Source organism: Oerskovia sp. NPDC060338 (assembly GCF_042726295.1).
Taxonomy (GTDB): Bacteria; Actinomycetota; Actinomycetes; order Actinomycetales; family Cellulomonadaceae; genus Oerskovia; species Oerskovia merdavium.
Window position 1 is genome coordinate 94,305 of the sequence record NZ_JBHXCQ010000009.1, and the last position, 115,343, is coordinate 209,647.

A 115,343-nucleotide genomic window follows, 5' to 3' on the forward strand; every position below is an offset into this window, starting at 1 on the left:
TGTGGGCCCGGTTCCCAACCTTTTCTCGGGGTCGGGGCGGGTTGGGGGCGCCGCCCCGGGGCGTTTTTTTGAGCAGATGCCCCTGATCCGTGCGGATCAGGGGCATCTGCTCACTTCTCGGTGGAGGTCCCGCGTGCGGGCCGGCTCAGCCGATCCGCCAGACCCCGACTCCCGGTCCGTCCCCGCCCAGGTCCAGGCCGTCGGCCGTGACCTCGAGGCCCAGCCCGCCGTACAGCTTCTCGGGCTCGGAGCCTGCGAGCAGGTGCCGGGGCAGGCGCGCACCGGCCCACGCGTCGCGCGCGACGACCACGAGCACGCGCTCGTCGGTCGTCTCGCGCAGGTACGCGACGGCGTCGTCGTCGACCAGGAGCCAGCGCAGACCGCCCTCACGCAGCGCACGGCTCGCCCGGCGCATCGCGACCAGTCGCCGGTAGACCTCGAACGTGTCGCTGTCCCAGCGCTCGGAGCGGCCCCACGGCATGGGCACGCGCGCGTGCTCGCCGTTGGTTCCCGTGAGGCCCACCTCGTCGCCCGCGAACATCACAGGCGTACCGGGGTAGGTCAGCAGGAGCGTCGCGGCGACCTCGACCATCTCGGCCGAGCCCACGATCGAGCGCAGGCGAGGGGTGTCGTGCGATCCGAGCATGTTCCACTGGCGCGACGTCACGGCCCACGGCAGCACGGCGTCGAAGTCGCGCATGGTCTCGACCATGCTGCGACCACCGCGCCGCGGGGTCGTGACGGGCAGCCCGAGGAACGGGACGGTCGAGTCGTGCGGGGCGAGCCACGTCCAGATCGGACGCGTGAACGCCGAGTAGTTCATGTTGGCGTGCCAGCCGTCACCGGCCAGGTCGAGCGACGCGTCGTGGAAGTGCTCGCTGACCAGGACCGAGTCCGGGTTGATCTCGGTCATGGTGGCCCGGATGCGACGCGCGATCTCGAGCGTGCGGTCCTCGTCGGCGTAGCGACCCGTCATGTTGGCGACGTCGATGCGCCAGCCGTCGAGGGAGAAGGGCTCCCCCAGGTAGCGCCCGACGACGGATCCCGGCCCGTCGATCATCCTCGCCCCGAGCGTGGGCGAGCCGTAGTTGAGCTTGGGCAACGACGCGTGCTCGAGCCAGCCCACGTAGCCGGGCTCGCCCGGCGTCCAGTAGAACCAGTCACGCTCCGCGCTCGACGCGTCGGCGTGCGCACGCTCGAACCACTCGTGGCCCGCGCCCGTGTGGTTGGTCGTCAGGTCGCCGAGCAGGCGCATGCCGCGCGCGTGCACCGCGCGCGAGAGCGAGGCGTAGGCCTCGTCGCCGCCCAGGAGCGGGTCGACGTGGTCGAACGTGCTCGCGTCGTAGCGGTGGTTGGAGCGTCCGGGGAAGACCGGGGTCAGGTAGACCGTCCCCACCCCGAGCGCCTGGAGGTGGTCGAGGTGCTCCTCGATGCCACGCAGGTCACCGCCGTAGTACTGCGTCCCGACACCGGGGCCGCCCGCGAGGGGCTCGTCGTCCCAGTCCGCGGGCTGGGCCCAGTCCGGGACCGGCCGGTCGTCCGCCTCGGCCGAGCGTGCGAACCGGTCCGGGAAGACCTGGTAGACGACGCCGTCGCCCATCCAGGACGGCGCCGGCGGGTGCACCGTGAGACGGAAGTCCGCGGCGTCCGGCACGTCGCGGTCGAAGACCCCGCGACCGTTGAGCCACTGGTACCCGCCCGGGACGTCCAGGAAGAAGCGATAGCTCGTGACCGGGTTGTGGACCAGGACGTCGGCGACGTACCAGGACTCGTGCTCGTCCTCCCGATCGAGCCGGGCCTGGGACAGGCGGGGCTCACCGTCACGGACCGTCCGCAGCCACACGGACCGGACCTGGGCGGCGGGACCGCCGGGCGCCCGGGGCACGCGGACCCGGACGGGGACCACGTCCCCGAGGGCGGGCGTGCCCTCGGGGACGTAGACCTCGGAACCGTCGTGGTGCGCGGTCAGGGCGACCGCCTCGCGAGGCGAGGCGAGCGACCCGGCGGCCGTGACGTCGTCGGGCAGGGAGGCGCTCACGCTCAGCCCTTGACCGAACCGGCCGTCAGACCGCCCACGATGTACTTCTGCAGGTAGAGGAACAGTGCCAGCACCGGCAGCGCCGAGACTACGGCACCGGCCGTGAACAGGCCCCAGTTCGCCTCGCGCAGCGAGGAGACCCAGCCGTACAGGCCCACTGCGAGCGTCCAGTTGGACTCCGACGTCAGGACGATGCGGGCGATGATGAACTCGCCGTACGTGCTGATGAAGGACAGCAGCGCGACCACCGCGAGGATCGGGGCGACCAGGCGCAGGATGATCGTCCAGTAGATCTGCGCGTGTGTGGCGCCGTCGAGCTTGGCCGCCTCGTCGAGCTCGCGCGGGACCGTGTTGAAGAACCCGTACATCAGGAACGTGTTCACGCCCAGCGCGCCACCGAGGTAGACGCAGATCAGCGACAGCTTGCTGTCCAGGCCCAGGGCCGGGACCACGTCGCCGAGGCTCAGCAGCAGCAGGAAGATCGCGATGAACGCGAGCATCTGCGGGAACATCTGGATGATGAGCAGCGAGGTCAGGCCGGCGCGACGCCCCGCGAAGCGGAAGCGCGAGAACGCGTAGGCTGCCGCGGCCCCCATGAGGACCGTGCCGATCGAGGTCACCACGGCGATCACGAGCGTGTTGAGCATCCACGTCCAGAACAGCGACTCGCTCAGCTGCGCGTAGTTCGCGGTGCTCACGTCGCTGAAGAGGGTGTTCGAGCCGGTCAGCGTGCCGTTCTCCGAGAGCGAGGCCGACAGGACGTAGACCAGCGGGAACGCCGCGAACACGACCGCGACGACGCCCACGAGGTGGCGCCAGCCGAGCTCGCTGAACCAGCGGCCGGGCTTCATGCGCTGACGGCCTACGCCCGAACCGGACGGGGTGCCCGAGGACGAGCCGACGGAAGGGGAGACAGAGGTGGTCGCCATGTCAGTTGATCTCCTCGAACTTGCGGGTGCTCCGGAACGCCAGGGCCGAGATGGTGCCGACGATCACGAAGATGACGATCGACAACGCGCTCGCGAGCCCGAAGTTCTTGGGGGCCGAGCCGTCGACGCCGGAGATCTGGTAGACCATCGAGATCAGGATGTCCGTGTGGCCGAGCGGCACCGAGGCGTCCGCGAACCGTGGACCACCCCCGGTGAGCATGTAGATGAGCGTGAAGTTGTTGAAGTTGAACGCGAACGACGAGATCAGCAGCGGGGCCGTCGAGATGAGGAGCAGCGGCAGCGTGACCGAGCGCCACGTGCGCCAGCGCCCGGCCCCGTCGATCTTCGCGGCCTCCATCACGTCCGACGGCAGCGACTGCAGCGCGCCCGTGCAGATGAGGAACATGTACGGGAAACCGAGCCACAGGTTCACGAACAGGACCGAGAACTTCGCGAGGACCGGGTCCGTGAGCCACGGGATCTCCGCTCCCCCGAAGATGACCTCGTTGATGAAGCCGAACCGTGTGTTGAGCAGGCCGGACCACAGCAGGGCCGCGAGGAATCCCGGGATCGCGTACGGCAGGATCATGAGCACGCGGTAGATCTTGCGACCTCGCATGCGCACGTCGTTGAACGTGATCGCCAGGAAGAGACCGAGCAGGAACGTGGTCGCCACGGACCCGATCGCGAAGACGAACGTCCAGGCGAGGATCTTGACGAACGGCTGCGCATAGCGCCCGTCCGAGAACGCGGTGACGAAGTTGTCGAACCCGACCGCGACGCGCCAGCCCACGGCCAGGGTCGTGCCGTCCTCGGCCTCGAACTGCCCGTCGTCGTTGGGCGTGTACACGGTCCCGGTGGTCGTGTCCGTCATGGTGTCGCTCGCGGCGTCCCACTCGAGCGTCGAGGTGTAGACGTAGCCGGTCATGGCGTCGGGTGTGCGGATCGACCCGTCCTCGGGGTCGTCGGACACCGGAACGCGGAGGTTCGTGACCTCCTCCTGGCGCTGGAGCACCTGACCGCGCTCGAGGACCTCGTAGCCCGGGACGTCGGCCGCACGGCCGCCCACGACCTCGGCGCCGTCGACCACCGTGAGGGGCTGCTCGGCCGTGCCGACCTCGACGTCCCCGTCCGGGGTGACGATCGCGAAGGCGAGCTCGTCGCCGTCCACGAGCACCGTGAGCGGCGCGGACTCGGAGCCCTCGACGCGGCGCTCGTTCTGCACGAGCAGCGCCTCGACCGCCTGCTCCTTGGTCGTGTTGTGGCCCGTGCCGTAGTTCGTGAAGGCGATGTAGCCCGTGTAGGCCACGACGAAGATCTGGTAGGCCAGCAGGAACAGCAGGCCAGGGAGGATGTACTTGAGCGGCAGCGCCCGCTTGGAGAAGTAGACCCAGTTGGCGGCGACGAGCATGGCCAGCATCGCCGCGAGGATCCCGTACGACTCTGCGCTCCACGCGGACCAGACCACGTACACACCGAGCGCGTCGATGACGGCCATGAGTGCGAGCTTGACGAAGAACCCGGGGCTGTAGTTCCGGGCGTGCGAACCGTCACGGTCCCGACGGGGGCGCTGTGCGCGGGGTCCCAGGGGCGGCCCGGAGTCCTCCGGAGCGCCGACTTCGCTGTCGGTGGGCGTGATCTGTGGGGCGGACATCGAGCCTCCGTAGTCGTGCGACACGGGGGTACGGCCCGCGTCATGGGGCTGGCGCAGCACCGCTGGTGCGGTCCGCGCCGACGGCTCGTGGCCGTGGCGCCAGGCGCCACGGCCACGAGGTCAGGTGATCAGGAACCGATCGCTGCCTGGATGTCGGCGATCATCTTGTCCCAGGTGGGGATCGGGTCTGCGCCACCGACGATGGCGGCCTCGGTCACGCCCCAGAAGCTCCACACGGAAGCCATCTCGGGGATCGAGGGCATCGGGACGGCGTCGGCACCGACGGCGCGGAAGCCGGCGATGATCGGGTCCTCGGCAGCGGCCTTGTCAGCCGAGACGGTGAGCGCCGGCGAACGGTTGCCCGCCTTGTAGAGGGCCGTCTGGGCCTCCTCGGTCGAGAGGAAGTTGACGAGGAAGTCGTTGGCGACGAGAGCGTTCTTGCTCTGGTTGCTCAGGTAGAAGCCCTGCACACCCACGAACGGCTGAGCGGGCTGGCCACCTGCGCTGGGGACCGGGTCGATCGAGAGGTCCAGGCCCTCGAAGGACTCGATCATCCACGGGCCACCCACGATGAAGGGCGACTCGCCGTTCTTGAAGGCCTCGACCGCGATGTCGTACGTCGTGTCCTGGCTGAGGTTGCCTGCGGCACCCTGCGCACCGAGCCACGTCGCGAACGCCTGGCCCTCGGGGCCGCCCATGGCGAGCTCGGAGGTGTAGGAGCCGTCAGCGTTCTGCGAGAACACCGGGGCACCGAACGACGTCTGGAAGGGATAGTGCGTGTACGGGTCGCCCTTGGCGCCGTCCGACTGCACGAGGATCGGGAACTTGGTCCCGGCGGCCTGCCCTGCGGCGATGGCCTCGTCCCACGTGGCGGGGGCCGCGGGGGCGAGCGCGGTGTTGCGGATGAGCGCGATGTTCTCGATCGCGTAGGGCAGGCCGTAGACCTGGCCGTCCTGCGTGAAGGCCTCGATAGAGACCTTCTCGAACTCCGACGCCTTGTCACCCAGCTCGAGGGGCGCGACGACACCGTTGGTCGTGAACTCGCCGAGCCAGTCGTGCGCGCCGACGGTGATGTCGGGGCCCTTGCCGGTCGGGACCTGCGCGAGGAAGTCCGCGCGGATGTCGTCGAAGTTCTTGAGGACGACGTCCACCTTGGTGCCGTTCTCGGCCTCGAAGGCCTTCGCGGCGTCGGTGACCGCAGCCTGGCGGGTCTCGTCGACCCAGACCGTCAGCGCACCGGTCGAGCCGGTCGACTCGCCGGACCCCGCGGTGGTCTCGTCGTCTCCGCTGCCGCCGCCGGAGCAGGCAGTGAGCGCCAGCGTGGTGCCGAGCGCTGCGGCTAGAAGGATGCTCCGTCGCATCTGAGTCACTCCAAGCAATCGAGATGTCAGCCGAGGGTGGCGAACCTGCCTCCCTTGGCCCTGATGTGGACGACCGTACGACGTCGGGTAGCCATCGTGCAAGCGCTTGCGGTAACTTTCATGCAACGCTTTACACACAACGGCGAAACAGTCTCGTCGCACACAGTCGCCCGTCGAGAACCATCCGACCGGCGAGCAACCAGGACGAGGAGGTCCGGTGTCACCTACACTGCCCCACGTGCGTACCCGTCTCACAGATCTCGCCGAACAAGCCGGCGTCAGTACTGCGACGGTCTCGCGCGTCCTGAACGGGAAGGCCGGTGTCGCCAGCGAGACGCGCCAAGCGGTGCTCGCCGCGCTGGACCTTCTCGGCTACGAACGCCCCGAGAAGCTCCGCAACCGGTCGGCCGGCCTCGTCGGTCTGATCGTCCCGGAGCTGACGAACCCGGTCTTCCCCGCCTTCGCGCAGATCATCGAGTCGTTGCTCTCCGAGCACGGGTACACCCCCCTACTGTGCACGCAGTCGCCGGGGGGCACCACCGAGGACGAGTACGTGGAGATGCTCCTCGACCACGCGGTCGACGGCATCGTCTTCATCTCCGGCCTGCACGCCGACACGCAGGCGAGCCACGACCGCTACGAGCGCCTGCGCAGCCGCGGCATGCCGATCGTCCTGGTCAACGGCTACGCGCCGGGCGTGGACGCCCCGTTCGTCTCTCCCGACGACGTCGCGAGCGTCGAGCTCTCGGTGCGTCACCTCGAGTCGCTCGGCCACCGCAGGATCGGCCTCGCGATCGGGCCCGGCCGGTTCGTCCCCGCGCAGCGCAAGCTCGCCGGCTTCGCCGACGCGCTCGTGCGCCACGGGCTGGTCTCGGACGTCGCTGAGGCGGACGAGCACATCGTCGTGACCCTCTTCACGGTCGAGGGCGGGCAGGCCGCGGCCGGCGAGCTCATCGACTCGGGGCACACCGCGATCGTCTGCGGCTCGGACCTCATGGCGCTCGGCGCCATCCGGGCAGCACGCGCACGGGGCCTGCGCGTCCCGGAGGACGTGTCGGTCGTCGGCTACGACGACTCGCCGCTCATCGCCTTCACCGACCCACCCCTGACCACGGTGCGCCAGCCTGTGGCCGCGATGGGACAGGCGGCGATCAGCGCCCTGCTCACCGAGATCTCGGGCGACCGCGCTCCGCGTTCCGAGCTGCTGTTCCAGCCCGAGCTCATCGTGCGCGGCTCGACCGGCGCGGCACCGAGCCACCGACTCGACAACCCCCAGCCGTAAGCGCTTACACTCGGACGACGGCTCGTCGGGCCAGCCTCCTTCAGCGGTCGCGCCCACGATCCCCGTACCGGTGATCCTCCGGGCAACGACACGCCCGGTTCTCCGCACGGACCGCCTCGCAGCACCTGGCGCCCCGGTCCGTCGATCGCCATCCCCAGAACGAGCTCCACCACGCCACACCCCGCACACAGTGAGGACCTGTACTCCATGTCTCGTATCGATTCGATCCCGGCTGCCGAGGTCGACTCCGCACCTGCACCGACCGCCACCCGGCTCGTCCAAGCGGCCCACGAGGGCCCGGGCGAGTGGTGGCGCGACGCGGTCATCTACCAGGTGTACCCGCGCTCCTTCGCCGACGGGAACGGCGACGGGATCGGCGACCTGCCCGGCGTGACCGCCCGCCTGCCGCACCTCAAGGCGCTGGGGATCGACGCGGTCTGGCTCTCGCCGTTCTACCGCTCGCCCCAGAAGGACGCCGGCTACGACGTCTCCGACTACCGCGACGTGGACCCGCTGTTCGGCACGCTCGCCGACTTCGACGAGATGCTCGCCGCCGCCCACGAGATGGGCATCCGCGTCATCGTCGACGTCGTCCCGAACCACACCTCGGACCAGCACGCCTGGTTCCAGGAGGCGCTCGCCGCGCCCGAGGGCTCGCCCGAGCGCGCCCGCTACCTGTTCCGCGAGGGCAAGGGCGAGAACGGCGAGCTGCCCCCCAACAACTGGCAGTCGATCTTCGGCGGACCGGCATGGACCCGCGTGACCGCAGGCGCCGGCGCGCACGTCGTGACCGGTGCCGAGGGCGAGGTCCCGGGTCAGTGGTACCTGCACATGTTCGACTCGACCCAGCCCGACCTCGACTGGAACAACCCCGAGGTCCGCGCCGAGTTCGAGGACGTCCTGCGCTTCTGGCTCGACAAGGGCGTCGACGGCTTCCGCATCGACGTCGCGCACGGCATGGTCAAGCAGGACGGGCTGCCCGACTGGGACGGCTCGGTCTCGATGGTCGACGGCACCGACGCGGGCGCGCCCGAGGACGGCTCCACGGGTGCCGGCAACTCTGGCCCCATGTTCGACCAGGAGGGCGTGCACGACATCTACCGCGCCTGGCACAAGGTCCTGGCCGAGTACGACGGCGACCGTGCCCTCGTGGCCGAGGCCTGGGTCGAGCCGCTCTCGCGCCTGGCCCGCTACGTGCGCCCGGACGAGATGCACCAGGCCTTCAACTTCTCGTTCCTGACCACGGCCTGGGAAGCCGCGCCCCTGCGCGCCGTCGTCGCCGCGTCGCTGCACGCCTCCGACGAGGTCGGCGCGCCCACCACCTGGGTGCTGTCCAACCACGACGTGGTGCGTCACCCCTCGCGCCTCGGCCTGGCCGAGCCCGGTCTGCGTCCGAACGGGATCTTCGCGCACGAGCCCCAGCCCGACGAGGAGCTCGGCCTGCGCCGCGCCCGCGCCGCGAGCCTGCTCATGCTCGGCCTGCCGGGCAGCTCGTACCTGTACCAGGGCGAGGAGCTCGGGCTGCCCGAGCACACGTCGCTGCCGAACGACGTCCGCGAGGACCCCGCGTTCTTCCGCACCGAGGGCGCCGAGGCCGGCCGTGACGGCTGCCGCGTGCCGCTCCCCTGGTCCGCGGAGGCACCTGGCCTCGGTTTCGGCGCGACGGACAAGACCTGGCTCCCCCAGCCCGAGTCGTACAAGGCCCTCGCGGCCGACGCCCAGTACGGCGTGGCGGGCTCGACGTTCGAGATGTACAAGGCTGCGCTCGAGATCCGCAAGGCCGAGCGCCTCGGGGCGGGCTCGCTCGCCTGGCTCGACGCCTACGCGGACTCCTCGGACGTCATCGCGTTCCGCAACGGCGACGTGGTCGTCCTGGCGAACCTGGGTTCCGAGCCCGTCGTCCTGCCGCGCGGTGCACAGGTGCTGGTCGAGAGCGGCCCCACGTTCTCCGACCGCAGCGTCGACCCCCAGGTGCGCGTGCCCTCGGACACCACGGTGTGGTTCCGCGCGTGACCTGCGGCTCCTGCTAGCCCCTGGGTGGGCTGTCGGGCCGCGCGAGCGGCCCGACAGCCCAGGGCGCTCGACGAGCCCACGCGTACGACGACGGCCCGGTGCCGGAGGAGATCCTCCGGCACCGGGCCGTCGTCGTCGGGCGGGCAGGCCTCAGCCCCCGGAGACGCTCAGCTCGGCCTCGCGCAGCTTCTCCTCGAACTCCTCGGAGAGCTCGCGCGAGTCCAGCCACCCGTAGGGCAGGTGCGGCTTCTTGGGCGAGCCCGCACGACCGCGCTGGCCTTCTGCGGCCTCGCCCGGGTACGGCTGGTCGAGGTCGAGCGCGTCGAGCTTGCCGCGCAGCTCCTCGAGCGTGGAGACCATCGCGAGCCCTTGCCGGGCCTCACCGCCCACGGCGTACCCCTTGAGGTACCAGGCCATGTGCTTGCGCAGGTCACGCATGCCCTTGCCCTCGTCGCCCCCGAAGTACTCGATCATGAGCTCGCCGTGGCGGTAGATGGTCTCCGCGACCTCGCGCAGCCCTGGCGTCACGCGTGCGTCCGAGCCCGCGAAGGCCGCCGCCAGGTCGGCGAAGAGCCACGGGCGCCCCTGGCACCCGCGCCCGACGACGACGCCGTCGCAGCCCGTCTCACGCACCATGCGCACGGCGTCCTCGGCCGACCAGATGTCACCGTTGCCGAGCACCGGGATGTCGGTCACGGTCTCCTTGAGGCGCGCGATGGCCGACCAGTCCGCGGTGCCGCTGTAGTAGTCGGCCGCGGTCCGGGCGTGCAGCGCGACGGCCGCGACGCCCTCGGCCTGGGCGATGAGCCCGGCCTCGAGGTACGTCAGGTGGTCCGCGTCGATGCCCTTGCGCATCTTGATCGTCACGGGCACGCCGTACGGCTCGGCAGCCTTGACCGCTGCTCGGACGATCGACGTGAACAGGTCCCGCTTCCACGGCAGCGCCGAGCCGCCGCCCTTGCGCGTCACCTTGGGCACCGGGCACCCGAAGTTGAGGTCGACGTGGTCCGCCCGGTCCTCGCCCGCGATGATCCTGACCGCGGCCCCGACCGTGGCCGGGTCGACGCCGTAGACCTGGGCCGAGCGCGTCGTCTCGTCGTCCTCGAACGTGACGATCCGCAGCGACTCCTCGTTGCGCTCGACGAGCGCCCGGCTGGTCACCATCTCGGCGACGTACAGCCCGGCACCGTGCTCGCGGCACAGCCGGCGGAAGGCCGCGTTGGTCACGCCCGCCATGGGGGCCAGGACCACGGGGGTCTCGACGACGTGGGGCCCGATCCGCAGGGGCGGCAGCACGTGTCCGGTTGCGGGTGCCGGGGTCTCGGGCGCGCGCGAGGCGTCGGAAAGGGTGGGGAGGGTCACCGGGCCATTCTCCCACCATCCCCCCGGCAGACGAAAAGGGCCGCCGTCCACGGGTGGACGGCGGCCCTCACGCCCCGGAGGGCGGGCGTGCTAGGCGCCGAGCAGGCGGGCCGCCAGGTAGGCGGTCACCTGGTCGAGCGCGACGCGCTCCTGCTCCATGGAGTCGCGGTGACGGATCGTCACGGCCTGGTCCTCGAGCGTGTCGAAGTCGACCGTGATGCAGAACGGCGTGCCGATCTCGTCCTGGCGGCGGTAGCGACGACCGATCGCGCCCGCGTCGTCGAAGTCGACGTTCCAGTACTTGCGGAGCTCGGCGGCCAGGTCGCGCGCCTTGGGCGAGAGCTGCTCGTTGCGGCTCAGCGGCAGCACGGCGGCCTTGACGGGCGCGAGGCGCGGGTCGAGGCGGAGCACCGTGCGGACGTCGGTGCCGCCCTTCGCGTTGGGTGCCTCCTCCTCGTGGTACGACTCGACGAGGAACGCCATGAGCGAGCGCGTCAGGCCCGCGGCGGGCTCGATCACGTACGGGACGTACTTCTCGTTCGTGACCGGGTCACGGTACGTGAGGTCCTTGCCGGAGTGCTCCGAGTGGGTCTTGAGGTCGAAGTCGGTGCGGTTCGCGACGCCCTCGAGCTCGCCCCACTCGGACCCCTTGAAGCCGAAGCGGTACTCGATGTCGACCGTGCGGGTCGAGTAGTGCGACAGCTTCTCCTTGGGGTGCTCGTAGAGACGCAGGTTGTCGCGCGAGATGCCGAGGTCGACGTACCAGTTGGTGCGCAGGTCGATCCAGTACTGGTGCCACTCCTCGTCCGTCCCGGGCTCGACGAAGAACTCCATCTCCATCTGCTCGAACTCGCGCGTGCGGAAGATGAAGTTCCCGGGCGTGATCTCGTTGCGGAACGACTTGCCGATCTGGCCGATGCCGAACGGCGGCTTCTTGCGTGCCGCGCCCACGACGTTCTGGAAGTTCACGAAGATGCCCTGCGCGGTCTCGGGGCGCAGGTAGTGCATCCCGGACTCGTCCTCGACCGGGCCGAGGTACGTCTTGAGCATCATGTTGAAGTCGCGGGGCTCGGTCCACTGGCCGCGCGTGCCGCAGTTGGGGCAGGCGATCTCGGCGAGGCCGCCCTCGGGGGCGCGGCCCTTCTTCTCCTCGAACTCCTCGATCATCTGGTCCTCGCGGAACCGCTTGTGGCACGAGAGACACTCGGTCAGCGGGTCGGTGAAGACGCCGACGTGGCCCGAGGCGACCCAGACCTCGCGCGGGAGGATCACCGAGGAGTCGAGGCCCACCACGTCGTCACGGCTCGTGACCATGGTGCGCCACCACTGCTTCTTGATGTTCTCCTTGAGCTCCGTGCCGAGCGGCCCGTAGTCCCAGGCGGACCGGGTACCGCCGTAGATCTCGCCCGAGGGGAAGACGAACCCGCGCCGCTTGGCGAGGGAGACGACGGCATCGAGTCGAGAGGGCGCAGTGGCCACGGGCGATCACTCCAGGAAATCGTGTGTACCCCGCACGTGGCTTCGTGCGGGACGGTGCAGGACAGGCGCCCCGGTCGCCGCGACGAGGCGGGCGAGGGTCCGTGGGCGCCAACGTCCCAGGCTACTCGGTCTTTCCTGGCGAGGTGAGTCCGGGGTGACCCGCAGGCCCGACGGCGCAGGCGCCGTCGGACGGTCGCATCACGCTGGGTGCGGTGTCACCCAGGCCACACCACCTCTTGTTGACATCCGTTATCAATATCAACGAACATGGAGCCATGCCACTCCTCTCCCGATCGCACCGTGCCGCCCTCGTCAGCTCCGTCGCCCTCGCGACCACGCTCACCCTGGCGGCCTGCGGCTCCGGAGGGACGTCGGGCGGCGGCGGGTCCGGGGGCGACGGCTCCGTCGAGGTGCTCGCGTCGTTCTATCCCCTGCAGTTCGTCGCCGAGCGCGTGGGCGGTGACCGCGTCGAGGTCTCCAACCTCACCCCGCCCGCGGCCGAGCCCCACGACCTGGAGCTCTCGCCCGCCCAGGCACGCACGGTCGGCACGGCCGACCTCGTCGTCTACCAGTCCGGCTTCCAGGCGGCCGTCGACGAGGCCGTCGAGGGCCGTCAGCCGGCTCACGTGGTCGACGCGTCCGAGGCCGCAGGCCTCGAGGCGCACCCGGGCGAGGCGTCCGCCGACGCGAGCGAGAGCAGCGAGGGCAGCGAGGGCACGGCCGACGAGCACGCCGACGAGGAGGGGGCCGACGACGGGCACGACCACTCGTCGGAGGGCGGCCTCGACCCCCACTTCTGGCTCGACCCGACACGACTGGTCCCGGTCGCCGAGCAGGTCGCGGCCGAGCTCACCGCGATCGACCCCGACGGCGCGGACGAGTACGCGGCCAACCTGGCCGACCTCACGGACGACCTGAACGCACTCGACGCCGAGTACTCCGAGGGCCTCGCGAGCTGCGCGAGCCCCTACCTCGTGACCTCGCACGAGGCGTTCGGGTACCTCGCGGAGCGCTACGGCCTGGAGCAGATCGGCATCACCGGGATCGACCCCGAGGCCGAGCCGTCGCCCGCCCGCCTGCGCGAGGTCGCCGACATCATCCGCGACCACGGCATCACGACGATCTTCTTCGAGACCCTCACGAGCCCCAAGGTGACCCAGACCCTGGCCCAGGACGTCGGGGTGCAGGCCGCGGTCCTCGACCCGCTCGAGGGCCTGAGCGACACCGGCAGCGACTACCTTGACGTCATGCGGAACAACCTGGAGGCGCTGCGCACCGGCCTGACCTGCGCATGAGCGCCTCACCCCTGACCCCACCGGCGATCGAGGGCCGTGGGATCCACGTGACCCTCGGCAACAGCGACATCCTGCGCGGCGTCGACCTCACGGTCGAGCGCGGCGAGGTCGTCGCCCTGCTGGGCGCGAACGGCTCGGGCAAGTCGACGCTCGTGAAGTCCCTCGTGGGCATCGTGCCGCTCGCGGCGGGCCACGTACGCCTCCTGGGCGCCGACCTGGGCCCCCAGGTCCCGTGGGCCGAGCTCGGCTACGTCCCCCAGCGCGTCTCGGCGCAGGCCGGCGTGCCCTCGACGGCCGAGGAGGTCGTCGCGTCGGGCCTCCTTCACGGCCGACGCGTCCGGCTGCCCCGCGGCTGGCGCGCGACGGCCCGCGAGGCCCTGGACCGCGTCGGCCTCGCCGACCGCGCGCAGAGCGCCGTGCACGAGCTCTCGGGCGGCCAGCAGCAGCGCGTCCTCATCGCCCGGGCGCTCGCCCGCGACCCCCGGCTCCTCATCCTCGACGAGCCCGTCGCGGGCGTCGACCAGCCCAGCCAGGAAGCGTTCGCCGCGACGCTGACCGAGCTCACGCGCGGCGGCATGACGGTGCTCGTCGTCCTGCACGAGCTGGGCGCGCTCGCGCCGCTCATCCAGCGCTGCGTGGTCCTGCGCCACGGCCTGGTCGTCCACGACGGCGCCCCGCCTCGGGTCACCTCGGCGCACGCCGGACCCGACCACGAGCACCTCCACCCGCACGGCGACGACCCCGAGCGCAGTGCGTCCCCCGGGACCGACATGGGCCTGACCGACGCCCCGCTCAGCCGCCACTCCCCCACCCCCGCCCGTATCGACCGTGGAGCCGCCTCGTGAACGCCCTGGACGAGCTCGTCGGGATGCTCTCCGACCCCTTCATGCAGCGCGCCCTGATCGCGGCCGTGCTCGTCGGGGTGACCGCGCCCGTCATGGGGACGTACCTCGTGCAGCGCAAGCTGTCCCTGCTCGGCGACGGGATCGGGCACGTGGCCCTGACCGGTGTCGCACTCGGCTGGCTCGTGGGCGGAGCCATGGGCGTGGTCCCCAACGACGCCCTGGCCATCCCCGGTGCCGTGGTCGCGGCCGTGATCGGCTCCGTGGTCATCGAGCTCGTGCGCGAGCGCGGCCGCACCAGCGGCGACGTCGCGCTGGCCCTGATGTTCTACGGCGGGATCGCGGGTGGCGTGCTGCTCATCGGGGTCGCCGGCGGCAGCTCGGGCAACCTGATGCAGTACCTGTTCGGCTCGATCTCGAGCGTCTCGCCCACCGACCTGTGGCTCACGCTCTTCCTCGGAGCACTGATCCTCGCGGTCGGGATGGGGTTGCGTGCCGCGCTGTTCGCGGTGAGCTACGACGAGGAGTTCTCCCGTGCGTCGGGCCTGCCCGTGCGCGCGCTCAACATCGCGATCGCGGTCATCGCGGCGCTGACCGTGACCGTGGCCATGCGGGTCGTGGGTCTGCTGCTCGTGAGCGCGCTCATGATCGTGCCCGTCGCGATCGCTCAGCTCGTGACGGTCTCGTTCCGGCGGACCATGGCGCTGGCCATGGCCATCGGGGTCGTGGTCTGCGTGGTCGGACTCTCCGTCACGTACTGGCAGACTCTGTCCCCGGGGGCCACGATCGTCGTCCTGGCGATCGCCCTGTACGCGGTCGTGGCGATCCTGCGGCCGGTGCTCCTGCGGCGCAAGCCGCGCGTGTCCCACGACCCGCACCCCGACATCCCCGACGACGTCCACGTGGAAGGTGGCGAGCGATGCAGCGCATGACCCGTCAGCGGGCAGCAGTCTCCGACGCACTCGAGGACCTGCCCGACTTCCGCAGCGCACAACAGCTCCACGAGCTGCTGCGCGCTCGCGGCGATGCGGTGGGTCTGGCCACGGTCTATCGCACGCTGCAGACCCTGGCCGACGGCGGGTACGTCGACGTCCTGCGCACCGAGGACGGCGAGAGCCTGTACCGCAAGTGCGAGCGCAGCGAGCACCACCACCACCTGGTGTGCCGTGAGTGCGGCACCGCGGTCGAGATCGACGGCCCGACCGTCGAGACCTGGGCCTCGCAGGTCGGGGCAGCCCACGGCTTCACCGACATCCAGCACACCATCGAGCTCTTCGGCACGTGCGCGGCGTGCCGGGCGAAGCAGGACGCGTGAGCGCGGTGCCCGCACTCGTCGGGGCGCTCGCGGACGTGCTCGCCGGCCCGACGGTGTCGCTCACCTCCACGGGACCTGTCACCTCGGTCGTCTCGGCGGCAGGTGACGAGTCGTCCGGGATCTTCTCGATCGACGGCGTGCCGTACTGGATCATCTACGCCGCGGCGTTCGCGATCGTGTTCGTCCGCGCCCAGGCCACCTACTGGGCCGGTCGCGGAGTCGCCCGTGGGACCGTCAACACGTCGTGGTCGCGGCGCCTCGAGAGCGAGCGCGCCCAGCGCGCGATCTCCACGATCAACACGTGGGGCCCCATCGCCGTCACGCTGTCCTTCTTCACCGTGGGCGTGCAGACCGTCATCAACCTGACGGCGGGCTACACCCGCATGAGGTTCTCGCGCTACCTCGCGGCCCTGCTGCCGGGCTGCGCCATCTGGGCGGCGATCTGGACCACGATCGGCATCGCCACGTTCAACACGGCCGTGCTGCTCGCGGCCCGCAGCCCGGTCGGGCTGGCGGTGATCGTGCTGCTCGTCGTCGGGCTCGTGGCATGGATCGTCGTCGCCTCGCGGCGTCGACGCCGCGCCCGGGCGGCCGACGCCTCCGGCGGGGAGAAAGACTCGCCCGAGGTCGACGGCGGCGCGGCGGGCGACCAGCCTGCAGTGCAGGGGTCGTCGGGGACGCACCCGCACGGAGCCAACCCGTTCGGCGACGTGGCCGACCTGCTGCTCGACTCTCCGGACGATGCGCACGACCCCGCCCGCGGCGCGGGCGGGCAGGACCCGAAGCCCTCGTAGGCCGACCGCTCGCGCGACTGACAGAAGCCGACCGTCACGGTCGATCAGGCCGGGGCCCGCTGTGGTCGGCTCGGGAGAACCGGCCGGTTCAGGAGATCTCGGTAGCCGTCTCGTCGGGCTCGCCCAGGCAGAACTGGTTGCCCTGCGGGTCGGTGAGCACCGACCACCTGTAGCCCGGGATGGTGTGCTCGGCCACGAGGCCCGCGCCGTCGGCGACCAGGCGCTCGACCTCGGCCGCGCGGTCCGGCGCGGACAGGTCCAGGTGGATCTTGTTCTTGCCCGGCGTCGGGTCCTCGACCTTCTGGAAGCCGAGCACGGGGCCCCGGCCGTCGCCCGCAGGCGCGACCTCGAGGAACCAGCCGTCGGCCTCGTCGACGAGACGCCCGCCTGTCTGCCGCGCCCACCACTGCGCCAACGGGCGCGGGTCGGTCGAGTCCACCGTGACCATGCCGATCGAGAGTGTCATACCCGGCAGGCTAGCGAGAGGTACCGACACGCGCAGCACGTGCCCCACCAGGGCGCCGGCCGCGACCACCGGGCACACGTTCCTCGGTGAAGGGCTGCCACCTCGGGAGAGGAGCCCCTGCGTCTCCCGCGGCGACAGCGCTCCTCCGCACGTCAGGATGTCAGGGGAGGTCCGCCGACTTGTCGATCGCGCCGCCGTAGCGCCGGTCACGGCTCGCGTACTCCTCGACCGCGCGCCACAGGCTGCGGCGGTCCACGTCCGGCCAGTGCTCGGGCAGGAAGACCATCTCCGCGTACGCGGCCTGCCAGATCATGAAGTTGGACGTGCGCTGCTCGCCCGAGGACCTCAGGAACAGGTCCACGTCCGGCAGGTCCGGCTCGTCGAGGTACTTGGCGACGGTCTTCTCGGTGACCTTCTTGGGGTCCAGACGACCGGCCGCGACCTCCTGTGCGATCGCCTGCGCCGCGTCCGCGATCTCGGCCCGGCCGCCGTAGTTCACGCACATCGTCAGGGTGCAGGTGTCGTTGCCCGCGGTGATCCGCTCGGCGTCCTCGAGCTCCTTGATGACCGAGCCCCACAGGCGCGGGCGTCGCCCCGCCCAACGCATCCGCACGCCCCAGCTGCTCATCTCGTCGCGTCGACGACGGATCACGTCGCGGTTGAACTGCATGAGGAAGCGCACCTCCTCGGGTGAGCGCTTCCAGTTCTCGGTCGAGAACGCGTAGGCCGAGACGTGCTTGACGCCGATCTCGATGGCTCCCGCCACGACGTCCAGCAGCGCGGCCTCACCGGCCTTGTGCCCCTCGGTCCGCGGCAGCCCGCGCTCGTTGGCCCAGCGGCCGTTGCCGTCCATGACGATCGCGACGTGGTTGGGCACGAACCGGGCGGGGATGTTGGGCGCGACGGCCCCCGACGGGTGCGGCGGGGGCGGCTGGATCGGTCGGGCCATCAGGCCTCTCCTCCGGCCCGCGGCGTGACCGCTCCGTCTCGTTCCACCATCCGCAGTGATCGCAACGTTCTCTCCAGGTGATATTGGCTGTAGGCGGCCACGAGGCCGCTGGCTTCCTTGCGGTGGCGCGCGTCGGACGCGTCCGCCACGTCCCACTCGCCCGCGAGCAGCGCGGCGAGCAGCGTGAAGGTCTCGGGGGCGGGGGCCGTGGACCCCGGGGGGCGGCACCGACCGCACACCGCCCCGCCCATGGCGACCGCGAACGAGCGGTGCGGACCGGGCTCACCGCAGCGCGAGCAGTCCGTGAAGCTGGGCGCCCACCCTGCGATCGCGAAGGCGCGCAGCAGGTAGGAGTCCAGGACCAGCCCGGGAGCGTGGGCATTGACCGCGAGCGAGCGGACGGCCCCCGCGAGCAGCCAGAACTGCTGCACCGCAGGTTCCTTCTCAGCCTCGACCAGGCGGTCGGCGGTCTCCAGCATCGCGGTCCCCGCGGTGTAGAGGCCGTAGTCCTCGCAGATCGCCCGAGCGTAGGGCCCCACGGTCTCCGCCTGGGTCACGACGTCGAGGCTGCGTCCGACGTGCAGCTGCACGTCGACGAACATGAAGGGCTCGAGACGCGCGCCGAAGCGCGACGACGTGCGCCGCACCCCCTTGCCCACGGCCCGGACCTTGCCGTTCTCCCGCGTCAGCAGGGTGACGATGCGGTCGGCTTCGCCCAGCTTCTGGGTGCGGAGCACGATCGCTTCGTCTCGGTAGAGGACCACTCCCCTATTGTCCGCCATGCCACCCACGTCCCGGTGCACGCACCCGGCTCGTGGGCCCATGTGCACAGGTCCCTCACGGACCCGTCCCCCGAGGGTGCGGAGCTCCCGCGGGACACGCGAGGCGTGTCGCGCACGAGCTCTGCACCCACCGGAGGCCGACAGGATCCGCGGTCAGACCGCGACGCGCTCCGCGCGGTTGACGGCCGAGACGATCGCCTTGAGCGAGGCCGTGGTGATCGACGGGTCGATACCGACGCCCCACAGGACCTCGTCGCCCACCTGGCACTCGACGTAGGCCGCCGCGTTGGCGTCGCCGCCCTCCGACAGAGCGTGCTCGGCGTAGTCCAGGACCCGCACCTCGACCCCGACGTGCGCGATCGCGTCGACGAACGCCGCGACCGGCCCGTTGCCCGAGCCGTCGAGCGTCAGCTCGTCACCGCGGTCGAGGACGTCGACCGCCAGGGTGTCCGGCCCGTCCTCGGTCGACGACGCCCGGGTGCCGCGCAGCTTCAGGCGGCCCCAGGGCTCGAGACCCGAGTCCGGGTCGACCGGCAGGTACTCGTCCGAGAAGATCCGCCAGATGTCGTCGCCCGTGACCTCCTGGCCGCCCGCGTCCGTGAACGCCTGGACGACGCGCGAGAACTCGATCTGCAGCCGACGCGGCAGGTCCAGGTGCCGCTCGGACTTGAGCAGGTAGGAGATGCCGCCCTTGCCCGACTGCGAGTTGACCCGGATGACGGCCTCGTACGAGCGCCCGACGTCCTTGGGGTCGATCGGCAGGTACGGCACGCCCCAGACCAGGTCGTCGACGCCCTTGCCCGCGGCCTCGGCCTGCGCGGCCATGGCGTCCAGGCCCTTCTTGATCGCGTCCTGGTGCGAGCCCGAGAACGCCGTGAACACCAGGTCGCCCGCGTACGGGTGACGCTCGTGGACCGCGATCTGGTTGCAGTACTCGACCGTGCGGCGTACGCGGTCCATGTCGGTGAAGTCGATCTGGGGGTCGATCCCCTGGCTGAACAGGTTCATGCCCAGGGTCACCAGGCAGACGTTGCCCGTGCGCTCCCCGTTGCCGAACAGGCAGCCCTCGATGCGGTCCGCGCCGGCCTGGTAGCCCAGCTCGGCCGCCGCGACCGCCGTGCCGCGGTCGTTGTGCGGGTGCAGCGACAGGACTACGTTCTCGCGGTGAGCGAGGTGGCGGTTCATCCACTCGATCGAGTCGGCGTAGACGTTGGGCGTGGCCATCTCGACCGTCGCGGGCAGGTTGATGATGACCTTGCGGTCCGCCGTCGGCTCGAAGACCTCGATGACCTCGTTGCAGATCCGCACCGCGAACTCGAGCTCGGTGCCCGTGTACGACTCGGGCGAGTACTCGTAGAAGACGGCCGTCTCGGGGATGGTCTCCTCGAACTTGCGGCAGAGCTTGGCGCCCTCCACCGCGATGTCGACGATGCCGTCCTCGTCGGTGCGGAACACGACGTCGCGCTGCAGGCGCGAGGTCGAGTTGTACAGGTGCACGATCGCCTGCTTGGCACCGCGCAGCGACTCGTACGTGCGGGCGATCAGGTGCTCACGGGACTGGGTCAGGACCTGGATCACGACGTCGTCCGGGATGTGCCCGTCCTCGATGAGCAGGCGCACGAAGTCGAAGTCGGTCTGGGAGGCCGACGGGAAACCGACCTCGATCTCCTTGTAGCCCATCTCGACGAGCAGCTGGAACATCTTCAGCTTGCGCTCGGCGTTCATGGGCTCGATCAGTGCCTGGTTGCCGTCCCGCAGGTCCACCGCGCACCAGCGCGGGGCCTTCTCGATGCGCTTGTCCGGCCACGTCCGGTCCGGCAGCGACACGTCGAACTGCTGGTGGAACGGCTCGTACTTGTGCACGGGCATGCCGGACGGCTGCTGTGCGGAGCGGGGGCTGGTCTGGGGGGTCTGCGCCGTGGTGCTCATCATGTCCTTCGCGATCTCTTCGTCGGTGCTGTTCAGCCGGCACACCAACCACCGCGACGAGGTTGCGGCCTAGAGGGCCTCGTCGCGGCAACGAAGGAGGAGCAGCTGCGTCAGGTGCACGTTGTCACCATACCCCCGTCCGGGACGATGCTCGCGGACGTCCCGCAGGATGACATGCGAGAGGCGGGCCCGACGGGTCGCCTGAGCGACGTCGTCGGGCCCGCCTCAGCGTGTCCCGTCCGGGTCAGCGACCGCGCGAACGCAGCGCCGCGTCGACCGCAGGGTCTCCCAGGTTGCCGAGCCACTCGAGCAGCGCCGGGTACGTCGACGGGTTCGCCGCGACCTGAGGCCTGAGGTGAGGAGCCTCCTGGACGATCTGCGCGAGGACCTCGAGCGGCGTCGACGGGTCGAGCGCCTGGGCCGCGCTGAAGCCGACCGGCTGCGGGTCCTGGTAGGCCGGCAGGACCGCGGTCTCCCCAGCGGCCTGGGCCGCGTAGCCCGGCCGGGCAGCGTAGCCCGAGCGCTCCTGGACGGCAGGCTGCACGGGACGTGCGGACTGGACCCCCTGCGCAGGCAGCACCTGCGTCGGCTGGTACTGCTCGACGGGGCGCACAGGCTGCTGCTGGGGCTGGGCCGGGCTGTAGGGCTGCTGGTTCTGCACGACCGGCTGCGTCGGCTGCTGCGCAGGCTGCTGGGTCTGCGCAGGACGGTAGGGCTCCTGCGCGACGGGCTGTGCCGGCTGTGCCGGACGGTACGGCTCCTGGGAGACCGGCTGCGTCGGCTGCTGGGCCGGGCTGTAGGGCTGCTGGGCCGCCTGGAACGATGCCTGCTGGACGGGCTGCGCCGAGGTCGGTCGCGAGACGGGGGCGACCGGGTCCTGCTCGTGCGCGCCAGCCACCGGACCGTGTCCGTCGGGACCGGTCGCGTGGCTCCCGCTGCCGTGCGGTCCGGCGACCGGCTCCTGGACGGGCTGGGGACGCGCCGGACGAGGCGTCGGCGGCTGCCACACGTAGGCGCTCGGCGCCGCGTCGGCCCCGACGAGGGACGTGGGACGGTTCTCCGCGAAGTGCGTGCGGACCTCGGCGGGCACCGTGAGCGCGAACGCCGTGATGGCCGGCAGGCCGAAGGCCAGCAGCAGCAGGTCGATCCCGACCCCGATCCTCAGACCGGACTGGTTCGCGACGACGATCAGGAGCACGATGGCGAGGACCGCCACGACGCCCGCACCACCGAGCGCCAACGTCCTGCCCGACACCGCGTCCCGGGCGAGCGCACGACGCGCGACGAGGGTCACGCCCACCATGAGGAGCCCCAGGACGAGCGCGAGGATCACGACGACCCCGCTCAGCCCGGCCGCGAGCCACAGGATCGCCCGGACCGTCAGCACCGCGGCGACGAGCAGGACGAGGTCCAGGGTGTTGACCGCCACGGCGACCCACGTCCGGACAGGAGACTCCGACGTCGTGCTGCGGGCGACCGCGGGCGAGGCGGCGACCGCTGCGACCGCCGGGACCAGCAGCAGACCGAACTGTCCACCGCGCAGGCTCTCGTAGCTCACGAGAAGGCTGCCCGTGTTGAGGACGAAGAGCACCGCGAGCGCGATCCCGAGACCGACGAGCACCAGACGCCAGGACTCCTGCTTGCGCAGCACTCCCCACACGGGCAGGCCGACGAGCCCGACCGCGAGCACCGCGACGACCAGGCGCGCGAAGATCCCGACGACACCGAGCCCGAGCGTGAGGCTGAAGACGAACGCGACGACCGCACCCACGACCGCGAGCGCACCGAGACCGATCAGGACCTTGACCCAGGTCTGGGTCACCGCGCGGTCCTGGTCGACCGGGCCGAGCTCCGCCTGGCGGGGCTGCGCAGCCAGCACGGCCCCCGCGAGACCGAGCGCTAGCCCGGTACCGAGACCGCCCCACCCGTTGCCGGCCGTACCGTTCACCAGGTCCAGCACGAGGTAGACGCCGACCAGCAGCCCGTAGGGCGCGTTCGCCAGGAGACGGGCCCTGCGCGTCGTGTGCACGGTCCACGTCGTGGGCAGGACGCCTGTGCGCGCCAGGTAGGGCAGGGCGAGCGAGAGCAGGGAGAGGACCGAGACGAGGATGACCTCGACCTTGTCCGACGCACGGTGCCCGAGGTCCCACGGCATGGTCAACGAGACGAACAGCAGGAGCGCCGCGACGCCGTCGCGCACGTAGTCGCTCACCGGGATCCCGGCGAAGGGGTTCGCCGGAGCCGTCGGTGACGCGGCGGGCTCGGACGCCTTCCCCTCGGGCTTCTCGGAGGACTTCTCGGACGACGTGGCCGCGGCGTCCGTCGACGAGGCCGTGACGACCTCGGGCGACGACTCGTCGGGCTCCCGGACCGAGGCCCGGGCGAGCGGACCAGTCCCTCCGTTCGATACCTGCTGATCGGGGCCGGGCCCCGGGTCGGTCTCGTTCGTCATCGTGCTCTCCCTACAGGTTGCCCCGGCCTCGGGATCGGTCGAGCACCGGATTCAGGCCATGACGGCCCCGTCAGTTTCTACCGGTTGATCACCGATGGCTCAAGTCTCCCACCAGGAGACCGGTCGACCCCTCAACCTATCCGGACCACTTCCGTGTCCGTGACCGCGAAGAGCTGTCCCTGTGCCGAGACCACTTCTCGGTACGTGGGATCGAGGACGTCTCGCCACTCGAGACCGCCGTCGAACAGGTTGAGCGAGACGAGCTCGGACGCCCCCTCGTCCGGGTCGTCCGCGCGATCCGAGATCGTGCTCGTCAGGAGCAGGGAGTCACCGTCGGTGAACGCCCGGTGCACCTCGCTCGGCAGCCAGCGCCGCCACAGATCTCGACCCGTGCGGGTCTCGATCGCGATCAGCCGTGACCCCGACTCGACGACCAGGACGTCGTCGGTCTGGAGCCAGATCGTCTCGGGCCACTCCTCCCGGTGCCACAGGCGACGCCCCGAGAGCGTGTCGTACCCCGTGAAGCCGGGTGACCGGACGACCAGGACGTGCGGCACCGTCCCGTCGGTCACCGCAGGCACGAACGGCTCGCCCGGCAGGACGTACCGCTCGCCGCCGTCGGCCTCGAGCACGTGCACCTCCTCGACCCGGCCCGAGCGAGGGTCGATCGCGGCCCGGACCCTCAGGTCGCCCGGCAGGGGCCCGCCTGCGGCCCAGCCACCAGGGACGGACCGAGGGCGCGCGTAACCGGTCGCGTACTCTCCAGACGCGTCGAAGGTCTCCCGCAGGTCGGGCGCACGGACGTGGAGGAGCCCACGCAGCCCGTGGAGCTCGATCGTCCCGGCGTCGTCCTGACCCGTCGAACCGACGGCGTCGACCGGATAGCCGGCTGCCTTCAGGACGCGCGTGCGCACGAGCGTCCCGTCGAGGGCCTCCTCCCAGCTCACGACGGCGCGGTCGCCGTCACGCCGCGCGGTCGCCACGAGCCCACCGGCGAGGGGCGCTGCGGCGGCGGTCGTGCCCGCGAGCGCTCGTGCCCCCACGACCTGCCCCGCCGGGTCGAGGACGGTCACGACGAACGCGGGGCGCGAGGTCGCCGGCTCGGCGGGGTCGGTCGGGCCGTCCACGCTGCCCACCGGCTCACCTCCCAGGGCCGGGTCGACCTCCGTCACGCACACGAGCGGCGAACCGACGCTCCCCGGGTCGAGGAGGTCCGGACCGCACGCGCTCGTCCCCCGGGGCAACGAGGCCGACCACAGCGGTTCCCCCGTCGCGACGTCGAGGCCCTGCAGGTCGCCGTCGGCCTCGAGCACGACCTGCCCCTCCACGGCCGCGGGCCACCCGCCGTCGGTCGACGCCCGCCAGACGACGTCGGGGTCAGGGCGGACCGACCACAGGCCGCCCGGCTGGGTCGCGACGAGCACCGCCTGATGTCGGTCGGAGAGGCCTCCGACGACCAGGGACGCACCCGTGCCTGCGACGGCCACCGCCACCGCGGCGACGACCAGGGCGCGCACCGGGACCCGGCGAGCACGGGAGGGCCGCGCCTCTCCGTCCGGTGGCGGCGCCCCGGAAAGCACCACGGTGCCCGGCGCGTCGTCGCCTTCTCGGCCACGACGTCGAGCCCTGCCCGGACCGCCGGTACGGCCGGTACCCGATCCCGGCGGCGACGGCGCGCCCCGCCCACCGCCCGTCGCGCTCGGCCCGCCAGGTGATCGCCCCCAGGCCGCGTCGAAGTCGTCGTCGAGCTCGTCCACCTCGACCAGCTCGACGGCGTGGGCGGAGTGCTCACGACGGCGTGGGACCACCCTTTCCACGGTAGACCTGATCCGAGGAGATGGAGCCGTCGGGCCGTCTCAGCCCAGTCCCAGGAGTCCCCCGTCGTCGGTCACGAGCACGAGCCTTCCCCGGGCGCTGAACGTCCAGGTCGAGAGCTCCGGGACCTCGGTCGCCCAGAGCTCCTGGCCCGAGTCGACCGAGATCGCGGTGACCCGTGTCGCGCCGATCCCGCTCTGCCCGACCAGGTAGAGGTCCGTGCCGTCCGTGAAGGACTGGCCGTACGCCAGGGTTCCCCCGGCCTCCCAGACCCGCTCGCCGGTCGCCAGGTCGACCCCCCACAACCGGCCGGCACCTGACAGGACGCCGACGTCCCCCACCTGGGCGACCGCACGCTCGAGGTTTCCGTCCGCGGTCCAGAGCGTCCGCCCGGTCCGGCGGTCCAGGGCCGAGAACACCGGCCGAGCGATCGTCCCGGCCGCGTCCATGACGTCGCCCCCTTCCGAGACGAGCAGAGGCACGTCCGCCGACCCGTCGGTCACGTCGAAGAGGACGAGGTTCCCCGCGACGCTGAACGACCCGTGCCCGTCCGGGTCGAAGACCGTCCAGGTCCCGTCGCCCCCCAGCGAGACCCTGCCCCCGTCGGGCAGCGTCGAGTCCCACGACATCGTCTGCCGCGTGCTGACGGAGCTGCCGTCCGCGGCCAGCGTGACGCTGAGGCCGGTCGCCTCGACGCGGAGCGCGTCGCCGTCGGGCCACCCCTGCAGGTAGCGCGGGCCCTCCACCCCCTCCTCGGGTCCGGGGACGAGCTCTCGTGACCAGCGCACCTCCCCCGTCGCCAGGTCCTCGAGCGTCACCACGACCTGACCAGCGGAACCCCACGCGAACGTCGCCAGGCCGTCCGTGAACGCGACGGTCGCCCCAGTGGTCTCCTCGTCCAGGGATCGCGAGGTCAGCACGTCCCCCGTCACCGGGTCGACGACCTCGATGCGACGCAGGTGCGCCTGCTCGGAGGTCTCGCCGAAGATCGTCACGGGGCGGAAGCTGGACGTCGTGCAGACGACGGGTCCCCTGTCCGAGCGGGGCCCGCTGCCGCTGCACCTCGTCTGGTCCCCGCTGCGGGGCGCGTCCTCCGTCGGCGCCGACGACTCCGGCGACTCCGACGCCCTCCACAGGCGCTCCCCCGTCGTCGGGTCGTAGCCGGCCACGGGATCCCCTGGGACCACGAGCACCCCGTCGACCACGGTGGGCTGGCTCCACCGGCCCAGGTCCGGCGCGTTCCCGCCCGCGACGGGGGCGATGCGCCAGACCACCGCGACGTCCGGTCCCAGGCTCCGGACACCGCCCGACGACGCCAGGACCCGCTCGATGCGTGCGGCCTCGTTCCGTTCTCCGACCACGAGCCCGCCCACCACGAGCACGACCACGGTGGCGATCGCGGCGCCCAGCAGCGCCCGGGTCCTGCGTGACGGACGACGACCGGACCGCGCTCGACCGGGCACGTCGGGCGACGCAGGACCGTGCGACACGGACAGGAGGCGAGCGCCGTCGTCGGGCACGCCGCCCTGGCCGGCCCCCCTCGTCGGCGTCCCCCGGGGCAGCAGCCGCGCAGGCTCGTCGACGTCCTCCTCGGCCTCCTCGAGCGCGAACGAACGCATCCGCCCCTCGGAGCCGTCCTTCGCACGTCGTCGCATGCCTCGACCCTAGGTGTCCGACGCGTCCGGCGTCAGATGCCCAGCTGGTAGACGCCCCAGTACGCAAGCGTGACGAGAAGGATCGTGGAACCGGCGACCGTGGCCCACAGCGTCGTCCGCGCACCCACGCCCGTCGCCGGGCGCACCACGACCCCACCGCCCTCGGGGGAAGCCATGACCGCCTTGCGCGCCTGACGAAGGTCCGACAACCGGTTGATGATGAACGCGGCCGCGACGACCGTCGCCAGACCGAGGAGGCGCACCGCGATCCACCCACCCTGGACCACCCAGGAGTCCGTCTTGTAGTCGAGCGCGAGCCGAGCGACCGCGACCAGGTACACGACCAGTCCCACCATCGTGGCGACCGACCCCACGGCCAGCCCCGCGAGCGGCCACCGCAGCCCGGGCGCAAGACGGCCGGCGGGGCGCGGGGTGCGCCGCACCCGGCGCACCGCCCCCGCGACCAGCCACACCAGCGGGCCGACCACGAGCAGCACCCCGCCCACGATCACGAACCCGATGACGATGTCGCCGTTGCCGTACCAGCGAGGGTTCGGCACGGCCGAGGCCAGGTAGAGCTGGTTGGGCTGCCCGCCCGCGACCGTCGGCGGGGCGCCCGCGGTCCCCGGCAGACCCTGCACCCAGGCGCTGACGTCCCGCGGGAACTCGGGGACCATGACGTCGTCGATCTTGATGCCGTGGTTGGCGCCCTCGTAGTAGCGGACCGTGACGTCGTGGTTCCCGTTGGCCCCGGCGTCGGCGATGATGCGCAGCGCACCCTGCTCGACGGGCATCGACGGGTCGGCCGTGCCGTACGCCACGAGCGTCGGCACCGAGAGCCGCGCGAGGTAGGGCGTGACGTCGAAGTCGGCGTACTCGAACCCGCCTCCGGGCATCTCCATGCCCACCGCGCGCGGGATCGCCCGGAAGACCCCCTGCGGCACCCCCGTGTTGCGCAGGTAGGAGTCGACCGCGAACCCCGCCTGCTGGCGCGGCGGCACGACCGGTGCCGAGACCAGGACGACGAACGAGACGTCCTGGTCCTGGTCCGCGAGCACGGGTGCGACCCAGGTGCCCTCCGACTCGGCGTAGAGCCCCACCCGCTCGGGATCGACCGAGGGCCTGGCGCGCAGGAGGTCGACCGACCGCTGGTAGTCGTCGGCCATGTCGACGTAGTCCCGGTGTCGCGTCGTGTAGGTGTCGAGCCGCTTGGACGGAACGAGCGTGACCACGCCCGCGCTCGCCAGGTCCGTCGCGACGTCGACGAACGCCTCGTCGGCCGAGCCCGTGCCCGCTCCGTGGAGGAAGACCACCCCCGGCAGTCCCTCGGGCGCGTCGACGGGCTCGCGCACGATCCCGTCGACGCTCACCCCGTCGAGCTGGACGACCACGGGGGTCTCCTGCACGGCATAGGTCCCGACCGGCTGGACGTCGGGGCCCTGCCCGCCGATCGTCGTGTCGGGGGTCGAGGGCTCGAGGTGGTCGGTGACGGGCACGGGATCCCACTGGGGACCCGTGACCGCACCGACCAGTGCGAGGCCGATCGCGAGGGCGGCGCTCGTGGCGGCTGTCCGGAAGATCACCTCAGGATCGTATCGAGGTGTGCAGCAGCGCCGCCTGCGTTCGAGCAGACAGGCGGGGCGTCCCGAGGGCAGACCGGGGGCCCACCCTAGAAGCCGAGCCTGCGCAGCTGCTTGGGGTCGCGCTGCCAGTCCTTGGCGACCTTGACGTGCAGGTCGAGGTAGACCCGCGCGCCGAGCAGCGCCTCGATCCCCTTGCGCGCCTCGGTCCCGACGTGCCGCAGCCGCGACCCGCCGCGCCCGATGATGATGGCCTTCTGGCTGTCGCGCTCGACGAACAGGTTGACGCGCACGTCAAGGAGCGGGGGCCTGCCCGCCGCCGGGTTGCCCGAGCCCTCGCGGGGCGTGATCTCGTCGACCACGACCGCGAGGCTGTGCGGCAGCTCGTCGCGCACGCCCTCCAGGGCGGCCTCGCGCACGAGCTCGGCCACCATGACGGCCTCGGGCTCGTCGGTCAGCTCGCCGCCGGGGTAGAGCTCGGGGCCCTTCGGCAGGTGCTTGACGAGGACCTGCTCGAGGACCTCGACCTGGAAGCCGTCCACGGCCGAGACCGGGACGATGTCCTGCCACTCGCCCAGCTGGTCGACCGCGAGCAGGTGCTTGGTCAACGTCTCGCGGTCCACGAGGTCCGCCTTGGTCACGACCGCGACGACCGGGGTGGGGCGCCGGCCCTTCATCAGGTCCGCGAGCTGGGCTGCGATGTACTTGTCGCCCGGGCCGACCTTCTGGTCAGCCGGCAGGCAGAAGGCGATCACGTCGACCTGCGCGAGCGTCTCACGGACCAGGTCGTTGAGCCGCTCACCGAGGAGCGTGCGAGGGCGGTGCAGCCCTGGCGTGTCCACGAGGATGAGCTGGGCGTCGGGGCGGTGCACGATGCCGCGGATCGTGTGCCGGGTCGTCTGCGGGCGCCCGGAGGTGATCGCGACCTTCTGCCCGACCAGTGCGTTCGTCAGCGTGGACTTGCCCGCGTTGGGCCGTCCGACGAAGCACGCGAAGCCGGACTTGTGCTCGGGTGCTGCAAGGTCGTTCTGGGTCACCGGTGTGCTTCTCTCTCGTTCGTCTGGCCCGCGCGGCGCGGGTCCTCGCTCGTCCTCCCGGCGCGCTCGGCGCGCTCGGGGTGTGTCTGGTGGTCGCGCTCGGAGCGCTCACGGTGGTCGTGGCGCTCCTGGCGATCGGTACGGCCCGACGGCGTCTCGTCCGCCCCGTCCGTCTCGTGCTCCGGGGCGACGGCGCGCACGAGGACCGTCGCGAGCTGCTTGCGCCGTCCCTCGACCCGTTCGCCGACCATGTGCACGCCCTGTGCCTCGGCGACCGATCCCGGGAGCGGGACCTTGCCCAGCGCTTTGGCGAGCAGACCGCCCACGGTGTCGACGTCGTCGTCCTCGATGTCGAGGTCGAACAGCTCGCCGAGCTCGTCGAGCGGCAGCCGCGCCGGGATGCGGAACTCTCCGTCGCCCAGGTCCTCGATCTCGGGCCCGGACTTGTCGTGCTCGTCGGTCAGCTCGCCCACGATCTCCTCGAGCGCGTCCTCGATCGTGACGAGCCCCGCGACGCCGCCGTACTCGTCGACGACCATCGCGATGTGCGAGGCCGAGGCCTGCATCTCGCGCAGCAGGTCGTCGACGGGCTTGGACTCGGGCACGAAGATCGCGGGACGGGCGACGTCCGCCACCCGTCGCGAGCCGGCCTCTGGCGAGGCGGTGACGACCTTGACGACGTCCTTGAAGTAGACGACGCCCACCAGGTCGTCGACCGACGTGCCCGTGACGGGCAGACGCGAGAACCCGGAACGCAGGAACAGCGACAACGCCTTGGACAGCGGGGTCGTCGCCGGGGTCGTGATCATGTCGGTCCGCGGGACCATGACCTCGCGGGTCAGGGTGTCGCCCAGCTCGAAGACGGAGCGGATCATCTCCCGCTCCTCCTCCTCGATGATCTCGGACTCGTTCACGCGGTCCACCATGTCGCGCAGCTCGCGCTCGTGCGGGCCGTCGGAGTCGTCCTTCGGGCCTGTGACGCGTGCGACCCAGCCCGTGAGCGCGACCGCCGGCGCCAGCACGCCCGAGAGCAGCAGCAGGACCTGCACGGGGTGCCGACGCCCCAGCGCGCGCGGCGCGATGCGCGCGAACACGAGCGCGACGACGACCGCGAAGACCAGCGCCGCGAGCAGCGCCTGCCACCAGTCCTCGAGCCACACCGAGACCAGGAGCGTGACGCACGCGGCGGCGACCATCTCCGCGACGACGCGCAGGAACGCGAGCGCGGCCGCGGTGTGCGGCGGGTCCTCGGTCAGCGACCTGACACGACGCGCCCGGGCGACGCGCGGCGGAACGGGTCCGCCTGCCCCGCCGCCGGACGTTCCGGCGGTCCCCGTGCCGGCCTCGGCCTCCGCAGCCGCCTCGGCGACCGCGGCACGCGTGACCCGCATGACCGCGCTCTCTCCCGCGCCGAGCGCGCCCGCGAGGACCACGCCGAGCACGGCGAGGACGAGGAGCAGCGCGACGGGGACCTCGGTCATCGGCTGGCGAGGAAGGTCAGCAGGAGCTTGCGCTGGAGCGCGAACATCTCCTTCTCCTCCTCGGGCTCGGCGTGGTCGTACCCGAGCAGGTGCAGGATCCCGTGCGTGGTGAGCAGGAGCATCTCCTCGGCCGTGGAGTGCCCGGCCGTGACGGCCTGCTGGGCCGCGACCTCGGGGCACAGGACGATGTCGCCCAGCTCGCCCGCGGGGGTCACGTCGCCGTCGCGACCGGGGCGCAGCTCGTCCATGGGGAACGACAGGACGTCGGTGGGACCCGGCTCGTCCATCCAGCGCACGTGCAGCTCGGTCATGACGTCGGTCTCGACGAAGCGGATGCCGAGCTCGCTCTGCGGGTGGACGTGCATGGCGTCCAGGACGTAGCGGGCGAGGGCCGCGAACTCGGCCTCGTCGACCTCGTAGCCGGACTCGTTGTTGATCTCGACGCTCATCAGCGTGCCCCTTGCTCTCGTTGGTCTCGCGGTCTGCCCTGGCGGGAGGTGCCTCCGCGCGCCGAGCCGTGCTGGTGGTTGCCGCCGTCGCGTGCGGGCGGTGCGCTGCTGACGTCCCAGCGGGCGTAGGCGTCGATGATCTCGCTCACGAGGCGGTGGCGGACGACGTCGGTCGACGTGAGCCGGCAGAACTCGACGTCGTCGACCCCGGTCAGGACGTCCTCGATGACACGGAGCCCCGAGGTGGTGCCCCCGGGCAGGTCGACCTGCGTCACGTCGCCCGTGATGACCATCTTGGAGCCGAACCCGAGGCGCGTGAGGAACATCTTCATCTGCTCGGTCGAGGTGTTCTGGGCCTCGTCGAGGATGATGAACGCGTCGTTCAGGGTGCGGCCACGCATGTAGGCCAACGGGGCCACCTCGATGGTGCCCGCCTCGATGAGCTTGGGGATCGACTCGGGGTCGATCATGTCGTGCAGCGCGTCGTACAGCGGACGCAGGTACGGGTCGATCTTCTCCGAGAGCGAGCCCGGCAGGAACCCGAGCCGCTCGCCGGCCTCGACCGCGGGGCGCGTCAGGACGATCCTGCTGACCTGCTTGGCCTGCAGCGCCTGGACGGCCTTGGCCATCGCGAGGTAGGTCTTGCCGGTCCCTGCGGGACCGATCCCGAACGTCACGGTGCTCGCGTCGATCGCGTCGACGTAGCGCTTCTGCCCGACCGTCTTGGGCCGGATGGTCCGCCCGCGGTTCGAGAGGATGTTGAACGTCAGGACCTCGGCGGGGCGCGACGCCGTCGCGGCCGTGAGCATCGCGATCGAGCGCGTGACGACGTCGGCCGAGAGCTGCGTGCCCGACTCGACGACCTCGACGAGCTCGTCGAGCAGCCGCGAAGCGAGCGCCACATCGCCGACCGGCCCCTTGACGACGATCTCGTTGCCCCGCGCGTGGACGTCGACCGAGGGGAACCCGGCCTCGACGGCGCGCAGGACGGAGTCACCGCTGCCGAGCAGCGCCGCCATGGAGACGTGGGACGGGACGACGATCCGGTGCTCGACCCGTGTGCTGGGGTGCTGGGCGCCCGGGGCTCCCCGGTCGTCCGTGCCGTTCGTCCTCTGCTCGGTGCGCGCGCGCCCCGGGTCGCGGGAGGAGCCTCCGGGGCCGGGCGTCGACGAGCCGTGCGGCAAGGATGGTGTCGAGGATGGCATGAGCCGGCTTGCGCCGAGGCACTCCTTCTGCAGGTCGGGGAGATTTCGTGGTGCATCCATGGTAACGAGCGCAGCGCCCTGGGTCAGGGCGAATAACGCCCTGACGGGTGTGTCCTGCGCCCGGGACCTCCGCGGGTCGCAACGCGGGTCAGGCGGGGCTCCAGCCCAGCTCCTTGCCGCCGATCACGTGGCCGTGGACGTGGAAGACGCTCTGGCCTGCCCGCGGGCCCGAGTTGAAGATGAGCCGGAACTGGCCGTCGGCCTGCTCGCTCGCCACGGCGTCCGCGAGCGCCACGACGCCCGAGAGCAGCTCGGGGTCGGCGGCCGCGAGCTGTGCGATGTCGCCGTGGTGCGCCCTGGGCACGACCAGGACGTGCAGCGGGGCCTGCGGGTTGATGTCCTTGAACGCGACGGCCTGGTCCGTCGAGGCGACGATCGTCGCGGGGATCTCCCCTGCGACGATCTTGCAGAACAGGCAGTCCGGGTCGGTGGGCCGGGAGGTGTCGTTGCTCGTCATGTCGGCAGGCTACCCCCGGTCACCGGGCCGCAGCCCGGTGACCGCTCGGTGCGGTGCGGCGTGCGCTCACGCGGGCGTGCCGTCCCAGCGGCCGAGCCGCTGGACCAGCAGGGCGATCGCGACGGGTCCGGCGGTCGAGGTCCGCAGCACGTGCGGCCCCAGGCGCGCCGTGAGGGCGCCGGCCTCGGTGAGCGCGTCGACCTCTCGCTCGGAGATCCCGCCCTCGGGCCCGACGACGACGAGCACCTCGGGTGCTCGGCCCCCTGCGGCGTCGGCCAGGGACGCGGGGACGGGCAGCGGCACCTCGGCGAGCGGGGCGCTGGCCTCCTCGTGCAGGACGATCACTGCGCCGCAGGCCGCGACGACCTCGCGCGTGCGCTCGACGAGCCCGCGCGTGTCGATCGCGACGTCGACCCGCGGCAGGCGCGCCCGGCGGGCCTGCTTGGTCGCGGCTCGCACGGTCGCGAGCCAGCGGGCGCGCGACTTGGCGGCACGGTCCCCGCGCCACACGACGATCGAGCGCTCGGCCTGCCACGGCACGACGGCGTCGGCCCCGACCTCGGTCGCGGCCTCGATCGCCATCTCGTCCCGGTCGCCCTTGGCGAGAGCCTGGACGAGGGTCACGACGACGTCGGGCGCCGGTTCCTCGACGACCTCGTCGACGCGCAGGCCGACCTGGGCGGCCTCGACGGTCTCGATGACGCACCGCAGCCGCAGCCCGTCGCCGTCGACGACGTCGACGTGCTCACCGACACCCCGCCGCTGGACGACGCCCGCATGACGCCCCTCGGCGCCGTCGAGCACGTAGAGCGACCCCGCCGGGTACTGCGCGAGCCCCTGGGGCTCCGCGCTGCTCGGCTCGGCGAGGAAGACCGGTGCGCTCATGACTCAGCGCCCCGAGAGCTTGTCGCGCAGGCGGGAGAAGACCCCCGGGTGCGCGGCCGACAGGCGCGGGTCAGGGCGCTCCTCGCCGCGGGCCTTGGCGAGCGAGCGGAGCAGCTCCTGCTGCTCGTCGTCGAGCCCCGTGGGGACCTGGACCTCGACGTGCACGTTGAGGTCGCCGCGGCCGCCCGTGTGCAGGTGGCCGACGCCCAGGTTCTTGAGCGTGACGATCTGGCCGGGCTGGGTGCCGGGACGCAGGTCGATCTCCTGCGGGCCGTCGAGCGTCTCGAGCTCGAGGACCGTGCCGAGCGCGGCGGCGGTCATGGGGACCTGGAGCGTGCAGTGCAGGTCGTCGCCGCGGCGCACGAAGATCTCGTGGTTGCGCTCGCGGATCTCGACGTACAGGTCGCCCGCGGGTCCGCCGGCCGGGCCGACCTCTCCCTGCGACGTGAGCTTGATGCGCGTGCCCGTGTCCACTCCCGCGGGCACGTTCACGGTCAGGGTGCGGCGGCTGCGCACGCGTCCCTCGCCCGCGCACTCGGCGCAGGGCTCGGGGATGACGGTGCCGAAGCCCTGGCACGCCGCGCAGGGGGCGGTCGTCATGACCTGCCCGAGGAACGAGCGGGCCACGCGCTGGACCGTGCCGCGCCCGTTGCAGACGTCACAGGTACGGGGCGAGGTGCCGGGGCGACAGCACGAGCCGCTGCACGTCCCACACACGACAGCGGTGTCGACCTGGAGCTCGCGGCGGGCACCGAACGTGGCCTCCGAGAGGTCGATGTCGAGGCGGACCAGGGAGTCCTGGCCGCGGCGGGCGCGCGGGATGGGGCCGGACTGCGCCTGTCCCCCGCCGAAGAACGTCTCGAAGATGTCCTGGAAGCCGAAGCCCCCGCCCATGCCGCCACCGGCGGCGGACGGGTCCGAGCCGAGGTCGTACTGCTGGCGCTTGTCCGGGTTGGACAGGACCTCGTACGCGCGGGACACGTCCTTGAACTTGTCCTCGGCGGCCTCGCCCGCGACGTCAGGGTGCAGCTCACGGGCCAGCTTGCGGTAGGCCTTCTTGATCTGGTCCTGGCTCGCGTCCCGGGGCACGCCCAGGATCTCGTAGTAGTCGCTCACAGGTCACTCTCTACTAGCGCACGCCGACGGTGGATCGGCGACTTCCGACAACGCCCCGCAGCACGCGCCGGGCCCGAGGGCCCGGTCTCCGCACGCGGTGGCGCAAGAACCATGCTCATGCTGTCAGGACGCGCGACAGGTACCGCGCCACGGCGCGGACCGAGGCGATCGTCCCGGGATAGTCCATGCGGGTCGGTCCGATCGAACCGATCAGCGCGACCGAGTCGCCCTCGTTACCGTATCCGCTCGTCACGACAGAGGTCTCCGCGAGGCCCTCGAGCTGCGTCTCGTGACCGATCCGCACGCTCACCCCGGACTCCGCGGCCATCTCGGTCAACAACCCGAGCAGCACGACTTGTTCCTCGAGCGCCTCGAGGACCGGGCGCAGCGCGTGCTCGAACCGCATCCCGACCCGGGCGAGGTTCGCGGTGCCGGCCAGCACGATGCGCTCCTCGGACTCCTCCGCGAGGGTCTCCTCGACCAGCAGCGCGAGCGAGCGGGCCAGGTCCTGGTGCTCGGGGCGGAACTGCTCGGCGACCTCGGCGAAGCCCTGCCCGAGCTCCGCGAGACGCTTGCCCGCCGCGACCGCGTTGAGCCGCGAGCGCAGCTCGGCGAGGGTCGCCTCGTCCGGGGCCGCGGCGACCTCGAGCGTGCGCTGCTCGACGCGGCCCGTGTCCGTGATGATGACCACGAGCAGGCGACGGTCGCCCACGGGCACGAGCTCGAGGTGACGCAGGCCCGACCGGCGCAGCGAGGGGTACTGGACGACGGCGACCTGGCCCGTGAGCTGGGCGAGCAGCCGCCCGGCGCGCGCCACGACGTCGTCGAGGTCGACCGCCTCCGACAGGAAGGTCTCGATCGCACGACGCTCGGGCGACGACAAGGGCTTGACCGTCGAGAGCTTGTCCACGAACAGGCGGTAGCCCTTGTCCGTGGGGATGCGCCCGGCCGACGTGTGCGGCTGGGCGATGTAGCCGTCCTCCTCGAGGGCGGCCATGTCGTTACGGATCGTGGCCGGGGACACGCCCAGGCGGTGCCGCTCGGCGAGGACCCGCGACCCCACCGGTTCCCTGGTGAGGACGTAGTCCTCGACGATCGCACGCAGCACATCGAGCCGTCGTTCCTCGCTCATGACCACCTCCTGCCGATCGTCGCGCGTTCGCACTCTCTACCGTCGAGTGCTAATTCTACGCGGTCGCGAGGAGGTCGCGGGCGACGTGCACATCCTTCTCACGCTCTCTCCGGGAGGTGGCCGGAGAGGGAGGTGCGGCCGGGCTGGAGCACACGCCCCGCCCAGGAGGAGATCGGCTCGGCCCGCGATGCGGGGACCGTGCGGCGGGTGCACCCGCCGCACCTGCGGTGCCGCGTTCAGTCGTAGAAGTGCACGCTCTTACGGATGTGCTCGGCGAAGTTGTAGATCTCCTCCGGAGTCTCGATCGCGTGACGCGTCTCGTTCTTCTCCTCGTCGAAGAGGCCCACGTACTTCTGGCCCGTGTTGAAGTGAAGTCGGGCGAGCGGCTTGCGGTTGTTGTCGTCGAGCAGGATTCCCATGTAGCTCTTGGTGTCACGGTGGACGATCCTGCTCGGCGGCACCTCGCTGCAGGCGATCGCTCGGACGATCTGGAACCCCTCGAGCTCTTCGAAGGTCGTCACGATCCCGCGGTCGGCCTCCTCGACGGCCTCGGAGACGCTCTCTTCGGCAGCCGTCTCACCCGTCAGCGGCACCGCGGTGTCGGCGTAGCCCTGTCCCCCGAGCGCTGCCTTGAGCCTGTCGTTCACCTGGTCGGCAAGAAACTGCTTCATCGCTTTGGAGACCAGCGTGCGGAACTGCTCGCGCACCTTCTGGGTGATCGGGCCCTCGTACACGCGCCCCGTGAGCGCCTTGACCCACTCGGCGTCGGGCTCGCGGAACTGCGCGCCGAGCACGCGCTTGAGCTCGCCGATGTACTTCAGCTCTTCGGCCGCACTCACGACCGAGTCGAGGTCGAACGAGTCTTTGGTGAGCTTTTGAATCTCGGGGACGAGCGAGTCGTCGAGGTCCGAGAGGTCGAGCTGCAGGAACGGTTTGTCGTCCATACGGTTCGGCCGGTCCAGGTCCGTGAAGAAGTGATAGTGCTCACCGTTGGTGAGGACGGCGATACGAGCGTTCGTCGTGGCGAAGTACCTGAAGAGCTGCGACGCGTGGTTGAGCCCGAGCGGACTGCCGACCGTCTTGGCCTCGATGAGGATCTGGACCTCACCGTCCTTGACGATGGCATAGTCGATCTTCTCGCCCTTCTTCGTCCCGACGTCCGCTGTGAACTCCGGAACGACCTCGTTCGGGTTGAACACGTCATATCCCAGGACGAGCGAGATAAATGGCATGACGAACGCGTTCTTGGTCGCCTCCTCGGTCTGGATAGAGGCCTTCTGCTGACGCACCTTGGTTGCCAACGAGGCAAGCCGCTCCGCGATATCCAACCGAATCACCTATCTCGACGTAGTGGGTGGTGGGCCGCAGCCTAGCGGGGCCACAATGACGACGAACGATTTGTTCTCGAAATTCACCCACACACCACCGGTCGGTTCCTGACCTTTGCTCACGCATTCGGTCGAGACGTGGGCGAGCAGAAGAGCGACGTCCAGCCCCCGCGCCCGCCGGCTCCACCGCCGCACCCGACCACACGCCCCCCGCTCCGCCGTCGGGCCCGACTCCCCCGCCAGGTCCCACCGCGCGGCCCAGGCCGCACCGCGCCCGACGGCGGCGCTCACGTCGCGGACGTCACCTTGCCCTGGGGTGCGGCGTGCGCCCGCGCCCGCAGGTCCACAATCGCGACCACGAGCGAGACCGCGACCAGCGCGACCGTGATGAGCATCGCGGTGCTCGCCGCGACCGCGCCCGTCGAACCACCCGCCTTGAGCGAGTAGTACGTCGAGAGGACCACGGCGATGCCCATGGCCGAGCCCACGCGCTGCCCGAGCTGGAGCATGCTGCCCGCGACCCCCGCGAGCTCGACGGGGACCCGCGCGAGGGTCAGCGTCTGGTTCGGGGAGATGACGGTGCCGCTCCCGATCCCCGCGACCATCATGGTCAGGGCGATGGCCCACCCTCCGGCAGACACGTCGTCGCCCGTGACCCGGATCGCGAGGATCACGCCCCCGAGCCCGACGAGCACCACGACCAGCCCCGCGACCACGAGCGGGCGCCCCCAGCGTGCGACGCCGCGCCCCGCGAGCCACGACGCGACGCCCGACGCGATCGCGAACGGCATGCCGATGAGCCCGGCGTGCAGGGGCGTGAAGTGCAGGTCGTTCTGGAGGTACAGCGTCGCGACGAGGAAGATGCCCGTGAAGCCCGCGAAGTACGTGATCCCCAGCAGCGTGCCGTTGCGGAAGGAGGTGAGCGACAGCACGCGGGGGTCCAGGACCGGCGCACCCGTGGTGCGCTCGTACCGCCGCTCCCAGAGCACGGTCACGGCCACCGCGACCGCCCCGACCGCGAGCCACCACCACCGTCCGGGGTCGTCGTCCTGCCCGGACGTCGTGACGAACGGGAGCATGACCGCCACGGTCGCGACCGCGATGAGGACCAGGCCGACCGGGTCGAGCTTGCGCGGGCCTGCCTTGCGCGTCGCCGCGGGCAGGAAGCGGATCGCGAGCGGCAGGACGACCGCGATGATCGGCACGTTGATCCCGAAGATCCACCGCCACCCGTTCTCCTCGCCCGCCGCCTGGATGATCAGCCCGCCGAGCAACGGCCCCAGGGCCGTCGAGATGCCGATCGTGGCGCCGAACATGCCGAACGCCTTGCCGCGCTCGTACCCCGAGAACATCTGCTGGATCAGACCGATGACCTGCGGGTTGAGCAGACCCGCGCTCGCGCCCTGCAGGAGCCGCGCGATCGCGAGCCACTCGTCGCTCGGTGCCAGACCCGCGGCGAGGCTCGTGAGCGCGAAGCCCACGAGCCCGACGATGAACAGCGCCCGGCGCCCGCCCGCGTCGCCCAGACGACCCGCGGGGACGAGCGCGAGACCGAACGCCAGGGTGTAGCCCGCGACGATGAGCTGCAGCTCGGTGGGCCCCGCGTCGAGCGCCTTCTCGATCGAGGGGAGCGCGACGTTGACGATCGACACGTCGAGCATGGTGATGAACCCGACCGCGAGACACAGGCCCAGGACGCGCCAGCGCTGGGGGTCGGGCGCGGCCTGACCGCTCGAAGTGCTCACCGGCCAGTCGTACCACGCCCCGCGCCACGGCACCCGGCGAGCCGCGGAGAGGTTCGCGGGTCGCCGCGCGCCCCTTCCGGGCGCGGGGCCGACCACCGCCTAGGGTGAGGCGGGTGAGCTTCGATCGCTACGGTGCCGACGTCCTGTCCAGCGCGACCCCTGCCCCGGTGCCCCACCGCAGGCGCCCCGTCTCACGCCCCCAGGCCGCCGAGCGTGGCCTGGTCGTCGAGGACGTCGAGACCGGCTGGGTCGGTGCGGTGGTGCGGGTCGAGAAGTCGGGCGGCATGCACATCGTCGTCCTCGAGGACCGTGCCGGTCGCACCCGCACCTTCCCGCTCGGCCCCGGCTTCTGGGTCGACGGCGAACCCGTCGAGCTGACCGCGCCCGTGAACACGCGCGCACCAGCGGCGCCCACGCGCACCGCCTCGGGCTCGCGCGCGGTCGCGGACGTCCGGGCCCGCGTCGCCCGCGGCTCGCGCATCTGGGTCGAGGGCAAGCACGACGCCGAGCTCGTCGAGAAGGTCTGGGGTGACGACCTGCGCATCGAGGGCGTCGTGGTCGAGCTCCTCGACGGCGTGGACAACCTCGCGGAAGCCCTCGAGGACTTCAGCCCGACGGCGGAGCGCAAGGTGGGCGTCCTGGTCGACCACCTGGTCCCGGGCAGCAAGGAGACGCGCCTCGTCGCCGAGGCGCTGCGGGGCGTGCGCCCCGGCACGGTCAAGGTGCTGGGCCACCCCTACGTCGACGTGTGGCAGGCCGTGCGACCAGAGCGCTTGGGCCTGACCACCTGGCCCGTGATCGAGCGCGGCACCGAGTGGAAGCGCGGGATCCTGCGCGAGCTCGGGTGGCCCGCTGCCGAGCAGGCCGACGTCGCCCGAGGCTGGCAGCGCATCCTGGGCACCGTGCGGACCTACGCCGACCTCGAGCCTTCCCTGCTGGGCCGGGTCGAGGAGCTCATCGACTTCGTGACGGTCGACTGAGCTACTTCACGATCCGCACCTCGACCGGGTACCGGGTCATCTGCCCCTTGCCGACCGCCTGGAAGTTCAGGACGCCGAACACGAGCGACGTGACCCACACGCCGAAGACCACGAGGCCCTCGATGAAACCGGGGAGCACGAGGTTCGCGCCGACCAGCACGATCGCCACCAGGATCTGGAAGTTGAGCGCCTTCTTGGCCTCGCCGTCCACGACGTAGCTGCGCTCGCGGAAGACCAGCCAGATCACGAGGGGTGCGAGGAAGCCGAGGATGCCGCCCAAGAGGTGCGACAGGCTCGCCCACGTCTTGGTGTCCGCCGGCGAGAGCGGCTGGGCCGGTCCCGGCCGGCCCTGCGGCGGGTACTGCCCCTGCTGTCCCGGCTGGGAGTACTGGCCGGCGGGCGGCCCGTAGCCGCCGGCCTGCCCGGGGTAGCCGTTCTGGCCCGGCTGCCCCTGGGGGCCCGGGGCGCCGCCCTGGCCGGCCGGTGGGACGTACTGCCCGTAGTCCGGGACCTGGTCGGAGGAGTGCTGGTCGCTCATCGTGGCCTCTCTGCGGTCGAACCGGACCCTTCGTGACGGACCGGGCGCCCCAAACTAGCCGGTCGCGATCATCGAGGGCCAGCCCGACCAGGTGGTGGTCGGGCTCGTCCTGCGAGCACGGCTCGGGCAGCGGCCGGCCCCGCACGGGGCGACCGGCTCGAACGCCGCGGGCCCCGCCGCCGCTCTTGAGAGCGGCGACGGGGCCCGTGTCGTCGTGCGACGTGCTCGGGTCAGACCGGCTGCTCGCCGATCAGGCGACGGTAGGCGTAGGCCACCGCGATGTAGGACAGCGGGATCGTGACCAGGAGCCCGATGAAGCAGGCGATGAAGCCCACGATGTTGATGCCGAAGAGCGCCAGGAGCAGCAGGAAGACCGACCCGAAGTTCTTCGCCACGAGCGACCAGCTCGACTTGATCGCGGTGATCGCGTCCTGCTCCTTGTCGAGCGTGAAGTAGTAGACGAAGGTCGAGAAGAGCAGGACCGCGAGACCCGGCAGGACGCAGAGGATCGTGCCGACGGCAGCCATGATCCCGACCAGGAAGGCCGCGAGGATGACGTTCACCACGTTGCCGATCCGGAAGAACGCCGCGACGTCGGGCTTGCGTGCCTGCGACTCGTCGAGAGCACCGCGGGTGAAGAAGGCCGTGATCAGGTAGCCGATGATCGCGCCCACGATCGACAGCACCACGCTGCCGAAGCTCAGGCCGACGGCCTCGAGCATGTTGGTGTCCGTGAACCCGTCAGTGCGGTAGTCCGTGAACCGCTCGAACCCGCCGGTGATCCAGTTGAAGACGGCGTTGATGAGGACGAAGATCAGGGCCGCGAGGATCCACGGCAGCGGGTTGGCCCAGAACTTCTTCCACCCGAACCCGATCGCGTCACCGACCGCGAACGGCGCGGCGCCCACGTAGGCGGGCTGCGCCGGGGGCGGGTAGGCGCCACCGGGTGGGGGGTACGCGCCGCCGGCAGGCGGGTAGCCGCCACCCGGGGGCGGGTAGCCACCGCCAGGGGGCGGGGCGACCGGCGGCTGGCCTCCGGCCGGAGCGCCGTAAGGGGGCGCGGCAGGCGCACCGTACGGAGGCGCCGCGGGCGGTGGGGTCGGCGCGCCGTAGGGGGGCGGGGCGACGGGCGGTGCGGTCGGGGGCGTGGCCGGAGGCGCCGTCGGGGGCGTCGGCTGCGCGGGCGGCGCCACCGGAGGGGTGACGGGCTGCTCGGGCTCGGAGGGAGGCGGCGTGGCGCCCGGGTCGGGCGTGCTCGCGTACGGGTTCTGCGGCGTGGGCTCGTTCTCTTCCGGCGGCGGCCCGCCTGCGGTGTTGTCGCTCATCGGGATCCCTCGGTCGTCGGGGTGCGGCAAGCCACACTGTGAACAGACTGTGACGATCGAACATTTCACAGATCGCTATCAACGATGACGCTTCGGGACGTTTCCCGCCACAGGAGCAGCGGGTGATGACGGCACCCGTCGATGCCGTCTTGCGTCCCGGCGCGGGAGCCTGCACGGGCACCGCGCGCACGGCGCATGACCAGGGCCGAGCCGGGCGAGGCGCTCAGCCGCGGAGCGCGACCGCCTGTGCGAGACCGGCCGCGACCACGCTCGCATAGAGCGTGGTCCCCTCCCCCGCCGGGTGCACGCCGTCGGGTCCCAGGAGGGTCGGGTGGGCCGCGATCGCCGTGCTCCAGTCGGCGACGACGACGTTGCCGAAGCGCTGGGACGCGCCGATCATCTCGGCGTTGGCGACAGGCACCCAGGACCTGTCGGCGTATCCCGTCACGAGCACCACGGTGTGGTCCGGTCCGATCGTCGCGAGGACCTGGTCCATCATCGCGGCGTCGATCGTGCTGTTCGTGCCCAGCGAGACCACGACGTAGGGCCGCAGGTTCCCGGCCGCACGCACCGACTCCACGAGCCCAGCGGCGTCCTTCATCTGCCGGGACACCGCGCCGTCGACGAACACCCCGGGCAGGGCCGCCGTCAGGGCGGGCGCGCTCGCGAGGGCGACCGAGTCGCCGATGATCGTCACCTGGTCCCCGGGCGGGGGCACTGGGGGCGCGGCCGGCGCCGCGGGGTTCGGGGCCGCCGGGGCCGCCGGGGCCGCCGGGGCCGGTGCCTGCGCGTCAGGAGCCGCAACGTCCGGCGCTGCCTCAGGAGCTGGCGCCTCCCCGGCCGTTGCCGCCCCCGGCTGCTGCGTCCCGGCGGCGACCTCCTGACCCGCGAGGATCTGCGACTCGACCGAGGACACGGCAGGGGCCCGGACGAACCCGGTGACGGCCAGCCCCACGACGAGCACCGTCGCAGCGAGGGTGACCCACCCGTGCACGGGCAGCGGGTTGCGGCCCGTGGCCCCCCTCCGCGCCCAGGCGACGACGGTACGGACGTAGCCACCGAGCCCTCGTCCCATGACAGGCCGCTCGACGAACCGGTACGACAGCGCCGCGACGACCACGGTCACGACCGTCGCGGTCAGCGCGACCCACGGACCGGGGGTCGCGTACAGGCCACCTCCGCCCGCGACCGCGGCGACCAGGACGAGCACGGGCCAGTGCCACAGGTAGAGCCCGTAGGACCGGGCACCGATCCAGCCCGCGGGGCCCTTGTCGAGCAACCGACCGAGACGGGGTGCGTGCAGGACGAGGTTGACGACCCCGGCGGTGGCCAACGACACGACGAAGAGCCCGCCGCGGTAGGTCGCGGCCCCGTCCCACGGCATCCGGAACATCGCGAGCAGCAGCACGAGGGCCCCCACGGTCCCCGCGCCGAGCACGAATGCCGCGCCTCGCGTGGTCGCGGTCCGCGGGGACTCGCGCACGAGCGTCGGCCTGCCGGTGCGCAGGTGCCAGAAGGCCAGGAACGCGCCGATCATGAGCCCGAACAGGTGCGTGTCGGTGCCGAAGTACACCCGCGTGGGGTCCGTCCCCGGCGCGTACAGCAGCGCCATCGCCATGGCCGAGACCACGGCGAGGACGCCCGCCACGACCAGGGCCCGGCGCCGGGTGATCCGCAGCGCGAGCACCCCGAGGACCGCGAGCGGCCAGAGCAGGTAGAACTGCTCCTCGACCGCGAGCGACCACAGGTTGGCGAAGAGCTGCGGGGCGAGCCCGCCCGAGTAGGTGCTGCCCTGCGCGATGTACACCCAGTTGCTCGTGAAGGTGGCGGCTCCGGCCACCTGCGCGCCGATCCCTACCAGGAGGTCACCGCCCAGGAGGCCCGCGACCGCCGTGCACGTGAGCACGACGAGCGCGAGCGCGGGGAGCAGGCGGCGCGCCCTGCGGACCCAGAACCGGGTCAACGAGACCGTGCGACGCTCCCGGAACTCGCGGACAAGGAGCGTCGTGATGAGGAATCCCGAGAGCACGAAGAAGACGTCGACCCCGACATACCCACCCGGGAGCAGCTGCGGCGCGAAGTGGAAGAGCATGACCGAGACGACGGCCAGAGCCCTCAGTCCGTCCAGGCCGGCGATCCGCCGGTAGCGGACCGTGGGACGGGCAGGGCGCGAGGGACGCTCGGGCCCGCGTCCGTGAATTTCCTCGCGGCCCGACGGCAGAGCGACGGGCTCGGCGGTCGGGTCCGCGAGCGCTCCGGGATCGAGCACGTCGGCCGGTCGCAGTCGTTGCCACACGTCGACGCGTTCCGTCGACGTCCTGGCCTCCCCGGTCTGCACCGAGGCCGACTGTCCGACCATCGTCACCCGTCCGTCAGCTCCCGCACGACCGTGTCTGCCAGCAACCTGCCGCGCAGGGTCAGGACCCCGCGACCGCGGATGGCCGCCTTGCCGTCGAGGAGGCCCGCCGCGACCATCCCGGCCACGTTGCGCCGGCCCACCTCGGTAAGGACGCTCAGGTCCAGTCCCTCACGCAGCCGCACCCCCAGCATGACGCGTTCGAGGTGCGCCTCCTCGAGCGTCAGGAGCTCGCGTCCGGCCGCAGGGCTGTTGCCCGCCTCGAGCAGCGCCGCGTAGCGCCGCGGGTGCTTCACGTTCCACCATCGCACGCCCTCGCGGCCGCCCTGGACAGGCTCGCCCGACGCGTCCGACGCGTCGACGAGCGACCCCGAGGCCGCGGTCGACACCTCGCCAGCGTCCGTACGGTTCGCCGCTCCACCGATGTACGAGTGAGCTCCGGGGCCGATGCCCCACCAGTCCTCGCCCCGCCAGTAGGCCAGGTTGTGGCGGCACGCGAAGGCGGGATCCGGTCCCGCCTGCCCGCTCTCCCCCGTGGCCCGCCGCGCCCAGTTGCTCACCTCGTACCACTCGAGCCCGGCAGCGGTCAGCAGCTCGTCCGCGAGCTCGTACTTCTCGGCCTGGTCGTCCTCGCTCGGCAGCGCGATCTCTCCGCGGCGGACCTGAGCCGCCATCTTGGTCCCCTGCTCCACGACGAGCGCGTACGCCGAGACGTGGTCGACCCCGGTCGCCAGGGCAGCCTCGAGGCTCGTGCGCCAGTCGTCGAGCGTCTCGCCCGGCGTCCCGTAGATGAGGTCGAGCGAGACCGCGAGCCCCGCTTCGCGGGCCCAGCGCACCACGTCGGGGATGCGCCGCGGGTCGTGGGTCCGCTCGAGGGTCGCGAGCACGCGCGGCACGGCCGACTGCATCCCGAACGAGACGCGCGTGAACCCCGACTCGGCAAGCTGCGCGAGCGACTCAGGGGTCACCGAGTCCGGGTTGGCCTCGGTCGTGACCTCGGCGCCGGGAACCAGCCCCCACGCGGCGCGCACGCCCGCGAGCATCCTGCCCAGGTCTCCCGCGGGCAGCAGCGTCGGGGTGCCACCGCCGACGAACACGGTCGAGACCGGACGCGACGCCAGGCCGGCCTGGTCCATGACGCGCGCGGCGAGCTCGATCTCCCGCAGGGCCGTGTCGGCGTACGAGGCCTGGCTCGCGCCACCGCCCAGCTCCGAGGCCGTGTAGGTGTTGAAGTCGCAGTACCCGCAGCGCACGGTGCAGAACGGCACGTGCAGGTACACCCCGAACGCGCGACCCGCGTGGTCGTCCGACCCGGCCCCGCCGGGACCGGGCCCCACCCACGCGGGGAGAGCGCCGTCGTCGGGCACGGGGATCCCGTCCGGGAGCGCCGGGCTCATGCCCGCACCCCGGACGCCGCAGAGCGCGCGGTCCCCGAGACGACGAGGACCACGCGCTCACCAGGCAAGCAGCACATCACTTCTTGGACTTGTCCTTCGCGTCCTTGCCGCCGCTGCTGCCCGCACCGTCGGAGGACAGCGCCGCGATGAACGCGTCCTTGGGGACCTCGACCGTACCGATCGTCTTCATGCGCTTCTTGCCCTCCTTCTGCTTCTCGAGCAGCTTGCGCTTACGGCTGATGTCGCCGCCGTAGCACTTGGCGAGCACGTCCTTACGGATCGCACGGATGGTCTCGCGGGCGATCACGCGCGCGCCCACGGCCGCCTGGATGGGGACCTCGAACTGCTGGCGCGGGATCAGCTCCTTGAGCTTCTCCGTCATCATGACGCCGTACGAGTACGCCTTGTCCTTGTGCACGATCGCGCTGAACGCGTCGACGGTTTGGCCCTGGAGCAGGATGTCGACCTTCACCAGGTCTGCCGCCTGCTCGCCCGAGAGCTCGTAGTCGAGCGACGCGTAGCCGCGCGTCTTGGACTTGAGCTGGTCGAAGAAGTCGAACACGATCTCCGCGAGCGGCAGCGTGTACCGCAGCTCGACCCGCTCCTGCGAGAGGTGGTCCATGCCGCCCAGCACGCCGCGCTTGCCCTGGCACAGCTCCATGACCGCACCGATGAACTCGGTGGGGCACAGGATCGTGGCCTTGACGATCGGCTCACGGATCTCGCCGATCTTGCCGCCCGGGAACTCGCTCGGGTTGGTGACCGTGACGACCGAGCGGTCCTCGAGGGTCACCTCGTAGACGACGTTCGGGGCGGTCGAGATGAGCTCGAGGTCGAACTCGCGCTCGAGGCGCTCGCGCACGATCTCCAGGTGCAGCAGGCCCAGGAAGCCCACGCGGAACCCGAAGCCGAGCGCGACCGAGGTCTCGGGCTCGTAGTTGAGCGCCGCGTCGTTGAGCTTGAGCTTGTCCAGGGCGTCGCGCAGGACCGGGTAGTCCGAGCCGTCGATCGGGTACAGGCCCGAGAACACCATGGGCTTGGGGTCGCTGTAGCCGCCGAGCGCGTCCTCCGCGGGCTTGGCCGCATTGGTCACGGTGTCACCGACCTTGGACTGGCGCACGTCCTTGACGCCCGTGATGAGGTAGCCGACCTCGCCCACGCCGAGCCCCTTGGTGGGGTGCGGCTCGGGCGCGCTCACGCCGATCTCGAGGAGCTCGTGCGTCGCCTTGGTCGACATCATGACGATCTTCTCGCGCGGGTTCAGGCTGCCGTCGACCACGCGCACGTACGTCACGACGCCGCGGTAGGTGTCGTACACCGAGTCGAAGATCATGGCGCGCGCCGGGGCGTCGGCGTCACCCTGCGGGGCCGGCACCTCCTCGACGATGCGGTCGAGCAGCTCGGTCACGCCCATGCCCGTCTTGCCCGAGACCTTCAGGACGGTCGAGGGGTCGACGCCCACGAGGCCCGCGATCTCCTCGGCGTACTTCTCGGGCTGCGCGGCCGGCAGGTCGATCTTGTTGAGCACCGGGATGATCGCGAGGTCGTTCTCCATCGCGAGGTACAGGTTCGCGAGGGTCTGCGCCTCGATGCCCTGCGCGGCGTCGACGAGCAGCACGGCCCCCTCGCACGCGGCGAGCGAGCGCGAGACCTCGTACGTGAAGTCCACGTGCCCGGGCGTGTCGATCATGTTCAGGGCGTAGGGCACGAGCGGCGCCGACGTGTCGTCAGGGTCGTCGCCCTCCCGCACGGCCCACGGCATGCGCACGGCCTGCGACTTGATCGTGATGCCGCGCTCGCGCTCGATGTCCATGCGGTCGAGGTACTGCGCACGCATGGCTCGCGCGTCGACGACGCCGGTCAGCTGCAGCATGCGGTCGGCCAGCGTGGACTTGCCGTGGTCGATGTGCGCGATGATGCAGAAGTTGCGCAGCAGCTCGGGCGGCGTCGCCGCGGGCTGGATGCGGGTGCTCAGCTGGGCGCTGGGGATCGGGGACAACGGGGGTGCGCTCCTGTGGTGGGTCAAGACGGGGCGGCGGACGGCGCCCGGACCTGCGGCTCGGTGCTCGACGACGGAGCGTGAGCCGCCGGGTTCTGCCCGGCAGGTCGCTGGTCGCCGCGCGCAGGGTCGGACAGCAACCATCATTGTCCCACGAGCCCGCACCCGGCAGGCACGGGCGGCCCGACGTCACCCGGTGCGCGTGATCTCGACCGTGACCTCCAGGTCGCTGGCCGCCGCTCCCGCGTACACGCCCTTGAGGGGCGCGACGTCCTCGTACTCGCGTCCGCGCCCGAGCACCACGTGGTCGAGCCCCGCGCGGCGGCGGTTGGTGGGGTCGTAGCCGCGCCACGCGCCCGTCCACCACTCGATCCAGGCGTGCGACTCCCCCGTGACCGTCTCCCCGACCACCCCGTCCGTGACCGGGTACAGGTACCCGGAGACGTAGCGGGCCGGGATGCCGACGCTGCGCAGCGCGCCCGCGCACAGGTGCGCCATGTCCTGGCACACGCCCTTGCGGGCCAGCCAGGCCTCGGCCGCGGGCGTGTGCGCCGTGGTGACCCCGGGCACGTAGTCGAGCCGGTCGCGCAGCGCGAGGCAGATGGCCTCGGCCGCCGACTCGGGGTCCAGCCCGGCCGCGACGTCGAGCGCGAGGGCCGCGACGTCGTCGGGCACCGCGGTGGTCGCGCTGTCCGTGAGGTACGCCGCCTGGGCGTCCACGACGTCCTCCCCGCCCAGTTCCTCCCACGTGACCTGCGCCCCGCCCGTGGCGGGCGGGGTGACCTCGACCGTGGCGGTCGCCACGATCGTCAGGCGCCTGTGCGGCTCGAGGACCTCGAACGCGGTCACCGTCGTGCCCCAGTAGTCGACGTACTCGTGCGACCACGTGGTCGGCTGGACCGCGACAGCGGCGTCGAGCACGTCCTGCGCCGGGCCCCCCGCAGGCGTCATGCGTGCCTCGTTGTACGACGCCGTCACGGGCGCCTCGTAGTCGAACGTCGTCGTGTGGACCACGCGCAGGGTCCGCCGGCCGGCGTCGCCGACCACCTCGGTGCTCACAGTGCTTCTCCTACCCAGGTCGTGGCGGCCGCGGACGGGAAGTACCGCGCCTTGATCGCGTCGCTCGCGCGCGAGCAGGCGCGCTGGACGCGCTCCATCGCCGCGGGCAGGTCGTCGAGGACCTCCTCGAGCGGGGCGAACTCGAGGCTCGCCCGCACGCTCCCGAGCTCGCGCCGCGCGTCGTCGCTCACCCCGTGACGCCCCTCGGGCTCGAGCTCGCGCAGGCACGCCTCGGCGCTCTCGAGCGCGCACACGATCGACCGCGGGAACAGGCGGTCGAGCAGCAGGAAGCCCGCGGCCCGCTCGTCCGACGCGATGCCCCGGTAGACCCGCAGGTACGACTCGTAGGCGCCGCACGAGCGCAGCAGCGTCGTCCACCCGGGGCCCGCGTGCCCGAGCCGCGTCTGGGTCGTCACGAGCCGGGCCGTCATGTCGGCCCGCTCGATCGACCGGCCCAGGAGCATGAAGTGCCACGTCGCGTCGCGGCTCGTGGCCGAGTCCATGAGACCCGCGACGATCGCCGCCCGCTCGCGCACCCACGAGAAGTAGTCGTGCGGGCGGGCCAGGCGGATGCTGCCCGAGACCTGGTTGCGGGTCGTGTTGAGGCACTCCCACAGCTCGGTCGAGATGATCTCGCGCGCACGCCGGGCGTTCTCGCGCGACGCGACGAGCGACCCCGCGATCGACGACGGGTTGAGCTGGTCGTGGGCCAGCACCCGCAGGACGTGGGCCCGGTCCACGAGCCCCGTGCCGGGCTCGACGGGGTGGTCCATGACCGTCAGGAGCGACCGGCAGGCCAGGTCCTCCGCGGCCCACGGGTCCTCGCTGAGCATCTGGACGTGCACGTCGAGGATGCGGGCGGTGTCGTCCGCGCGCTCGACGTACCGACCGATCCAGAAGAGAGACTCCGCGATCCTGCTCAGCATGGTCGTTCCCCGTCCGTCGCCACGTGCCCCCGGGCCGGTGCGACCCCGGGCTCGCGAGGGACCGCACCCTGGCGGTCGCTCGCCTGCTGCTGTTGCTGCTGCTGGTGCCGGCTCCCGGCACCCTGGGCGGCGTCCGCGGGATTGGTCGCGATCGGGACCCCGGCAGCCACCGCCCCGGACGCCGCGAGCGTCACGGGGGCGACGTCGTCGACCACCTGCCGGGGCCCCTCGCCCAGGACCCACGTGTCCTTGGAGCCGCCACCCTGCGAGCTGTTCACGACGAGCTGCCCCTCGGGCAGCGCCACGCGCGTGAGCCCGCCCGGCAGGACCCAGACGTCCGTGCCGTCGTTGACCGCGAACGGCCGCAGGTCCACGTGACGGGGCCGGAAGCGCCCGTCGACGAACGTCGGAGCCGTCGAGAGCTGCACCACGGGCTGCGCGACCCACCCGCGCGGGTCCGCCTGGAGCCGCCGGCGCATCGCGTCGAGCTCGGCACGGGAGGCCGCCGGACCCACGAGGATCCCCTTGCCACCCGATCCGTCGACGGGCTTGACGACCAGCTCGTCGAGGCGGTCGAGCACCTCCGCGAGCGCCTCGGGCTCCTGCAGGCGCCACGTGTCGACGTTGGGCAGGAGCGGCTCCTCCGACAGGTAGTAACGGATGAGGTCGGGGACGTAGGTGTAGACGAGCTTGTCGTCCGCGACCCCGTTGCCCACCGCGTTCGCAAGCGTCACGGTGCCGAGCCGCGCGCACCCGAGCAGTCCCGGGACACCCAGGATCGAGTCGGCGCGGAACTGCACCGGGTCGAGGAACGCGTCGTCGACGCGCCGGTAGATGACGTCGACCCGGCGACGGCCCTTGGTGGTCCGCATGTAGACGCGACCGCCCGCGCAGAACAGGTCGCGCCCCTCGACGAGCTCGACACCCATGAGCCGGGCGAGCAACGAGTGCTCGTAGTAGGCCGAGTTGAAGACGCCGGGGGTGAGCACCACGACCGTCGGGTCGGGGACCCCGTCCGGGGCTGCGGCGAGCAGCGCGGCCAGGAGCCGGCGCGGATAGTCGATCACGCGCCGGATGCGCAGGCTCGAGAACAGCTCGGGGAACGTCTGCACCATGGCCTGCCGGTTGGAGATCACGTAGCTGACGCCGCTCGGGACGCGCACGTTGTCCTCGAGCACCCGGAAGTCGCCCGCCTCGTCGCGGATCAGGTCGATCCCCGAGACGTGCGCCCGCACGCCGTTGGGCGGCTCGATCCCGTACGCGGCCCGGTGGAAGTCGGCCGAGGACAGGATGAGCCGTTGCGGGACGACCCCGTCCGTCACGCAGCGCTGCGGGCCGTAGACGTCCGCGAGGAACGCCTCGAGCGCGCGGACCCGTTGGGCCACGCCCGCGGAGATCCGGTCCCACTCGTCGGCCTCGATGACCCGCGGGACCACGTCGAGCGGGAAGGGACGCTCCTCGCCCGCGACGTCGAACGTCACGCCCTGCGCGAGGTACGAGCGGGCCAGGGCCTCCGCCCGCGAGGAGACCTCGGCCGCGGTGAGGCGGGTCATGGTCGTGTGCACACGCTCGAACCGGGGACGCAGCCCGCCGTCCTCGTCGAGCATCTCGTCCCAGGCCCGTGAGCGGGGATAGTCGTCGAAGAGGTCTGCCATGACGGGGACCGTAGTCACCCGGTGTTCCCGCGGCGTGTCCCCCGTGTTACCGGTCGCGTCCGGGTGTGACGGGCGGTCGACGCGGGGTCCTCGGTCGGCGGGCGGCGGTGCGGAGGCCGGTGGGTGACGGGCGTCGGGCGGCGGGGTCCGACGGCCGGTGCGGGACCGCTCGGACCGTCGTGCCGGATACGGGTAGATTGCGGGCGTGGCTCAGAACAAGTGGATCTCCCTGCTCACGGACACGGCCCGCGCGATCCTCGGGGCGCTCGGCGGGTCGTCGCGGTCGGGTGGCTCGGGCGCGGGTGGCTCGTCCTCCGGCCCGACGACGTCGGGCACCCCGCGCGGCATCGCTCCCCGCCCCGGGTCCGGTGCGCCGTCGTCGGGCACCGCGGGCCCCAAGCCGGGACCGCGCACCAAGCCGGGCACCCCGAAGGGCTCCGCGAGCACGCGGCCGGCGGGCCGGAAGCCCGCACCCCAGGGACAGGCCCGCGGGCCGCAGCCCGGTGCCGGCACCTACCCCGGCGACTACACGGGCGCGGTGCGCGCCGAGTACGCACCCCAGCTCGACGGCGACCCGGACCCCGGCGAGATCGTGTGGACCTGGGTCCCCTACGAGGAGGACTTCACCCAGGGCAAGGACCGTCCCGTGCTGCTCGTGGGTCGCGACGGCGGCTGGCTGCTCGCGATCATGCTCACGAGCAAGGACCACTCGCGCGACGCCGCGGACGAGGCCCGCTGGGGCCGGTACTGGCTCGACATCGGCTCGGGCCCCTGGGACGCGCAAGGGCGCGACTCCGAGGTCCGCCTCGACCGCGTGATCCGCGTGGACCCGGGCGCCGTGCGTCGCGAGGGAGCCGTCATGGGCCGCTCGACGTTCGACACGATCATCCGCGAGATGGGCAAGGTCTAGGTCTCGCACCAGGGCTGCGCCCCGGACAGGCGCTCCGGCACGAGACCCCGCCGCGTGGTCCGCGGGACCCGGCACAGGGCGCGTGCGGACCGTGCGCGAGGTGCGAGGAGGGCGCCGTTCCAGCGTTCTGGCCGATCCTGCGGTCGGCTGGTAGTCTTGGTGGTCGCGTGTCCGCCCAGGTCGGCGGGCACAGTTCCAGCTCCTCTCCAAGGGTTCCCCACCCCCAGTCCCGGAGCTGGAATCGCCCTCTACGACCTATTCGATCGCTTCGGCGAACACACCAGAAAGTCCACACGTGGCTAACATCAAGTCTCAGATCAAGCGCATCAAGACGAACGAGAAGGCTCGTCTGCGCAACAAGGCTGTCAAGTCGGAGCTCCGGACGAACGTTCGCCGCGTTCGCGAGGCCGTCGCCGCCGGTGACAAGGAGGCCGCAACCAGCGCCCTCGTCGTCGCGTCGAAGAAGCTCGACAAGGCAGTCTCCAAGGGTGTCATTCACGAGAACCAGGCTGCTAACCGCAAGTCGGCACTCGCGAAGGCCGTCAACGCTCTCTGAGCCTGACACTCCCTTCCACGCGTGACCTTGTGCGCCCCTGATCCACCTCGGGCAGCACGGTGAACGTCGAGAGGCGCTGCTCCCTCCACGGAGCAGCGCCTCTCGTGCGTCCGGGGACGGTCGCGGAGGACTCGTCCTGACCGGCGTGCCCCGGCCGCTGCGCTCCTGACCGGCTCACGGGGTCACCGTCGCCCGGTCTGCCTGCCTGCGCCTGCCTGCCGAGATCAGCGGCCCGTGCCGTGCGCCCCCGCGATCACCAGGACCGCGCGCTCGACCGCGAACACCGGGTCGCGCCCGCCGCCCTTGACCTCGGCATCCGCCTGGGCGACCGCCGTGATCGCGGCCGCGAGGCCTTCCGGGGTCCAGCTCGAGAGGTCCTTGCGCGCACGGTCGATCTGCCAGGGGGCCAGCCCCAGGTCCTTGGCCGACGCTCCACCCCGGCCACGCATGGCCGCGACCTTGGCGAGCGTGCGGAGCTTCATCGCGAGCACCGCGACGAGCGGCACGGGGTCCGCTCCCGTCGCCAGGGCGTGGCGCAGCAGGGACACGGCCTCGCCCGCCTTGCCCGCCACCGCGGCGTCGGCCACGCGGAAGCCGCTCGCCTCGACGCGCCCGCCGTAGTACCTGTCGACCGTCGCGGCGTTGATGGTGCCCGTCGTGTCCGCGACGAGCTGCGCGCACGCGCTCGCGAGCTCGCGCAGGTCGTTCCCGAGCGCCTCGACGAGCGCCTTGACAGCCCCCGCGTCGGCTCGGCGGCCTGCCGCCTTGAACTCCGCGGCGACGAACGAGAGCTTGTCGGCGTCCTTCTTGATGGCCTCGCACGCCACGACCGGCGCGCCGCTCGCACGGATCGCGTCGAGCATCTTCTTGCCCCGGACGCCGCCGCCGTGCACGACCACGACGGTCGTCTCCGGGTCCGGCGAGGCGACGTAGTCCACCACGTCGGGGATGAGCGCGTCGGCTGCGGCCTCAGCGCCCCGCACCACCACGAACTTGGGCTCGCCGAAGAGCGACGGGCTCGCCGCGACCGTCAGCATGCCCGACTGGTAGGTCACGGCTTCGATCTCGGACTTCTCCGCCTCCGGGTCGCGGGCCCGCGCGAGCTCAAACAACGAGTCGACGGCCCTCTCCGCGAGCAGGCTCTCGGGCCCTTGCACCAGCACCACGGGGGCGAGCTCGACCGCGTTCCACGGGAGCGTCGCGGACGGGCGGGCGGAGGTGCGGGAGGGAGCAGGAGCCATGAGCACAACGATCCCACGGGCCACCCACCGGGGGCACATCGCCGACCCCTGACGGAGGCACGGCGTGCCGACGCGGAAAGTTCGCCGGAGGCACGGACCCGTGACCTCCGCGGTCGTCCGCCGGTCCACGGGTCCGATCCACATGCCCCGACCGCCTCACCCGTCCCTGCACCCCGCGACCGCGAGCGCCCCGTCGCGCACGACGAGCGCGAAGGTCCCGCACCGGTCGGTGCGAAGCACCGCGGCCCCGACGCCCGCGTAGAGGTCGAGGGCCTCCTGAGTAGGGTGCCCGTACGTGTTCTCGCCCGAGCTGACGATCGCGACCACGGGGCTGAGCGTCGCGGCGAGTCGTGCGGACTGGACGCGTGAGCCGTGGTGCGCGACCTTGACCACGTCGACCGACGCGTCGCCGCCGCGCGCCCGCAGCGTCCGGTCCAAGGCCTCCTGTCCCCCGTCCTCCAGGTCGCCGAGCGCCACGAGCGTGAGCTGCGGGGTGACGACACGCAGCGCGATGCTCGCGTCGTTGGCTCCCCCGTCGGCCTCGGCGAGGACGGGCCCTCGGCCTCCGGAGCCGGGCCCGGCGGAGCCACCCGCCTGCAGCACCTCCCACGACACGTCGCCGAGCGTGCCGCCCGCCCCGGGTTCGGCCACCTCGACGGGAACACCTAGGTCGGCGAGGTCGTCGAGCACCCACTCAGCCTGCTCGGCGGGGTCACCGAGCCCGGTCACGAGCGCCCGTCCCACCTGCCGCCCGTCCAGCACGGCGTCGAGCCCTCCGACGTGGTCGGCGTGGAAGTGGGTCAGCACGAGCAGGTCGAGGCGCTCGATCCCCAGGTCGTCGAGGCACCGTCCCGCGGCGTCGCCTGCTGGACCGACGTCGATCATGAGCCCGCGCCCGGTCCCGGTCCGGACCACGAGCCCGTCCCCCTGGCCGACGTCGCACACGGTCACAGCCCAGTCCTGCGGGACGTCCCGGCCTGCGGGGGCGATCCAGCGGGGCCACGCGACGACCACGCACACGACTGCCGCCACGGCGACCACGACCCAGGCCGCGACGAGGCGCAGCGTGGCGCGTCGCCGTCGGGCTGCGAACGCCTCCCGGACACCCGCGCGTACCGCCGTGCGCCACGTGTGCGGCCAGCCGCTCCCCCGGCTCCACGGGACCCGCACGCCCAGCAGGCCCGCCACACGCCGCCATCGCCACACCAGCACCAGTGCTGCGAGGGTCAGCAGGGCGAGTGCCGACGCGCCCAGCGGACCACCGGGCCACGGCACCTTCGCCCCGGGCAGCCCGGCGAAGGACCGGGCGACCGCCGCGATCCACCAGGACGCGAGGCCCGCAGGCCACGCGAGCACGACCCCGCCGAGCGGGAACCAGGGGGCCACGAGCGTCGCGAGCACCCCGAGCACCGTCGCGGGCACGAGTGCGGGCGCCGCGACCAGGTTCGCCGGCACGGCGTACGTCGCGATCGACGGGTCGAGCAGGACCAGGACCGGCGCGCACGCGAGCTGGGCCGTCAGCGGGACCGCGAGCGCGAACGCCGGCCCTCTGCCGATCCACGGTGCGAGACGTCGTGCCACGGGCTGGGTACCCAGCACGAGCGCGGCGGTCGCGAGGCTCGACAGCACGAACCCGTACGAGCGCGCGAGCCACGGGTCCAGCACGAGGAGCACCACGACGACGGCCGCGAGCGCAGGGACGGCGCGCGAGGGGCGTCCCAGCCCGATCCCGACCAGCCCGACCACCCCCATGGCCGCGGCACGCAGCACGCTCGGGTCGGGATGGACGAGCAGCACGAACCCCGCCATGACGAGGCCCGTCACCCCCATGCGCACACCGCGCGGCGCCCGGGCCAGCGCGCACAGCGCGGTCACGGCCGCCACGACGATCGCGAAGTGCCCGCCCGAGACCGCGGTCACGTGCGTGAGGCCGGTGGTCCTGAGAGCCGCGTCGAGCTCGTCGTCGATGCGCGAGGTGTCGCCGACCGCGACGCCCGGGAGCAGCGCACGGGCGTCCGCGGGCAGCCCGTCCGAGGCCGTCAGCAGGTCGGTCCGGAGCGTGTTGACGACTCGCAGCGCGGGCAAGGGCTCGGCCGTCTCGACCGGCGGCCCGCTCGCGACGAGCGAGGCCACTGCCCGGTCACCGGGGTCGGCGCGCAGGAGCCGGCCCGACGCGCGGACCTCGGCCCCGTAGTCGACGTCGGCCCAGGACGGGTCGCCCAGCACGCCGACCTGCCCTCCCCCCGGTGCTGTGACACCTCGCCCCTGGACCGTCGTCAGCTCGAGCGTCGTGCGCACGGTGTCCGAGGACCCTGACCACGGGTTGGTGACCTCGACGGGCTCCTTGACGACCCGGCCGACGACCTCGACTGACGCCCCCTGCGCCGCGAGGTCCGCGGCTCCCCCACGTTCCCGCGCGACGAGGTGTGCTGCCCCGCCCAGCAGGACCGCGAGCACGCACGCCGTCACGAGGAGGCACTGACCGAGCCCCCGGGGCGGGTTCGCGCGCCGCACGAGCAGCAGCGCGCCGAGCAGTGCGAGCAGTCCCGCCGCGGCCACAGCGCCTGCAAGGACCACCCCGGGCCCGGCCGCGGCGAGCCACCACGCGACCCCCCAGGCCGCGAGCGCCCCCGGGACCAGTCGAAGGTCGGTCGCCGAGACCTGGCGCGGCGTGAGCACAGGTGCCGCGCCGGGAACGGGGGTCGTCGCCGGAGCGCAGGCCGGCGCCGCCGCGCCCCGGCACGAGGATCGGTCTCCCACCTCAGACCCGCACCTGGTCGCGCAGCCTCGCGAGCAGCGCGTCACCGATCCCGCTCACCTCCCCGAGCTCCTCGACGCTCGTGAACCTCCCGTTGGCCTCGCGCCACTCGACGATCCGGGCCGCGAGCACGGGCCCGATCCCCGACAGGGCGTCGAGCGCGGTCTGGTCCGCCGAGTTCAGGTCGACGGGTCCGGCCTCGCTGCCCGTCCCGGTCACGGGACCGGGCGCGGCGGCGACGGCCTCCCCCGGGCGTGGCACGACGATCTGCTCGCCGTCGACGACCTCGCGCGCCAGGTTGACGCCCGCGAGGTCCGCCTCGGCCGTGGCGTCACCTGCTGCGGCGAGCGCGTCGGCCACGCGCGACCCCTCGGGCACGGTCACGAGGCCCGGTGCGGCCACCGCTCCCACCACGTGCACGACGACGGCGCTCTCCCCGGCAGGGCTCGTCGCCCCGCCGTCGCTCGCCTCGGTGGAACCCGACGCGGGCGTGACGCTGCCGCTCTCCGTGAGCCCGACCGACCCGGCGCCGCCCTCAGGGGCAGGCTCGGCGAGCGCAGCGACAGGCCGCAGGTCGTCCCCTCCCCGGAGGCTCCACGCGCCGACCCCGACCGCGAGCAGCAGGAGCGCGACCGTGGCCACCACTGCGGCCCGTGCGGCGACGGGCCAGCGGCGAGGACCGCCGTCGGGCACGTGCTCGAACCCCGCGTGCGACGTGGGATGACCGTTCGCCGCGGTGTACGCGGCGGCGACCGCGTCGAGCGCGCCACGTGTCCCGACCGGTTCGTCCGGCGCGGTCGCAGGCCCTGATGCCCAGTCCTTCAACTCTCGACGTGAGGTCGAACGTAAGGGGTCGACGCTGGTCCCGCCCAGCCCTCGACCGCCGGTCGAGGGTTCGGTCACCACTCCCGCGGACACGCTCCACCACGCCGGTCCCGGCCCCGGAACCTGCCCGCCGTCGGGTCTCGGGTCCGGGTCGAGGGTCACGCGCGGGACGTCATCCACGGGTGCTGTCCCCCGCGGACCCGACACCTGCCGGTCCGTCGTGGGCCCGGTTCGCTCCCCCGGCATGCTGCGCAGCCTCCGCAGCCGGACCACGCCGTCCTCGCCGGCCGGATCGGCGAGCAGGTCAGCAGGTGTCGTGCCGGGCGGGCGGCGCACACGGGAGAAGGTCACCCGGGCACGCTAGGCGCGTCCGCTCCGGCCTCGCGGGGTATCGAGGCTCCCCTGTGCGGCACCGGCTCGCGCGCACGCCTGTGCACGGCCAGGTACCGCTCGGAACCTCAGCTCGCGCGGTCGACCACGACGATCGCCAGGACCCCCGGTCCGGCATGCGCACCGACGACCGCGCTCACGGGAGTCACCTCGGCACGCACGCCGGTCTCGTCGAGCAACCGCTCGGCCACCTCGGTCGCCGCGGTGTCGTCACCGAGGAAGTGCACCGCGAGCTCGGGCTCGGCACGCCGCTCGACCGACTCGACCGCGACGTGCACGAGCCGCTCGACCGCCGCGGACCGGGTCCTGACCTTCTGGATCACCTCGATGCGACCGTCGCGCACCGCGAGGAGCGGGCGCACGCCCAGGACCGTGCCGAGCGCAGCCGCCGCGGCGCCGAGCCGACCGCCGCGGCGAAGGTGCTCGAGCGAGTCGACCATGAAGATCGCACGGCTCGAGTCCGCCACCGCGATCGCGCGACGGGCCACCTCGTCGACCGTCCCGCCCGACGCCGCGGAGTCCGCTGCGGCCAGCGCCGCGAAGCCGAGCCCCATGGCCACGGTCCGGGAGTCCACGACACGCACAGGGACCGGCGACCGTGTCGCGGCGAGGGCTGCGGCGTGCACGGTGCCCGACAGGTCGCCCGAGAGATGGATCGAGACGATCGATCGAGCCCCCGCGCGCGCTGCGGCCTCGTACGTCTGGACCAGGGCCTGCGGCGTGGGCTGCGACGTCGTCACGCGCTGACCCGAGCCGATCCTGTCGGCGACGTCGTCGGGCGACATGTCGACGCCCTCGAGGAACGTCTCGTCACCGACCAGCACCTGCAGAGGCACCACCGACAGGGCCGGGTGGTCACCGGGGGGCAGGGAGGCGGTCGAGTCCGTGACGACGCGGACGGCCGGAGGCTTGGCAGGACTCATCTCCGGGAGATCCTACGTGTCGCGCGCGGGCGGTCGCACGCGGTCGGGCCGCAGGTGGCGTGCGTGCCCCGCGCGCTCACCCCGGCACCGCCCTAGGATCCGAGACATGCCCGACGACGCAGCCCCCTCCCCCGCAGACCTCGCCGCCCTGAAGGCCGCCGCCGCACGAGCAGCTGCCAAGGCGGCCGAGGCGAAGGCCGCCGCGGCCCAGGCCGCGCTCGAGGCAGCAGAGGCCGCCGCCGCGTCGTCGGCCCCTGGACCGGCACCGTCGGCCGGTGGCGCCCCGCCGGACACGGTCGCCCCGGCCGCGCCCGAGGCCGCTCCCGTGGCGAGCGCCGCACCCGCGGACGCTCCGCCGTCGGGCTCTCCCGAACCCGACCCCGCCCCGGCAGACGCCGCCCCTCCCGCGGACGCTCCGTCGTCGGACCCCACCCCGAGGCCTCTCGAGGGCTACCCCGCCGAGGTCGCCGCCGGCTACGCCTCCAAGGGCGGGACGCTCGCGCTCGGTGCGCTGCTCGAGGCCCCCGACGCGCCGACCGGCGACCCCGTGCCCCGCGCCGACGTCCAGGTCGGGTTCTCGCTCGCGATGCTCAACCGGCACGGGCTCGTCGCCGGGGCCACCGGGACGGGCAAGACCAAGACGCTGCAGGGCATGGCCGAAGGGCTGTCCGACGCCGGGGTGCCGACGTTCGTCGCGGACATCAAGGGCGACCTGTCGGGGCTCGCGGTGCCCGGCGTGAGCGGCGAGAAGATCCTGGACCGGACCGCGAGCATCGGGCAGGACTGGAAGCCGACCACCTACCCGGTCGAGTTCTACTCGCTCGGCGGGCTCGGCAAGGGCATCCCGATCCGGACGACCGTGAGCGACTTCGGGCCGCTCCTGCTCGCCAAGGTGCTGGGGCTCAACGACACGCAGGAGTCGAGCCTGGGCCTGATCTTCCACTGGGCCGACACCCAGGGCCTCGCGCTGCTCGACCTCAAGGACCTGCAGTCGACCATCGCCTACCTCACCTCGGACGACGGCAAGGCCGAGCTCAAGGGCATCGGTGGGCTGTCCGCGGCCACGGCCGGTGTCATCCTGCGCGAGATCGTGACGCTCCAGGCCCAGGGTGCGGACGTGTTCTTCGGCGAGCCCGCGTTCGACACGACCGAGCTGCTGCGCGTCGCGGCCGACGGGCGCGGGACCGTCTCGGCGCTCGAGCTGCCTGCCGTCCAGGACCGGCCCGCACTGTTCTCGACCTTCCTCATGTGGCTGCTCGCCGACCTGTACCAGGACCTGCCCGAGGTCGGCGACCTCGACAAGCCCAAGCTCGTGTTCTTCTTCGACGAGGCGCACCTGCTGTTCACGGGCGCGTCCAAGGAGTTCCTGCAGCAGGTCGTGCAGACCGTGCGGCTCATCCGGTCCAAGGGCGTCGGCGTGTTCTTCGTGACGCAGAGCCCCAAGGACGTGCCCGCCGACGTCCTGGCCCAGCTCGGCAACCGGGTCCAGCACGCGCTGCGAGCCTTCACCCCCGACGACGCCGCAGCCCTGCGAGCGGCCGTGCGGACCTTCCCCACGTCGCCCTACGACCTGGAGCAGCTGCTGCAGTCGCTCGGCACGGGCGAGGCCGTGGTCACGGTCCTGACCGAGAAGGGTGCCCCCACGCCGGTCGCGTGGACACGGGTGCGGGCACCCCAGTCCTCGATGGAGCCCGCGCCCGAGACGGTGGTCGACGGGATCGTGGCGGGCTCCCCGCTCGCCGCGCGGTACGCCGTGGCGGTCGACAACGAGTCGGCGTACGAGCTGCTGACCGCACGCATCGCCGCGCAGCAGGCCGCAGCCGAGCAGGCCGAGCTCGCCGAGAAGCTCGCCAAGGAGCAGGAGGCAGCCCGGAAGGAGGCCGACAAGGCCGCGAAGAAGCAGGCCGACGAGCTCGAGAAGATGCGCGCCAAGCTCGAACGGGACGCGGCGCGCTCCGGGGGCGGGTCCCGGACGACGCCGCGGAAGTCGACCGCGTCGTCGGGGCTCGACAAGTTCCTGGGGTCGATGGCGACGCAGCTCGGCCGGGAGATCACGCGGACGGTGTTCGGGACGCGGAGGCGGTAGGACGCCGACTCCCCGGCTGCCGTCGAGTGCGTGATTCGGCTGCGACTCGCCGGGCGTGTCGCAGCCGAATCATGCACTCAACGAGCCAGGGCCGCCCGCACCCGCCGGATCAGGCGCCCGGGGTGTCGCATCACGTCGTCGGCCGTGACGGTGATGATCAACCAGCCCGCCTCCTCCAGCCGCTGCCGGCGCTCGACGTCACGTCGCCAGGTCCCCGGATCGGTGCGGTGGACGTCCCCGTCGTACTCGATCGCGATCCGGAGCGCCGGGTAGGACATGTCCGGGAGCGCGAGGAAGGATCCTGCCCGGTCCAGGGCGGGCACGTTGACCTCAGGGCGTGGCAGCCCTGCCTCGACGAGGATCATCCGGGTCCGCGACTCCATCGAGGAGTCGGTCCCGGCGACGACGTGACCGATCGCCGCCCGTGCCGCGGCAAGCCCTCTCATCCTGTGGGTGCTCCCGAGGAGCCCGCGCAGCTCGACGATCGAGGCCGCGGGCCCCTTCCGGCGTGTCATGGCGTCTCCGAGGACGACCAGCTCGTTCACGCTCAGCCCGTGCGAGAGGTGCAGCCACGTCTGCGCCGGAGTGGTGACCGGTATCCCGTGCCACGTCGTGACGGCGAGAGCAGGTTGCGTGCAGGTGTGTGCCACCAGGTCCTCACGCTGCGGCCGCAGCTCTCGGCGCGGCACGACGACGTGCAGCCGCTCTCCCGGTCCACCACCCCGCCCGGCGGTCGACTAGTCCAGCCGCCAGGGCACCTCGATCCCGAGCAGCCGCAGCGCCGTGACGTGGCTGAACGCCGCGGAGGCCGGCAGGATCTCGAGCGCGGCCCGGCACCGAGCGGCGATGCCGTCGATGCTGCCTACCGGCACGCGGACGCCGCGGGTCGGGGCCTCCCACCAGGGCCTGCTGAGGTCGTGGCGTGTCAGTCCGTGGCTCGCGGCGTCCCGTGAGCGGAGCACGACGGCCGGCACCTGAGGGTTCGACATGACGCCACGATGCCGCCTCCCGCGCGCCCACGGGTGAGTCCTGCGGTCATCTGTGGACAACCAGCCGTCGAGTGCGTGATTCGGCTGCGACTCGCCGGGCGTGTCGCAGCCGAATCATGCACTCGAGCGAGCAACGTCAGGCCGGCACCACGTTCACGAGCTTCGGCGCACGCACGATCACCGTGCGGATACCGCGCCCGTCGAGCGTGCGCTGCACGTTCGCGTCGGCCAGGGCCAGCTCGCGCAGCTCGTCCTCGCCGATCGAGGGCGAGACCTCGAGCCGGCTGCGGACCTTGCCCTGGACCTGCACGACGCACGTCACGGTGTCCTCGACCAGGTACTCGTCGAGCGCGACCGGGAAGGGCTCGTGGGCGAGTGACTGCGGGTGCCCGAGGCGCGACCACAGCTCCTCCGCGATGTGCGGCGCGATGGGCGCCACCATGAGGATCAGCGGCTCGATCGCCTCGCGTGGCACGCGGTCCAGCCCCGTGAGGTGGTTGTTGAGGGCGATGAGCTTGGCGATCGCGGTGTTGGAGCGCATGTGCTCCATCTCGACGCGCACGTCCGCGATGGTGCGGTGGACCAGGCGCAGGGTCGCGACCTCCGCGGGCTCGTCGGAGACCGTCGTCTCGCCCGTCTCCTCGGACACGACGTTGCGCCACAGTCGCTGCAGGAAGCGCTGCGAGCCGACGACGGCACGCGTCTCCCAGGGGCGCGACAGGTCGAGCGGTCCCATGGACATCTCGTACACGCGGAACGTGTCGGCGCCGTAGGCCTCGTACATGTCGTCGGGCGTCACGACGTTCTTGAGCGACTTGCCCATCTTCCCGTACTCACGGGTCACGGGCTTGCCCTGCCAGGTGTAGACGGTCTCGCCGTCGGGTCCCTGGTGCTCCTCGACCTCGTCGGCCGGGACGGGCTGCTCGCGCTCGTCGCGGAACGCGTAGGCCTGCACGTAACCCTGGTTGAAGAGCTTGTGGAAGGGCTCGGTGCTGGTCACGTGCCCCAGGTCCAGGAGCACCTTGTGCCAGAAGCGCGCGTAGAGCAGGTGCAGCACGGCGTGCTCGACGCCGCCCACGTACAGGTCGACGCCGCCCGCGGGCCCGGCCGTGGCGTTGTGCCCCGGTCCGGTCCAGTACTTCTCGAGCTCCGGGGCCGCCATGTGCTCGGTGTCCGCAGGGTCGAGGTAGCGCAGGTAGTACCAGCACGACCCGGCCCAGTTGGGCATGGTGTTGGTGTCGCGGCGGTAGGTCTTGGGGCCGTCACCCAGGTCGAGCGTGACGTTGACCCAGTCCTCGTTGCGGCCCAGCGGGGGCTCGGGCGAGGAGTCGGCGTCGTCGGGCTCGTAGGTGCGCGGCGAGTAGTCCGGGACCTCGGGCAGGTTGACGGGCAGCAGCGAGTCCGGCAGCGCGATGGGCTGGTCGTTCTCGTCGTAGACGATGGGGAACGGCTCGCCCCAGTAGCGCTGGCGGCTGAAGAGCCAGTCGCGCAGGCGGTAGGTGACCGTGCCGGTGCCGATGCCCTTGGCCTCGAGCCACTCGATCATGGCGCGCTTCGCGTCGGGCACGCTCAGACCGTCGAGCGAGATCTCGTCGTTGGACGAGTTGATGATCTGGCCGTCACCGGTCCAGGCGCCCTCGTGGTCGTCGGGGGCCGCGACGGTGCGGACCACGGGCAGCTCGAAGGCCTCGGCGAACGCGTGGTCGCGCTCGTCGCCGCCGGGGACGGCCATGATGGCGCCCGTGCCGTAGCCCATGAGGACGTAGTCCGCGGTGAACACGGGGATGAGCGCACCGTTGACGGGGTTGACCGCGAGGTGGCCCGTGAAGACGCCGGTCTTCTTGCCCGCGTCGGCCTGACGCTCGACCGCGGTCTTCGCCGCGGCCTCCTTGCGGTACGCCGCGACGGCGTCGATCGGGGTCGCGTGACCACCGGTCCAGACCCCGTGCGTGCCGTCGGGCCACTCGGCCGGGACCTCGTCGAGCAGGGGGTGCTCGGGCGAGACCACCAGGAACGTCGCACCGAACAGGGTGTCGGGGCGCGTCGTGAAGACCTCGACGTCACCGACCGAGCTGCTCCCGCCGATCGCACCGTCGATCGCGAAACGGACGTTGGCGCCCTCGCTGCGACCGATCCAGTTGCGCTGCATCGACTTGACCTTCTCCGGCCAGTCGATGAGGTCCAGGTCGTCGGCCAGGCGGTCCGCGTACGCGGTGATGCGCATGTTCCACTGGCGCAGGCTGCGCTGGAAGACGGGGAAGTTCCCGCGCTCGGAGCGGCCGTCGGACGTGACCTCCTCGTTCGCGAGCACGGTGCCCAGGCCCGGGGCCCAGTTCACGGGCGACTCGGACACGTAGGCCAGTCGCTGCGGGTCGATCACGGCTCGCTGCGCGACGCGGTCGAGGTCTTCCCACCGGGTGCCCTCGGGGTGGCCGGGGACGGGCCGCGTGCCTGCGGCGTACTCGGCCACGAGCTCGGTGATGGGGCGTGCTCGGCCCGTGCCGCCGTCGGGACGCACGGCGTCCTCGTCGTACCAGGCCTCGAAGATCTGCAGGAAGATCCACTGGGTCCAGCGGATGTACTCGGGGTCGATCGTCGCGAACGAGCGGCGCGAGTCGTGGCCCAGCCCCAGTCGGCGCAGCTGGCGGCGCATGTTGGCGATGTTCGCCTCGGTCGTCACGCGGGGGTGCTGGCCCGTCTGGACGGCGTACTGCTCGGCAGGCAGCCCGAACGCGTCGTAGCCCAGCGCGTGCAGCACGTTGTCGCCGCACATGCGCCGGAAGCGCCCGACGACGTCGGTCGCGATGTACCCGAGCGGGTGCCCCACGTGCAGTCCCGCGCCCGAGGGGTACGGGAACATGTCCATGATGAAGTACGGCGAGCGGCCGTCGGCGTGCCTGCCCTCTCCGTCGGTGAGGTGACCCGAGGGGTTGGCCGCGAAGAACGTGCCGCGCTCCTCCCACGCGTCCTGCCACCGGAGCTCGATGTCCTGCGCGAGGGCGGGCGTGTAGCGGTGGGAGGTCGTCTCGAGCGAGGCCGCGGGGGCGGGGTGCACGGGCTCGGCGGGGTTCTCGGGGGCGGGGTTCTCAGGCGTGCTCACCCCGCGAGTTTACCGTTCGGCGCGACGTCGTCGGGCAGCGTCGTCGCTGCTGGACGCCGGGCCGGACGGGCACGCGTCGGCCCGACGGCGCAGCCCACCCCGAGCGGCCCGGTCACCACCCGTCCGGGACCCCCGAGCGTGCGTCGACGGCTCGTCAGGGGAGGGTCACCGGGCCGGTGGTGCCGGCCACCGGCCCGGTGGGATCAGGACCCGCCGGGAGCTGCTGGGAGCGGCTCGGCTCCCCGCCCGCCGATCAGGTGCTCTGCAGGTAGGTGACGATCGTGGGGCCCATCTCGAGGAAGACCCAGGCGACGAGGAGGACGTACAGCACGGCGAGCAGGATCCCGCGGTTGTCGACGACCAGCCGCTTCACGCCCTCGCCGACCTTGAGGTACCCCTCCTGCACGGCGTGCACGACCTGGTACCAGAACAGCGGGATCATCGCGGCCCACACGACCATGCAGAAGGGGCAGAGCACGACGAGCACGTAGAGGCTGGTCCACACGAGGAAGAGGATGAGCCCCATCGCGACCGTCGTGACGGCGAGCATCGTGAGCCAGAACCAGCGCGGCAGACGCGCACCGGTCAGCACGACGACGCCGATCGTCATGACCACGGGGAAGGCCGCGACCCCCAGGTAGGGGTTGGGGAACCCGAGCAGGGTCCCCTGCCACGAGGCCATCGCGGGCCCGCAGTCGAGGAACGGGTTGAGCGAGCACGACGCGACGTGGTTCGGGTCGATGAGCTTGAGGTACTTCTCGATCGCGAGCCAGGCGGCTCCGACCAGGCCGACCGCACCCGCCACGACGAGGATCCACCCGAACGCTCGGGGCGAGAGGTTCTTGGCGTCGGCGTCGGGCAGCGCCGCCCCGGCGTCGGGGCGTTGCGTGCCGGCTGCCGGGGTACGCCCGGCACGGGAAGGACGGGTGGGGCTCTCGCTCACGAACCGCTCCTGAAGGGTCTGCGCGTGCACTTCCGGCACACAGGTGGGCCCAAGGTACCGGCGAACTCTGAGGTTTGGCTGGACGTGTCACGGTTCGCCGGTGTCGGCGTGGGCCGCGCTGCGCTCGTCGGCGGGCGGCACGTCGCGAGGCGGGCTGCGCCGTCGGGCGTCGTGCACCCGAGAGGCTCCGCCCGCGGGCGGCCGCCGCCTCAGGACGCGGCGACGACCTCCTCGACGGGCGCGTCCGCCGGGACCTCGTCCTCGCGGACGTGCGTGACGCGCTGGCGACCGAACGCCACGATGATCGCGAGCCCCACGAGCGTCAGTGCGAGCCCCGTCCAGGCCGGGGCGAGGTAGCCCCAGCCCGCGGCGATCACGAGCCCGCCCAGGAACGCCCCGTTGGCGTTGCCCACGTTGAGCGCCGAGTGGCACAGCGCGGCGCCGAGCGAGGGGGCGTCGGGCGAGAGGTCCATGAGGCGGGTCTGGAGCGCGAGCCCCAGGATCTGGGAGGTCACGCCCAGCAGGAACAGGGACGCGACCGCGGGCACGGGGCTCTGGCCCGTGAGCGCGAACGCGACGAGCGCGGCCACCGTCGAGCCGAACCCGATCCAGACCGTGCGCAGGACGTCCTTGTCGGCGAGCCGGCCGCCCACGACGGTACCGAGCGTCATGCCGAGCCCGAAGATCGCGAGGACCACGGGGACCACGCCGAGCGAGAGCCCCGTGACCTCGGTCATGGTCGGTGCGACGTAGGAGTACACGGCGAACATGCCGCCGAACCCGATCGCACCACCCACGAAGCTGATCCACAGCGCGCCGTTCTTGAGCGCCGCGAGCTCCTGGCTCACGCTCGACCCGGTGTCGCCGGACCCGGCCGGGACCCAGCGCCACAGCGCGAGGAGCGTGAGGCCGCCCAGGAGGCCGATGAGCACGAACGCCGCACGCCACCCGAGCACCTGCCCGGCGAAGGTCGAGAGCGGGACGCCGACGACGTTAGCGACCGTGAGCCCGGTCATCATCATGGCCACGGCGTGCCCGCGACGGCCGGGCCCCGCCACGGCGGCCCCGACGGCCGCCCCGACACCGAAGAACGCGCCGTGCGGCAGGCCTGCGAAGAAGCGGCCCGCGATGAGCCACTCGAGGCTGGGGGCTGCTGCGGACAGCACGTTGCCGAGCGTGTAGGCGAGCATGAGGCCCACGAGGAGCTTCTTGCGCGAGACGCGCGCGGCGAGCACGGTCAGGAGCGGCGCGCCGACCACGACGCCCACGGCGTAGGCCGTGATCGCGTGCCCGGTCAGCGGGATGGAGGCGTCGAACGCGGCGGCGATGTCGGGCAGCAGGCCCATGGTCGCGAACTCGGTGGTGCCGATCGTGAAGCCGCCCACGGCGAGCGCGAGCAGCGCGAGCCCCGCGGTCCGGGTTCCACGGGGTGCGCCGGTGGCGCCCGCCCGACGGCGGTCCGCGCCCGGGACGGGCGCGTCGGAGCGGGTGTCGGTCGTCCCGGGCAGGCCGGTGCTGTCGACGGTCAAGGCGCCCCCTTCAAGGGTGTCGTTGCAAGGATCGAATCGTTTCGAGCGCAACGCCGGCGCCATCGGCAGCGTGATGCGGGAAGACCGTCAGTCTAGACCGGGGCGGGATCCGTGGCGAGAGGCGCGGGCACGACCCACACGCGCGACGCCGCAGGCAGGCCCAGGTGGACCGGGCTCGCGTCGCTCCCCCACGTGATCGCCATGGTGCCCGCGTACTCGCGTCGCTCGTGCACGCAGACCTCGGCGTCGAGCCCCAGGCCCAGCTCGGCCAGGTAGCGCAGCACGTCCGGGTCCGAGTCCGAGATCCGCGCCACGACCGCGCACGCCCCCGCGTCGAGCTCCGAGAGCCTGATCGCCGCCGGGCGCGGCACGAACCCCGACGCGGTGGGGATCGGGTCGCCGTGCGGGTCCCGCGTGGGGTGGCCGAGCAGGGCGTCGATACGGTCGAGCATGAGGTCCGAGACCGCGTGCTCGAGCACCTCGGCCTCGTCGTGGACCTCGTCCCACGAGTAGCCCAGCTCGGAGACCAGGTACGTCTCGAGGATCCGGTGCCGCCGGACCATCGCGACAGCGTGCGAGCGCCCGAGGTCCGTGAGCTCGATCGCGCCGTAGCGCGCGTGCACCAGCAGGCCCTGCGAGGACAGGCGGCGCACGGTCTCCGAGACGGTCGAGGCCCCGACGCCGAGCCGGTCCGCGAGGAGCTTGGTGGTCACCGGCTCGTCGGACCACTCCTGCGCGGACCACACCACCTTGAGGTAGTCCTGGGCGACGGAGGTCAGGTCGAGGGGATGGTCCACGGCGACCACTCTATTTCACGGGCCTCCTCCAGCCCCGGAGGGACCGGAGGACGGACCGGCGTCCGCCGGGTGCGCGACGCCCGGCCCACCTGCCTCGCCACCCCGCGTCACCGGGCGACCAGCTCCGCGGGCTCGCGCTCCGTCGTCGGGCCCGCCGGGGGCACCGCACGCGGACGGCGCGCCAGGTGCACGACGTACGCGACCGCGAACACGACCCCCTGCGCCACGACGATCGTCGCGGCGCTCGCGGTGTCGAGGTAGTAGCTCGCGTAGATGCCCACGACCGCGCACCCGACCGCGATCACGGGGGCGAGCACGAGCATCCGGGACATGCGGTCGACCAGGAGGTAGGCCGTCGCACCCGGCGTGATGACCAGGGCCACCACGAGCACGACCCCGACCGCCTGGAGCGCGACCACCACGGTCAGCGCGAGGGACCCCAGGAGCAGCGCGGACAGCCGGCGCGGCGAGATCCCGACGGCGTGCGCGTGCACCGGGTCGAACGCGAACAGCGTGAGGTCGCGCCGCTTGAGCACGAGCACCACGGTCGTCAGCGCGCCCAGCACCACGACCTGCCACAGGTCCGTGTCCGTGATGCCCAGCATGTTGCCGAACAGGATGTGACCCAGGTCGATCTGGCTCGGCGTGACCGAGATGAGCACGATCCCGATCGCGAACAACGTCGTGAAGACCACGCCGATCGCCGCGTCCTCTTTGAGCCGGCTCGTGTCGCGCACGGTCCCGATCAGCGCGACCGCGCCGACGCCGAACACGAGCGCCCCGATCGCGAACGGCACGCCGACCACGTACGACAGGACCACGCCCGGCAGCACCGCGTGCGAGACCGCGTCACCCAGCAGCGACCAGCCGATCATGATGAGCCAGCAGCTCAGGAGCGCGCACACGATGCTCGCGACGACCGCGACGAGCAGCGCGCGCTGTACGAACTCGTACCCGAGGGGCGCGGCGAGCCAGTCCCCCGCGCTCGTGAGGAGGTCGACGGGGTTCAACGGGCTGCTCCTTCGGACGGGGCGTCGGCGGCCGGGGCCAGGTCCGCGGCACCGGCGCCGTGGGTGCCGCCGTCGGCGCTCTCGCGGCGCGCCGAGGCGAGCGGGTCGATCCCGAACGTGCGGGCGAGGTTCTCGGGGCGCAGCACCACGTCGGGCGGCCCGGTCATGATGATGCGGCGCTGGAGCAGGATCGCGTCGTCCACGAGGTCCGGCAGGGACGCGAGGTCGTGCGTCGAGACGAGCACGGCGCAGCCCGCGGCGGCGAGGCTCCGCAGCACCGAGGTGATCTGGGCCTCCGACACCTTGTCGACCCCGGCGAAGGGCTCGTCGAGCAGCAGGAGCCGCGCGCCCTGCGCGATCGCGCGCGCCACGAAGACCCGCTTGCGCTGCCCGCCGGACAACCGCCCGATCTGACGGTGCGCGAGGTCGGCGAGCCCCACGCGGTCCAGGGCGTCGGCCACGGCGCGGCGGTCCTCGGCGCGCGCTCGGCGCGTGGGCCCCAGGCCCCCGTAGCGCCCCATGGTCACGACGTCTCGCACGTCGACCGGGAACGCCCAGTCGACGTCCTCCGACTGCGGGACGTACCCCACGAGCCCTTCCTTGCGGGCCGCGTCGGCGTCCCGGCCGTAGATCCGGACGTCGCCCACCTGGGTGACCCCGCTGCCGCGCGTCATGCCCATGACGGACCGGAAGAGCGTCGACTTCCCCGAGCCGTTGGCCCCGATGAGCCCGGTCACGGCGCCCGGGGCGAGCGAGAGCGCGACGTCCTCGAGGGCCAGCGTCTCGCGGTAGCGGACCGTGAGCCCGCGGACCTCGAGGGCTGCGGGCCCGGTGCTCCGTGCCGACAGACCCGCCGCGGCCACCCCTGCGGGCGACACCCCGCTCACGACTCACCCCGCAGGCCCTCGCTGATGACGCGCGCGTCGTAGGTGAGCAGGTCGAGGTAGGTGGGGACGTCGCCGTCGGGCTGCGAGAGGGAGTCGACGTAGAGCGTGCCCGCGTACGTCGCGCCCGTCTCCGCGGCGACCTGGCGCTGCGCGGAGTCCGAGACGGTCGTCTCGCAGAACACCGCGCGCACGCCGTTGTCACGTACGTGGTCGATCACGCCCGCGACCTGCTGGGGCGTGCCCTGCTGGTCGGCGTTGACGGGCCACAGGAACTTCTCGTCGAGACCGACGTCCCGCGCCAGGTAGGAGAACGCCCCCTCGCACGTCACGAGGACGCGCGACCCGGCGGGCACCTGCTCGACCTCGGCGGCCAGCTCGCGCCCCACGGCCTCGATGCGGTCGGCGTAGTCGGCCGCGTTCGCGCGATAGTCCGCAGCGTGCGCCGGGTCCGCAGCAGCGAAGGCCTCTCCGATGTTGCGCGCGTAGACCGCGCCGTTCACGGGCGACATCCAGGCGTGGGGGTTGGGCCGCCCGTCGTACGCGCCCGAGGCGATCGAGAGGACGTCGACTCCGTCGGAGACCGTGACGTGCGGCGCGTCGAGGCGTGCGACAAAGGGCTCGAACCACTTCTCGAGCCCGAGCCCGTTGTCGAGGACCAGGTCCGCGCTCGCGGCGCGCCGCAGGTCTGCGGGGGTGGGCTCGTAACCGTGGATCTCGGCTCCGACCTTGGTGAGCGAGGAGACCTCGACGTGCTCTCCCCCGACCTCGCGGGCCATGTCGGCCAGGACGGTGAAGGTCGTCAGCACCTCGAGGCGCCCGACGGCGTCGCTCGCCCCCGCACCCTCGGCCGAGGTTCCGGCGGGCTCGCCCTGCGCGGCGTCGACCGTGCACGCAGCGGCGAGGAGCAGGGCCGCCAGGCCCCCGAGGAGACCTTTCACCCCTGTGCGAAGTTCAAAGTTCGGCATACCGAACTTTAACCACGAACGAGGCGTGACGTCGAGTCCCCGAGGAACGGGACGAGGAGGCTCAGGGAGAGACGGCTCCCGTCGAGGACGTGGGGTCCGGCGTCGGCGCAGCGCCGACCCGTTCGAGCTCGAGCAGCATCTCGACCGTCCCCGAGGGCTCGACCGTCACGAACGGCAGCTCGGGCAGGTTCACCCCGTAGTCGACGAACGTCACGGGGATCGCACCGCTGACCTGGACCCCGTCACCCGAGCGCCGCGCCTCGAGCGTCACGGTCACGGGCTCGGTCACGTCGCGGATCGTCAACGTCCCCCGCGCCTGGACCGTGAGGGGCTCGTCGCGCTCCTCGATGCCCTCGAGGTCGACGGGCTCGGTGAGGATGAACACCGCATCGGGGAACACGTCGGTCTCGAGCAGTCGCCGGAACGCGTCGTCGCGCACCACGCTGCTGCTCGCGATCGACGCCGTCCTGACCGTGATCTCGGCCCGGACGAGCTCGCCGCCCGTCACGACCAGCGTCCCGCCGACCTCCTCGGTCCGCCCCACGACCGTGCCCTTCTCCCCGCTGAGCACTTCCTCGACGCGATATCCCGCCTGCGACCCCGCGCTCACGGCCCAGGTGCCGTCGGGGTCGAACGGACCGGGGTCCGGGGTGGCGGTCGGCGAGACCGTCTCGCCCGGGGTCTGGAGCCCGAGCGGCGGCGGGGCGGTGCCGGCAGAGAGCCGGGCGACCACGTAGGGTCCCGCGAGCACGATCACCAGCGCCGCGACGATCGCGACGAGGATCCACCGGGCACCTCTGCTCATACCGCGTATTCTGCCGCGTCCGAGGTCGGGGGCCGGACCAGCACCGGTCGATTCACCCGCTCCGTCGGAGTCGCGCACGAGCCCCTCACTCCTCCTTCGCGGAGTCGTCCGCGATGGTCGCCGCGGGCGCCCCGTCGGTCATTCCCGCATCGTCCGGGACGTCGGCACCCCCGGTGCTGTCGGTGCCCTCGCCGGCACCGGTGCCGTCCGGCTCCTCGGTCCCCTCGGCCCCTTCGTCGAGGACCTCCTCGGGCACCGGGACGGGGAACGTCTCGCGGGCGCTCACCTGCGCGGAACCGTCGGGGAAGACCTGCACGAGCTGCCAGTCGACGAACTCGTGCAGCACGGGGTCGAAGCGCAGGACGGTCATCTCCGCGACCCCCTTGAGCGGCCCGACGGTCGGCTCGCCCGACTCGGCCCCCGCGGTGCTCGCGTTGACGTACCGGATCCCCAGGCCGAACTGCTCGGGCCCGCTGCGACGGTGCGTGTGGCCCGAGACCTGCAGCGGGACGCACCCCGTCTCGAGGGCCTCGTTCCCGGCCCGCGGCGAGTGGACGAGCAGGAGGTCGATCCCGTCCTTCGCGTCGCACGCGGTCTGCGCGAGCCGCTCGGCCTGCTCGGCGGGCGTCTCGGGGCGGGCTGCCTTGGACCCGGAGCCAATCCTCGTCTCGAGCGCGTCGCGGTCGCCGAGGATGCGGACCCCGTCGACCTCGATCACGTCGCCGTCGAGGATCTTGACGCCTCGCTTGCGCTCCTGCGCCGAGGTCTCGACGCTGTCGTGGTTCCCGTCCGCGACGACCATCGTGGCGCCGTCGGGGACCGCGGACGTGAACGAGTTGACGCAGAACTGCTCGACGCTCGTGCCGTTCATGGTCGTGTCGCCGGCGTTGAGCACGATGCTCGCCCCGGAGCGCTCGGCCGCGGTCCGGATCAGCGGGGTCATCCCGATGTTGCAGTGCAGGTCGCTCACCACGAGCATCGAGACGAGCTCGTCCTCGGGGGTCGGGGTGGGCGACTCGGTCGGCCCGCCCGTGGGGGTCGCGCCCCGGCGTGCTCCGGCGTCGCCCGTGCCGTCGGTCGCCTGGTCGCCCTCGCTGCCCGACGGCGCAGCACCGGCAGGGTCTGCGGCCTCGCCGTCGGCGCCCGCCGCCTCGCCCGTGGCCTCGCCGTCGGCGCCCGGCTCGCCGTCCGCGGGCGGCTCGGTCGCCGCGTCCCGTGCGGCCTGCTCCTCGGCCTCCCGCTGGGCGGTCGCCGCCTCCTCGAGCACGTCGCGCTCGTCCCACGCGACGCCCAGCGCGGTGTTCGCGCGCGCGTAGAAGGCCTCGTTGTCCTTGTAGGCGTTCATGAGCATGCCGCCGTAGGTGTCGACGACCCCGGCGAGACGCCCCGTGATCCGGGCTCCCTCGAGCGGGGTGCCCGCGAAGACCGCGGAGGCCGGCCGCGAATCGGTGGCAGCGGGCTCCTCGGCCGACGCGGACAGCGCGCCGAAGACGAGCGTGACCACCACGACGCCCGCGGTGATCTCCCACGTCCTCGGCGCGAGGACGTCACCGAGCTCTCGCCGTCGGGAACCCCCCAGGAGGAAGTAGAGCCCCGTGCCGGCGGCCGCGACCACGAGGACCGCGAGGCCCGTCCGACGCGCGGCGTCGGCCACGAGGCTGCGCGTGACCTGCTCGATCGTGTCCTGCGGACCGCCGAAGAACTGCAGGTATCCCTGGAGGTCCTGCGTGAGGGCCGCGATCGTCGTGGCCTGGTCGAAGGCCGTGAGGTCCGCGGGGATCTCCTCGACCGTGATCCGCGCGCCGAGCCCGGCGGGGAGCGGCGAGTCGATCTCGAGCGTCCCGAGCGGGCCCAGGTCGACCACCACGAGGCTGTCGGTCGACACCTCGTACCGGGCCTCGTGCGGCCCCAGGCTGAGGTTGGCGGTCGCGGTGGTCACGCCGAACACCACGCACGGGACGAGCAGAGCGAGGGCGGACAGCGTGTAGCGGACCCAGCGGGGCGGGGTACGACGGGGACGATTCATCACCTCTCACCCTTGCCGATCGGGCGCCCGGATGCCAGCGGGCACGCTCGCCGGCATCCGGGTGAATCTCACGACCGCGCCGGGCGCAGGGCCACGAGCGCGATGACCGACGCCACGAGCATGAGCCCGAAGCCGATCCAGGACGTGGTGCCGACGCCGCTGCCGAACGCCTCGTGGGCAGAGGCGAGCAGCGCCTGCGCCTGCTCGGCCGGCAGGGTCTGCGCCACCTGCGTGGCACCCCCGAGCGTCTCCGCGGCCGCCGTCGCGTCCGCGGCGGGCACGCCGTCGGGCACGACGACGTTGCGGTGGTACGAGGCCGTGAGGATGCTGCCCAGCACCGCGGTGCCGAGCACCGCCCCGACCTCGTACGCGGTCTCGGAGATGGCCGAGGCCGCGCCCGCCTTGTCCGCAGGGACCGCCGAGACGATCAGGTCGTTCGACACGGTCTCCGCGGCGCCGATCCCGGTCGCGAGGATCACGAACGCGACCACGAGCCCGGTCAAGGTGCTCGTGCCCGCGGTCAGCGCGACCATCGCGTACCCCGCGGCGGCGAAGAGGATCGCGACGGCCACGACGTACGCCGGACGGACCTTGCGCACGACCCGGACCACCAGGAGGCCGGCGACGATCATCGCGGCCAGCCCGGGCAGCAGGGCGTAGCCGGCCCTGACGGGGCTCAGCCCCAGCACGAGCTGCACGTCCTGGGACACGAAGAACAGGAAGCCCACGAGCGAGAACACCGAGAGCAGGTTGATGACGACGGCCCCCGAGAACTCACCCCGGCGGAACAGCCGGACGTCGATCATGGGGTCCGGGCGCCCGAGCTGACGGCGCACGAAGGCCCAGCCCGCGACGAGGCCGAGCACGAGCGCACCGAAGGCCAGAGCGCTGGGACCGGACTTCGCGAGCGTCTTGATGCCGAGCACGATCGGCGCCATGGTCGCCATCGAGAGCGCGATCGAGACCACGTCGACGCGGCCAGGGTTCGAGTCCTTGGACTCGGGCACGAAGACCGGCGCGAGCACGAGGAGCAGCACGAGGACCGGCACGGCCAGCAGGAAGACCGAGCCCCACCAGGCGTGCTCGAGCAGGAAGCCGCCCGCGATGGGTCCGATCGCGTTGCCCGCGGCGAAGCCGGCGGCCCAGATCGCGATCGCGAGCCGACGCTCCTCACGGTCGGTGAAGATGTTGCGCAGCAGCGAGAGCGTGGGCGGCATGATCATGGCGCCGAAGAACCCGAGCCCCGCGCGCGAGGCGATGAGCGCCTCGGCGCTCGGTGCGTAGGCCGCGACCACGGAGAGCAGCGCGAACCCGACCGCGCCGACGAGCAGGAGCCTGCGCCGACCGATCCGGTCCGCGAACGAGCCCATCGAGACCAGCAGCCCCGCGAGCACGAGCGGGTAGACGTCGATCATCCACAGCAGCTGGGTGCCCGTGGGGCGCAGCGCCTCGGAGATCTGCGGCAGGGCGAACGTCAGCACCGTGTTGTCGATCGAGACGAGCAGCACGGGGAGCATGAGCACGGCGAGCGCGACCCACCGGCGGTTGCGGGTCAGGGGCGTGCCACCGGTAGGTGTCACGAGGTCCTGCGGTGCGCCGACGGGGCCGTTCGGGTCCCGGGGCGTCCGGTTGTCCTGGACGAGAGTCACGGGAGCGTCCTTTCACGTACGAGGACGGCTGGGGCGGCGCTGTGGCGCCGGACTACCAACCGTCCAGACGGTATAGTAACCGTCCGGTCGGTACACTTTCAAGATGCCGCCGCCCCCCGCCGCTCGCGCCAAGGTCCTCGAAGCCTTCGCCACCCTGCTCGTGACCCAGGGAGAGCGCGCGACCACGCTCGACGCGGTGGCCGCAGAGGCCGGCGTGTCCAAGGGCGGCCTGCTCTACCACTTCGGGTCCAAGGTCGCGCTGGCCGAGGGGCTCATGGAGCACCTGCGCGACCTCACGGCCGCCGACGTCGAGGCCATGCGCGCAGCCCCCGAGGGCCCCGTGGACTACTTCATCCGCACGTCGGCCGACTCCGACAGCCACTTCGAGCTCGTGTACGTCGCGGTCTCGCGGCTCGCGCAGGGCAGCTACCCGCAGGCGCGCGCCGCGCTCGACGACGCGCACGACGCCTGGGCCGGAGCCGTGCTCGACGTCGTCGGGGACCCTGTGCTGACCCGCGCGATCATGCTCATCGGCGACGGCCTCTACGCCCAGGCGAGCGAGCACTTCGCGAGCGGCGCCTCGCCCGCGAGCGCCGCGACCCCCGAGGGCGGGTCGATCGACGACCTCCTCGCCCTGATCGACCAGATGGTCGCCCTGCGCGCGCCGCGCGGCTGAGGCCGCGCGTCCCGCGTACGCACCGGTCGGGGTGCGCGTCGCCGTCGGGCGGGCGCTTCCTCCTGCTCCGGACATGCGAGAGGCGCCGTTCGCCCCCAGTGGCAACCGGCGCCTCTCCCTCCCGCACACCTCTATGCGGTACCCCCGCCCTGCGAGCAGCGCGGGGGATTCCCTCGTGCCTCGCCCGGGGCTCCCACGGTCCGTAGCGTGGTGCTTCCGGTGCGACGACGGTCAGGGGGCCTCCCGAGGGACGCCCACGAGCCAGTCTCCACTGTCTCGGCCCTGACCGCCAGGGTGACACGAGGCCGGAGGCCGGACGAACCGGCCTCCGAGCCGTGGGGGGTCCCGGGGGACGCCGCCGGTCGGTCCTCGGCCCGACCGGCGGCGTCCCCGTCACCCCCTGGGGTCAGCCGACCCCGTCGTACGCGACGGTCCGGTCGACGCTCACCTTCTTTCCGTCCACCGTCCTGGTCACGGTGACCGTGGCCTCGCCCGCGGGGATCGTCGCTGCCCGAGCGTTGAAGCTCTGACTCGCGCTCTTGCCCGGCAGCACCCCGACGAACGTCTTGGTGCCGTAGGACGTCGTGACGACGACGTTGACCGGGACGTCCTCCTCGTTGACCGTGCGCACCGAGAGCAGCACCGTCGCGCCGCTGCGCTTGGCCGAGGCCTCGGCCGAGAAGGCGATCTCCGGGGCGGGCTCGGCGCACGTGAACCTCGCGTCGCCCCACACGCCGTGCGCCCCGTTGATGGCACCGGGGCTCGTCGGGTCGACGACCAGGTCGACGTACTGGGCGCCCGTGACGTCGACCGAGACCTGCTCGGTCGGGAAGCCCGCCTGGAACGTGGTGCCCTGGTACTTGTTGGCACCGTCGACGTCGACCTTGAAGATCACCGACCCCTTGAAGGGGTCCTCGAGCCCGGCGTCCGCGGTGAACGCCGTGCACTGCCCGCCGAGGTAGTACGTGACCTTCGACGCCGCGTGCACCCCCAGGCCCTTGGCGTAGGTCTTCTTGAGCTCGGGCGTCGTGTTGATGACGAGCGGCTTGTCCGGGGACGAGGCCGAGTCCTTGTTGGCGACGTCCTTGCCGATCACGCCGTAGCCGTTGGTCGCCGACGTCCACGTGAGGTCGGAGGCCCAGACCGTCCCCTGCGGGGCGTCCGGCAGACCGAGCGTGGCGACCTTCATCGCGAACAGCTTGGCGTTGGTCTGCACCGGGAACGTGACGGACCGCAGCTCCTTGGCCGGGTTGAGGATCACGGTGTCGGAGTAGACCTGGTACTTGTACGTCGGGTACTCGTAGCCCGCCGGGTTGTTCTTGTTGTTGCGGCCCTGGCTCGCGACCGCGACGCTCGACCCGTTCAGGCCGCCCTGGAGCAGCCAGTTCGGGAAGAAGAACGACTGCTTGGACGTGGTGCCGTCCGCATAGGTGATGGTCACCTCGGGAGTGACCCCGGCACCGGCGGACGCCGAGCCGAGGAACGCGAGATGCGTCCCCTTGCCCGAGAGCGCGACCGTCTGCCCGTCGAGGGCCATCGAGTTCGCGACCCCCGGTGCTGCCGCGGGCCACGTGTACTCGACGGTGTCCTCGCCGCTCGTCACGGTCAGGGGATCGCCCCACGTGGCCCCGGCCGCCGCGAGCGCGTCCTCCGAGAACGACGCTCCCCCGCCGTCGAAGTTGCCGGCGTCCTTGGTCGCGAGCGACGTGACCGAGACGTGGTTGAACGCCGCCGCGAGGGTGCCGTAGGCGACGTAGAGCTGGTTGGCCCCCGACACCGTGCGCTCGTCGCCCGCCGCGTCGCGGTAGGTCGCACGAGCGCCCACGGTCTGCTGCCCGGCCGCGGAGCCCGCGGCCGGCGAGACCACCACGCGAGCCGTCACGCTCGCCCCCGGTGCGACCGAGGCAGCGGTCGTCCCGGTGCTGCTCACGAGCGTCCAGCCCTGCGGGAGGACGGGTTCGATCACCAGGTCGGTCTTGGCCTTGGTGCCGGTGTTGGTGAAGGTGAGCTCCGCCGTCGTCTCCTGGCCCTGGAAGACCTGGGCCGCGAGGCCCACGGTCACCGAGGCGCGGCCCGCGTCGGAGTCCTTGCCGCCGACCGCGCTGGTCCCGGCCAGGACGACCGTCGCCGAGGCGTCCGAGGCGATCGCGCCGAGCTTGACGCGCACCACCCCACCCGGTGCGGACGCGTCGTAGAACCAGCCCGTCGAGGCGGACTCGAGGGCTGCGGCGTCGCCGACCTGCGTGAGCACCGCTCCCCCGACCGTGACGCCCGAGGGCGCCGAGCCGGTGTGGACGTCGAGCAGGTACGGGCGCGCCGCAGCCTTGCCCGCGTAGTCCCCGACCCGCTCGCCGATCGTGACGGTCACGTCGCCGCCGTCCTGCTCGGGCGCAGAGACCGTGAGCTCCTGCGACGACGTCGCGTCGTCCTTGTAGGCGCGGGTGAGCTTGTCGTCCTCGTAGAGCGTGAAGCTCTCGTCGCCCTGGGGGTAGACGTCGAGCGTGATCGCCGAGTCCTCGGGCACGAGCGACGCGTTGCGCGCCACCATGCCCTGCGGGACGACCGCTCCGGCCCGCACGAACACGGGCAGCGTGTCGAGCGGGGCGCTGTACCCGTTGAGCACGCGACCGCCGTCGAGCACGTCGCCCGTCCAGTAGTCGACCCAGCGCCCCTCGGGCAGGTAGATCCCGTTGCGGATCTCCGAGTCGGAGAACACCGGCGCGACGAGGAAGTCCTCGCCGAGCAGGAACTCGTTGTTCGCCTCGGCCCCGTAGGACATGGGGTCCTGGGGGTACTCGAGCGCGAGCGAGCGCATCATCGGTGTGCCCGACTCGTGGGACCCGGCCGCGAGCGTGTAGATGTACGGCATGAGCTTCTGCCGCAGCTGGAGGTACTTGCGGTTGATCTCGGTGGCCTCGTCGCCGTAGAGCCACGGCCGCTTGTCGACCGAGGCCCAGCCGCTCATCGAGTACAGCGCGGGCGCGAAGGCCTTCCACTGCAGGTCGCGCACGTAGGACTTCGTGGACCCACCGAAGATCCCGTCGACGTCGCCCGTGCTGAACGCGAGCCCGGAGTTCCCGGCCCCCGTGAGCGCCGAGATCTGCCAGCGCACCGCGTCGAGGTTGCCCGAGTGGTCACCCGTCCACTGCATGCCGCAACGCTGCGACCCGGCCCACCCCTCGACCATGAGGGACGTGCCGCGCGCGTCCGAGTAGTCCTCGAAACCCTTGTAGGCGGACTCGCAGCCCGTCAGCGCCAGGCGGTAGCCGTTGCCGACCCACGCGACGTCGAGCTTGCGCATGCGCACGCCCGCCTCGCCGACCTCGTACTCCTGGTTCGTGAGCGAACGCTGGGTCCACAGGCCCGTGACCAGGTCCGAGTCCTCGGCGATCTGGGCGACCGTCTCCGGCAGGTCCTGGTACTCGCAGCCGTAGCCGTCGTTGACGAGCATCCAGCCCGCCGGCATGTCGTTCTCCTTGAACCGCGCGGCCGTGACGGCGGCCTGCGGGGTCTTCTGCTTGATCCCCTCGGGGTCACCGAAGCCCGACGACGAGTACGTCGGGTTCGAGCGGTTGTAGCAGTCGGCGTCCCCGTACTCGAGCGCGTAGACGGGCGGCATAAGGGGGCGGCCCGTGAGCTGGGTGTACCCGTCGAGCGCACCCTTGTAGTCGCCCACGAAGTAGTAGGCGTCGAAGCGCCGCTCCTCGTGGGTCGTCGTGGCCTCGTCCGTGAAGGCGTAGGTCCCTCGGGCGAACGTGTTGCGCAGCGCTCCGTAGCCGTTCGACGTCATGTAGTACGGCACCGCGTTGGGGTAGCCGTCGTCGTCCCAGTCGAAGTTCCGCGCGATGTTGATGGTCGCGCCCGTGTGGATCGAGCGGCCGTTCTGCATGCCGCCGCCGAGGAACTGCTCTGCCGCGGCGGTGCGCAGGTGCTGGGTCGCCGAGGAGGCGCCGAACGTCAGGGGCGCCGACTCGTCCCAGACGACCGAGCCGTCGGCACGCACGAGCGTCATGCGGCCCGTCGCCTTGTCGATCTTCAGGGTGACCTTCGCGGTCGCGAGCGTGATGGTCGCGCCCTCGGTCACGGTCGGGGTGGTGCCGGCGAACTCGTCGAGCCCGACGACGATGTTCGCCGTGCGCGTCGCGTCGCCCTGGGGCGTGTTCGCCGGGTCGGAGAACGTCCCCGAGGGGTCGGCCTCGACGCGCAGCGTCTCGTCGTCGAGGAACGTCACACGGTAGGCGCCGGTGCCCGCCGTGAGAGTGACCTTGTTGCCGACTGCCGTGACCTGGGTGATCGCGCCGAGCGGCTTGCCGGCCGCGTCGACGGGGACCTCAGGGGTCACGGGCTTGGGTGCGGCTGCTGCTGCCGCGAGCGACGTCGATGCCGGCGCGGCGGGGGCCGCGCCGGCAGGGACGGAGACGAGGCCTGTGCCCACGAGCGCCAGTGCGGCGATCGAGGCGGCCAGGACCCGGGATGAAGGCAGTGCGCCGCGACGGGGGGTCGCGGGGCGGCGCTGGACGACCGGTTTCATTGAGCTCCCTTGCCTAATGACTGGTTGTGCGTGTTTTAGCCTTGAACCACGCACTAAGAATCAGTCACCTCGGCGAAGGAGGCAAGAGATACGGAAGTACTAGCGCAGATGTACAACTTTCAACCAGGCCTCGGCGAGGAGGTCGTGGCCTGCGGGCGTGGGGTGGACACCGTCGTACGCCCATGCCTCGGGGCCCAGCCCGCTCGTCGCGACCGCCTGGGCGAAGGGCCCGTCGGTCGCCACGAGCGGCAGCCCGTAGGCGGCCGCAAGCCGGCGCACGACCTGGATCTTCGGGTCGAGGTCCTCGCGCCAGCCCCACTGCTCCGTGCGCACGGGCACCAGGAACGGCTCGACCAGGACGATCGAGGCCTGCGGCGCCCCGGCGAGCGTGCGGTCGAGCAGGTCGCGGTACCCGGTCTCGAAGTCCTCGGCACTGGTCTCGTCGCCCGCGTCGTAGCGGCGCCACGTGTCGTTGATGCCGATCTTGATCGAGACGAGGTCGGGCTCCAGGGCGAGGACGTCCTGGTCCCAGCGGGCCTGGAGGTCGACCACCCGGTGGCCGCCGACACCCCGGTTGAGCACCGTGACGCCGCGACGACCGCACACGCCCGCGACACGGGCCGCATACCCGTGCCCCAGGCCGAACTCCCCCTCGGCGAGGCGTCCCGCGTCGGTGATCGAGTCACCGACGAGCACGACCCGCGAGCCGCGACCGAGCGACGGGCCGCTCACGCGACACCCCCGCGCGCACCCTGGGGCTCGGGCGAACCGGCCGCGGTCGCCGCGGCCACGCGGCTCTCCTCGACGGTCGAGGCCATCTGCGTGAGCGCGTCGCGGAGGGGTGCGTAGTGCGCGACGACGGCGTCGCGGTAGGCCTCGGCGTCCCCCGCCTCGGCCGCACGGAGCATGTCCCCGTGCGCCTTGGCGGTGAGGTCGATCTGGTCGGGGGCCGGCAGTCCGAGCTTGGGAGAGACGACCTGGTGCACGTCCCAGAACGCGGTGCCGAGCTGCGCCACCAGGAAGTTGTCGAGGTGGGCGAGCAGGTGCGAGTGGAACGCGCGGTCCTCCTCGAAGAAGTCCTCGCCGGCCCGCGCCTTGCGCTCCATCTCGGCGACGAGCCGCTCGAGCTCGGGGTTCCGGCTGCCGGCCATCTCCGTGACGATCTGCTCGGCCATCGAGATGTCGAGCGCCTGACGGACCTCGACGACCTCGCGCAGCGCCGAGAAGTCGTCACCGGGGATCAGGACCCCGCGGAAGACGAGGCCCTCGACGAGCGGCTTGAGCGAGAGCTGCCCCACGTACGTGCCGTACCCGTGCCGCACCTCGACGATGTCGAGCGCCGCGAGCGTGCGGATCGCCTCGCGGACGTTCGACCGGCTGACACCGAGCAGCGAGCAGAGCTCGGCCTCGGTGGGCAGCAGGTCACCGGGCCGCAGGTGGGCCCGCAGGATGTACTCCTTGATCTGCTCCGTCGTCGTCGGGGGACGAACCCCCTGTCGAGCGAATCCCCCATGATCCACGGGATCGGTAGCTGTCATGCGCCTTGACCTCCTCAGGAATTGCCTCTACCGTTCAACCCTACCAGCGTCAGACATCAGACGTCCTATATCTGGAGAGTTCATGGCTACCTCGATGGCGAATAGCACGAACGCGACCGACACCTCTCGCCGCAGCTTCCTCAAGCTCGCCGGCGTGATCGGCGCAGGAGCGGTCCTGGCGAGCGCGGTCGCCGCCTGTGGCGGACCCGCGTCCACCTCGGCCGACCCGCAGACCACCCCCGCCGGCAGCGGGACCAAGCCCAACCTCGACGGAACGATCGAGGCGGGCATCTCGTACGCCCTGTCTACGGGCTTCGACCCCATGACGACGTCGGGCGCCGTGACCATGGCCGCCAACTGGCACGTCCTCGAGGGACTCGTCGAGCTCGACCCCGCAGCCCGCACGCCCTACGCCGCGCTCGGCAAGGAGCTGCCCAAGAAGATCGACGAGACCACCTGGGAGGTCACGCTCCGCGACGGGGCCACCTTCCACGACGGCTCCCCCGTCACGACCGACGATGTGGTCTTCAGCTTCAACCGCGTCCTCGACCCGGCGAACGCCTCGCTCTACTCCCAGTTCCTGCCCTTCCTCGCCTCGGTCACGGCCAAGGACGACAAGACGGTCACGTTCACGCTCAACTACCCGTTCGGCCTGTTCGTCGACCGCGTCTCGGTCGTCAAGATCGTCCCGAAGGCCATCGTCGAGGCCGACCCCAAGGCGTACGACTCGCTGCCCGTCGGCACCGGCCCGTACAAGCTCACGAGCGCCACGGTCGACGACAAGATCACGTTCGAGCGCTTCGACGCCTACAACGGTTCGCGCCCGGCCCTCGCCAAGGCCATGACCTGGAACCTGCTCTCGGACGCCGCCGCCCGCGTGACCGCGGTCGAGTCGGGTCGCGTCCAGTCGATCGAGGACGTGCCCTACCTCGACGTCGAGCGCCTCTCCAACGCCGTCACGGTCGAGTCGGTCCAGTCGTTCGGCCTGCTGTTCATGATGTTCGACTGCACCAAGGCGCCGTTCACGGACAAGCGCGTGCGCCAGGCGTTCTTCCACGCGCTCGACATGGACAAGATCATCAGCACGGGCCTGCTGGGCAACGCGACCGCGGCCACGAGCTTCCTGCACAAGGAGCACCCGTCCTACGTCGAGGCCGGCACGGTCTACACGTACGACCCGGCCAAGGCCAAGAAGCTCCTGACCGACGCGGGCGTGAGCGACCTGTCGATCACGCTCCTGACGACCGACACGAGCTGGGTCAAGGACGTCGCCCCGCTCATCAAGGAGGACCTCGACGCGGTCGGGATCTCCACGACGCTCGACATCGGTCAGTCCGGGGGCCAGTACAAGAAGGTCGACGACGGCCAGCTCGAGGTCATGGTCGCCCCCGGCGACCCGTCGGTCTTCGGCAACGACCCCGACCTCCTCCTGCGCTGGTGGTACTCGGGCTCGGTGTGGCCGGTCAAGCGCTACCGCTGGGCCAGCACGCCCGAGTTCGCCGAGGTCACGCGTCTGCTCGACGCGGGCGCCGCAGAGCAGGACGCCACCAAGCAGAAGAAGACCTGGGGCGAGATCTACGACATCCTCTCGGACGAGGTCCCGCTCTACCCGCTGCTGCACCGCAAGCTCCCCACGGCCTGGGAGGACTCCGCGCTCGACGGGTTCAAGCCCATCCCCGTCACGGGTCTGTCCTTCCTGGACGTCTCCCGCACCGCCTGACGTCCCCGTGTTCCGGGTGACGGCGGCGCCCCTCCCTGCGCCGCCGTCACCCACCCCGACCCCGAGGAGTACCGCGTGACCGCGCTCCTACGACTGACCGGACGACGCCTGCTCGCCCTGCCCGTCATGATCCTGGGCATCACCCTGCTCGTCTTCGTCGTCATGCAGTTCGCGCCCAGCGACCAGGCGACCAACGCCCTCGGCGAGTCCGCCACGGACGCCGCCAAGGAGGCCTACCGCGCCACCAACGGGCTCAACGACCCGATGCTCGTGCAGTACGGCAACTTCCTGGCCGGCCTCGTGCGTGGCGACATGGGCATGACCGTGCCGCCCTCCCAGCCCGTGAGCGAGCTCATCTCCAACGCGTTCCCGCTCACGCTCCAGCTGACCTTCATGGGCCTGGCGATCGCCGTCGTGCTCGCCCTGGTGCTCGGTGTGAGCGCCGCGCTCTACTGCGACCGCTGGCCCGACCAGGTCATCCGCGTCCTGTCGATCGCGGGCGTCGCGACGCCGTCGTTCTGGCTCGCGATCCTCCTCATCCAGCAGTTCTCGCTGCGGCTCGACTGGTTCCCCTCGGGCGGCTACACGAACCCCGCGGACGACTTCGGGATGTTCCTCGCCTCGATGTTCCTGCCCGCGCTCTCGCTCGCCATCCCCGTCGCGGCGTCGCTGACACGCGTCGTCCGTACCGCGATGGTCGAGGAGCTCGACCGCGACTACGTGCGCACCGCGATCGGCTCGGGCCTGCCGCGCGGCGTCGTGGTGGGACGCAACGTCCTGCGCAACGCGCTCATCACGCCCATCACGGTCCTCGGCCTGCGCGTCGGCTACCTCATGGGCGGCGCGGTCATCATCGAGGTCATCTTCGACCTGCCCGGGATGGGCAAGCTCATCCTCAACGGGGTCACCGCGAGCGACACCGCCCTGGTGCAGGGAGTGACGCTGACCGTCGCCCTGACCTTCGTGGTCGTCAACATCCTGGTCGACCTCCTCTATCTCGTCGTCAACCCTCGAATCCGGACGGTGTGACATGCGTCGGAAGCTGACAGAACGTCTGTCCCGCCCGGGTCTGCGCCTCGCCGCTCTCCCCCTGGGCTCCAAGATCGCCCTGGCGTTCGTGCTCCTGGTCGCGCTGCTCGCGATCTTCGCGCCGCTCGTGGCGGCCTACGACCCGCTGCAGTCGGGCACCCCGGCCCAGCCGCCCTCGGGCGAGCACTGGTTCGGCACGGACCGCACGGGCCGCGACATCTTCTCGCGCATCGTCTACGGCGCTCGCTACTCGCTCGTGATCGGCCTGGGGGCCACTGCGGTGGCCCTCGTGGCCGGCGCGATCCTCGGCTCGATCGCCGCGACGGCCCACAAGGCCGTGAGCGAGACCCTGATGCGCATCCTCGACATCATCATGGCCTTCCCCGGCATCGCCCTGGCCGTGGTCTTCGTGGCCGTGTGGGGCAAGTCCCTGCCGGTCCTCATCTTCACGATCGCGTTCCTCTACACCCCGCAGATCGCCCGCATCGTCCGGGCCAACGTCCTGAGCCAGTTCGGCGAGGACTACGTGTCGGCCGAGAAGGTCATCGGCGCACGCACCTCGCTGATCCTGATGAAGCACGTGGCCCGCAACTGCATCGCCCCGATCATGGTCTTCGCGACCGTGCTGGTCGCCGACGCCATCGTGTTCGAGGCGAGCCTGTCGTTCATCGGCGCGGGCGTGCAGGACCCCGAGCCGTCGTGGGGCAACGTGATCGCCTACGGCCGCAACCTGCTGCTCAACGGCGGCTGGTGGGCGACGTTCTTCCCGGGCATGGCGATCCTCCTGACGGTCCTCTCGCTCAACGTCCTGTCCGAGGGCCTGACGGACGCGATGGTCCGCCCCGCGGCCCGCAAGCCGGCCGAGGCCCGCGCGGCCGCCGCGTCGGCGGAGGACGCCGCGCACGCCACGGACCCGCTCACGGAGCCCGACGCCGACGCTCCCCTCGAGTACTCGGGCGCGGCCGACCTGCGCGAGCCTCGCGTGCTCGACGAGCTCGTCGCGGACACCTCGGTCGTCCCCGACCCGGAGATCGCGGTCGCCGCGGCCGCCGCGCAGCGCGAGGCACTCGCGGTCCAGCTCGAGCGCCTGCGCGTCGCCGAGCAGGACCGCACCGACCGCCTGGTCTACACGGGCGACGCCGCTCCCCTGCTCGAGGTCAAGAACCTCTCGATCCGCTTCCCGGAGCGGCACGGCGACGTGGCGGTCGTGGACGACATCAGCTTCTCGGTGCGCCCCGGCGAGACCATGGCGCTCGTGGGCGAGTCCGGCTGCGGCAAGTCGCTCACGAGCCTCGCGGTCATGGGCCTGCTGCCCTCGTCCGCGCAGGTCACGGGAGAGATCCTGCTCGACGGCGTGGACCTGCTCACGGCGACCCCGGCCCGCCGCAACGCGCTGCGCGGCCACGAGATGGCGATGGTCTACCAGGACGCGCTCAGCTCGCTCAACCCGTCGATGCTCATCCGCACGCAGATGGCCCAGCTCGTCAAGCGCGGCGGGACGCGCACCGCGGTCGAGCTCCTCGAGCTCGTGGGCCTCGACGCCCAGCGCACGCTCAAGAGCTACCCGCACGAGCTCTCGGGCGGCCAGCGTCAGCGCGTGCTCATCGCGATGGCCCTGACCCGCGACCCTCGCCTGGTCGTGGCCGACGAGCCGACCACGGCCCTCGACGTCACGGTCCAGAAGCAGGTCGTGGACCTGCTCAACGAGCTGCGTGACGAGCTCGGGTTCGCGATGGTCTTCGTGAGCCACGACCTGGCGCTCGTCGCCTCGCTCGCGCACCGCGTGACGGTCATGTACGCGGGCCAGGTGGTCGAGTCGGCCCCCGTGCCGAGCCTGCTCATGCACCCGCAGCACGAGTACACGCGAGGTCTGCTCGGGGCGGTCCTGTCGATCGAGTCGGGCGCGGAGCGCCTGCACCAGATCCCCGGCACGGTCCCCTCCCCGCGCGACTTCGCGACGGGCGACCGCTTCGCGCCCCGGTCCTCGCGACCGCAGGACGCGTTCGTGCCCCGCCCCCCGCTGCGCACGCTGCCGGGGACCGACCACCGCTATGCGAGCCACACGGAGTCGACCGACAGCGGTCTCCTCGTCCAGGAAGGTGCCCGATGAGCGACGACACGCCCGTGCTCGAGCTGAAGGACGTGCATGTGGTGCACAAGGCCCGCACCGGCAGGCTCTTCCGTCCGGACCGCGTCCACGCGGTCGCGGGGGTGGACATGGCCGTGCGGCGCGGCGAGACCATCGGGATCGTGGGTGAGTCGGGCTGCGGCAAGTCGACGCTCGCGAAGGTCATGGTGGGCCTCCAGGCGCCCACGAGCGGCGACGTGGTCTTCAACGGCCGGAGCGTCCTCAAGCGCAACGCCAGGACCCGCAAGGAGTTCGGGCGCGCGATCTCGATCGTGTTCCAGGACCCGTCGACGGCCCTCAACGGCCGCATGCTGGTCCGCGACATCCTGCGCGACCCGCTCGACGTGCACGGGATCGGGTCGCCGCGCGACCGCGAGAAGCGCGTGTCGGAGCTGCTCGACCTCGTGGGTCTGCCCCAGTCCGCGCTCGACGTGCTGCCGAGCCAGGTCTCGGGCGGCCAGCGCCAGCGCGTGGCGATCGCCCGCGCCCTGGCGCTCGAGCCCGACGTGATCGTCGCGGACGAGCCCACCTCGGCGCTCGACGTCTCGGTGCGCGCACAGGTGCTCAACCTGCTGACCGACCTCAAGGCGCGCCTGAACCTCGGGCTCGTGTTCATCTCGCACGACATCCAGACCGTCAGGTACGTCTCGGACCGCATCGCGGTCATGTACTTCGGCAAGGTCGTCGAGGAGGGCACGGCGGAGGAGGTCTTCGACCGCCCGACGAACGACTACACCCGGACCCTGCTCGGCGCTGCGCCGACCCTGCTCTGACGGTCCCCCCCACATCCACCCGGTGCCGGGCGGTCGTCCCGCCCGGCACCACCGCACCATCCTTGGAGTCTGCTGTGCCCACCTCGACCACGCCCACCTTCGCCGGCGTCATCCCTCCGGTCGTCACGCCCCTCACGGCGGACGGCGAGCTCGACCGCGCGTCCTTCGAGCGCGTCATCACCAGCCAGCTCGACGCGGGCGTGCACGGCCTGTTCGTGCTCGGCTCGTCGGGTGAGGTCGCCTACCTCGACGACGCGCGCCGCACCCAGGTCATGGAGGCCGCCGTCGAGATCACGGCCGGCCGCGTCCCCGTCATGGCGGGCGTGATCGACCTGACGACGCACCGCGTCGCGGACCAGGTCCGTCGCGCGGTCGACGCGGGCGTCGACGCGGTCGTCGCGACCGCCCCCCTGTACATCCGCACGAACGACGAAGAGATCGAGCGTCACTTCCGCGGCGTGGCCGCGGCGAGCGACCTGCCGTTGTTCGCGTACGACGTCCCGGTGTGCGTGCACTCGAAGCTCGACCTGGGCATGCTGGTGCGCCTGGGCACCGAGGGCGTCATCGCAGGCGTCAAGGACTCGAGCGGCGACGACGTCGGCTTCCGTCGCCTGGTGGCGGCCAACCGTGCGGCGGGCAGCCCCCTGCGCCTGTTCACGGGCCACGAGGTCGTGGTCGACGGCATGCTCCTGCTCGGCGCCGACGGCGTGGTCCCCGGCCTCGGCAACGTCGACCCGGCCGGCTACGTGCGCCTGTGGGACGCGGCGCAGGCCGGCGACTGGGCCGCGGCGCGCGACGAGCAGGACCGCCTCGCGGCCCTCTTCGAGATCGTCTTCCAGCCCCGCGGGTACAGCGGCGGCGCGAGCGGCCTGGGCGCGTTCAAGACCTCGCTCCAGCTCCTCGGCCTGATCGAGTCCAACGTCATGACGACCCCCGCCCCCGCCCTGGAGGGCGAGGTCGTGGACCAGATCAAGGTGATCCTCGCGGAGGCCGGGCTGCTGTGACGCGCTCCCCGATCAGCCACCGCACCGCCGTCGGGATCGACCTGGGCGGTACCAAGATCGCCGCCGGGCTCGTGCGCGACGACGGCACGGTCCTCGCCCGGGCCGGGGTCCCCACCCCGGCCCGGGAGGGGGCGGCCGCGATCCTCGACGCGGTCGCGCGCCTGGTCGGGCTCGTTCTGCCCGACGGCGTCGACGCACCCGGGTCGCCCGACGTCCTGGTCGGGGTCGGCATCGGCTCGGCCGGGGTGATCGACTCGGGCCGCGGGACCGTGGTCTCCGCGACCGACGCCCTCACGGGCTGGGCCGGGACCGACCTCACGGGCGGGATCTCGGCTCGGCTCGCGGCCACGGGCAGTCCCGCCGCGCGCCTGCCCGTGCTCGCGGACAACGACGTGCACGCCCACGCGCTGGGCGAGCACTGGCTCGGCGCGTGCGCGGGGACGCGCACCGCGCTGGTGGTCGCCGCCGGTACCGGGGTCGGCGCGACGCTCCTGCTCGACGGCTCGCCCCAGCACGGCGCCCGGCACGTCGCGGGCCACCTCGGGCACCTTCCCGTGGCCGAGGCCGCGGGGCTCCCGTGCACGTGCTCGCGCACGGGCCACCTCGAGGCCGTCGGGTCCGGCCCGGCGCTGCACGCGCTCTACCTGCGCCTGGGCGGCGACCCGGCGCACACGACGGCCCGCGCGGTGTGCGAGGTCGCCGGCGACGACACGGTCGCGCGGCACGCGGTCGTCGTCGCGGCGACAGCCCTGGGCCGCACGGTCGGTGGCGTCGCGAACATGCTCGACCCGGAGGTCGTCGTGGTCAGCGGCGGGCTCGCCGGGGCCGGGGCGCTCTGGTGGGACACCATGAACGCCGCGCTCGCCACCGAGCTCATGCCGCCGCTCGCGGGCCTGCCCGTGGTCCCGGCCGTGCTCGGCGGGGACGCCGCGGTCCTCGGTGCCGCCCGGCTCGCGCTCGCCGCGCACAGCGACACCCGTGGTGCCGCTACGTCCCTCCCGCAGGACCTCGAGGTCGGCCTCGACCTCGTCACCGCTCTCCCGTCCGCCCCCTCGGCTCCCCGGAGGAACCCGTGACCGACAGCCCGCCGACGCCGCCCAGCGCCCCCGCGCAGGACCCCCTGATCGCTCTGCGTGGTGGTCTGGTCGTCTCGTGCCAGGCCTACCCCGGCGAGGCCATGCGCGACCCGCGCACCATGACCCAGGTCGCGCTCGCCGCGGTCGAGGGCGGTGCGGCGGGCATCCGCGTCCAGGGCGTCGCGGACATCGAGCACGTCACGCGGGCGTTCGCGGAGCGCAAGATCACCGTGCCCGTCACGGGGCTGTGGAAGGACGGGTCCGACGGCGTCTTCATCACCCCGACGCTGCGCCACGCGGTCGCGGTCGCCGAGGCCGGTGCGACGATCGTCGCGATCGACGGGACCCGCCGCCCGCGGCCCGACCGCCTGAGCCTCGCGGGCACGGTCGCCGGGCTGCGCGAGCACACGTCCGCGCTCGTCATGGCCGACTGCGGCAGCCTCGACGACGCGCTCGCCGCCTTCGACGCCGGGGTCGACGTGGTCGGCACCACGCTGTCGGGGTACACGGGCGAACGTCCCCGCACCGACGGTCCGGACCTCGAGCTGCTCGCCGAGCTCGTCGAGCGCCTCGACCTGCCCGTCATCGCCGAAGGACGCGTCCACTCGCCCGCCCAGGCGCGCGCCGCGCTCGACGCGGGGGCCTGGGCCGTCGTGGTCGGGACCGCGATCACGCACCCCACGAGCATCACGGGGTGGTTCGTCGACGCGCTGACGCACTGACGGCCCACCCCACCCACCCGAGCCCCACCCGTCCGGGGTCGTCCGCACCGACGCCGACACCCCGGACACCGTGACCAGCACCACGGGTCGCGACGACCACGGCGGTCCCGCACCCCTCCGCCCGACGCACGCTCCGCCGTCGGGCACCTCGCACCAGGAGCACCCACAGACCGGACCCCCGCACCCGACTCGGTGCCGAGGCGGAGGTCCGCGCCGTGCACACCCCGCGCCCCGGGGCGGGCACAGCACCCGCAGGACCGCACCGTGCACCAAGAGCTCTGACCCGACGAAGCCAGGAGTATCTGATGCCACTGCACCCATCCACCCCAGCGACCCCACCCGACCCGCGGTCACCGGCGTGCGCACGCCGCCGCGGGTCGCGCGCGGCCCTCGCGGCCGGGCTGTCCCTGCTCCTCGTGGCCCCCGCCGCGAGCGCCCAGGCGTTCGACCCCTTCCCGCCCGCCGCGACCGACGGGCCCGGGACGTTCTCCGAGCAGACCCTCGCGGTCGGCGGCACGGGCGGCTACGCGAACTACCGCATCCCCGCGCTGACCACGACGAACGACGGCACGATCCTCGCCTCGTACGACGGGCGCCCGTTCAACGCGGGCGACGCCCCGCAGCCCAACTCGATCCTGCAGCGCGTGAGCCGTGACGGCGGCGCCACCTGGGAGGCCACGACCGTCGTGGCCGCGGGGTACGGGACGAACTCGTCCCCCGACAAGTACGGGTTCTCGGACCCCAGCTACGTCGTGGACCGCGAGACCGGCACGATCTTCAACTTCCACGTGAAGTCGTTCGACCAGGGCTTCGGCGGGTCGGCCACGGGCATCGACCCGACCAACCGCCAGATCCTGCACGCCGCGGTCAGCGTCTCCGAGGACGGGGGCGAGACGTGGGAGGGCCGCGTCATCACCGAGGGCGCCAAGGACCCGTCGTGGGCCGGCATCTTCGCGGCCTCGGGCGAGGGCATCCAGCTGCGCTACGGCGAGCACGCCGGACGCCTGGTCCAGCAGTTCACGGCCCGCACGGGCGGGACCTACAAGGCCTACAGCGTCTACTCCGACGACCACGGCGCCACGTGGGCGCACGGCGAGGCGTTCGGCACGGGCATGGACGAGAACAAGTCGGTCGAGCTCTCCGACGGTCGCGTCATGATGAACTCGCGCGACTCCGCGGGCAGCAAGTACCGCAAGATCGCGTTCTCGAGCGACGGCGGGCACACCTACGGCCCCGTGACCCTGGACCGCCAGCTCCCCGACCCGACCAACAACGGGTCGATCTCGCGCCTGTACCCCGACGCCCCCGAGGGCTCGGCCGAGGCGAAGATGCTGCTGTTCAGCAACTCCAACAGCACCACGGGCCGCGAGAACGTGACCGTGCGCCTCTCGTGCGACGACGGCGCGACCTGGCCCGGCTTCCGGGTCGTCAACCCCGGCTCGGGCGCCTACTCGACGCTCTCGCCCCTCGGCGACGGGCGGTTCGGTCTCCTGTACGAGACGCAGGGCATGAACGCCATCTCGTTCGCGAGCTTCGACCAGGAGTGGCTCAACGCCACGTGCGCCTCGACCGTCGTGCCGGACACGACCGTCGCGACGGGCGCCACGGTGCAGGTCCCCGTCGAGGTCACCAACCAGAACCAGGCGCCGCTCGGCGCCTCGCGCCTGACGATCGACGCCCCCGTGGGCTGGAGCGCGACCACGGTCGACGTCCCGGCGCTCGCGGTCGGCGAGACGGTCACGGTCCAGGTCGCGCTCACGGCGTCCGCGACCGCTGCGGCGACCACGGCCGCCAACCCCGTCCGCGTCCAGAGCGTCCTGACCGCGGCCGACGGCACGCAGGCCCGCGCGTACGGCTACGTGAGCGTGACCGGCGGCCCCTCGGGGGGAGCCGTGACCTCGCTCGCGGTGTTCGGGAAGTACACGACCGACCGTGACGTGGCGGCCCAGCCGTACACGGTCGGCGAGCGCGTCCCCTACTCGTTCCGCGTCTACAACACCGGGACCACGGCCTACCGCTCGACCGCGACGGGCAACCTGACGAACCTGTCACCGGGCTGCAACTGGAGCAGCCTGCCCGCGGGCGGAACCTACCTGTGCGCGCTCGCGTACCGCGTCGTGACGGCCGGCGACCTCGCGGACGGCTTCTTCGTCCCCGAGACCCGCTGGTACATGAACGCCGACCAGGCGTCCTCGGTCGCGCTCACGGGCGAGCCCGTCGACCTGGTCGACCGTCGCCCCTCGCTCGCCGTCACGGCGGGCGAGCCCACGGTCGAGGACACCGACGGGAACGGCTCGGTGAACGCGGGCGACGTCGTGGTCAACCAGGTCACGGTGCGCAACACCGGCAACGTGCGGCTGACGGGGGTCGGGTCGGCGGGCCTGTGCACCCTGCCCGAGCTCGCGGCGGGCGCCGAGGCGTCGTGCGGCACGGTGCGCCGCACGCTCACCGCGGCCGACGTCGCGGCGGGCTCGCTCGCGGGCCGGACCGTCACGGTGGACGCCGCGAACGGCGGCCTCGCCGTGACCGGACGGGTCGACGTGGCCCCCTACGAGGTGCCCACGACCCCCGTCTCGCCGGTGGCGATCGACGTCACCGCGAGCGCCCAGTGCGTGGCGGGCAAGGTCCAGCTCACGGGCCGTGCCGTCAACGCCGGGGACGAGGCGGTCGACGTCACGATCCGTACGAGCGCCGGCTCCAAGTCGTTCGCGGGGGTGGAGGCCGGGCGCAGCGCGTCGCAGCGGTTCGCGACACGCTCTGCCTCGGTGGCCACCGGGCAGGTCTCGTTCGACGTCACGGCCGGGGGCGCGACGTCCACGCTCGTCGCCTCGTACGACGCGACGACGTGCTGATCGGCGGCTGACCCGCGACCGATCCACCTCGGGGTGCGGCGCCCTGCCTGGCACCGCACCCGCACCACAGACCTCGGCCCTCGTCCCCATGCCGGTGGGGACGAGGGCCGAGCCCGTTCACCGGGCGACTCCGCTAGGAGAGGACCACGACGACGGACGTCGCCCGCAGGAGGTCGTCGAGGTAGACCCGGACGCGTGGCGAGTCGTCCTCCTCCGCCGCGACGACGACCCGCAGCGAATCGTCCGTGGCCTCGAGGACGATCCTTCCGCGTCCGCCCTCGAACCGGCCGTCGAACACCAGGCTCAGGTCGGCGACCAGCTGCCGCGGCGCCTTCGCATCGAAGACGACGACCGTCACCGGGCCGTCGACGGCGCTCTGGACGACGACGTAGAGCGAGTCACCGTCGTGGTGAACGGGCCCAGCCGTGGGGTCGAACGTCTCGTGGACGGCCCTGCTCCCGTCCTCGGCGACCACCAGGAGTCCCTGCTCGAAGAACGCGTCGAACGACGCAAGGAACCTCTTCTTCCCGAGGAACGTCCTCGGGAGGTCGGTCGATCGCACAGCAGCACTCCGCTCCTCCGGGCCTCGCGCAGGGCTGCCTCAGGCTCCCGGAACATCCTCCCCCGCGAACGCGGCCCGCAGCGCAGGCATCTCGAGCTTGATCATCTGCATCATGACGCCCATCATCCGCGCCACGGCCTCCTGGTCGTCGGACTGCGCGAGCTCCTCGAACTCGACGGGCACGACCTGCCACGACAACCCGTAGCGGTCCTTGAGCCAGCCGCACTGCGACTCGGTGCCGCCGCCCGAGAGCAGGGCGTCCCAGTAGTGGTCGACCTCCGCCTCGTCCTCGCAGCGCACGATGAACGACACGGCCTCGCTGAACGGGAACAGGTGGTCGGGGCCGCCGTTGATGAGGTTGAAGGGCTGGCCCTGCAACGTGAAGTCGATGGTGACCAGGGTGCCGTCGGGCATCTTCAGAGAGTCGCCGACGGTGCTGTCGGGGAACACCGAGGTGTAGAAGGCCACGGCCTCCTCGAGTCCTCCGTTGAACCACAGGCTCGGGACGATCGGTCTCATCGCTCTCCTCCTCCCGCGCGGCGCGCGGTGCGTCGCACTCTTCAGGTCCGACCGGCCGGGACCGGCGAACTCATCGGTCGGCGCACCCCGGTCAGGCGCGGCGGCGCGTCGGGCACGTCAGGCGGCGGTCCGCAGGAACGTCCCCAGCGCCTCGACCACGAGCAGGTGGTCGTCGCGCTGGGCCAGGCCGGACACGGTCACGACGCCGATCACCCCGACCCCCTCGACCCGCAGCGGGAACGCCCCGCCGTGGGCCGCGTACTCCTGGAGCGGCAGCTCGTGCTGCGCCGTGAACGTCGTGCCCCTGGCCTTGGCGCGCAGGCCCATGAGGTACGACGACGCACCGAACCGCTCGACCACGCGCACCTTGCGCTGGACCCAGGTGTCGTTGTCGGGCGTGGTGCCCTCGGTCGCGGCGTGGAAGACCTGCTGCGGTCCGCGGCGCACGTCGATCGTGATCGGCAGCGTCCGCTCCGCGGCGAGCTCGACGAGCAGGCAGCCGAGCCGCCACGCGTCGTCGTGCGTGAAGCGCGCGAGGACGAGGTCGCGCTCGTGCTGCTCGGCCTCGGCGACGAGGCGGGACAGGTCGGGGTTCTCGGGCTGGTCGTGGGTCATGGCGTCAGCCTGGCACGCCGCGGCACGTCACGCCGAGGCCTTCTTGCGCGTCGTCTTCTTCTTCGCGGGCTCCTTCGTCGAGGCGGGAGCCGTGCTCGAGGCGGCCTGGTCGTCCGAGGCGCGTGACGCCGTCGGGCGCTCGCTCTTCTTCCTCGTGGTGCCCGACGGCGCAGCCTCCTTCGCGGGCTTCTCGCCCTTCGCGTCGCCCGACCTCTTGCCGCGCGAGCTCTCGACGCTGCGGCGGAGCGCCTCCATGAGGTCGATGACCTCGGCGCCCTCGCCGCCCTTCTCCTCCTGCTCGCCGAAGGTCTCTTCGGTGCTGAACGTGTCGCCTGCCGCGATCTTGGCCTCGATGAGCTGACGGAGCTGGGCCTGGTAGTCGTCCTGGTACTCCTCGGGCGTGAAGTCGGCCGCGAAGGACTCGACGAGCTGCGACGACATCGCGAGCTCCTTCGCGCTGACCTTCGCCGGCTCGTCGAGCGTCGGGAACGCGGCCTCGCGCACCTCGTCGGCCCACAGCAGCGTCTGCAGCACGAGCACGTCGTCGCGCACGCGCAGCGCCGCGAGCCGCGTGCGCTGGCGCAGCGCGAACTTCACGATCGCGGTGCGGTCGGTCTCCTCGAGCGTGCGGCGCAGCAGCACGTAGGCCTTGTTCGAGGAGGAGTCGGGCTCGAGGTAGTAGCTGCGGTCCAGGAGCATGGGGTCGATCTGGTCGGTGGGCACGAACTCCACGACCTCGACCTCACGGCTGCGCTCGGCGGGCAGCGACCCCAGGTCCTCGGCCGTGAGCACGACCGTGCGCTCGCCGTCGTCGTACGCCTTGTCGATGTGCTCGTACGCCACGACCTCGCCGCAGACCTCGCACCGGCGCTGGTAACGGATCCGGCCGCCGTCCTTGTCGTGCACCTGGTGCAGCGGCACGTCGTGGTCCTCGGTGGCCGAGTAGACCTTGATCGGCACGTTGACGAGACCGAACGTGATGGCACCCTTCCAGATGGCCCTCATGCCTCCATGGTGCTCCCGGGGCCGGGGCCTGGCGAGTCGTCAGACCATCTGGAGCCGGTGGTGCGGTCCGGCGGGGAGCTCGACCTCGACACGGTCGCCGGCGGCGACCGACCCGCCCCGCTCGACCACGGTCATGATCCCCGCCTTGCGGATCACGTCGCCCTGGCCGTCCGGCAGGACGAGCCGCTTGAGCAGGCCCGGACGGAAGTCGTTGATCTGCTGGCACGGGTTGCGCAGCCCCGTGACCTCGAGGACGACCGTCTCGCCGAGGTGCAGGAGGGTGCCGCGCGGCAGGCCCAGCAGGTCGACCCCGCGCGTCGTCACGTTCTCGCCCAGATCCGCGGGGCCGACGTCGAAGCCCGCCTCGGCCAGCTCGTCGAACAGCTCGGCGTGCATGAGGTGGACCTGGCGCAGGTTGGGCTGGGTCGGGTCGGCCCGCACGCGGCTGCGGTGCTTCACGGTGTCCCCGGCGTGCGCGTCGCCGACGACGCCCAGCCCTTCGACGACCTGGACGCTGGAGCGCAGGTCCTTGCTGAAGCCGTGGGCAGGGCTCGGGGCCACGGCCACGACGTGGGGCACGGGATCGGTCACGGAGCCATCATGGCGCGCTCGCGTGCGCGGTGGCGAGGCGGTCCGGCGCTCGGGCGGGCCGGCAGGGCGTCGGGTGCGGTCGCCGCGTGCGGGGCGCCGCCCAGCGCGGGGCGCCGCCCAGCGCGGAGCGCCGCCTGTGGGCGGCGCCCGGCATCATGGGCGCATGGCCGGCACCAGGTACGAGTTCGAGGCGGAGCTGTGGCGATGGACCGCGCGCAGCGACACGTGGGTCTTCGCGGCCCTGCCCACCGACGTCAGCGACGAGATCGCCGACTCCCCGCTGCCCCCGGCCGGGTTCGGGTCGGTCAAGGTCGAGGTCACGCTCGGCGGCTCGCGCTGGTCCACGTCGGTCTTCCCCGACGCCGAGCGCAGGACGTTCGTGCTGCCCGTCAAGGCCGCGGTGCGTCGGCGTGAGGGGGTCGACGTCGGCGACACCGTGCGGATCGCGGTCGAGACGCTGCTCTAGCCCGCGGCAGGGGCGTCGCCCGGTTCCACGGCGGCCGGCACCCCGGATGCTCCCGCGGCACCCATCGCCCCCGGCTTGCCCCGCAGGTACGAGTCGAGCAGCTCCCACGAGGGAGCGAACGGGCTCGCGCTCTTTCCCTCGGGGTGCTCGGTCGCGGTGTCGCGCGAGTGCTGGAGCACCTCGTCGTGCAGGCGCTCCATCTTCTCGTCGAGCTCCGAGGCCGCGAGCGAGGCCTCCTTGAGCTCGTCGAGGAGGCGCTGCGGGACGGCCTTGTCGTACTTGTAGTAGATCTTGTGCTCGAGGCTGGCCCAGAAGTCCATGGCGATGGTCCGGATCTGGATCTCGACGACCACGGGCTGCACCCGGTCGGACAGGAACACGGGCACCTCGACGATGAGGTGCAGGCTCTTGTACCCGTTGCCCTTGGGGTGGGAGATGTAGTCGCGCTCCTCGAGCACCACGAGGTCCTGCTGCGCCGCGATCATGTCGCGCACCTTGTAGATGTCGGACACGAAGCTGCACGTGACGCGCACGCCCGCGATGTCGAAGATCTCCGCACGCAGCGCGTCGATCGTCAGGTCGACGCCCTTGCGCCGCGCCTTGGCGAGCAGCGACTCGGGCGACTTGAGCCGCGAGGACACGTGCTCGATCGGGTTGTACTCGTGGGCGTACGCGAACTCGTCGCGCAGGATGGTGATCTTGGTCATCACCTCGTCCATGCCGAACCGGTACGTCATCATCAGCCGCGTGAAGTGCTCCCGCAGGGCCCGTAGCTCTGCCCCGACCTGGGGTTCACCGCTCATGAGTTCCTCGCTGCTCGTGCTGACACCGACCATCTACCGTCGCACACCGCGCACCCCCGGAGGGACCGCGTCCGCCCTCGCCCCCGGGGCGTCTCACGTCCTGGCGGGGCGCACGACCCGTGCCGCTGCCCGTCCGCAGGCCCAACGGCCCCGTTCTCCGGGACCTAGGTCCTGACCCGCCGGAACACTGTTGACGCTGTGTCAATAGCGGTTCTAGCGTCGGAGTCATCAGCTCGGGAAGGAGCCCAGATGACCGACGCCACGAGGCCCAGACGACGCCGTTCGGCGCCCGAGGTGCGGGCCGAGGAGATCGTCCTCGCGGCCCGCGAGCTGTTCGCCGAGCAGGGCATCGCCCACACCTCGACCAAGGACGTCGCCGAGCGGGCCGGCGTGGCCCGGGGGCTCGTCTACTACTACTTCCCCGACAAGGACGCGCTCGTCGACGCGGTCCTCGAGGGGTACGTCGCCGAGTTCGTCGAGGCCGTGCACGCCTGGGACGCAGCCCGCGAGCCGGGCAACATCGACAAGGCGCTCGTCGACTGCGTCGCGATGTTCCGCACCCACCTGCGCTCGGTCGACCCGCTGCGTGACGACCTGCAGCGCGCCGAGCACACGGGGCTGTACAACCGGTTCCTCGACCGCGCCGTGCGCGCGGTCGTCGAGTGCGTCGAGGCCACAACGGTCGAGGCCTACGCGGCCCGGCACCAGGTCCGCATCGAGCACGTGCCCGAGACGTTCTACGTCCTGGTCTACGGCCTCGTGGGCCTGGCCCGGAACTGCCCCGAGGTCGACGACGCGGTGCTCGTGACGATCGTGCGGCAGGCGCTGCACCTCGAGGGGGCGCGGGCCGATTCCGAGTGACGCGACAGCACGGACCACACCGGTGCGCCGGGGTCCGCGCCCGTCCACCTGGCGCACCTCCCCCACCCGCCGGGACGACACCTGCCGTCCCGCCGTCCTGAGAAAGGGAGCGACGTGTTCCTGTTCGACTCCATCCCCTGGCAAGCCGCCGTCATGTGGTTCGTGGTGCTCGCGGCCCTCGTCGGCCTCAACGAGCTGGTCCGCTGGTCCAAGACCGCCGCGATCGGGATCTTCATCGTCCTGCCGGTCCTGCTGACGATCTTCGTGTGGCCGCACACCGCGGGCGCCGGTTCCTCGACCGGCACCTGGTTCCACTGGGTCAAGGTGTACTCGGCCCTGGCCGGGTGCATCGGCTTCATGCTCATCCGCTACAACCCTCGCATCGCGGCCATGAAGTACGCGTTGCTGTTCCCGCCCGCGATCCTGGGCCTCAACATCCTCGAGGCCGTGATCCGCGACTTCCAGGTCTCCGGCATGCACGGCATGGTCGACGGCGTCTTCATGGTCGGCGGCTCGTGGAACATCATGAACGGCGTCGCGGGCATCCTGAACCTGCTGACGATCTGCGGCTGGGCCGGCATCTACATCACGCGCGACCGGTTCAAGGACATGGTCTGGCCCGACATGATGTGGTTCTGGATCATCGCGTACGACCTGTGGAACTTCGCGTACGTCTACAACTGCGTGGGTGACCACGCGTTCTACGCGGGCGCGGCACTGCTCATCAGCTGCACCATCCCGGCGTTCTTCCTGCGCAAGGGCGCCTGGCTCCAGCACCGCGCTCACACGCTCGCGTTCTGGATGATGTTCACCATGGCCGTGCCGACGTTCGTGTCGGACTCGACCTTCGCGGTCGACTCGTCGCACAACCCCACGGCACTGTTCGTCGTGAGCCTGGTCTCGCTCCTCGCCAACGTCGCGGTCGCGGTCTACCAGGCCAAGGTCATCGTGACGAGGCGGCGCAACCCGCTGCGCGACGAGCTGTTCACCGACCACAAGTCCTACCAGGAGCTCGCCAAGGACCGTCCCGCCCCGAGCCCCGTGGCGGCAGCCGCGGGCAGCGTGACCACCTGAGGTCCTCGGACCACGAAGCGCAGGGACCTCCGGCTGCGGCCGGAGGTCCCTGCGCATGCGGCGGGATCTACCGCTGGTGGGGCTGCGGTCCGCTGGTCGCGTCCTCGAGGGGCCCGACGGCGTCGCTCGCCTCGTCCTCGTCGGTCACCAGGAGCTGGCCCTCGGCCAGGGACTCCGCGGCGATCTCGTGCTCGACCGAGGTCGCGAGCGGCTTCTCGTGGATGAAGCACAGGGCGATCGCGGCGATGAGCGCGAGCGGCACCATGTAGAGGAAGAGCGGCACGAGCGCCTCGTTGTAGGACTCGATCACGAGGGCGCGCACGCCGTCGGGCAGGGACTGGACCAGGTCCGGGGTGAGCGAGCCCGTCCCGCCCGCCGACCCCGTGCCCTGCGGGAACTTCTCCGCGATGAGGGTGGTCAGACGCGAGATGAAGACGCTGCCGACCACGGCCGATCCCAGCGTGGCACCGACCTGACGGAAGTAGTTGTTGGCCGCGGTCGCGGTCCCGACCTCGCGCAGGGGGAACGAGTTCTGCACGATCAGCGTGAGGATCTGCATGCTGCTGCCCAGCCCGATCCCGATCACCGCGAGGAACACGCAGATCATCGGGGTCGCGGTGTCGGCCTTGACGGTCGAGAGCAGCGCCAGACCCACGCCCAGGATCAGCGAACCGACGATCGGGAGGACCTTGTACCTCCCGGTCCGCGAGACCATCTGGCCCGTGATGACCGAGGTGACGAGCAGCGATCCCATCATGGGGATCATGAGCAGGCCTGCGACGGTCGCGCTCGCGCCGGTCGCCATCTGGAGGTACGTCGGCATGTAGCCGATCGCGCCGAACATCGCGATACCGGTCGCGAGCGCCGCGATGGTCGTGACCGTGAAGTTGCGGTCCGCGAACAGGTGCAGCGGGATGATCGGCTCGTCGGCACGCTTCTCGACGAGCACGAACGCCACGGCGGCCACGACCGCCAGCGCGATGAGCCCGAGGATCGTCGCCGAACCCCACTCGTACTGCGAGCCGCCCCAGGTCCCGACCAGCACGATCGCCGTGGTGGCCACGGCCATGAGGGCCATGCCGAGGTAGTCGTGGCGCACGCGCTCCGCGCCTCGCTGCTTCCTGGGCAGGTGCAGCAGGAAGATCGCTGCGAGCGCGGCGAGGATGCCCAGGGGGATGTTGATCCAGAAGACCCAGCGCCAGCCGGGCCCCTCGGTGAACCAGCCGCCCAGCAGCGGTCCCGCGACCGAGGAGACCGCGAAGACCGCGCCCATGATGCCCATGTACTTGCCGCGCCCCCGCGCGGGGATGACGTCGGCGATCGCGGCCTGCGACAGGATCATGAGCCCACCGCCGCCCAGGCCCTGGACCGTGCGGCCCACGATGAGCAGGTTCATGTCGCCTGCGACGGCGCCGATCACGGAGCCCGCCATGAACAGCAGGATCGCGGTGAGCAGCAGGGGCTTGCGGCCCAGGACGTCCGAGATCTTGCCGTAGATCGGCATGGTGATGGTCGAGGCGAGGATGAAGGCCGTGATGACCCAGCTCATGTGCTCGACGCCGTTGAGCTCGCCCACGATGGTGGGCAGAGCACTGGACAGGACGGTCTGGTTGAGCGACGCGAGCAGCATGGTGACCATGAGGCCCATGAACAGCAGGACGATCTTGCGGTCCTTCGGTGCTGGGGCCGCCGCGGACGTGGCCTGTCCGGGCACGGTGGGAGCCGCGCGCCGGGTGGGTGCCGGCGTGCCGCCGGCCGGGGTGGGGTGGGTCATAGCGTGGCCTCGAAGACCTCTCGGAAGATGGTGATCGCTTCGCTGATCTCGGCTTCGGCGTCGGCGTCGCTCAGGGCGGCTCCGGGGTCGCGCGAGTACGCGAAGCGCATGATGGTGCCGGCGAGCATGAGGAGCGCTCGGGCGGTGTCGGGGCTGTCGGGCAGGCCCAGCGACGCGAGCTCGCTGAACCCCGTCCCGTCCTCGGCCCGGTCGGACAGCAGGTCGTTCACGAGCGACTCGACCTGGGAGACGTAGCCCATGGCGTGCCGCCGCAGCTCGGGGTGCTCCCGCACGAGCGCCTTGCGCTCGGCGAACGGCACGCCGGGGTGCAGCGTGGACCGCAGGATCGAGAGCAGGAACCGCACGACCCGCTCGAACGCGGGACCCTCGGTCTCCGCGCGGAAGGCGGCGAGCGCCTCGTCGGAGACGCTCGGGGGCACGAGCCCCAGGATCGCCTCCTCCTTGGTCGCGAAGTAGTTGAAGAACGTCCGCTGCGAGACGCCTGCCGTGGCGGCGATCTCCTCGACGGTCGCGTGGTGGAGCCCCTTCTCGCGCACCAGGGCGGAGGCCGCCTGGTGGATCGCGAGCCAGGTCTCGGCGCGCTTGCGTTCGCGGAGGGACGTCGGAGGGTTGTGCATTACTGCACTATATGCACGACTGCAAAGGTTGCACAACTGCACGTTCGAGGTCTAGGCGCCGGGAGCGGAGCGGCCGTCGTCGGTCGGGCCGGTCGACGACGGCCGCTCCGCACTCACGAAGGGTCGCCGACCCCCACGCCCGTCACATCCCCATCCCACCGTCGACCGGGAGCCCCGCACCGTTGACGAACCGCGCCGCGTCCGATGCGAGGAACACGACCGCGTCGGCCATGTCCTCGACCGTCCCCAGGCGCCCGGAGGGAGTCAGGTCGACCACGGCACCGACCGCCTCCTGAGCCGAGCCGTACAGCCCCAGGGTCGCCATGTCGTTCGCGAGCCCCGCACCCATCGCGGTCGGCACGAGGCCCGGGTAGACGCAGTTGACCCGGACGCCGTAGCCGAGCTTTCCGCTCTCCATGGCGGCGACGCGCGTCAGGCGGTCGACCGCGGACTTGGTGGCCGAGTAGACGGAGATGCCGGGGAAGGCGATCGTGGCCGCGACCGAGGAGACGTTCACGATCGCACCCCCGGAACCAGCGGGCCCACCGGGGCGCATCGCCCGTAGGCCGTGCTTGATCCCGAGCGTGGTCCCGAGGACGTTCACCTCGAGCATCCGCCGGACGTCGTCGGGATCGACCTCGGTGAGCAGCCCCGAGATCTCGATGCCTGCGTTGTTGACCAGGACGTCGAGACCACCCACGGCGTCGATCGTCGCGGCGATCGCCCGCTCCCAGTCCGGCTCCACGGTGACGTCGAGCCGCGTGAACGCGTGCTCCTGCCCGTGCTCGGACGGCAGTCCGGCCGCGACCTGCGCCCCGCTGTCCTGCAGGTCCGCGACCACGACGGTCGCGCCCGCCGCCGCGAGAGCGCGGGCCATCCCTTCGCCGAGGCCCTGGGCCCCGCCCGTGACGAGGGCCCGGCGCCCGGTGAGGTCGAACACTGTCATGGCATCTCCTGAGGTGTCGGCAGGGCGGCCGAGACAGGGAGGACGGGCCGCACGGCGGCCGGTCGCCACCGCTGAGGCGGCCGAGAAGTGGTGCGCGTCACATGCTCGCCGAGTCCCCGGTACCCGTCAATCGCTCGCTCGCCCGGCGGCCCTCGCGATCACCACCCACCGAGCGCAACCACCCGCCCCGGGCAACCATGGACCCATGGCCTCCTCGACGGCGGCGCAGACCGTGAGCGTCGGCGGTCACCGCCTCAAGCTCACCAACCTGGACAAGGTCCTGTACCCCGCCACGGGCACGACCAAGGGCGAGGTCCTGGCCTACCTCGCTGCGGTCGCCGACGCCCTGCTCCCCCACGCCTCGAACCGGCCGGCGACGCGCAAGCGCTGGCCCAACGGCGTCGAGGGACCCGTGTTCTTCCAGAAGAACCTCGACGCGGGCACCCCCACGTGGGTCCGGCGCCGCACGATCCAGCACAAGCACAGCACCAACGCGTACCCGCTCGTCAACGACCTCGCGACGCTCACGTGGCTCGGCCAGATCGCGGCCCTGGAGATCCACGTGCCGCAGTGGCAGTTCGGCCGGACCGGGGTCCAGAAGAACCCGGACCGCCTGGTCCTCGACCTCGACCCCGGTGAGGGCGCGGGGCTGCCCGAGTGCGCCGAGGTCGCCCGCCTGGCCCGCGAGGTGCTGCGTGGCATGGGCCTGAACCCCCTGCCCGTGACGAGCGGCTCCAAGGGCATCCACCTGTACGCAGCCCTCGACGGGCACCAGACCACCGACGAGGTCAGCGCGGTGGCGCACGAGCTCGCCCGCTACCTCGAGGCCGAGCACCCCGACCTCGTCGTGAGCGACATGAAGAAGTCGCTGCGCGGCGGGAAGGTGCTCGTCGACTGGAGCCAGAACAACGGCAACAAGACCACCATCGCGCCCTACTCGCTGCGCGGCCGCACCCACCCCACGGTCGCCGCTCCGCGCACGTGGGAAGAGCTCGACGACCCCGACCTCGCGCACCTCGACAAGGACGAGGTCGTGGAGCGCGTGCGGACGGTCGGCGACCCGCTCGCGGCGCTCACCGCGGGCCACCTGGCCTCGCTCGAACCCACGCCCGAGCGCATGGCGACGTTCGCGCGCAAGGGCGCGACGCCGTCGGGCGGGCAGGGCACAGGGCCCGACGGCGAGCCCCACGTCCGCGACGACGCCCCACGGCGCGACCGCCTCGAGACCTACCGCGCCAAGCGCGACGCCTCGAAGACCCCCGAGCCCGTCCCCGACGAGGCCCCTGCGCCGAGTCGAGGGAACTCGTTCGTCATCCAGGAGCACCACGCGCGACGCCTGCACTGGGACTTCCGCCTCGAGCACGACGGCGTGCTCGTGAGCTGGGCCCTGCCCCGCGGCGAACCGACCGACACCCGGCAGAACCATCTCGCGGTCCAGACCGAGGACCACCCGCTCGCCTACGGCTCGTTCGAGGGGACGATCCCCGCGGGTGAGTACGGCGGGGGCGAGGTGAGCATCTGGGACGCCGGCACGTACGAGCTCGAGAAGTGGCGCGACGACGAGGAGGTCATCGTCACGCTGCACGGCGAGCAGCACGGGACACGGAGGCTCGCGCTCATCCACACGGGAGGTCATCAGGAGCGCAGCTCGTCGGGCAGTGCGAGCAGAGCCGAGGAGAACAACTGGCTCATCCACCTCATGGCCCCGCGCGACGAGGCCCGTCCCACGGGCCACGCGAGGCCTCGCAGCAGGGCGTCCGGGCAGCGCCCGTCCGAGACCGACGACGAGCCCGTCGGGGTCGCGCTGCCGCGCCCCATGCTCGCGACCGCCGGGACGGTCGAGACGCTGACCGCCGAGGGCGACCCCGACGACTGGGCCTACGAGATGAAGTGGGACGGGTTCCGCGTGATCGCGCAGGTCACGGGCACGGCCGACGGGTCAGGCGACGGCGCCCCTTCGGTCCGCCTCGTGAGCCGCAGCGGCAAGGACATGACGCTCACGTACCCCGAGCTCCAGGACCTCGCGGTCCGCGTGCCCGCCGAGGGCCTACCCGTGGTCGTCGACGGCGAGATCGTGGCCCTCGACGCGCACGGGCGACCGAGCTTCCGCCGCCTGCAGCAGCGCGCGAACCTGACCAAGGCAGGCGACGTCGCGACGGCCCGCGCCAAGGTCGGGGTCGAGCTCATGCTGTTCGACGTCCTGTCCGTCGGTGGGCGCTCGCTCGTCCGGCGCACGTACGACGAGCGGCGCGAGGTCCTCGAGGACCTGGTCGACGGCTCGGGGATCGTGCACGTCCCGCCCGCTTTCGACGGCGACCTCGCGGGGGCCGTGGCGACGAGCCGGCAGCTCGGCCTCGAAGGAGTGGTGGCCAAGCGGCGCACGAGCACCTACACGGCCGGGCGGCGCTCGCGGAGCTGGATCAAGGTCAAGCACTCGCACACCCAGGAGGTCGTGGTGGTCGGGTGGCGCCCGGGGCACGGGGACCGGTCGCACCTCGTGGGCTCGCTGCTGCTCGCGGTGCCCGACGACCAGGGCCTGCGCTACGTGGGCCGCGTCGGGTCGGGCTTCACCGAGAAGGACCGGCGCGACCTCGTGACGCGGCTCGGCCGGATCGAGCGGGTCACGAACCCGGCCCTCGACGTCCCGGCCGCGGACGCCTCGGACGCCCGCTGGGTCACGCCGCACCTGGTCGGCGAGGTCGACTACGCGGACTGGACGAGCGCGCCCGAGGGCGACGGCAAGCTGCGGCACGCGGTCTGGCGCGGCTGGCGCCCGGACAAGTCGCCCGAGGACGTGCGCCGGGAGGGCTGAGCCCTCAGTCCCGCGCGGTCTCGCCCTGCTGGGCGAGGCGGGCGCGCGCCGCGTCGCGACTGGTCCGCAGGTGCCCGACGGCGAGCCGCGCCGCCTCCTGCCCGTCGCCCGCGCGGATCGCGGCGAGGAGGCCCCGGTGCTCGTCGACCATCTCCTGGAGGTCGACGTGCTGCCCGAGCAACCAGCGCAGCCGGCTCGCGGTGATCGCACCGATCTCGTCGAGCAGGGGGCTCGCGGCGGTCGCGGCGACGAGCTCGTGGAAGTCGGCTCCGGCCCGGTGCGCGGCTGTCGCGTCGTGGTCGCGCGCCGCCTGTTCCTCGCGGTCGAGCGTGGCCTCGAGCTCGACGAGCCGCTCGGGGGTCCTGCGCTCGGCCGCGAGGCGGAACGTCAGGGTCTCGATCGCGGAGCGGACCTCGATGAGGTCCTCGACGTCGGCCTCCGTGAAGGTGCGCACGACCGCCCAGGTGCGGGGACGCGGGGTCACGAGCCCTTCGGCGATGAGCGTCTTGAGCGCGTCGCGCACGGGGACGCGGCTCACGCCGAGCTCGGTCGCGAGGTCGCGCTCGACGAGCTTGTCCCCCGGGGCCCGCTCGCCGTCGATGATCTGCTCACGCACGATCCGGGCGACACGGTCGGCCTCGGGCTCGAACCGCTGGTCAACGCTCATGGGTCCATCCTCCCGCGACTCGACGCCCGCCCGGGCCGTCCACAAATGGTATACCATTTAGCGATGACGACTCCCTGGCGCCCCCGCGACCCGCGTCGCCGCGCCCTGGTCGGCGGCGTCGGCCTCGCCGTCGCCGCACTCCTCGCGGCCTGCTCCCCGGCTTCCCCGGGCGGGCCTGGCGGCACGTCGACCGCGAGCGCCGCACCCCGCGCGAGCACCGCGCCGGTTCCCGAGGCCTCCGCTCCCCCCGAAGGCGTACCGGAAGCCGACGCCGGCCACCCCGCTGCCCCGCGCCTGCTCCTCGCGACCGAGGCCGGGTCGGACGGGCTCGCGATCGTCGACCCGTCGATCCGCGAGGGCAGCGCCGTCGTCGATCGGGTCGTCGTCGGCCCGGCGCCGTGGGGCGTCGCCGTGCACGCCGCGAGCGGGCGGGCGTTCGTCTCGACCGCGCAGGGCGTCGCGGTCGTCGACCTCGCGGCCCGCGAGCGCATCGACCTCATCCCCTACCGCGACGCGCCGCTCGACGTCCGGTTCGGCGAGTATCGCCGCGGCGGCATGGGCATCGCCGTCTCCCCGGACGGGGCGCGCGTGCACGTCGCCGTGCACCGCGGCGACTCCTCGACCCTGGAGACGATCGACGTCGCGACGCGCGAGGTCGTCGCGAGCACCCCCGTGGGCCTGCGGCCGTTCGACGTCCTCGTCTCGGCCGACGGCGCACACGTCTACACGGTCGACCACGACTCGTTCACGGTGCACGTCGTGGACACCACGACGTTCGAGGCGCGGCGCATCGACGTGGCACCGTTCGGTACCGAAGGTGGCCTGGCCTCGTGGGAGAAGCCGCACTACGCGGCGCTGACCCCGGACGGTGACCTCCTCCTGCCCTACCAGGGGCTCACCCTCGTCTCCCTCGACCCCGACGACGGGACGTGGACCAGCACCCCCCTGACCGCGAACAGCCACCAGCACGGAGTCGCGCTGGTGCCCGACGGCCGCGTCGTCGCGGTCGGCAACGGCTCGTTCGGCACGGCGACGGGCGACCCCAACGTCACGATCCTCGACCCCGCGACGGGCGCCGAGGCCGTCGTGCCGCTCGACCGCCGCCACGAGACCGTCACGACCTGGACCGACCCGGCGACGGGTGCCCTCCAGGCCGTGCTGTCGGGCGGCTACACCCAGGCGCAGTCCTGGGACGGGGCGACCGTCGTCGACCTCACGACCCACGACACCTACGAGATCAGCATCCCCGGGCGACCGCAGGTGGTCGTCCCGCTCCAGGAAGGACCCCTCCCATGACCCCCACCTCCCAGCCCGTGACCGTGCTGCGCAACGTCCGACCCTGGGGCGGCGAGGCCGTCGACCTCCACGTCGCGGACGGACGCATCTCCCGGGTGACGCCCCACGTCCCGGCCGGGGCGGCGCCGTCGGGCAGCGCGGATCCCGCCCCGGGCGAGGTCGACGGGCGGGGCCTGCTCGCCCTGCCCGGGTTCGTCAACGCGCACGCGCACGTCGACAAGAGCTGGTGGGGCAAGCCCTGGGTCAGCTACGGCGGCGAGGCCACCACGCAGGGGCGCATCGCGCACGAGCGCGAGCACCGCGACGAGCTCGGCATCCCCGGCGTCGACGTCACGGTCGCGGTCCTGCGCGAGTTCCTGCGCCACGGCACGACCGCGATCCGCACCCACGTCGACGTGGACCTGGGCCTCGGGCTGCGCGGCATCGACGTGGTCCGCGAGTCGCTGTTCGTGCTGGACGGCGCGGTCGACGCAGAGATCGTCGCGTTCCCCCAGGACGGCGTCCTGCGCCGGCCCGGAGTGCTCGAGCTGCTCGACGCCGCGGCCGCCGCGGGGGCCGAGCACATCGGCGGGCTCGACCCCGCCTCGATCGACCGCGACCCCGTGACCCAGCTCGACGGGCTGTTCGAGATCGCCGAGCGGCGCGGCGTCGGGGTCGACGTCCACCTGCACGACGGCGGCGAGCTGGGCGCGTTCCAGATCGAGCTCATGATCGAGCGCACGGTCCGCGCCGGGCTCCAGGGCAAGGTCAACGTGGCGCACGGCTTCGCGGTCGGGCAGCTGCCCGCGACCCGCATGGCCGACCTGGTCGAGGCCATGGGCGACGCGGGCATCAGCATGACGACCGTCGCACCGATCGGCGCGACCCCGCTCCCCCTCGACCTGCTGCGCGAGCACGGCGTGCGCGTGGGCCTGGGCACCGACGGCATCCGCGACCTGTGGGCGCCCTACGGGACGGGCGACCTGCTCGCCCTCACGACGCGCCTGGCCCAGCTCGCGCGCTTCCGCTACGACGAGGACCTGGTCCGCGCGGCCCGGCTCGCGACGAGCGACGCAGGCTTCTTCGTGGGCCACGACGTCCACGACCTGGTCGTCGGGTCACGGGCCGACATCGTGCTGGTCGAAGCCGAGAACACCCAGGACGCCGTGGTCCGCGCGCCGGCCCGTGCGCTCGTCGTGGCCGCCGGCCAGGTCGTCGCCCGGGACGGTGAGGTGCTCGTCTGACGGGCGCGCCGGGCCGGACGGGCCGATGAGTTCTCCGGGGATGCCCGGTCTACACCGACGACACCCTGTCCTCGCCGACCGGAGCGGCACCCCGGCGGCACGTCCGAAGGAGAACGACATGGCCGGAACCCAGATCTTCGTCAACCTGCCCGTGGCAGACCTCGAGAAGTCCAAGGCGTTCTACACGCAGCTCGGGTTCTCGATCAACGAGCAGTTCACCGACGAGAACGCGTCGTGCGTGGTCATCAGCGACACGATCTACGTGATGCTCCTGACCCACGAGTTCTTCCGCCGCTTCACGCCCAAGTCGATCGTCGACGCGCAGGGAGCGACCGAGGCGATCAACGCGATCAGCGCCGAGTCCCGCACGGGCGTGGACGACCTCGCGGACCGTGCGCTCGCCGCGGGGGGTGCGCAGACCAACCCGCCGCAGGACGAGGGCTTCATGTACTCGCGCAGCTTCTCCGACCTCGACGGTCACCTGTGGGAGGTCATGTACATGGACCCGAGCACGATCGAGGGCTGACCGACCGGGACGCGACGGGCGGTGGTGGCCGGGGAATGCCTCGGCGCCGCCGCCCGTTGCCGCCTGCATGCGAGCCATCACCTACTCCCGCTACGGCGGAGCCGACGTCCTCGAGCTCAGCGAGCTCCCCACGCCCAAGGTCGGACCGGACACCGTCCTGGTCCGGGTCAAGGCCACGAGCGTGAACCCCGTGGACTGGAAGGTCCGCGAGGGCTACCTCGACGCGATCATGGACGCCACGTTCCCCGTGGTGCCGGGCTGGGACGTCGCGGGCGTGGTCGAGCGCGTCGGCCTGGACACGCCCGAGCTCTCGGTCGGTGACGAGGTCTTCGGCTACGTCCGCAAGGACGTCGTCTCCGGGGGCACCACGGCCGAGCTCGTCGCAGCCCCGGTCCGCACGCTGGCCCGCAAGCCCTCGTCCTGGACGTGGGAGCAGGCAGCCGGCGCGCCGCTCGCCGGGCTCACGGCCCTGCAGACGATCGACCGCGCCGGAGTGACGAGCGGTCAGACCGTGCTCGTGCACGCGGCCGCGGGCGGCGTCGGGTCGATGGCCGTCCAGATCGCGGTGGCGCGCGGGGCGCGCGTGATCGGCACCGCGTCCGAGCGCAACCACGAGTACCTGCGCTCCCTGGGCGCCGAGCCCGTGACGTACGGCGAGGGCCTGGCCGAGCGCGTGCGCGCCCTCGCGCCCGACGGCGTGGACGTCGTCCTCGACTACATCGGCGGCGAGGCGCTGGCCACCACGCCCGACGTCCTGCGCGAGGGCGGCACGGTCGCCTCGGTCGTCGACGCCGCAGCCCGCGACGAGCTCGGCGGGCACTACGTCTGGGTCCGCCCCGACGTCGAAGGGCTGACCGAGCTGGCCCGCCTCGCGGACGCCGGACAGCTCACGGTCGACGTCGCCGAGGTCTACGACCTGGCCGACGCCGCGAAGGCCCACGAGGCGAGCCGGACCGGGCACGTGCGCGGCAAGGTCGTCATCACGGTCTGACCTGCCTGGCCGCACCGTGGGTGCGGAGTTCTGGTGCGACTCGCCGGGCGTGCCGCACCAGAACTCCGCACCCGACCGAGAAGGTGTCCGGGTGAAGCACTACGAGAGCAGCGTGCCCGAGGACGAACCTGCGGTCGGACCCGACGAGGTCGATCCTCCCGGAGCGCCCCTCGACGCGAGGTCCGCGCACCGGATCGCGCTCCGCCATCGAGAGTGGTCCCTCCTCGACCGAGGCGGGCGCGCTGGGCGGCTCGAGGCAGACCGCCGCCTCGACGACTACGAGGAGGTCGCCCGACGGCTCCTGCACGACCTCGACCCCCTGCCGCTGCTCGACGCCCTGATCGCGCTGGGCGTCGAGAGCGACGACGACGGCGCTTTCCTCGACCGGGTCAGCACGGGCGCCGTCGAGGACGTCCTGCACCACCGCGCCGACCTGCACCAGCGGATCGCCGACCGGTGCCGTGCCGAACCGTCGTGGTCCGAGGCCGTCCGCGGGGCGACGATCGACCCCGAGCTCGCGGCCAGGCTGCCGTCACCGCTCCCCGGACTCTTCCCCGCCCCTCCCCCGGAAGCCGCCGGCACGGGCAGCCCGGGGCGTCGGAACGGCCGCAGGCCGTCCCTCCGGCAGGACCGCACCGGTCGGCGGGGGCGCCGCACGGTTTGACCGCAGCCCGGCCGTGCTGCACCGTGAAGCCCATGCCCGCCACCGTCCCCGCCCTCGTCGCAGCCGACACCGCACGCCTGCGGACCCGCGCAGCGCGGCACGCTCGCTCGCTCCCGCTGGCCGCAGCCGGGGTCGCCACGCTCGTGATCACCGGACTGAGCCTGCTCGCAGGCGACTGGTTGTGGCTCATGGTGCTCGTGCCGCTCGCGGCGTTCCTGCTGACGTTCCTGACGGCTTTCGTGCTGCGACTGCCCACCGGAGTGGGGGTCGGGAGCGACGGGTACGGGATCGCGATCGTCCTGAGCGCCGTGATCGCCTTCCTGCTCCCCTCGATCAGCTTCTGGATCGGCGTGCCGTCCATCCTGGGGATGGGCCTGGCCGTCCTGGGGCTGCGTGCCTCGGACCGTTTCCTGTGGCTGGCGGGCATCGCGACGATGGCGGTGTCCTTCGTGCTCACCGCCACGGGTGACGCCCTGTTCGACCCGTCCGTGCCCACGGCGCTCGGCGGTCTCGCGCTCGGCCTGTGCCTCCTCGTGGCCGCGGGCCTCGCGCTCCGCGGGGAGCGGCTGACCCTCGCGTCGGGCGACGGCGCGCTGAGCATCGGCGACCCCGCGACCGACAACCTGCGCGTGCTCGCGGTGCTCGGGGACGCCGACGAGGCCGACCAGCCCGCGCTCGCCCGCCTCACGGGCGTCGAGGAGCGCAACCTCGCGGCACGCCTGCACGACCTCACCGAGGCCGGCCTGGTTCGCGCCCGGATCACCAAGAACCGGAACTGGGCACAGATCACTCGCGAAGGCCGCGAGGAGCTGCGGACCCGGCGCGAGGCGCTGCGCGGCGTCGCGGAGCGCCGCAAGGCCTGAGACCGCACCACACCCCCGGCCCCGCGAGGGGCCGCGCAGCCCGACGACGACGAGGTGGGCCGACCTCGCGGGCTGCGCTCCGCCGTCGGGCACCCGCTCGTCCGGCGTACCCGCGCCGCCGGTGGCAGGCTGGCCCCATGAGGGAGTTCACCGCACAGGACTTCGCCGCGCGCATCGACCGCGCGGCTGCCCAGGCCCGCGACGCAGGGCTCGCCGGGGTGCTCGTCACCCCCGGCCCGGACATGACGTACTTCACGGGCTACACCCCCACGGCCATGACCGAGCGCATCACGCTGCTCGTGGTCCCGGCCGACGGCGAGGCGACGATCGTGGTGCCCGTGCTGGAACAGCCGGACCTGGACCGCGCGTCCGGCGCCGCGGCCCTGCACGTGACCCCATGGACCGACGGCGTCGACGAGTACGCGGTCACGGCCGAGTTGCTCGACCCCGCCGGGCGCTACGCGATCTCCGACTCGGCGTGGGCCATGCACCTGCTGGGGCTCCAGCGCACGCTGCCGGACTCGTCGTACTCGGCCATGACGCAGGCCCTGCCCATGCTCCGCGCGGTCAAGGGACCCGACGAGATCGAACGGCTCGCGTCCGCGGGAGCGGCGAACGACGCGACGTTCGCGGACATCGTCGAGATCCGCTTCAGCGGGCGCCGCGAGCTGGACGTCGCCGCAGACCTCGCGGGCTTCCTGCGCGACCACGGGCACTCGCAGGTCGACTTCACGGTCGTCGGCTCGGGACCCAACGGCGCCAACCCGCACCACGAGGCGGGCGACCGGGTCATCCAGGAGGGTGACATGGTCGTGCTCGACTTCGGCGGCCTCAAGGACGGCTACGGCTCGGACATGACCCGCATGGTGCACGTCGGCGGCGACGTCACGGACCAGCAGCGCGAGGTCTTCGAGATCGTGCGTGCCGCGCAGCAGGCCGGCGTCGACGCGGTACGTCCCGGGGCGACCTGCCAGGACGTCGACCGTGCCGCCCGTGCCGTGATCACCGAGGCCGGGTACGGCGAGCAGTTCATCCACCGCACGGGCCACGGGATCGGCCTGACGACGCACGAGCCGCCGTACATGATCGAGGGCGAGGAGCAGCCCATCGTCTCCGGGATGTGCTTCTCGGTCGAGCCGGGTATCTATCTCCCAGGGAACTTCGGGGTGCGCATCGAGGACATCGTGGTCGCGTTCCCGGACGACGTGCCCGACGGCGCCCGTCGCCTCAACAACGCGCCGCACGACCTGCACGTGGTCGAGTAGGCGGCCCTGCGGGAACCGTGGCGGACGGGCACCCGGCGCACGGCCCCACGCGCTAGGTTCGCGGCGCTCGGACGCCGGGGCGTCGAAGATCGACGTCGGCTGGTCGTCACGGTCATAGCTCTGCATCGACAGGACGAGGCGCTCCGACATACCCATCAGCGGGGCGATTTGCTACGTTTCGCCCATGCCATCAGTCGAGCAGGCGTCAACCTCACACCTCCAGCAGGCGGGGGGCCGTCGACGACTCGTCGCGGGTACTGCACTGGCCGCGGCAGCGCCGACCGCGCTTATCGGCTGGGCGCTCAACGAATACCTCTACGAGCTGAAATGGCTTGGCTCCTCCAGCGGTTGGCTCGACGGCAGACCCGACCAGCTCGTCGTCGTGGCAGGCACTGCAGGCATCGTCCTTCTCGTCGGGGTGGCATTCGGTGCCTACCTGCTCGGTGCCCGCCGAACGTCCTCCCGACGCCTCTCGCCCAGTCAGACACTGGTGTGCACGATCACCGGCATCGGAGTCCCTCTGGTGCTGCTCGCCCTCGTGCTGCTCGTGTGGGCGGCAGCATCGCCGCTGACCTCGACTCTCGTCCCTGTCCGATAGCCTCCTAGCACCCTTCCGCAGGCCTAGAATCTCGCGTCTGGCCTGAGACGACGCGCGCCAGGTGGACCGCAACGGCGGCCACGACCAGGACACCCAGAGCCCCTCGGCACGACGAGCTACGCGACCACAGCCGTCTTGGACACTCCTGTGCTCGCGGCGCGAGTGAGTCACACCCCCGGTCCTGCTCCCGCCACTGGTTCGAGGGCTCGTCCGGGTCCCGCTCAAGCCTCCGCCGCGTCCGCACCCGCTGAGGCGTCGGTGACGCCCGCGGCCACGACCTGCTCGTTGCGGATGCCCGCCCAGCTCACGAGGCCGCCCGCGACGAGCAGCGCGGCCGTGACGATCAGTGCCCGGTGGAACCCGGCGACGTCGAGCACGGGACCGATGACGATGCCCGCGCACGCGATGACCACGAGGCCCGCGATGCGCGACACCGCGTTGTTGACGGCCGACCCGATGCCCGCGTCCGCGGCCGGGATCGAACCGAGGATCGCCGCGGTCAGGGGCGCCACCGTGATCGCGAGGCCCAGGCCGAACAGCAGGATCCCGGGGAGGAGCTGCGTGAAGTAGCTCGCCTCGGCGGTCGTCGTGAGCATGAGCAGGTACCCGCAGCCCGCGATCAGGGGGCCCACCGTCATGAACAGGCGCGGCCCGTAGCGGCCCGCGAGCGCCCCGAAGCGCGAGGACAGGAACAGCATGAGGAGCGTCACGGGCAGCAGGGCGAGGCCTGCGAGCGTCGCGCTGTACCCGGCGACCTGCTGGACGAACAGGGTCACGGCGAACCCGCCGAACGCGAGCGCCCCGTAGATCGCGGCCGTCGCGACGTTGCCCGCGGCAAAGTTGCGCACCGAGAACAGGGACAGCGGCAGCATGGGGTCGGGGGCTCGCCGCTCCCAGCCGAGGAACGCCACGAGCGCTGCGATCCCGACGACGAGCGGCACCCACACGACCGGACTGCCCCACCCGAACCTTCCGTGCTCGATGAGCGCGAAGACGGGCCCGGCGAGCCCGACGGCCGCGAGCA

At 72.1% G+C, this 115,343-nt stretch carries 94 protein-coding genes (1 of these 94 only partly in view); 32 read left to right on the forward strand and 62 right to left on the reverse strand.

Annotation, left to right across the window (positions count from 1 at the left end):
• Positions 1 to 145 precede the first annotated feature (145 nt).
• The 4 genes from ACFWGN_RS12475 to ACFWGN_RS12490 form a co-directional block, all read right to left on the reverse strand.
• Positions 146 to 1,969 (reverse strand): glycoside hydrolase family 13 protein, encoded by a 1,824-nt coding sequence (locus ACFWGN_RS12475; protein WP_377617323.1) that lies wholly within the window; start codon positions 1,967 to 1,969, stop codon positions 146 to 148.
• A gap of 71 nt (positions 1,970 to 2,040) precedes the next feature.
• Positions 2,041 to 2,967, reverse strand: a complete 927-nt coding sequence (locus ACFWGN_RS12480) for a sugar ABC transporter permease (protein WP_377617164.1) — start codon at positions 2,965 to 2,967, stop codon at positions 2,041 to 2,043.
• Between the two features lies 1 nt (position 2,968).
• Entirely contained in the window at positions 2,969 to 4,621 is a 1,653-nt protein-coding gene (locus ACFWGN_RS12485) for an ABC transporter permease subunit (RefSeq protein WP_377617165.1), read from the reverse strand.
• 128 nt (positions 4,622 to 4,749) lie between these two features.
• Positions 4,750 to 5,982 carry an extracellular solute-binding protein gene (locus tag ACFWGN_RS12490; protein ID WP_377617167.1) on the reverse strand — a complete coding sequence of 411 codons (1,233 nt, stop codon included), beginning with the start codon at positions 5,980 to 5,982 and terminating at the stop codon, positions 4,750 to 4,752.
• 238 nt (positions 5,983 to 6,220) lie between these two features.
• On the opposite strand from ACFWGN_RS12490, the gene ACFWGN_RS12495 reads away from it, so the two are divergent.
• Both ACFWGN_RS12495 and ACFWGN_RS12500 read left to right on the forward strand, forming a co-directional pair.
• Entirely contained in the window at positions 6,221 to 7,264 is a 1,044-nt protein-coding gene (locus tag ACFWGN_RS12495; RefSeq protein WP_318244355.1) for a LacI family DNA-binding transcriptional regulator, read from the forward strand.
• A 207-nt stretch (positions 7,265 to 7,471) separates the two neighbouring features.
• A complete protein-coding gene (locus ACFWGN_RS12500; protein WP_377617169.1) occupies positions 7,472 to 9,277 on the forward strand; it encodes a glycoside hydrolase family 13 protein in 1,806 nt (601 codons plus the stop codon).
• A 150-nt stretch (positions 9,278 to 9,427) separates the two neighbouring features.
• On the opposite strand, the gene dusB is transcribed toward ACFWGN_RS12500, so the two are convergent.
• The gene (gene dusB, locus ACFWGN_RS12505; protein ID WP_377617171.1) at positions 9,428 to 10,639 is read right to left on the reverse strand and encodes a tRNA dihydrouridine synthase DusB; all 1,212 of its coding nucleotides are present in this window, start codon (positions 10,637 to 10,639) and stop codon (positions 9,428 to 9,430) included.
• 90 nt (positions 10,640 to 10,729) lie between these two features.
• Positions 10,730 to 12,118: a glycine--tRNA ligase gene (locus ACFWGN_RS12510; RefSeq protein WP_191800918.1), complete on the reverse strand. Its 1,389-nt coding sequence runs from the start codon at positions 12,116 to 12,118 to the stop codon at positions 10,730 to 10,732.
• A gap of 275 nt (positions 12,119 to 12,393) precedes the next feature.
• Between ACFWGN_RS12510 and ACFWGN_RS12515 the strand changes: the two genes are divergently transcribed.
• From ACFWGN_RS12515 to ACFWGN_RS12535, 5 genes are read left to right on the forward strand one after another with little or no spacing between them, the layout of a single operon-like run.
• Positions 12,394 to 13,413: a metal ABC transporter substrate-binding protein gene (locus ACFWGN_RS12515; protein ID WP_377617173.1), complete on the forward strand. Its 1,020-nt coding sequence runs from the start codon at positions 12,394 to 12,396 to the stop codon at positions 13,411 to 13,413.
• Positions 13,410 to 14,258, forward strand: coding sequence for a metal ABC transporter ATP-binding protein (locus ACFWGN_RS12520; protein WP_377617175.1), 849 nt, complete (start codon positions 13,410 to 13,412; stop codon positions 14,256 to 14,258). Before ACFWGN_RS12515 ends, ACFWGN_RS12520 begins: the two co-directional genes overlap by 4 nt.
• Positions 14,255 to 15,187, forward strand: coding sequence for a metal ABC transporter permease (locus ACFWGN_RS12525; RefSeq protein ID WP_377617177.1), 933 nt, complete (start codon positions 14,255 to 14,257; stop codon positions 15,185 to 15,187). The genes ACFWGN_RS12520 and ACFWGN_RS12525 overlap by 4 nt, the downstream gene beginning before the upstream one ends.
• Entirely contained in the window at positions 15,175 to 15,570 is a 396-nt protein-coding gene (locus ACFWGN_RS12530; RefSeq protein WP_191800923.1) for a Fur family transcriptional regulator, read from the forward strand. The genes ACFWGN_RS12525 and ACFWGN_RS12530 overlap by 13 nt, the downstream gene beginning before the upstream one ends.
• The gene (locus ACFWGN_RS12535; RefSeq protein WP_377617179.1) at positions 15,567 to 16,364 is read left to right on the forward strand and encodes a DedA family protein; all 798 of its coding nucleotides are present in this window, start codon (positions 15,567 to 15,569) and stop codon (positions 16,362 to 16,364) included. The genes ACFWGN_RS12530 and ACFWGN_RS12535 overlap by 4 nt, the downstream gene beginning before the upstream one ends.
• Before the next feature lie 88 nt (positions 16,365 to 16,452).
• Here the strand turns inward: ACFWGN_RS12535 and ACFWGN_RS12540 are convergent, their stop codons facing one another.
• The 18 genes from ACFWGN_RS12540 to ACFWGN_RS12625 form a co-directional block, all read right to left on the reverse strand.
• Positions 16,453 to 16,830 carry a VOC family protein gene (locus tag ACFWGN_RS12540; RefSeq protein WP_377617180.1) on the reverse strand — a complete coding sequence of 126 codons (378 nt, stop codon included), beginning with the start codon at positions 16,828 to 16,830 and terminating at the stop codon, positions 16,453 to 16,455.
• A 160-nt stretch (positions 16,831 to 16,990) separates the two neighbouring features.
• Complete coding sequence (locus tag ACFWGN_RS12545; protein WP_377617182.1) at positions 16,991 to 17,779, reverse strand: isoprenyl transferase; 789 nt, start codon at positions 17,777 to 17,779, stop codon at positions 16,991 to 16,993.
• Entirely contained in the window at positions 17,779 to 18,543 is a 765-nt protein-coding gene (recO, locus tag ACFWGN_RS12550; protein ID WP_191800929.1) for a DNA repair protein RecO, read from the reverse strand. The genes ACFWGN_RS12545 and recO overlap by 1 nt, the downstream gene beginning before the upstream one ends.
• 171 nt (positions 18,544 to 18,714) lie before the next feature.
• A complete protein-coding gene (leuA, locus tag ACFWGN_RS12555; RefSeq protein WP_369800591.1) occupies positions 18,715 to 20,490 on the reverse strand; it encodes a 2-isopropylmalate synthase in 1,776 nt (591 codons plus the stop codon).
• 244 nt (positions 20,491 to 20,734) lie between these two features.
• Positions 20,735 to 22,942: a hypothetical protein gene (locus ACFWGN_RS12560; protein WP_377617184.1), complete on the reverse strand. Its 2,208-nt coding sequence runs from the start codon at positions 22,940 to 22,942 to the stop codon at positions 20,735 to 20,737.
• A 131-nt stretch (positions 22,943 to 23,073) separates the two neighbouring features.
• The gene (locus ACFWGN_RS12565) at positions 23,074 to 24,750 is read right to left on the reverse strand and encodes a PQQ-binding-like beta-propeller repeat protein (protein ID WP_377617186.1); all 1,677 of its coding nucleotides are present in this window, start codon (positions 24,748 to 24,750) and stop codon (positions 23,074 to 23,076) included.
• Positions 24,751 to 24,798: 48 nt separating this feature from the next.
• Positions 24,799 to 26,412 (reverse strand): PQQ-binding-like beta-propeller repeat protein, encoded by a 1,614-nt coding sequence (locus ACFWGN_RS12570; protein ID WP_377617188.1) that lies wholly within the window; start codon positions 26,410 to 26,412, stop codon positions 24,799 to 24,801.
• A 32-nt stretch (positions 26,413 to 26,444) separates the two neighbouring features.
• Complete coding sequence (locus tag ACFWGN_RS12575) at positions 26,445 to 27,995, reverse strand: alpha/beta hydrolase family protein (protein ID WP_377617190.1); 1,551 nt, start codon at positions 27,993 to 27,995, stop codon at positions 26,445 to 26,447.
• A gap of 86 nt (positions 27,996 to 28,081) precedes the next feature.
• Positions 28,082 to 29,029 carry a GTPase Era gene (era, locus tag ACFWGN_RS12580; RefSeq protein WP_191800941.1) on the reverse strand — a complete coding sequence of 316 codons (948 nt, stop codon included), beginning with the start codon at positions 29,027 to 29,029 and terminating at the stop codon, positions 28,082 to 28,084.
• Entirely contained in the window at positions 29,026 to 30,510 is a 1,485-nt protein-coding gene (locus ACFWGN_RS12585) for a hemolysin family protein (RefSeq protein WP_377617192.1), read from the reverse strand. The genes era and ACFWGN_RS12585 overlap by 4 nt, the downstream gene beginning before the upstream one ends.
• Entirely contained in the window at positions 30,507 to 30,959 is a 453-nt protein-coding gene (gene ybeY / locus ACFWGN_RS12590) for an rRNA maturation RNase YbeY (protein WP_056650782.1), read from the reverse strand. Before ybeY ends, ACFWGN_RS12585 begins: the two co-directional genes overlap by 4 nt.
• Positions 30,959 to 31,978, reverse strand: coding sequence for a PhoH family protein (locus ACFWGN_RS12595; protein WP_191801151.1), 1,020 nt, complete (start codon positions 31,976 to 31,978; stop codon positions 30,959 to 30,961). Before ACFWGN_RS12595 ends, ybeY begins: the two co-directional genes overlap by 1 nt.
• A gap of 334 nt (positions 31,979 to 32,312) precedes the next feature.
• Positions 32,313 to 32,681 carry a histidine triad nucleotide-binding protein gene (locus ACFWGN_RS12600; protein WP_377617194.1) on the reverse strand — a complete coding sequence of 123 codons (369 nt, stop codon included), beginning with the start codon at positions 32,679 to 32,681 and terminating at the stop codon, positions 32,313 to 32,315.
• Between the two features lie 66 nt (positions 32,682 to 32,747).
• Positions 32,748 to 33,566: a 16S rRNA (uracil(1498)-N(3))-methyltransferase gene (locus ACFWGN_RS12605; protein WP_377617196.1), complete on the reverse strand. Its 819-nt coding sequence runs from the start codon at positions 33,564 to 33,566 to the stop codon at positions 32,748 to 32,750.
• A 3-nt stretch (positions 33,567 to 33,569) separates the two neighbouring features.
• Complete coding sequence (dnaJ, locus tag ACFWGN_RS12610; RefSeq protein ID WP_056650773.1) at positions 33,570 to 34,682, reverse strand: molecular chaperone DnaJ; 1,113 nt, start codon at positions 34,680 to 34,682, stop codon at positions 33,570 to 33,572.
• A gap of 115 nt (positions 34,683 to 34,797) precedes the next feature.
• Complete coding sequence (gene hrcA, locus ACFWGN_RS12615; RefSeq protein WP_377617198.1) at positions 34,798 to 35,814, reverse strand: heat-inducible transcriptional repressor HrcA; 1,017 nt, start codon at positions 35,812 to 35,814, stop codon at positions 34,798 to 34,800.
• A gap of 236 nt (positions 35,815 to 36,050) precedes the next feature.
• Positions 36,051 to 37,142: a type I restriction endonuclease gene (locus ACFWGN_RS12620; protein WP_377617200.1), complete on the reverse strand. Its 1,092-nt coding sequence runs from the start codon at positions 37,140 to 37,142 to the stop codon at positions 36,051 to 36,053.
• 287 nt (positions 37,143 to 37,429) lie between these two features.
• Positions 37,430 to 38,887 carry an MFS transporter gene (locus ACFWGN_RS12625; RefSeq protein ID WP_377617202.1) on the reverse strand — a complete coding sequence of 486 codons (1,458 nt, stop codon included), beginning with the start codon at positions 38,885 to 38,887 and terminating at the stop codon, positions 37,430 to 37,432.
• Between the two features lie 113 nt (positions 38,888 to 39,000).
• Here ACFWGN_RS12625 and ACFWGN_RS12630 point away from each other — a divergent pair, with 113 nt between their 5' ends.
• Positions 39,001 to 39,867, forward strand: coding sequence for a DUF3097 domain-containing protein (locus tag ACFWGN_RS12630; RefSeq protein WP_377617204.1), 867 nt, complete (start codon positions 39,001 to 39,003; stop codon positions 39,865 to 39,867).
• A 1-nt stretch (position 39,868) separates the two neighbouring features.
• On the opposite strand, the gene ACFWGN_RS12635 is transcribed toward ACFWGN_RS12630, so the two are convergent.
• The 8 genes from ACFWGN_RS12635 to ACFWGN_RS12670 all read right to left on the reverse strand — a co-directional run bounded on the left by ACFWGN_RS12635 (position 39,869) and on the right by ACFWGN_RS12670 (position 51,122).
• Entirely contained in the window at positions 39,869 to 40,405 is a 537-nt protein-coding gene (locus ACFWGN_RS12635; RefSeq protein ID WP_377617206.1) for a DUF4870 domain-containing protein, read from the reverse strand.
• A gap of 230 nt (positions 40,406 to 40,635) precedes the next feature.
• A complete protein-coding gene (locus tag ACFWGN_RS12640; RefSeq protein ID WP_377617208.1) occupies positions 40,636 to 41,730 on the reverse strand; it encodes a hypothetical protein in 1,095 nt (364 codons plus the stop codon).
• 223 nt (positions 41,731 to 41,953) lie between these two features.
• Positions 41,954 to 44,089 carry an acyltransferase family protein gene (locus ACFWGN_RS12645; RefSeq protein WP_377617209.1) on the reverse strand — a complete coding sequence of 712 codons (2,136 nt, stop codon included), beginning with the start codon at positions 44,087 to 44,089 and terminating at the stop codon, positions 41,954 to 41,956.
• A 2-nt stretch (positions 44,090 to 44,091) separates the two neighbouring features.
• Positions 44,092 to 45,483 carry a radical SAM family heme chaperone HemW gene (hemW, locus tag ACFWGN_RS12650; RefSeq protein WP_377617211.1) on the reverse strand — a complete coding sequence of 464 codons (1,392 nt, stop codon included), beginning with the start codon at positions 45,481 to 45,483 and terminating at the stop codon, positions 44,092 to 44,094.
• A gap of 76 nt (positions 45,484 to 45,559) precedes the next feature.
• Positions 45,560 to 47,482 (reverse strand): translation elongation factor 4, encoded by a 1,923-nt coding sequence (gene lepA, locus ACFWGN_RS12655; protein ID WP_377617212.1) that lies wholly within the window; start codon positions 47,480 to 47,482, stop codon positions 45,560 to 45,562.
• A gap of 189 nt (positions 47,483 to 47,671) precedes the next feature.
• Complete coding sequence (locus ACFWGN_RS12660; protein ID WP_377617213.1) at positions 47,672 to 48,541, reverse strand: transglutaminase N-terminal domain-containing protein; 870 nt, start codon at positions 48,539 to 48,541, stop codon at positions 47,672 to 47,674.
• Positions 48,538 to 49,467: an alpha-E domain-containing protein gene (locus ACFWGN_RS12665; RefSeq protein WP_191800966.1), complete on the reverse strand. Its 930-nt coding sequence runs from the start codon at positions 49,465 to 49,467 to the stop codon at positions 48,538 to 48,540. Before ACFWGN_RS12665 ends, ACFWGN_RS12660 begins: the two co-directional genes overlap by 4 nt.
• Positions 49,461 to 51,122 carry a circularly permuted type 2 ATP-grasp protein gene (locus ACFWGN_RS12670; RefSeq protein ID WP_377617215.1) on the reverse strand — a complete coding sequence of 554 codons (1,662 nt, stop codon included), beginning with the start codon at positions 51,120 to 51,122 and terminating at the stop codon, positions 49,461 to 49,463. Before ACFWGN_RS12670 ends, ACFWGN_RS12665 begins: the two co-directional genes overlap by 7 nt.
• Positions 51,123 to 51,327: 205 nt before the next feature.
• On the opposite strand from ACFWGN_RS12670, the gene ACFWGN_RS12675 reads away from it, so the two are divergent.
• Positions 51,328 to 52,032: a type II toxin-antitoxin system PemK/MazF family toxin gene (locus ACFWGN_RS12675; RefSeq protein WP_377617216.1), complete on the forward strand. Its 705-nt coding sequence runs from the start codon at positions 51,328 to 51,330 to the stop codon at positions 52,030 to 52,032.
• Positions 52,033 to 52,327: 295 nt separating this feature from the next.
• The gene (gene rpsT, locus ACFWGN_RS12680; RefSeq protein WP_056650751.1) at positions 52,328 to 52,588 is read left to right on the forward strand and encodes a 30S ribosomal protein S20; all 261 of its coding nucleotides are present in this window, start codon (positions 52,328 to 52,330) and stop codon (positions 52,586 to 52,588) included.
• 224 nt (positions 52,589 to 52,812) lie between these two features.
• On the opposite strand, the gene holA is transcribed toward rpsT, so the two are convergent.
• The 4 genes from holA to ACFWGN_RS12700 form a co-directional block, all read right to left on the reverse strand.
• Positions 52,813 to 53,829 carry a DNA polymerase III subunit delta gene (gene holA, locus ACFWGN_RS12685; protein ID WP_377617218.1) on the reverse strand — a complete coding sequence of 339 codons (1,017 nt, stop codon included), beginning with the start codon at positions 53,827 to 53,829 and terminating at the stop codon, positions 52,813 to 52,815.
• 156 nt (positions 53,830 to 53,985) lie between these two features.
• Positions 53,986 to 56,508: a ComEC/Rec2 family competence protein gene (locus tag ACFWGN_RS12690; protein WP_377617219.1), complete on the reverse strand. Its 2,523-nt coding sequence runs from the start codon at positions 56,506 to 56,508 to the stop codon at positions 53,986 to 53,988.
• An 82-nt stretch (positions 56,509 to 56,590) separates the two neighbouring features.
• On the reverse strand, positions 56,591 to 57,763 hold the full coding sequence (locus tag ACFWGN_RS12695) for a ComEA family DNA-binding protein (protein WP_377617221.1): 1,173 nt from the start codon (positions 57,761 to 57,763) through the stop codon (positions 56,591 to 56,593).
• Positions 57,764 to 57,870: 107 nt separating this feature from the next.
• The gene (locus ACFWGN_RS12700) at positions 57,871 to 58,725 is read right to left on the reverse strand and encodes a DegV family protein (RefSeq protein ID WP_377617222.1); all 855 of its coding nucleotides are present in this window, start codon (positions 58,723 to 58,725) and stop codon (positions 57,871 to 57,873) included.
• 106 nt (positions 58,726 to 58,831) lie between these two features.
• Between ACFWGN_RS12700 and ACFWGN_RS12705 the strand changes: the two genes are divergently transcribed.
• Positions 58,832 to 60,811, forward strand: a complete 1,980-nt coding sequence (locus ACFWGN_RS12705; RefSeq protein ID WP_377617224.1) for a helicase HerA-like domain-containing protein — start codon at positions 58,832 to 58,834, stop codon at positions 60,809 to 60,811.
• A 77-nt stretch (positions 60,812 to 60,888) separates the two neighbouring features.
• Here ACFWGN_RS12705 and ACFWGN_RS12710 read toward each other — a convergent pair whose 3' ends face one another.
• The 12 genes from ACFWGN_RS12710 to ACFWGN_RS12765 all read right to left on the reverse strand — a co-directional run bounded on the left by ACFWGN_RS12710 (position 60,889) and on the right by ACFWGN_RS12765 (position 75,442).
• Positions 60,889 to 61,326, reverse strand: a complete 438-nt coding sequence (locus tag ACFWGN_RS12710) for an endonuclease domain-containing protein (RefSeq protein ID WP_377617226.1) — start codon at positions 61,324 to 61,326, stop codon at positions 60,889 to 60,891.
• A gap of 222 nt (positions 61,327 to 61,548) precedes the next feature.
• Entirely contained in the window at positions 61,549 to 61,800 is a 252-nt protein-coding gene (locus ACFWGN_RS12715) for a hypothetical protein (RefSeq protein WP_377617228.1), read from the reverse strand.
• Positions 61,801 to 61,936: 136 nt separating this feature from the next.
• Positions 61,937 to 64,855 (reverse strand): leucine--tRNA ligase, encoded by a 2,919-nt coding sequence (leuS, locus tag ACFWGN_RS12720; RefSeq protein WP_377617324.1) that lies wholly within the window; start codon positions 64,853 to 64,855, stop codon positions 61,937 to 61,939.
• A 298-nt stretch (positions 64,856 to 65,153) separates the two neighbouring features.
• On the reverse strand, positions 65,154 to 65,843 hold the full coding sequence (locus ACFWGN_RS12725) for a vitamin K epoxide reductase family protein (RefSeq protein WP_377617229.1): 690 nt from the start codon (positions 65,841 to 65,843) through the stop codon (positions 65,154 to 65,156).
• Positions 65,844 to 66,052: 209 nt separating this feature from the next.
• A complete protein-coding gene (locus ACFWGN_RS12730; protein ID WP_377617231.1) occupies positions 66,053 to 67,372 on the reverse strand; it encodes an MFS transporter in 1,320 nt (439 codons plus the stop codon).
• A gap of 92 nt (positions 67,373 to 67,464) precedes the next feature.
• Positions 67,465 to 68,169: a metal-dependent transcriptional regulator gene (locus ACFWGN_RS12735; RefSeq protein ID WP_377617233.1), complete on the reverse strand. Its 705-nt coding sequence runs from the start codon at positions 68,167 to 68,169 to the stop codon at positions 67,465 to 67,467.
• Positions 68,170 to 68,276: 107 nt separating this feature from the next.
• Positions 68,277 to 69,179, reverse strand: coding sequence for a metal ABC transporter permease (locus tag ACFWGN_RS12740; protein WP_377617235.1), 903 nt, complete (start codon positions 69,177 to 69,179; stop codon positions 68,277 to 68,279).
• A complete protein-coding gene (locus tag ACFWGN_RS12745) occupies positions 69,176 to 70,057 on the reverse strand; it encodes a metal ABC transporter ATP-binding protein (protein WP_377617325.1) in 882 nt (293 codons plus the stop codon). The genes ACFWGN_RS12740 and ACFWGN_RS12745 overlap by 4 nt, the downstream gene beginning before the upstream one ends.
• Positions 70,058 to 70,062: 5 nt before the next feature.
• Complete coding sequence (locus ACFWGN_RS12750; RefSeq protein ID WP_377617236.1) at positions 70,063 to 71,031, reverse strand: metal ABC transporter substrate-binding protein; 969 nt, start codon at positions 71,029 to 71,031, stop codon at positions 70,063 to 70,065.
• A 61-nt stretch (positions 71,032 to 71,092) separates the two neighbouring features.
• Complete coding sequence (locus ACFWGN_RS12755) at positions 71,093 to 71,836, reverse strand: YceI family protein (protein ID WP_377617237.1); 744 nt, start codon at positions 71,834 to 71,836, stop codon at positions 71,093 to 71,095.
• Between the two features lie 85 nt (positions 71,837 to 71,921).
• A complete protein-coding gene (locus ACFWGN_RS12760; RefSeq protein ID WP_377617239.1) occupies positions 71,922 to 73,862 on the reverse strand; it encodes a metallophosphoesterase family protein in 1,941 nt (646 codons plus the stop codon).
• A gap of 68 nt (positions 73,863 to 73,930) precedes the next feature.
• Positions 73,931 to 75,442, reverse strand: a complete 1,512-nt coding sequence (locus ACFWGN_RS12765) for an MFS transporter (RefSeq protein WP_318244648.1) — start codon at positions 75,440 to 75,442, stop codon at positions 73,931 to 73,933.
• A 172-nt stretch (positions 75,443 to 75,614) separates the two neighbouring features.
• Here ACFWGN_RS12765 and ACFWGN_RS12770 point away from each other — a divergent pair, with 172 nt between their 5' ends.
• Complete coding sequence (locus ACFWGN_RS12770; RefSeq protein WP_377617240.1) at positions 75,615 to 76,187, forward strand: TetR/AcrR family transcriptional regulator; 573 nt, start codon at positions 75,615 to 75,617, stop codon at positions 76,185 to 76,187.
• A gap of 406 nt (positions 76,188 to 76,593) precedes the next feature.
• Here the strand turns inward: ACFWGN_RS12770 and ACFWGN_RS12775 are convergent, their stop codons facing one another.
• The 3 genes from ACFWGN_RS12775 to ACFWGN_RS12785 all read right to left on the reverse strand — a co-directional run bounded on the left by ACFWGN_RS12775 (position 76,594) and on the right by ACFWGN_RS12785 (position 82,256).
• Positions 76,594 to 80,718: an NPCBM/NEW2 domain-containing protein gene (locus ACFWGN_RS12775; protein ID WP_377617242.1), complete on the reverse strand. Its 4,125-nt coding sequence runs from the start codon at positions 80,716 to 80,718 to the stop codon at positions 76,594 to 76,596.
• Between the two features lie 99 nt (positions 80,719 to 80,817).
• Complete coding sequence (locus tag ACFWGN_RS12780) at positions 80,818 to 81,450, reverse strand: SGNH/GDSL hydrolase family protein (RefSeq protein WP_377617244.1); 633 nt, start codon at positions 81,448 to 81,450, stop codon at positions 80,818 to 80,820.
• Positions 81,447 to 82,256 carry a FadR/GntR family transcriptional regulator gene (locus tag ACFWGN_RS12785; RefSeq protein ID WP_191805455.1) on the reverse strand — a complete coding sequence of 270 codons (810 nt, stop codon included), beginning with the start codon at positions 82,254 to 82,256 and terminating at the stop codon, positions 81,447 to 81,449. Before ACFWGN_RS12785 ends, ACFWGN_RS12780 begins: the two co-directional genes overlap by 4 nt.
• A 94-nt stretch (positions 82,257 to 82,350) precedes the next feature.
• Here ACFWGN_RS12785 and ACFWGN_RS12790 point away from each other — a divergent pair, with 94 nt between their 5' ends.
• The 8 genes from ACFWGN_RS12790 to ACFWGN_RS12825 all read left to right on the forward strand — a co-directional run bounded on the left by ACFWGN_RS12790 (position 82,351) and on the right by ACFWGN_RS12825 (position 93,560).
• The gene (locus tag ACFWGN_RS12790; RefSeq protein WP_377617246.1) at positions 82,351 to 83,976 is read left to right on the forward strand and encodes an ABC transporter substrate-binding protein; all 1,626 of its coding nucleotides are present in this window, start codon (positions 82,351 to 82,353) and stop codon (positions 83,974 to 83,976) included.
• Positions 83,977 to 84,051: 75 nt separating this feature from the next.
• Positions 84,052 to 85,005 (forward strand): ABC transporter permease, encoded by a 954-nt coding sequence (locus ACFWGN_RS12795; protein WP_377617248.1) that lies wholly within the window; start codon positions 84,052 to 84,054, stop codon positions 85,003 to 85,005.
• Position 85,006: 1 nt separating this feature from the next.
• Entirely contained in the window at positions 85,007 to 87,115 is a 2,109-nt protein-coding gene (locus tag ACFWGN_RS12800; RefSeq protein ID WP_377617249.1) for a dipeptide/oligopeptide/nickel ABC transporter permease/ATP-binding protein, read from the forward strand.
• Complete coding sequence (locus tag ACFWGN_RS12805; RefSeq protein WP_377617250.1) at positions 87,112 to 87,906, forward strand: ATP-binding cassette domain-containing protein; 795 nt, start codon at positions 87,112 to 87,114, stop codon at positions 87,904 to 87,906. The genes ACFWGN_RS12800 and ACFWGN_RS12805 overlap by 4 nt, the downstream gene beginning before the upstream one ends.
• A 74-nt stretch (positions 87,907 to 87,980) precedes the next feature.
• Positions 87,981 to 88,910: a dihydrodipicolinate synthase family protein gene (locus tag ACFWGN_RS12810; protein WP_191805459.1), complete on the forward strand. Its 930-nt coding sequence runs from the start codon at positions 87,981 to 87,983 to the stop codon at positions 88,908 to 88,910.
• Positions 88,907 to 89,986, forward strand: a complete 1,080-nt coding sequence (locus ACFWGN_RS12815) for an ROK family protein (RefSeq protein WP_377617252.1) — start codon at positions 88,907 to 88,909, stop codon at positions 89,984 to 89,986. The genes ACFWGN_RS12810 and ACFWGN_RS12815 overlap by 4 nt, the downstream gene beginning before the upstream one ends.
• The gene (locus ACFWGN_RS12820; RefSeq protein WP_377617254.1) at positions 89,983 to 90,708 is read left to right on the forward strand and encodes an N-acetylmannosamine-6-phosphate 2-epimerase; all 726 of its coding nucleotides are present in this window, start codon (positions 89,983 to 89,985) and stop codon (positions 90,706 to 90,708) included. The genes ACFWGN_RS12815 and ACFWGN_RS12820 overlap by 4 nt, the downstream gene beginning before the upstream one ends.
• A gap of 305 nt (positions 90,709 to 91,013) precedes the next feature.
• Positions 91,014 to 93,560 (forward strand): exo-alpha-sialidase, encoded by a 2,547-nt coding sequence (locus ACFWGN_RS12825; RefSeq protein WP_377617255.1) that lies wholly within the window; start codon positions 91,014 to 91,016, stop codon positions 93,558 to 93,560.
• A 133-nt stretch (positions 93,561 to 93,693) separates the two neighbouring features.
• Here ACFWGN_RS12825 and ACFWGN_RS12830 read toward each other — a convergent pair whose 3' ends face one another.
• The 5 genes from ACFWGN_RS12830 to ACFWGN_RS12850 all read right to left on the reverse strand — a co-directional run bounded on the left by ACFWGN_RS12830 (position 93,694) and on the right by ACFWGN_RS12850 (position 96,852).
• Entirely contained in the window at positions 93,694 to 94,122 is a 429-nt protein-coding gene (locus ACFWGN_RS12830) for a hypothetical protein (RefSeq protein ID WP_377617257.1), read from the reverse strand.
• A 39-nt stretch (positions 94,123 to 94,161) separates the two neighbouring features.
• Entirely contained in the window at positions 94,162 to 94,641 is a 480-nt protein-coding gene (locus ACFWGN_RS12835; protein WP_191805463.1) for a VOC family protein, read from the reverse strand.
• Positions 94,642 to 94,758: 117 nt separating this feature from the next.
• Positions 94,759 to 95,256, reverse strand: coding sequence for a heme-degrading domain-containing protein (locus ACFWGN_RS12840; protein WP_191805464.1), 498 nt, complete (start codon positions 95,254 to 95,256; stop codon positions 94,759 to 94,761).
• 27 nt (positions 95,257 to 95,283) lie between these two features.
• On the reverse strand, positions 95,284 to 96,261 hold the full coding sequence (locus tag ACFWGN_RS12845; protein WP_377617259.1) for a Ku protein: 978 nt from the start codon (positions 96,259 to 96,261) through the stop codon (positions 95,284 to 95,286).
• A gap of 39 nt (positions 96,262 to 96,300) precedes the next feature.
• Complete coding sequence (locus tag ACFWGN_RS12850) at positions 96,301 to 96,852, reverse strand: MOSC domain-containing protein (RefSeq protein ID WP_377617261.1); 552 nt, start codon at positions 96,850 to 96,852, stop codon at positions 96,301 to 96,303.
• A gap of 163 nt (positions 96,853 to 97,015) precedes the next feature.
• Between ACFWGN_RS12850 and ACFWGN_RS12855 the strand changes: the two genes are divergently transcribed.
• Positions 97,016 to 97,318 (forward strand): DUF1905 domain-containing protein, encoded by a 303-nt coding sequence (locus ACFWGN_RS12855; RefSeq protein WP_377617262.1) that lies wholly within the window; start codon positions 97,016 to 97,018, stop codon positions 97,316 to 97,318.
• Here ACFWGN_RS12855 and ACFWGN_RS12860 read toward each other — a convergent pair.
• Positions 97,315 to 98,121, reverse strand: a complete 807-nt coding sequence (locus ACFWGN_RS12860) for a GTP pyrophosphokinase family protein (RefSeq protein ID WP_377617264.1) — start codon at positions 98,119 to 98,121, stop codon at positions 97,315 to 97,317. The two genes, ACFWGN_RS12855 and ACFWGN_RS12860, sit on opposite strands and share 4 nt — an antisense overlap.
• A 249-nt stretch (positions 98,122 to 98,370) precedes the next feature.
• Between ACFWGN_RS12860 and ACFWGN_RS12865 the strand changes: the two genes are divergently transcribed.
• Together ACFWGN_RS12865 and ACFWGN_RS12870 are read left to right on the forward strand one after the other, a co-directional pair.
• Positions 98,371 to 98,982 (forward strand): TetR/AcrR family transcriptional regulator, encoded by a 612-nt coding sequence (locus tag ACFWGN_RS12865; protein WP_377617265.1) that lies wholly within the window; start codon positions 98,371 to 98,373, stop codon positions 98,980 to 98,982.
• A 114-nt stretch (positions 98,983 to 99,096) separates the two neighbouring features.
• Complete coding sequence (locus ACFWGN_RS12870; RefSeq protein ID WP_354507050.1) at positions 99,097 to 100,056, forward strand: DUF5692 family protein; 960 nt, start codon at positions 99,097 to 99,099, stop codon at positions 100,054 to 100,056.
• A 67-nt stretch (positions 100,057 to 100,123) separates the two neighbouring features.
• Here ACFWGN_RS12870 and ACFWGN_RS12875 read toward each other — a convergent pair whose 3' ends face one another.
• The 3 genes from ACFWGN_RS12875 to ACFWGN_RS12885 form a co-directional block, all read right to left on the reverse strand.
• The gene (locus tag ACFWGN_RS12875; RefSeq protein WP_377617267.1) at positions 100,124 to 101,830 is read right to left on the reverse strand and encodes an MDR family MFS transporter; all 1,707 of its coding nucleotides are present in this window, start codon (positions 101,828 to 101,830) and stop codon (positions 100,124 to 100,126) included.
• Positions 101,827 to 102,468, reverse strand: coding sequence for a helix-turn-helix domain-containing protein (locus ACFWGN_RS12880; RefSeq protein WP_354507046.1), 642 nt, complete (start codon positions 102,466 to 102,468; stop codon positions 101,827 to 101,829). The genes ACFWGN_RS12875 and ACFWGN_RS12880 overlap by 4 nt, the downstream gene beginning before the upstream one ends.
• Positions 102,469 to 102,610: 142 nt before the next feature.
• Positions 102,611 to 103,414, reverse strand: coding sequence for an SDR family NAD(P)-dependent oxidoreductase (locus ACFWGN_RS12885; protein WP_191805473.1), 804 nt, complete (start codon positions 103,412 to 103,414; stop codon positions 102,611 to 102,613).
• A 205-nt stretch (positions 103,415 to 103,619) separates the two neighbouring features.
• Between ACFWGN_RS12885 and ACFWGN_RS12890 the strand changes: the two genes are divergently transcribed.
• A complete protein-coding gene (locus ACFWGN_RS12890; RefSeq protein WP_377617269.1) occupies positions 103,620 to 106,226 on the forward strand; it encodes an ATP-dependent DNA ligase in 2,607 nt (868 codons plus the stop codon).
• Positions 106,227 to 106,230: 4 nt separating this feature from the next.
• Here the strand turns inward: ACFWGN_RS12890 and ACFWGN_RS12895 are convergent, their stop codons facing one another.
• The gene (locus tag ACFWGN_RS12895; RefSeq protein ID WP_377617271.1) at positions 106,231 to 106,893 is read right to left on the reverse strand and encodes a GntR family transcriptional regulator; all 663 of its coding nucleotides are present in this window, start codon (positions 106,891 to 106,893) and stop codon (positions 106,231 to 106,233) included.
• Positions 106,894 to 106,956: 63 nt separating this feature from the next.
• Between ACFWGN_RS12895 and ACFWGN_RS12900 the strand changes: the two genes are divergently transcribed.
• From ACFWGN_RS12900 to ACFWGN_RS12935, 8 genes are all read left to right on the forward strand, one after another.
• Positions 106,957 to 108,189 (forward strand): hypothetical protein, encoded by a 1,233-nt coding sequence (locus ACFWGN_RS12900; protein ID WP_377617273.1) that lies wholly within the window; start codon positions 106,957 to 106,959, stop codon positions 108,187 to 108,189.
• A complete protein-coding gene (locus ACFWGN_RS12905) occupies positions 108,186 to 109,412 on the forward strand; it encodes an amidohydrolase (protein ID WP_377617274.1) in 1,227 nt (408 codons plus the stop codon). Before ACFWGN_RS12900 ends, ACFWGN_RS12905 begins: the two co-directional genes overlap by 4 nt.
• 118 nt (positions 109,413 to 109,530) lie before the next feature.
• A complete protein-coding gene (locus tag ACFWGN_RS12910) occupies positions 109,531 to 109,938 on the forward strand; it encodes a VOC family protein (RefSeq protein ID WP_354507038.1) in 408 nt (135 codons plus the stop codon).
• 67 nt (positions 109,939 to 110,005) lie between these two features.
• Positions 110,006 to 110,929 (forward strand): NADP-dependent oxidoreductase, encoded by a 924-nt coding sequence (locus ACFWGN_RS12915; RefSeq protein WP_377617277.1) that lies wholly within the window; start codon positions 110,006 to 110,008, stop codon positions 110,927 to 110,929.
• A 91-nt stretch (positions 110,930 to 111,020) separates the two neighbouring features.
• Positions 111,021 to 111,593: a hypothetical protein gene (locus tag ACFWGN_RS12920; protein WP_377617278.1), complete on the forward strand. Its 573-nt coding sequence runs from the start codon at positions 111,021 to 111,023 to the stop codon at positions 111,591 to 111,593.
• 32 nt (positions 111,594 to 111,625) lie between these two features.
• The gene (locus ACFWGN_RS12925; RefSeq protein WP_377617279.1) at positions 111,626 to 112,456 is read left to right on the forward strand and encodes a hypothetical protein; all 831 of its coding nucleotides are present in this window, start codon (positions 111,626 to 111,628) and stop codon (positions 112,454 to 112,456) included.
• Positions 112,457 to 112,593: 137 nt separating this feature from the next.
• Complete coding sequence (locus tag ACFWGN_RS12930; protein ID WP_377617280.1) at positions 112,594 to 113,721, forward strand: aminopeptidase P family protein; 1,128 nt, start codon at positions 112,594 to 112,596, stop codon at positions 113,719 to 113,721.
• 184 nt (positions 113,722 to 113,905) lie between these two features.
• On the forward strand, positions 113,906 to 114,319 hold the full coding sequence (locus ACFWGN_RS12935; protein ID WP_377617281.1) for a hypothetical protein: 414 nt from the start codon (positions 113,906 to 113,908) through the stop codon (positions 114,317 to 114,319).
• Positions 114,320 to 114,540: 221 nt separating this feature from the next.
• Here ACFWGN_RS12935 and ACFWGN_RS12940 read toward each other — a convergent pair whose 3' ends face one another.
• On the reverse strand, positions 114,541 to 115,343 hold the 3' portion of the coding sequence (locus ACFWGN_RS12940; RefSeq protein WP_377617283.1) for an MFS transporter. The gene runs 604 nt beyond the window's last position; the window shows 803 of its 1,407 coding nt (coding positions 605–1,407); its start codon lies off the right edge, out of view; the stop codon is at positions 114,541 to 114,543.

Bases quoted from the DNA above. Each gene is read 5' to 3' on its own strand.
- ACFWGN_RS12480 (WP_377617164.1), bottom strand. From the start codon at position 2,967: ATGGCGACCACCTCTGTCTCCCCTTCCGTCGGCTCGTCCTCGGGCACC.
- ACFWGN_RS12485 (WP_377617165.1), bottom strand. From the start codon at position 4,621: ATGTCCGCCCCACAGATCACGCCCACCGACAGCGAAGTCGGCGCTCCG.
- ACFWGN_RS12490 (WP_377617167.1), bottom strand. From the start codon at position 5,982: ATGCGACGGAGCATCCTTCTAGCCGCAGCGCTCGGCACCACGCTGGCG.
- ACFWGN_RS12500 (WP_377617169.1), top strand. From the start codon at position 7,472: ATGTCTCGTATCGATTCGATCCCGGCTGCCGAGGTCGACTCCGCACCT.
- ACFWGN_RS12515 (WP_377617173.1), top strand. From the start codon at position 12,394: ATGCCACTCCTCTCCCGATCGCACCGTGCCGCCCTCGTCAGCTCCGTC.
- ACFWGN_RS12520 (WP_377617175.1), top strand. From the start codon at position 13,410: ATGAGCGCCTCACCCCTGACCCCACCGGCGATCGAGGGCCGTGGGATC.
- ACFWGN_RS12530 (WP_191800923.1), top strand. From the start codon at position 15,175: ATGCAGCGCATGACCCGTCAGCGGGCAGCAGTCTCCGACGCACTCGAG.
- ACFWGN_RS12540 (WP_377617180.1), bottom strand. From the start codon at position 16,830: ATGACACTCTCGATCGGCATGGTCACGGTGGACTCGACCGACCCGCGC.
- ACFWGN_RS12545 (WP_377617182.1), bottom strand. From the start codon at position 17,779: ATGGCCCGACCGATCCAGCCGCCCCCGCCGCACCCGTCGGGGGCCGTC.
- leuA (WP_369800591.1), bottom strand. From the start codon at position 20,490: ATGAGCACCACGGCGCAGACCCCCCAGACCAGCCCCCGCTCCGCACAG.
- ACFWGN_RS12560 (WP_377617184.1), bottom strand. From the start codon at position 22,942: ATGACGAACGAGACCGACCCGGGGCCCGGCCCCGATCAGCAGGTATCG.
- ACFWGN_RS12570 (WP_377617188.1), bottom strand. From the start codon at position 26,412: ATGCGACGACGTGCGAAGGACGGCTCCGAGGGGCGGATGCGTTCGTTC.
- ACFWGN_RS12585 (WP_377617192.1), bottom strand. From the start codon at position 30,510: ATGACCGAGGTCCCCGTCGCGCTGCTCCTCGTCCTCGCCGTGCTCGGC.
- ybeY (WP_056650782.1), bottom strand. From the start codon at position 30,959: ATGAGCGTCGAGATCAACAACGAGTCCGGCTACGAGGTCGACGAGGCC.
- ACFWGN_RS12595 (WP_191801151.1), bottom strand. From the start codon at position 31,978: ATGGCGGCGCTGCTCGGCAGCGGTGACTCCGTCCTGCGCGCCGTCGAG.
- ACFWGN_RS12600 (WP_377617194.1), bottom strand. From the start codon at position 32,681: ATGACGAGCAACGACACCTCCCGGCCCACCGACCCGGACTGCCTGTTC.
- ACFWGN_RS12605 (WP_377617196.1), bottom strand. From the start codon at position 33,566: ATGAGCGCACCGGTCTTCCTCGCCGAGCCGAGCAGCGCGGAGCCCCAG.
- hrcA (WP_377617198.1), bottom strand. From the start codon at position 35,814: ATGAGCGAGGAACGACGGCTCGATGTGCTGCGTGCGATCGTCGAGGAC.
- ACFWGN_RS12635 (WP_377617206.1), bottom strand. From the start codon at position 40,405: ATGAGCGACCAGCACTCCTCCGACCAGGTCCCGGACTACGGGCAGTAC.
- ACFWGN_RS12640 (WP_377617208.1), bottom strand. From the start codon at position 41,730: ATGAGCGACAACACCGCAGGCGGGCCGCCGCCGGAAGAGAACGAGCCC.
- ACFWGN_RS12645 (WP_377617209.1), bottom strand. From the start codon at position 44,089: ATGGTCGGACAGTCGGCCTCGGTGCAGACCGGGGAGGCCAGGACGTCG.
- hemW (WP_377617211.1), bottom strand. From the start codon at position 45,483: ATGAGCCCGGCGCTCCCGGACGGGATCCCCGTGCCCGACGACGGCGCT.
- ACFWGN_RS12665 (WP_191800966.1), bottom strand. From the start codon at position 49,467: ATGCTGAGCAGGATCGCGGAGTCTCTCTTCTGGATCGGTCGGTACGTC.
- ACFWGN_RS12670 (WP_377617215.1), bottom strand. From the start codon at position 51,122: ATGGCAGACCTCTTCGACGACTATCCCCGCTCACGGGCCTGGGACGAG.
- holA (WP_377617218.1), bottom strand. From the start codon at position 53,829: ATGGCTCCTGCTCCCTCCCGCACCTCCGCCCGCCCGTCCGCGACGCTC.
- ACFWGN_RS12700 (WP_377617222.1), bottom strand. From the start codon at position 58,725: ATGAGTCCTGCCAAGCCTCCGGCCGTCCGCGTCGTCACGGACTCGACC.
- ACFWGN_RS12705 (WP_377617224.1), top strand. From the start codon at position 58,832: ATGCCCGACGACGCAGCCCCCTCCCCCGCAGACCTCGCCGCCCTGAAG.
- ACFWGN_RS12710 (WP_377617226.1), bottom strand. From the start codon at position 61,326: ATGACACGCCGGAAGGGGCCCGCGGCCTCGATCGTCGAGCTGCGCGGG.
- ACFWGN_RS12715 (WP_377617228.1), bottom strand. From the start codon at position 61,800: ATGTCGAACCCTCAGGTGCCGGCCGTCGTGCTCCGCTCACGGGACGCC.
- ACFWGN_RS12750 (WP_377617236.1), bottom strand. From the start codon at position 71,031: ATGCCGAACTTTGAACTTCGCACAGGGGTGAAAGGTCTCCTCGGGGGC.
- ACFWGN_RS12755 (WP_377617237.1), bottom strand. From the start codon at position 71,836: ATGAGCAGAGGTGCCCGGTGGATCCTCGTCGCGATCGTCGCGGCGCTG.
- ACFWGN_RS12760 (WP_377617239.1), bottom strand. From the start codon at position 73,862: ATGAATCGTCCCCGTCGTACCCCGCCCCGCTGGGTCCGCTACACGCTG.
- ACFWGN_RS12770 (WP_377617240.1), top strand. From the start codon at position 75,615: ATGCCGCCGCCCCCCGCCGCTCGCGCCAAGGTCCTCGAAGCCTTCGCC.
- ACFWGN_RS12775 (WP_377617242.1), bottom strand. From the start codon at position 80,718: ATGAAACCGGTCGTCCAGCGCCGCCCCGCGACCCCCCGTCGCGGCGCA.
- ACFWGN_RS12785 (WP_191805455.1), bottom strand. From the start codon at position 82,256: ATGACAGCTACCGATCCCGTGGATCATGGGGGATTCGCTCGACAGGGG.
- ACFWGN_RS12790 (WP_377617246.1), top strand. From the start codon at position 82,351: ATGGCGAATAGCACGAACGCGACCGACACCTCTCGCCGCAGCTTCCTC.
- ACFWGN_RS12800 (WP_377617249.1), top strand. From the start codon at position 85,007: ATGCGTCGGAAGCTGACAGAACGTCTGTCCCGCCCGGGTCTGCGCCTC.
- ACFWGN_RS12805 (WP_377617250.1), top strand. From the start codon at position 87,112: ATGAGCGACGACACGCCCGTGCTCGAGCTGAAGGACGTGCATGTGGTG.
- ACFWGN_RS12825 (WP_377617255.1), top strand. From the start codon at position 91,014: ATGCCACTGCACCCATCCACCCCAGCGACCCCACCCGACCCGCGGTCA.
- ACFWGN_RS12835 (WP_191805463.1), bottom strand. From the start codon at position 94,641: ATGAGACCGATCGTCCCGAGCCTGTGGTTCAACGGAGGACTCGAGGAG.
- ACFWGN_RS12840 (WP_191805464.1), bottom strand. From the start codon at position 95,256: ATGACCCACGACCAGCCCGAGAACCCCGACCTGTCCCGCCTCGTCGCC.
- ACFWGN_RS12845 (WP_377617259.1), bottom strand. From the start codon at position 96,261: ATGAGGGCCATCTGGAAGGGTGCCATCACGTTCGGTCTCGTCAACGTG.
- ACFWGN_RS12855 (WP_377617262.1), top strand. From the start codon at position 97,016: ATGGCCGGCACCAGGTACGAGTTCGAGGCGGAGCTGTGGCGATGGACC.
- ACFWGN_RS12860 (WP_377617264.1), bottom strand. From the start codon at position 98,121: ATGAGCGGTGAACCCCAGGTCGGGGCAGAGCTACGGGCCCTGCGGGAG.
- ACFWGN_RS12865 (WP_377617265.1), top strand. From the start codon at position 98,371: ATGACCGACGCCACGAGGCCCAGACGACGCCGTTCGGCGCCCGAGGTG.
- ACFWGN_RS12875 (WP_377617267.1), bottom strand. From the start codon at position 101,830: ATGACCCACCCCACCCCGGCCGGCGGCACGCCGGCACCCACCCGGCGC.
- ACFWGN_RS12880 (WP_354507046.1), bottom strand. From the start codon at position 102,468: ATGCACAACCCTCCGACGTCCCTCCGCGAACGCAAGCGCGCCGAGACC.
- ACFWGN_RS12885 (WP_191805473.1), bottom strand. From the start codon at position 103,414: ATGACAGTGTTCGACCTCACCGGGCGCCGGGCCCTCGTCACGGGCGGG.
- ACFWGN_RS12890 (WP_377617269.1), top strand. From the start codon at position 103,620: ATGGCCTCCTCGACGGCGGCGCAGACCGTGAGCGTCGGCGGTCACCGC.
- ACFWGN_RS12895 (WP_377617271.1), bottom strand. From the start codon at position 106,893: ATGAGCGTTGACCAGCGGTTCGAGCCCGAGGCCGACCGTGTCGCCCGG.
- ACFWGN_RS12900 (WP_377617273.1), top strand. From the start codon at position 106,957: ATGACGACTCCCTGGCGCCCCCGCGACCCGCGTCGCCGCGCCCTGGTC.
- ACFWGN_RS12905 (WP_377617274.1), top strand. From the start codon at position 108,186: ATGACCCCCACCTCCCAGCCCGTGACCGTGCTGCGCAACGTCCGACCC.
- ACFWGN_RS12910 (WP_354507038.1), top strand. From the start codon at position 109,531: ATGGCCGGAACCCAGATCTTCGTCAACCTGCCCGTGGCAGACCTCGAG.
- ACFWGN_RS12915 (WP_377617277.1), top strand. From the start codon at position 110,006: ATGCGAGCCATCACCTACTCCCGCTACGGCGGAGCCGACGTCCTCGAG.
- ACFWGN_RS12925 (WP_377617279.1), top strand. From the start codon at position 111,626: ATGCCCGCCACCGTCCCCGCCCTCGTCGCAGCCGACACCGCACGCCTG.
- ACFWGN_RS12930 (WP_377617280.1), top strand. From the start codon at position 112,594: ATGAGGGAGTTCACCGCACAGGACTTCGCCGCGCGCATCGACCGCGCG.
- ACFWGN_RS12935 (WP_377617281.1), top strand. From the start codon at position 113,906: ATGCCATCAGTCGAGCAGGCGTCAACCTCACACCTCCAGCAGGCGGGG.